The sequence below is a fragment of the Pseudomonas sp. 8_5_2 genome (genome assembly GCF_059295255.1).
Genome location: NZ_CM181238.1, coordinates 1,951,673 through 2,065,677 on the forward strand (window position 1 = coordinate 1,951,673; position 114,005 = coordinate 2,065,677).

Below are 114,005 nucleotides of genomic sequence, written 5' to 3' on the forward strand. Positions count from 1 at the left end.
CTTTGCCCAGCCTGGGGTGGCAGCGGCCCTGGCCGAGGTGGGCATCGCTTCGCCACAGGCCCTGCTGGCCACCTGGATCACCGACAGGACAGGACTGGAGCTTTATGCGGGTGCGGCGCCAGCGGTCACCGATGACCAGCCGCGCATCGAGTACTCGGCGTGGGTGCGCCCGCGCGAAATCACCCGCGTGCTGCCGGCATTGCTGGCGTTGCGCCAGGCCCCGCCGTTGCTCGATGCCAGCCCGGCCTTCGTAGCGGCGGTGGGTGACCAATGGCGCACGTTGCAACGGTTCTACAGCTTGAGCCTGCATGCCTACAACGGCAACCGCGAAGCCTGGGCGCGCGAAGCCAGGGAGCTGGCCCGCAGTGATGGCGACAACCCGTATTACCGCTGGTTTCTAGGGGGACCTGCGCAATAGTCGTTAGCAGCGATGGCTCGTCACTGACGCTGCCAACCAGGTCGACATGGGTACCGGGGCGCACGTTGCGGCCCTGGGTCCGCGGCGCCGACCCCGGGTTCAACCTTGATGTCGCTGTCGGGCTTTGTCCCTGCACTACCTCATGGCAGACCGCGGTTTCGATCACATGCAGGCGCTCGGCGACGATGAGGACCTGAGGCTGCAATGCGCCGACCGCCGCCTGGTGAATGCTGTCGGGTTGAGGCGCCAGCGTCTGTATGAAACCGGCAGTGTGGGTGATATCGCCAAGGCGGTGGGCGCGTCCGAGCGCGAGTTGTCCGGGCTGTTCAAGGAGTACCTGCCGCCAGCCGAGTACTGGCGGCAGTTTCGCCTGAAGGCGGCGCACTGAGGCTGATAAGCCCGCGTCAGAATTTCAACGGGTATTCGACGATCACGCGCACTTCGTTGATATCCGGCAGATCGACTTGCGCTTGCTGGTTGCCACGGTAGTTGGCCATGCGCGTGCGTATGGAAAGGTCACGGATCGGACCTTGCTGCACCACGTAGCGCAGTTCGAGGTTCAGCTCGTGCCATTTGGCACCGTCATACGCCCCATAGCTGGACAGCGCACCACCGGCATAGTGCTGGCCCGCACGCCAGTGCTGGTCGTTGGCCTCGCTGCCAGTAATGTAGCGGGTCATGAAGTTCAGGCCAGGGATGCCGTAGCCCGCCAGATCGAGGTCGTAGCGTACCTGGCGGGACTTCATTCCAGGGGCATTGAAGTCGGAAATCTGCACCGAGTTGGCCAGGTCGATTGACAGGCCGCCGACATAGTCGAAAGGGGTGTCGCCGTCGATCTGCTGGTAGGCCAGGGTGATGCGGTGGGCACCCTGACGCCAGGCGCCTGCCAGGCTCCAGCTGGTGTTGGCTACCGCCCCGGACAGGGCGCGCCCGGTGTCGTCAGTGCGGTACAGCTGCAGGTCGAGGTTGAGTCCACTGCCTGTTGAAAACGCCACATCCTGGTTGATGTTGAGGTAGTTCTGCAGCCAGTTGTCCTTGGCGCGGGCGTGGAACAGCTTGACGCCCAGCGTGTCGTTGACCTGGTAGGTTGCACCGGCAAAATCCAGGCTGCGCACTTCGACGTCGGAGTAGCGGGTGCGCAGGCTGTCGTCGGCGTTACTCGAGGTGAAATCACGATAGGCGGTGAAGTGGCCCGCTTCTAACAGCAGGTCGGGCACCGCAGCATTGCGCAGATAGAAACCGCTGGCCATTTCCGGCAGCAGACGGCTGTCGGCGGTAGTGAACACCGGGGTCGAGGTACGCATCTCGCCCCACTTCAGTTCACTGCCAAGCGCCCGGGCTTTCAGCGCGGCGCCAGTGTGGGTGTAGTGGTCCGCCACCTCGGCGTTGCGCTGACGGTCATGGCTGACCGGCAACAGCAGGGTACCCGTACGTCCAGGGCCGCTGTCGAGCTTCAGGCCGAGTTGGGTGTGGGCATCGACTCCCAGGCCGAAGATGCCTTGGGTGAAGCCTGAGGTGAGGCCGAGCATCACCCCGTGTGCCCATTCCTCGCGGTAGCCCTTGCGAGCTTGGGCGGGGCGCGCAGCGTTGTTGCCCTGGCCGTTGCTGGCGTGGTTGCGCAAGTCGCGGTTGAAATAGAAGTTGCGGTTGCGCAGCTCCAGCTGGCTGCCCTCGATCACGCCCTGGCTGTCAGCCATGGCATCGGTGGCCAGCAGGGCGGTGCACAGCAGTGTGGCATGGCGATGGAGCATGAATGTTCACCTGTTGTTTTTGTTCTGGGCGCGGTGGTGCCCTGCGAGCAGAAAACCCGCGAGCACCGAAAAAGGGGAGGGCTCGTCCGTGAGCCGGGTAATCAGTCGAGCTCTTTACCAGCGGTTTCCGGTGCCAGCTTCAGGCCGACCAGCGACAGCAGGATGGCCGCGATGATGTAGAAGGCGGGTGCATTCAGGTTGCCTGTAAGGCTGACCAGCCCGGCGGCGAACAGCTGGGCGAAGCCGCCGAACAAGGCCACGCCGATGCAGTACGCCAGTGACATGCCGCTGGCGCGGATACGGGTGGGGAACAGCTCCGGCAGGATCGCCAGGTTGGGCACGATGGTGTAGGTCAGCGGGATGCTCAACAGACACACGACTGTTAGCAGCACCGCCAGGCTGGGGTGTTGGTTGAGCATCAGGAAGGCCGGATAGATCGCCACCAGTAGCACCGGCAATGGCCAGAAGATCGCTTTGCGCCGACCAATACGGTCACTCAAGCGCCCGGCATGGGCCGATAGCAGCAGCGGCGGCAGGCAGGCGACGATGGCCGCCCAGGTTCCACTTGACAGCGGCATGCCCAGCACTCCAATGGCATGGTTGGCCAGATAGAACTGAATGGTGTAGATCGGCACGGTCGCGCCGATCACCAGCAACACACCTGCCAGCATCTGCCGTGGGTGCTGCATCAGCATGGCCAGCTGCTTGCCTTGCGAGACCGAGGCGTGGCTTCGCCTAGTCTGGCGGTGGGCAAGTGTTTCTTCGAGGCGATGGCGGATGTACTCGCTGACCGGGATGGCCAGGATGCCCATGGCGAATATCACTCGCCAGCCCCAGCTGTCCATGGCTGCCGGGCTGAGCACGCTGCTCAGCAGGGTGACCATCAATGCACCCAGGCAGATCCCCAGGCTCTGGCTGAAAGTCTGCCAGCTGCAGTAGTAGCCCCGCGAGTGCTTGTCGGCGTATTCCATCAGCATGGTGGTCGAGGTGCCGATCTGCCCGCCGACTGCAAAGCCTTGCAGCAGCCTTGCGGCAATGACCACCGCCGGGCCGATCAAGCCTGCCTGGGCATAGGTCGGTGCGAGCGTAAACATCAGCGAGCCGATCGCCATCAGCCACAGGGTCAGGCGCATGGCTGCCTTGCGCCCGACGCGGTCGGCATACAGGCCGATCACCAGGCCACCCAGCGGGCGCATGACAAAGCCGGTGCCGAACACCGCCAGCGACAGCATCAAAGGGATCAGCGGGTGGTCACTGAACGGGAAGAACAGCCTGGCCATGAGCGTCGCCAGCAGGCTGTAGACCAGGAAGTCGTAGAACTCCAGGGCATTGCCCACGCAGATCGCGGCGATCGCCCGGCGCTTGCCGGGTTGTGGGGCGGTGGTTTCGATGGCGAAGTCTGTTGTTTTTGTTGTCATCGTTGTTGCTCTCTTGCGGTGGCGGTCAGGCCAGGAAGCGCTGCGCCAGTCGCACCCAGAAGGTCGCGCCCAGGGGCAGTGCCAGGTCGTTGAAGTCGTAGCCAGGGTTGTGTACTTCACAGCTGCCGCTGCCTTCGCCATTGCCGATCAACAAGTAGCAACCCGGCACTTGCTCCAGCCAGAAGGCAAAGTCGTCACTGGCGCAGATCGGTTTCTGGCCCGCTGCCAGGCCTTCCTCGCCCAGCCAGTCACGTATCACCTGTTCGGCCAGCTGGCTGGCCTGCGTGGTGTTGACCAGTACGGGGTAGCCTTCGCCGAAGCTCACCTCGGCGCTGGCGCCGTAGCTCTGCGCATGGTGCTCGGCCAAGGCCTGGATGCGCTGGCGCAGCAACTGGCGGACGCTGGCATCGAGTGCGCGCACGCTCAGGCGCAGCTCGGCCTGGCCGGGTATGACATTGGCAGCATCGCCTGCAATAAAGGCACCCACGGTGATGATCGCGGTTGCGCTGGGGGGTACGTTGCGCGAGACGATGGTCTGCAGTGCCAGCACCAGCGAAGCGCCTACCACGATCGGGTCGATCGCCCGGTCCGGCATCGCGCCGTGGCCGCCGTTGCCGTGGAGAACGATGGTGACGCTGTCGGTGGAAGCCATGCGCGGCCCGGCGAGCACGCCGAACTGGCCAACGGGCATGCCGGGCGAGTTGTGCAGGGCGTAGATGGCGTCGCAGGGAAAGCGCGCGAACACGCCTTCATCCAGCATGCGCTTGGCGCCGGAGCCTCCATGGCCTTCCTCGGCGGGCTGGAAGAACAGGTGCAATGTGCCTCGCCAATGGCGCTCCCGGGCCAGTTCGCACGCAGCGGCCAGCAGCATTGCGGTATGCCCGTCATGGCCGCACGCATGCATCTTGCCGGGCACCTTGCTGGCCCACGGCTGCCCGCTCTGTTCTGTGATTGGCAGGGCGTCCAGCTCCGCGCGCAGGCCGAGCGTGGGGCCCTGGCCATTGCGCAGGGTGGCAATCACGGCGGTGCCGGCCATGCCTTGATCAACCTCGTAACCCCATTCGCGCAGGTGACTGGCTACGCGGGCGCTGGTGGCGAATTCTTCGAAGCCCAGTTCGGGCTGGCGGTGGATAGCCCGGCGCAGTTCGACCATGGCCGGGGTGATGGCGGCGATGCCGGGGGCGATGCAGGGTATAGGCATATTGTTCTTTCCTGGTCTGCGAGGCGACACTGCGCTGCCCGTTGGCGGCCTTGGCCTCGTGCTCTACCCTAGCGCCGGTGTTGACGGTGCATAAGCCGCAAAAATGTTGTCATGACGACCCTTGGTGTTCAGGCAGGAGACTTTTCGTGAAGCTGCATCAGCTACAGGCCTTGCTCGCCGTGGCCGACCACGGTGGCATCCGTTCGGCCGCCCGGGCCCTGGATCTGTCCCAGGCCGCTATCACCCGCGCCCTGCGTGAACTGGAAGAGGAGCAAGGCTTGGCCTTGCTGGCCCGCCATGCCGGCGGCGCGCGCCTGACCCCGGCTGGGCTGACCCTGCTGCCGCACGCGCGGCAGATCGCCAGCCAGCTGGAAAAGGCCCAGCGTGACTTGGCCAGCCTGCGCGGGGAGGCGCCAAGCCGTCTTTGTGTAGGGATTACCCCTTGGTTCGGGCAGACGCTGCTGGGTGCGGCCCTGCAAGCGTTTCGCCAGCAAATGCCGGCGGTCCAGCTGGAACTGTATGAAGGTTTGCAGGCCGTCAGCCTGGCACTGTTGCGCAGTGGTCAGATGCAGTTCGCCCTTGGCCCGGCGAGTGGCCTGCCAGGGCAGGAGTTCAGCCATCGGGTATTGGCCCACTATCCCATGCGGGTGTTGGCGCGCATCGACCATCCCTTGCAGGCAGCCCACTCGCTTGAACAGTTGCTGGAGCAGGACTGGGTGATGAACTTCACCCAGGCGGGCCAGCATGCGCTGATACATCAACTGTTTGGCCGCCACGGTTTGAGTATCGAACCGGGGCGCATCGTCTGTGCGCAGTCCAGCGCGATGCTCAGCAGCCTGATCGTAGACGGCGGCCTGTTGGGGTACTCGCCCGAGCCGATGCTGCTGTGCGAGCCGTTGCGCGGCAGGGCACGGGCACTGAGCCTTGACCAGCCGCTGGAGCCGGGTGACATCAGCGTGATCCACTTGCGCGACCAGGCGCTGGACCCGGCTGCGCAGTGCCTGGTGCGTTGCCTGGAGCAAGTGCTGAAAGCGTGCTGCCGCTCGTGCGATGGCGGCGATCGGCGCTTGGCTGACATGCTCAGGCTGAGTTTCTGAGAAAGTGCGGACAACGGCTGACAGCTATCGGGCTGCGTTTAACCCGCGTTCCTTTATCCAAATGCCGAGGTCGCGGCTTGAATGACATCGGGTAAAAAACCTGCAATTTTATAGGAGGATTCGGCGGCCGATTGGCTTGTACATCTTCAAGACAGCACTACCACGGCGGAGCAGCCGCGACCTATCCTAATATTCGCGTAAGCCACGCGTGCAAATCCGAACGGGATTTCTGCTTATCAGGCCCAGAAGCCGAACAGCAGCAACGCCGCCACACCAAGCCCGACCGCAACCGAGCAGCCGCCCAGCGACAGCGCCGCCCGGCCTTGTCGGTACCAGCCGTCGTGGCCCAGGTGCCGTGCGGGCGCCAGCAGGCTGCGCCAGCGCAGTTCGGTGTCGTGAAACGCCTGCAAGTTCGCCGTGTCCGCATCCAGCCAGCGGCGAAAGTCGATGCGCTCGCACGCAGTTACCTGTGGGCTCTGCAAGCGCACATACCATTGCCCGGCAACACTGGCCAGCACGTCCCGACGCGAGCGGCCGGCCTGCAGTGCCTGGGCCATGTTGCGCTCGATGCTGGCCAGCGGCAGGTCGAGGCGGGCGGCGATGATGGCGAAGTCCAGCTGGTCCAGGCGGTTGAGCAGGAATACTTGCTGCACGCGCCGTGGCAGCCGCTTGAGGGCGTGCAGCAATGCGTTATCGGCATCGTCCTGGGCAAGCGGGGTTGGGTGCTCGAGAGGCAGCAGCAGGCGGCTCATGGACAGCTCCTTGCTTGAAAGGGGGAGGGGTGGGGGCATCTTCCTTGACGCGTCATCAGCGTAGGTTAAACGAGATTGATTCTCAAGTGCTGATTCCGCAAAGTTTTGTAACGAGCGTTCACGCCCTGAAACACCTTTGCTATCATGCGCGCCATCACGATCTTCATTAGCCTGAAGAGCCAAAAAAAAGACCCGGCAAAAAGCCGGGTCAAAAACCGTGATTAGCCTGATGAGGAGATAATCTGAGAGCGACCTAAGCTCCAGGTTATCCAGCGGATCTCGCGATCAGCTGAGTGCAATAATAATCGTTATCATTTGCCAGTCAAATGAATTTTCGCTAATCCGGTAAAAAAGTTTTACCGGCGCGCTTCCTTGTCCCGGCAATCGGGGCCTTTGCCGTTACGCGGCTATCACGTTTTCTCCCTTCTTTTCTCCTTACAAACCCGGGTCCACTGCGCGTTTGTGCTCCAGCAGTGCGCGTGCCATATCCATCATGTGCATCAAGGCGAAGGTCAGTTCACGCTGGCTGCCTTGTTGATGGGTGGCGGTTTCCTGCGCGGTGGCGGCGGCGCAGCGCAGCAGGGCGATGGCGTGTTCCTGGGCCTGGTCGCCGGTGACGCCTTCGTGCAGGGTCCAGATCCTGTTGTCCAGGGTGGGGCGAGGCGGGTTGGGATTGAGGTAGTAGTCGAGCGCGCGGCGGGCGGCTTCGCTGTCCAGATCTGTTTCGTCGTTTTTCGGTGGTTTCATCCTGATACCTGCTAGAGCCAGTAGGGAAAGGGGTCAGGTCGATACTAATACCTAGAGTATTTTTATGCTTTCGAGTAAATAATACTGAATGTTTATTGAGCGCTAGAAGGCAGTCCGTATCGTGCCAGCGATGAATATGGATAAATGGATTGCCCTCGTCCGTAACCGGATGGAGGAGCTAGGGCTCACTCAAGAGCAGCTTGCCGAGCGCGTTGGCGTGTCTCAAGGCAGCGTGGGGCATTGGGTGAACAAGCGGCGTCAGCCGAAGATCGAGTCGATGAATCGCACGTTCGTCGAAATTGGTATGCCCCATTACAACGTCAGCTTGCAGTTGCGCGTCCAGGGGCGGGTTGGCGAGGAGCGAGGCGTTTACGAAGTCGATGACGACGATGCAGAGTTGGACCTCATGCAATACATTGTGTGTTTCCGCTACCCGGTACTGGGTTGGGATGAGCCAGATGTTGCAAAGGTCGAAGAGCCTGTTGTGTACGAGCAAACGGACTATCTGGCCAAGGGCAAGGCGTTCTGGCTGACCGTTGAGAATGACGCGATGAGCGCCCTCAGTGGCCGCAGTGTGCCGCAGGGCATGCGGATGCTGGTTGATCCTGGGGTAGAGGCTGGGCCAGGGCGTCTGGTGATCGCTCGTCAGCCAGGCAAACCGGCGATTTTCCGCGAGTTGGCCGAGGAAGGCGGCCAGTGGTACCTGAAGGCGCTGAACAGCAACTACCCAGCACTGCTGTGTGAAGAGGGTTGCGAGTTTCTAGGTGTGGTCGTGCGAGTGCATGGGGCCTTCTAGATTGCCGGGGCTGCTGTGCAGCCCTTTCGCGACACAAGGCCGCTCCTACAGGTGTGGCGCAAGCCTGAACCGTACTGTGCCCTTATGGAAAGCTGGAACTCATTTCTCAAGCGCTACAAGCGCGATCACAAACTCAGCCAGCTAAAACTGGCCGAGCGTCTGGGCATGACTCAGGGCGGCGTGGGCCATTGGCTGCGTGGCACGCGGCGGCCCACGCTGGAGACCATCAATGAAAAGCTCGAGAAGCTAGGGCTCGTGTTTCTGGAGGCCCAAGTCATGGTGGTTGAGCGTGACATTGTGCCTGAAGCGCCGCTCTATGCGAGTTTCCGCTTCCCGGTGTTGGGTTGGTCTGACTTGCAGGGCCCTTTGCCTGAAACCAGCAAGGCTCGCGAACAGACGGACTACATGCCCGCAGGTAATGCGTTCTGGCTGGTAGTGGAGAGCGATTCGATGAATGCCGCCAGTGGCAAGAGCGTGCCTGAGGGTATGCGTGTGCTTGTGGATACCGGCCTGCCGGCAGAGCCAGGCAGGCTGGTCATTGCACGGCAGCCGGGTCGGCCGCCAGTGTTGCGGCAGTTGGTCGAGGAGGGTGGCGACAAGATGCTCAAACCGCTGAATACGCGCTACCCGACTGTATTATGTGAGGACGGCTGTGAGTTCCTGGGGGTGGTCGTGCGGATGCACGCGGCCTTATAGAATGCCGGGGCTGCTGCGCAGCCCATCGCTGGCAAGCGGGGCTCCCACAAGTACGGTGCCAACCTCAAGCATTGCGCTGTCCCTGTGGGAGCGGGTTCACCCGCGAATGCCCCACCCCGGTGGATGGCACCGGCTTTGCCGGTGTTCGCGGCTAAAGCCGCTCCCATAGTGATGGTGCAAGCTTCAACGTTTGAGCAAGTTGCCCCTGCTTAGTTTACTCTGTCAGTTCAACCAGCACCGTCCCCTCGCTGACCATATCCCCTTCCTGGCAGAACAACGCCTTCACCGTCCCGCTATGCGGGGCACGAATGCTGTGCTCCATCTTCATGGCCTCCAGCACCACCAGCGCAGTACCCGCTTCTACCACCTGCCCCGGCTCCACCAATACCCGCACGATGCTGCCGTTCATGGGCGCACTCAGGCCGCCCTGATGGCTGTGGCTGGCCTCGGCTTCGGCAATCGGGTCGAAGGCTTCGATGGCGTGCATCTCACCTTCCCAGCGCAGGTACAGCGTGCCACCCCGGCGAACCGCCAGATGCTGGCGCCGCACGCCATCCTGCTCATGCACCAGTTGCTCGCCCAGCAATTGCCAGGTGGACGCAGCGCTGCGCTCCAGGGCAACGGCCTGATCCTGGCCGCCGCTCAGCAGATGCAGGCTGCTGCGCGCCGGCAGGCCCAGGCGCAGGCCGTTGCGCTCGCCCCACGGGGAACGGCAATCATCCCCCCGCTGATGCCCGCCCTGGCCCTGCAGCCAAGCCTCGGCCGCCGCTTCCCAGAACACTGCCGGTAGCGCTTGCGGCGCTGGCAGCAAAACAGCCTGGTGACGTGGAATGAACCCGGTGTCCAGCTCTGCCGCAGCAAACGCCGGGTGCGCGAGGATACGCCGCAAGAAGGCAATGTTGGTCTTCAGACCGCCAATCGCGAATTCGTCGAGCATGGCCAGCAAGCGCAGGCGCGCCTGCTCGCGGTCTTCGCCCCAGGCGATCAGCTTGCCCAGCATCGGGTCGTAGAACGGCGATACCACATCGCCTTCGCTGACCCCGCTGTCCACTCGCCGTCCTTCGCCCGGTGCCGACTCGCGGTACAACGTCAGCTTGCCGGTTGCGGGCAGGAATTCATTGGCGGGGTCTTCGGCATACAGGCGCACTTCGATGGCATGGCCAATCAGCGGCACCTGGTCCTGGGTAATCGGCAAGGCTTCACCGCAGGCCACGCGAATCTGCCAGGCCACCAGGTCGAGGCCGGTAATGGCTTCGGTGACCGGGTGTTCCACTTGCAGGCGGGTGTTCATCTCCATGAAGAAGAACTCGCCACGGGCATCGAGCAGGAATTCCACCGTGCCGGCGCCGACATAGCCGATGGCCTGTGCCGCGCGCACCGCTGCCTCGCCCATCGCTCGCCGCAGTTCGGGCGAAAGGCCAGGGGCGGGGGCTTCCTCGACCACTTTCTGGTGGCGGCGCTGAATCGAGCAGTCGCGCTCGTTGAGGTACAGGCAGTTGCCATGCTGGTCGGCGAACACCTGGATTTCCACGTGACGTGGCTTGAGCACGTATTTTTCAACCAGCATGCGCGCATCGCCAAACGACGACTGTGCTTCACGCTGGGCCGAGGCCAGGGCATCGGCCAGCTGGCCTTCTTCCTCGACCACCTTCATGCCCTTGCCACCACCGCCGGCGCTGGCTTTGAGCAGCACCGGGTAGCCAATGCGTTCAGCGGCGGCGCGGAAGGTGTCCAGGTCTTGCGCTTCGCCGTGGTAACCCGGCACCAGCGGCACCCCGGCGGTTTCCATCAACGCCTTGGCCGCCGACTTGCTGCCCATGGCATCGATAGCGCTGGCCGGTGGGCCAAGGAAGATCAGCCCGGCCTGTTCGATGGCGCGGGCAAAACCGGCGTTTTCGGACAGGAAGCCATAGCCTGGGTGAATGGCCTGGGCCCCGCTGGCCTTGGCGGCGGCCAGCAGCTTGTCGACCAGCAGGTAGCTTTCGGCGGCCTTGGTGCCGCCCAGGTCGACGCGGATATCGGCTTCGCGGCTGTGCCGGGCGTCACGGTCGGTGGCGCTGTGCACGGCGACGGTGGTCAGGCCCATGGCCTTGGCGGTGCGCATGACCCGGCAGGCGATTTCGCCGCGGTTGGCAACCAGCAGGGTGGTCAAAGCGGGGCGGCTCATGGGCGCGGCTCCTTCTTGTCATCGGTTTGCCAGGCGGGGCGGCGTTTTTCCAGGAAGGCGCGCAGGCCCTCCTGGCCTTCGGCGCTGACGCGGATGCGGGCAATGGTGTTTTCGCAGTAGCGGCGCAGGGCCGGGCTAAGCTCGCCGTCGTCCACTTCGCGCAGCAGGTCCTTGGTGGCGCGCAACGCCTGCGGGCTGTTGAGCAGCAAGTTGCTCACCCAGGCTTCTACCTGTGCGTCCAGCTCGCTGGCCGGGTACACCTCGGCCAGCAGGCCCAGCTCGCGGGCCCGCACACCGCTGAAGCGTTCGGCGGTAAGGGCGTAGCGGCGCGCGGCGCGCTCACCGATGGCTTTGACCACGAACGGGCTGATCACGGCCGGGGCCAGGCCGATACGCACTTCCGACAGGCACAGCTGGGCGTCTTCGGCGCCGATGGCCATGTCGCAGCAACTGATCAGGCCCAGCGCGCCGCCAAACGCCGCACCTTGCACCACGGCCAGGGTTGGTGTTTTGAGGCGGTGCAGGGCGTACATCAGCTCGCCCAGTTCGTGGGCGTCATCCAGGTTGGTGTTGAAGTCCAACTGCGCCGACTGCTGCATCCAGGCCAGGTCGGCGCCGGCGCTGAAGTGCCGGCCACGGCCGCGCAGCAGCACAAAGCGCAGGCTGGAATCTTCCGCCAGGCGGTCGATGGCCACGATCAGCTCGCGGATCATCTGCGCGTTGAAAGCGTTGTTCTTGTCCTCGCGGCTCAGCCACAGGGTGGCGAAGCCGCGCGTGTCGCGGATCACTTCTAGGGTGCTGAAATCGCTCATGATCACATCCGGAAAATGCCGAAGCGGCTGGGTTCGATCGCTGCGTTCAGCGCGGCAGACAGCGCCAGGCCGAGCACGTCGCGGGTCTGTGCCGGGTCGATGACACCGTCGTCCCACAGGCGGGCACTGGAGTAGTAGGGGTGGCCCTGGTGTTCGTACTGGTCGAGGATCGGCTGCTTGAGCCTGGCTTCGTCCTCGGCACTGAAGGCCTGGCCACTGCGTTCGCTTTGCTCGCGCTTGACCTGGGCCAGTACCCCGGCCGCCTGTTCGGCGCCCATCACGCCAATTCGCGCGTTGGGCCACATCCACAGGAAGCGTGGGTCGTAGGCGCGGCCGCACATGCCGTAGTTGCCGGCGCCGAAACTGCCGCCGATGATCACCGTGAACTTGGGTACCTGGGCGCAGGCCACGGCGGTGACCAGCTTGGCACCGTGCTTGGCGATGCCGCCTTCTTCATACTTTTTACCGACCATGAAGCCGGTGATGTTCTGCAGGAACAGCAGCGGGATGCCGCGCTGGCAGGCCAGTTCGATGAAGTGCGCGCCCTTTTGCGCGGCTTCGGCGAACAGGATGCCGTTGTTGGCCAGAATCGCCACCGGGTAGCCGTGCAAGTGGGCGAAGCCGCACACCAGGGTAGTGCCGAACAGCGCCTTGAATTCATCGAACACCGAGCCGTCGACCAGCCTGGCGATGACCTCGCGCACGTCGAACGGCTGCTTGGCATCGGCCGGCACTACGCCGTACAACTCTTCGGCGCCATACAACGGCGCCACCGGCGCCAGGCGCTGCAGTTTGCCCAGCTTGTGCCAGTTGAGGTTGGCCACGCTGCGCCGGGCGATGGCCAGGGCGTGTTCGTCGTTGTCGGCGTAATGGTCGGCCACGCCGCTGGTGCGGCAATGCACATCGGCGCCGCCGAGGTCCTCGGCGCTCACCACTTCACCGGTGGCAGCCTTCACCAAGGGCGGGCCGGCGAGGAAGATGGTCGCCTGCTGGCGTACCATGATCGCTTCATCGGCCATGGCCGGCACATAGGCACCGCCAGCGGTGCACGAGCCCATCACCACGGCAATCTGCGGGATGCCCTGCGCGCTCATGTTGGCCTGGTTGAAGAAGATCCGCCCGAAGTGCTCGCGGTCTGGGAACACTTCGTCCTGGCGTGGCAGGTTGGCACCGCCGGAGTCCACCAGGTAGATGCACGGCAGACGGTTCTGCTGGGCGATGGCCTGCGCACGCAGGTGCTTTTTGACCGTCAGTGGGTAGTACGAACCGCCCTTTACCGTGGCGTCGTTGGCCACGATCATGCATTCCACGCCTTCGACGCGGCCGATGCCGGCGATGACGCCCGCAGCGGGCACGTCTTCGCCGTACACCTCATGGGCGGCCAGCTGGCCGATCTCGAGGAATGGCGAGCCCGGGTCCAGCAGGCGGTCGATACGCTCGCGCGGCAGCAGCTTGCCCCGCGAGGTGTGCCGCTCCTGCGCCTTCGGGCCGCCGCCCTGGGCGACCTGGGCGAGCAGGCCGCGCAGGGCCTGGACCTGTTCGAGCATGGCCGCGCTGTTGTCGGCGAATTCCGCCGAACGCGGGTTGATCTGGGTATGCAAGGTAGCCATGTGCGCCCGTCCCTTGTGCTCAGCGGGTTTCGTTGAACAGTTCACGGCCGATCAGCATCCGGCGGATTTCGCTGGTGCCGGCACCGATCTCGTACAGCTTGGCATCGCGCAGCAGGCGGCCCGCCGGGAATTCGTTGATGTAGCCGTTGCCGCCGAGAATCTGGATGGCCTCAAGGGCCATTTGTGTGGCGCGTTCGGCGGTGTAGAGGATCACCCCGGCGGCATCCTTGCGGGTGGTCTCGCCACGGTCGCAGGCCTGGGCCACGGCATACAGGTAGGCGCGGCTGGCGTTGAGCTGGGTGTACATGTCGGCGATCTTGCCCTGGATCAGCTGGAACTCGCCGATGCTCTGGCCGAACTGCTTGCGGTCGTGGATGTACGGCACCACCAGGTCCATGCAGCTTTGCATGATGCCGGTCGGGCCACCGGACAGCACCACGCGCTCGTAGTCCAGGCCGCTCATCAGCACGCGCACGCCACCGTTGAGCTGGCCGAGGATGTTTTCCTGTGGCACTTCGACGTCATCGAAGAACAGCTCGCAGGTGTTGGAGCCGCGCATGCCCAGTTTGTCGAACTTGTTGCTGCGGCTGAAGCCTTTCCAGTCACGCTCGACGATGAACGCGGTAATGCCGTGCGCGCCCTTGTCCAGGTCGGTCTTGGCGTAGATCACGTAGGTGTTGGCGTCCGGGCCGTTGGTGATCCAGGTCTTGCTGCCGTTGAGCACGTAGTGGTCGCCGCGTTTTTCCGCGCGCAGCTTCATCGACACCACGTCGGAGCCGGCGTTGGGCTCGCTCATGGCCAGTGCGCCAATGTGCTCGCCGCTGATCAGCTTGGGCAGGTACTTCAGCTTCTGCTCGTGGGTGCCGTTGCGGTTGATCTGGTTGACGCACAGGTTGGAGTGGGCGCCATACGACAAGGCCACCGAGGCCGAGGCACGGCTGATTTCTTCCATAGACACTACATGGGCCAGGTAACCCAGGCCGGCACCGCCGTACTCTTCCGCCACGGTGATACCCAGCAGGCCCATGTCGCCGAACTTGCGCCACATGTCAGCGGGGAACAGGTTGTCGTGGTCGATTTGCGCGGCCCGTGGCGCCAGCTCGGCGGCGGCGAAGGTGCGCACCTGATCGCGGAGCATGTCGATGGTTTCGCCCAGGGCGAAGTTCAGGGAAGGGTAATGCATGCGGGGGCACCTTTGTTGTTCTTGAAGTTGGGTTACACCGTAGCTCAAGGAGCTGGCGCCGGACCCTGTGGGAGCGGCTGCAAGCCTGAGGGCAGGTGTCGTTCATCACCTTTACGTTAACGTAAACCTGCATGGGGTTACTGTCAATCGACTCATCACCTTTACGTAAACGTAAATCTGCGCCAGAGTATTCCCGCTTGCTTCAGTCGTGCCCAGAACAACCACAAGAAGGGACACCCATGAGTCAACCCAGCTATACCCGCGGTCGCCAGGACCAAGCCTTGCTGACCCAGACCATCGGCCAGGCGTTCGATGCCACGGTGGCCCGCTGCGCCGACGGCGAGGCGCTGGTGTCGCGCCATCAAGGCTTGCGCTACAGCTGGCGGCAGTTGGCCGAGCAGGTAGAGGTGCATGCCCGCGCCCTGATGGCGCTGGGCGTGAATACTGGCGAAAGGGTCGGCATCTGGTCGCCCAACTGCGCGCAGTGGTGCATCCTGCAACTGGCCAGCGCCAAGGTGGGTGCCATCCTGGTCAACATCAACCCGGCGTATCGCGTAGGTGAACTGGAATATGTGCTGCGCCAGTCCGGCTGCCGCTGGCTGGTGTGTGCCGATGCCTTCAAGCGTTCCGATTATCACGCCATGGTGCAGCAGCTGGTCCCAGAGCTGGCCGCCGCCACGCCCGGCGAGCTGGCGAGCCAAGGCCTGCCCGACCTGCGCGGTGTGATCAGCCTGGGCGCCAATCCGCCGGCTGGCTTCCTGCCCTGGCAAGCGCTGGGCGAACTGGCAGGGCAGACCGACATCGAGGCCTACAGCGCCCGCCAACAAGGCCTGCAGTTCGACCAGCCGGTGAACATCCAGTACACCTCCGGCACCACCGGCGCGCCCAAGGGTGCCACGCTCAGCCACTACAACATCCTCAACAACGGCTTCATGGTCGGCGAAAGCCTGGGTCTGAACGAGCGAGACCGCATGGTGATCCCGGTGCCGCTCTACCACTGCTTTGGCATGGTCATGGCCAACCTTGGCTGCATCACCCACGGCAGCACCATGATCTACCCCAATGACGCCTTCGATGCCGAGCTCACCCTGCGCGCCGTGGCCGAAGAGCGCGCCAGCATCCTCTATGGCGTGCCGACCATGTTCATCGCCATGCTCGACCACCCGTCCCGTGCGCAGATGGACCTGTCGACCCTGCGCAGCGGCATCATGGCCGGCGCTACCTGCCCGATCGAGGTGATGCGCCGGGTCATCGACCAGATGCACATGGCCGAAGTGCAGATTGCCTACGGCATGACCGAAACCAGCCCGGTGTCGCTGCAAACCGGCCCGGACGACGAACTGGAGCTGCGGGTGACCACCGTCGGCCGCACCCAGCCGCAGCTTGAGAACAAACTGGTGGACGCCGACGGTTGCATCGTCGCCCGCGGCCAGATCGGCGAGTTGTGCACCCGTGGCTACAGCGTGATGCTCGGCTACTGGGAAAACCCCCAGGCCACGGCCGATGCCATTGACCCGGCTGGCTGGATGCATTCGGGCGACCTGGCGGTGATGGATGAGCACGGGCATGTGCGTATTGTGGGGCGCAACAAGGACATGATCATTCGCGGTGGCGAGAACATCTACCCGCGCGAGCTGGAAGAGTTCTTCTACACCCACCCGGCGGTGGCCGACGCGCAGGTGATCGGCATTCCGTGCAGCCGCTACGGGGAAGAGATCGTCGCCTGGATCAAGCTGCACCCTGGGCACAGCGCCACGGTGGAAGAGCTGCAGGGCTGGTGCAAGGCACGCATTGCGCATTTCAAGGTGCCGCGGCATATCCGCTTTGTCGACGAATACCCAATGACAGTGACCGGCAAGGTGCAGAAGTTCCGCATGCGCGAGATCAGTGTGGCGGAGATTTCAGCTGTATCAGCTGGATGATGTGCTAGCTCAGCCGGCCTCTTCGCGGGTCAATCGGATCGCCCCGATTGACCCGCGAAGAGGCCGGTCCTGCCTGCACAGAATCCTGGTCTACCCTTAAGCCTTCACCGGTGGCTCCTGGCTTGGCGGGTCGCCTACCGTCGGCGGCACGGTCGGCTTGATTGGCAGCTCGTCCGGGTCCTGTTCCGGCACGGGCGGCGGCAGGCTCGGGTCGTCGATGTTCGGATCGGGGGTTTCCGGTGGAATCGGGATGTTCATGGCCTGACCTCGCGTGGGTGAATGAAGAGGTGCTGCAGGCTCTGACCGCTGGCAGTTGCCGTTCGCTCAATTTTTTTGAACCCCATGCCTGTGCCCCGGCTCTGAACCCTTACCGCCACCAGCCTGAGGGAGCAAGGTCGATGTCACGTAACGAGCCGTTTGAAAGCGTGCCCATGGCGAACGATCACCCGGACCAGGTCATCAGCCTGTCCCAGGCGCTGCTGGCACCGCGCATCGCAATCGAGGATACCCAACCGGTACTCGACGGCGGCACGTTTGCCGCCAAGGCCATCAGCAACCAGCCGGTTTCGGTCAGCAGCAAGGTATTCACCGACGGCCACGACCGCATGGCCGTGGTGTTGAACTGGCGCCAGGCGGGCAGCCGGCGAATTCACTGCGTGCCCATGACATCGCCCGGCAATGATCTGTGGCTGGCCGAGTTCACGCCTACCGAAATCGGCCCGCACCTGTTCAGCATCGACGCCTGGATCGACCCCTACGCCACCTACTGCCATGACCTGGAAAAAAAGTTCCAGGCGGGGGTGGACATCAAGCTGGAGCTTGAAGAGGGGCGGCTGCTGCTGGGCAAGGGCATTGAACTGAGCAGTGGCGCATTGCGCGAGCAGTTGCAGGCGCTGCAGGCGCGGCTGCAGACGCTGCCCGATGACGACCAGGTGGCACTGTTGCTGGGCACCGAGGCCAGCCGGTTGATGAGCGAAGCCGGGCACCGCTGCTACCTCACCAGCAGCACCGAGTTCCCGCTGGATGTCGACCGCCCGGCAGCACAGTTTGCCAGCTGGTATGAGCTGTTTCCGCGCTCGATCACCGACAGCCCCGAGCGCCATGGCACCTTCAACGATGTGCATCAGCGCCTGCCGATGATCCGCGACATGGGTTTCGATGTGTTGTATTTTCCGCCCATTCACCCTATCGGCACCCAGCACCGCAAAGGCCGCAACAACGCTTTGCAGGCGCAACCCGAAGACCCGGGCAGCCCTTATGCCATCGGCAGCGCCGAGGGTGGGCACGACGCCATTCACCCGCAACTGGGCAGCCGCGAGGACTTCCGTCGGCTGGTGTCGGCGGCCGCGCAGCATGGTCTTGAGATCGCGCTCGACTTCGCCATCCAGTGTTCCCAGGACCACCCCTGGCTGAAACAGCATCCGGGCTGGTTCAGCTGGCGCCCGGACGGCACTATCCGCTACGCCGAGAACCCGCCCAAAAAATACCAGGACATCGTCAACGTCGACTTCTACGCCCCCGACGCAGTGCCGAGCCTGTGGCTGGCCCTGCGCGATGTGATCATCGGCTGGGTCGAGGAGGGCGTCAAAACCTTCCGCGTCGACAACCCGCACACCAAGCCGCTGCCGTTCTGGCAATGGCTGATCGCCAATGTGCGCAGCCAGTACCCGGACGTGCTGTTCCTCGCCGAAGCCTTCACCAAGCCGGCGATGATGGCGCGGCTGGGCAAGGTGGGGTACGCGCAGAGCTACACCTACTTCACCTGGCGCAATACCAAGGAGGAGCTGCGCGAGTTCTTCGAGCAACTCAACCAGCCGCCATGGAGCCAGTGCTACCGGCCCAACTTTTTCGTCAATACGCCGGATATCAACCCGTTCTTCCTGCAGCACTCGGGCCGCGCCGGGTTCCTTATCCGCGCTGCGCTGGCGACCATGGGGTCGGGGCTGTGGGGGATGTATTCCGGCTTCGAGCTGTGCGAAGCCGCCGGGTTGCCGGGCAAGGAAGAGTATCTGGACTCGGAGAAGTACGAGATTCGTCCGCGCGACTTCACCCAGCCCGGCAACATCATCGCCGAGATTGCCCAGCTCAACCGCATTCGCCGGCAGAACCCGGCATTGCAGACGCACCTCGGTGTGGCGTTCTTCAACTGCTGGAACGACAACATCCTGTACTTCGCCAAGCGTACGCCCGAGCGTGACAACTTCATCCTGGTGGCGATCAGCCTCGACCCGTTCAACGCCCAGGAGGCGCATTTCGAATTGCCCCTGTGGGAGCTGGGGCTGGATGACGATGCTGAAACCCACGGCGAGGATTTGATGAATGGCCACCGCTGGTCCTGGTACGGCAAGACCCAGTTCATGCGTATCGAACCCTGGCATCAGCCATTCGGTATCTGGCGGATCGAAAAGGCGCGCTAGGGCTTGAATATTCTGGGGCCGCTTTGCGGCCCATCGCCGGCAAGCCAGCTCCCACAGGGCCGGTGCCAGCTGTGAGTTTTGCAAGACATCCTCTGGCTTGGCGCTTGCTGTCAGATTTGCACAGAACCTGTGGGAGCTGGCTTGCCGGCGATGGGCTGCATAGCAGCCCCGAAGTCAGGCAACACGGTTTCGCAGAAATGAAAGGAGTCACTCATGGCCAAGCGTTCCCGCCCGGCAGCCTTTATCGACGACCCGCTGTGGTACAAGGACGCCGTCATCTACCAGCTGCACATCAAGTCGTTCTTCGATTCGAACAACGACGGCATCGGCGACTTCGCCGGCCTGATCAGCAAGCTCGACTACATCGCCGAGCTGGGTGTGAATACGTTGTGGCTGCTGCCGTTCTACCCCTCGCCACGGCGCGATGACGGCTACGACATTGCCGAATACAAAGATGTGCATGCCGACTACGGCAGCCTGGCCGACGCCCGCCGCTTCATTGCCGAAGCGCACAAGCGCGGGCTGCGGGTAATCACCGAACTGGTCATCAACCACACCAGCGACCAGCACCCGTGGTTCCAGCGCGCCCGCCACGCCAAGCCCGGCAGCAAGGCGCGGGACTTCTACGTGTGGTCGGACGACGACCAGAAATACGACGGCACGCGCATTATCTTCCTCGACACCGAGAAGTCCAACTGGACCTGGGACCCGGTCGCCGGCCAGTATTTCTGGCACCGCTTCTACTCGCACCAGCCCGATCTCAATTTCGACAACCCGCAGGTGCTCAAGGCGGTCATCGGGGTGATGCGCTTCTGGCTCGACCTGGGCGTCGACGGCCTGCGCCTGGATGCCATTCCCTACCTGATCGAGCGTGACGGCACCAACAACGAAAACCTCGCCGAAACACACGACGTGCTCAAGGCGATCCGCGCCGAAATCGACGCCAACTACCCCGACCGCATGCTGCTGGCCGAGGCCAACCAGTGGCCCGAAGACACCCGCCCGTACTTCGGCGAAGGCGAGGGCGATGAATGCCACATGGCCTTCCATTTCCCGCTGATGCCGCGCATGTACATGGCCCTGGCCATGGAAGACCGCTTCCCGATCACCGACATCCTGCGTCAGACACCGGAAATCCCCGCCAACTGCCAATGGGCGATTTTCTTGCGCAACCACGATGAGCTGACTCTGGAAATGGTCACCGACCGCGAGCGTGACTACCTTTGGAACTATTACGCCGAAGACCGCCGTGCGCGCATCAACCTGGGCATCCGTCGCCGGCTGGCGCCGCTGCTGCAGCGTGATCGACGGCGCATCGAACTGCTCACCAGCCTGCTGCTGTCGATGCCCGGCACGCCCACCCTGTACTACGGCGATGAGCTGGGCATGGGCGACAACATCTACCTGGGCGACCGCGACGGCGTGCGCACGCCCATGCAGTGGTCGCCGGACCGCAACGGCGGATTTTCCCGCGCCGACCCGCAGCGCCTGGTGCTGCCGCCCATCATGGACCCGCTGTACGGCTACCAGACAGTGAATGTCGAGGCCCAGAGCCATGACCCGCACTCGCTGCTGAACTGGACCCGGCGCATGCTGGCGGTGCGCAAGCAGCAAAAAGCCTTTGGCCGCGGCACGCTGCGTACCCTTACCCCCAGTAACCGGCGCGTTCTCGCCTATATCCGCGAGTACACCGACGCCGATGGCAATACCGAGGTGATCCTGTGCGTGGCCAACGTGTCCCGCGCCGCCCAGGCAGCCGAACTGGAATTGTCACAATTCGCCGACAAAGTACCTGTGGAGATGCTGGGCGGCAGCGCCTTCCCACCAATCGGCCAGTTGCCGTTCCTGCTGACCTTGCCACCCTATGCTTTTTACTGGTTCCTGCTGGCGTCGCACGACCGCATGCCCAGCTGGCACATCCAGGCCACCGAGGGGTTACCCGAATTGAATACGCTGGTACTGCGCAAACGCATGGAAGAACTGCTGGAAGCACCTGCCAGCGATACGCTGCAAACCGCCATCCTGCCGCAATACCTGCCCAAGCGCCGCTGGTTTGCCGGCAAGGAAGGACCGATCGACGACGTGCGCCTGTGCTATGGCGTGCGCTTTGGCACCGCCACCACGCCGGTGCTGCTCAGCGAAATCGAAGTGCTCAGTGACGGCGTCGCCAACCGCTACCAGCTGCCGTTCGGTCTGCTCCCCGAGGACCAGATCAACACCGCGCTGCCACAGCAACTGGCCTTGTCGCGGGTGCGCCGCGCCCATCAGGTGGGCCTGATCACCGACGCTTTCGTCCTTGAACCCTTCATCCGCGCAGTGCTGCGCGGCTGCCAGGATGGCCTGCACCTGCCGTGTGGCAAGGGCGAGGGCGAGTTGCACTTCGAAAGCACCGAGCAGCTGGCGGAACTGGGCTTGAGCGAAGAAAGCGAAGTGCGCTACCTGAGTGCCGAACAGTCCAACAGCTCGGTGGTGATCGGCGACCGGGTGGTGCTAAAGCTGATCCGCAGGGTCAACCCGGGCGTGCACCCGGAGCTGGAAATGAGCGCCTACCTGACCGCCGCCGGCTTTGCCAATATCTCGCCGTTGCTGGCCTGGGTCAGCCGCGTGGACGAACAGAAAGCGCCGCACCTGCTGATGATCGCCCAAGGTTATCTGAGCAACCAGGGCGATGCCTGGGCCTGGACCCAGAACACCCTGGAAAGGGCCATCCGCGACCAGATGGAGCCCAGCCGCAGCGACGCCGAGGCGCACACCGACGCGCTGGCCGAACTCACCGGCTTTGCCGCTTTACTCGGCCAACGCCTGGGCGAAATGCATCTGCTGCTGGCCGCACCAACCGACGACCAGGCTTTCGCGCCTCGCCCCAGTGATGCGGCTGATAGCAAGCGCTGGAGTCAGCAGATAAGCGCCGAGCTGGCCCACGCCCTCGACCTGCTGGCCCAGCACCGCGAGCACCTCGACGCCGATAGCCAGACACTGGTAGACGACCTGCAGCAACAACGCGACGGCCTGGCCCAGCACATCGCCAACCTCGCTCGCCAGGCCGAGGGTGGCTTGCTGATGCGCGTGCACGGCGACCTGCACCTGGGGCAGGTGCTGGTGGTGCAGGGCGATGCCTACCTCATCGATTTTGAAGGCGAACCGTCCCGTCCGCTTGACGAGCGCCGGGCAAAACACAGCCCCTACAAGGATGTCAGCGGCGTGCTGCGATCCTTCGACTATGCTGCTGCCATGATTTTGCGCAGCGCGTCTGCGGTGGACCTTTCCGACCCGGCGCGCCAAGCCCGGCAACGGGTGGCCAGGCAGTACCTGCACCAGTCGCGGCATGCCTTTGTCGAAGCCTATGGCCTGGCCACCGCCGCCATGCCCCACGCCTGGCAGCAGGCCGAGGGCGAGCGTGCCGCGCTGGAGCTGTTCTGCCTGGAAAAAGCTGCCTACGAAATTACATACGAAGCCGAAAACCGTCCAAGCTGGCTGGCCGTACCTTTGCATGGCCTGCATGGACTGATCAGTACCTGGGGAGAGTCAGAATGAACGTTACAACGCGTGAAAACGGTGGCCTTCGGCAACGGGACCTCGACGCCCTGGCCCGCGCCGAACACGCCGATCCATTTGCGGTGCTCGGCCCCCATGGCGATGGCGCAGGCGGGCAGGTGGTCCGCGCCTTCCTGCCCAGTGCCCTCAGTGTGCGCATCCTGGCGCGCAATGATGGGCGCGTGCTCGCCGAAATGGAGCAGAGCAGCGTGCCCGGCCTGTTCAGCGCGCACCTTGATGAGGCACAGCCCTACCTGCTGCAGATCGGCTGGGCCGGCGGCGAGCAGGTGACCGAAGACCCCTACAGCTTCGGCCCGCAACTGGGCGACATGGACCTGCACCTGTTTGCCGAAGGCAACCACCGCGATTTGTCCGGGCGCTTCGGCGCCCAGCCGACCCAGGTCGACGGCATCGACGGCGTGTGCTTCTCGGTGTGGGCACCGAATGCCCGCCGGGTGTCGGTGGTGGGTGATTTCAACAACTGGGACGGCCGCCGCCACCCCATGCGCCTGCGCCACAGTGCCGGGGTCTGGGAGCTGTTCATCCCGCGCCTGGGCATTGGCGAAACCTACAAGTTCGAGGTGCTGGGCAAGGACGGCATCCTGCCGCTCAAGGCCGACCCGCTGGCGCGCGCAACCGAGTTGCCGCCGAGTACCGCGTCCAAGGTAGCAGGTGAGCTTGGCCACGACTGGCAAGACCACGAATGGATGGCGCAACGCGCCGAGCGCCATGCCTACAACGCGCCGTTGTCCATCTACGAGCTGCACCCAGGGTCGTGGCGCTGCGAGCTGGACGAGGCTGGCGAAGTGGGGCGCTACTACAACTGGCGTGAACTGGCCGAACGCCTGGTGCCTTATGTACAAGAGCTGGGTTTCACCCATATCGAACTGCTGCCGATCATGGAGCACCCGTTCGGCGGCTCCTGGGGCTATCAGCCGTTGTCGATGTTCGCGCCCACCTCACGCTATGGCAGTGCCGAAGATTTCGCCGCCTTCATCGATGCCTGCCACCAGGGCGGCATTGGCGTGCTGCTGGACTGGGTGCCTGCGCATTTCCCTACCGACGAGCACGGCCTGGCGCGCTTCGATGGCACCGCGCTGTACGAATACGACAACCCGCTGGAAGGCTACCATCAGGACTGGAACACGCTGATCTACAATCTCGGCCGCAACGAGGTACGCGGTTTCATGATGGCCTCGGCCCTGCACTGGCTGAAGCACTTCCACATCGACGGCCTGCGTGTCGATGCGGTGGCCTCGATGCTGTACCGCGACTATTCGCGCAAGGCCGGTGAATGGGTGCCCAACCGCCACGGCGGGCGCGAGAACCTGGAAGCCATCGACTTCATCCGTCACCTGAACGGTGTGGCGGCCCATGAAGCCCCGGGCGCACTGATCATCGCCGAAGAATCCACTGCCTGGCCCGGTGTCAGCCAGCCGACCCAGCAGGGCGGCCTGGGCTTTGCCTACAAGTGGAACATGGGCTGGATGCACGACACGCTGCATTACATCCAGAACGACCCGGTGCACCGCAACCACCACCACAACGAGATGAGCTTCGGGCTGATCTATGCCTATTCCGAGCACTTCATCCTGCCGATTTCCCACGACGAAGTGGTGCACGGCAAGCATTCTCTGATCGACAAGATGCCCGGCGACCGCTGGCAGAAGTTTGCCAACCTGCGCGCCTACCTCACCTTCATGTGGGCGCATCCGGGCAAGAAGCTGCTGTTCATGGGCTGCGAGTTCGGCCAGTGGCGTGAATGGAACCACGACAGTGAACTGGACTGGTACTTGCTGCAATACCCCGAACACCAGGGTGTGCAACGCCTGGTGAGCGACCTCAACCGCCTGTATCGCGAGGTGCCGGCGCTGCACGAGCAGGATTGCCAGCCGCAGGGCTTCCAGTGGCTGATCGGGGACGATGCGCAGAACAGCGTTTATGCCTGGCTGCGCTGGAGCAGCAGTGGCGAGCCGGTGCTGGTGGTGGCCAACTTCACGCCGGTGCCGCGCGAGGGGTATCGCATTGGCGTGCCGTTCGGCGAGCGCTGGCAGGAGTTGCTGAATAGTGATGCAGAGCTGTATGCCGGGTCGAATGTGGGCAACTTGGGGGTGGTCGAGAGTGACGAGCTGGCCAGTCATGGGCAACCGTTGTCGCTGGCCCTGAACCTGCCGCCGCTTGGCGTATTGATCATGAAACCAGCCTGACCGGTTACCAGGGGCTGGCCCCTTCGCAGCACAAGGCTGCTCCTACAGGTTCGCGCTTTCCTGGGTAGGAGCAGCCTTGCGCTGCGAAAGACCTGACATGCTTACCACCGCATCCTTACCCCAAGGCTGCCAATCAGCCCGTTCAAATCATTGTCATCCACATCACTGCTGTAGTCGGCACTGACAAACAGCGCCACCGATGGCGTCACCCGCGCCACCAGCCCCAAACCCAATTCAACGGTGGTGGAGTAGCGCGAGCTGGAAATCTTGTCGACCTGGTCCAGCTTTACCTCATCGGCGTTGCTGAAGTCGTACCATACGTTGGTGCGCACATAGGGTTCGATGGGCATGCCGCGCACTTCGTAGCTTGCGGACAGCTTGGCACCGACCCGGCCGCTCCAGCTCGGCTGGCTGTCGAAGGTTTGCAGGGTCTCTTCCTGCACCCGGCTGCCGGGGAAGAACTGCTGGTTGATCAACTGCGCCTGCGGCTCGATCACCCAGCCGCCACCCAGACCGATGGGGATGCCACCCTCCACCGAAAAGGTCATCGCGTGGCCGCTGTCGTCCAGCCGTTGCCCGTTCTCGTTGCGGCCATTGACGTCGATGCGCGAGCCCATGGCTACGGCATCCAGGTGCCAGCCTTTCTCATGGGTCATGCTCCAGTACACGCCCAGGCTCTCGCCACTCAGGTTGACGGCATTGCGCTGCTTGTCGCCCAGCAGCGGGCGCATGCCGTTGAAGCTGCTCTGCAGGTTGTTGTGCCCCACGAAAATGCCGGCGCGGTGCACATTGCCCGCAGCGGTTTCACGCACGAACAGGTCCGGGCCGATCATCAGTTGCTGGCTGGGTGCTTCCAGCTGCGCGGGCGGTTGCGCGCCGCTGCGTGCACCGGTGGGGAAGAACTGCGCCCATTGGCTGGCGATCAGGTCGGCTGGCGCCTGCCCGTGGCGTTCGCCCATCTTCTGCGAAAACGCGTTCAAAGTGCCGATGCTCAAGCCGCTGGCGCTGACCGGGTCAAGCGACGGTTGCGGCACCACTGATTGCTGCAAAAAGCCGGGTGAGCTCGGATCACCTTGCAGTTCGTACGCGAAAGTTTCCACCGGGGTTGCCAGAAGCAGCGACGTGGAAACCGCGTAGAAAATGCTGTCGAAGCGCACAGGGTTCGAGGTGCTTTTCATGGCGGATCTCCTTTGTTTTTGTAGGGTAAAGCCCGAGGACCTAGCCTGTTGTCACGAGCTGTACGACAAAAACAGGGGGCGACCCAAACCCGCACGCCAGCTTTCGCAAGCGCGCACAAAGGCGCGAGCTAGAGGCCCGGCGCGGGATGTTTTCCGCTAGGTAATGTTTATCTAAGGAGACGCTGGGGCTTGCGTCAAGAAAGCGTGAAGCCTGTGTGGATGTTTCGTGGTGGGCCTCAACCCATTGATTAATCGAATAAATAAGGGGTGTATAGCGGGGTTTGCTATTTGCCCTACCTTGGCTATGAAGAATGATTGTTAGAACCGTACCTCGACCGCCAACGGCAGGTGGTCGGATAGGTGCGACCAAGGTTTGTGCCCCAGAATCCGCGGCCCATGGCTCTCGGCGTTGCGCAGGTAGATACGGTCCAGGCGCAGCAGTGGCAGGCGGGCAGGGTAAGTGCGGGCGAGGTGGCCGTGGTGGCGCTCGAAGGCCTCGTGCAGGTCACGCTGCAAGCCCAGGGTGCGGTTGCCGTGGGACTTCCAGTCGTTGAAATCGCCGGCAATGATCACCGGGGCGTCGACGGGCAGGGAATCGAGCAATTCGCGCAGCAGTTGCAGTTGCTTCTGCCGGTGGCTTTCCAGCAACGACAGGTGCACACAGATGGCATGCACCTGGCGCTGGGGCAGGTCGAGGATGCAGTGCAACAGGCCGCGGCGCTCGGGGCCGGTGATCGACACGTCGAGGTTGCGGTGCTCGATGATCGGGTATTTGGACAGCAGCGCGTTGCCGTGGTGGCCGTCGGGATACACCGCATTGCGGCCGTAGGCGAAATCGCTCCACATGCTGTCGGCGAGGAACTCGTACTGGGAAGTCTGCGGCCAGCCAGGGTAGCGGGCAGCGTGGCGATCATGGCTGCCCAGCACTTCCTGCAGGAACACGATGTCGGCCTGGGTGCTGCGCACTGCCTCGCGCAGTTCCGGCAGGATGAAGCGCCGGTTGAAGGCGGTGAAACCCTTGTGGGTGTTCACCGTCAGCACCCGCAGGCGCTTCACGGCCGGAGCCTGGTCGATGCTGGCGAAACCTGGACTGCCGGCTTCGGGGTTCACGGGTACTCCTCGATCGCAGCTGGTGTGTGTTGCCTGCGCCAGACAGGGTCGGTACAGGCAACCAATACTCCATGGGACCGGCAATGACCCCTGGTGTTCACTCTTCGTCGCGTTGCAACACCATCAGCAACATCGACCGCCCCTTGACCTCGAAGGTGCTGTCGAACTGCAGGTGCTGCCCCTTGCGCAGCTCCGGCCGATCGGTATCGACCAGGCAGCTCCAGTAGTCGCCTTCGGGCACTGTGGGCAGCTGGAACGGCACGATGTCATGGTGGGCATTGACGATCAGCAGCACGGTGGCTTCGGCACCTGGTCGGGCGATGCCACTGACCTGCGCGCGACCATCGATAAGCATGCCCAGGCAACGCCCGTGCGGGTCTTCCCACTGCTCCACGCTCATCTCGCCGCCATCCGGGGCAAGCCAGGTCACGTCCTTGACCCCGATGGCCTCGTTGTAGTCACCCACCAGAAAGCGCGAGCGACGCAGCACGGGGTAGGCCAGGCGCAAGCGGGTGAGGCGTTTGACGAAGCTCAGCAGCTCCTTGCCTTCCTCGTCGAGGTCCCAGTTGACCCAGCCGATTTCGCTGTCCTGGCAATAGGCGTTGTTGTTGCCGTGCTGGGTGCGGCTGAATTCATCACCGGCAACGATCATCGGTGTGCCCTGGGCGAACAGCAAGGTGGCAAAGTAGTTGCGCATCTGGCGCATGCGCAGGGCATTGATCCCCGGGTCTTCGGTGGGGCCTTCGACGCCACAGTTCCAGGACAGGTTGTTGTCGGTGCCGTCCTGGTTGTTCTCGTCGTTGTCCTCGTTGTGCTTGTCGTTGTACGACACCAGGTCGCGCAAGGTGAAGCCATCGTGGGCGGTGATGAAATTGACCGACGAGTAGGGCCGGCGACCGCGGTTGTTGAACATGTCTCCGGAAGCCGCCATGCGCGCGGCAAAGTCGGCCAGCTGGCCTTCGTCACCCTTCCAGAAGGCACGCACGGTGTCGCGAAAGCGATCGTTCCATTCTGCCCAGCCTGGGGCAAAGTTGCCCACCTGATAGCCGCCAGGGCCGCAGTCCCACGGTTCGGCGATCAGCTTGACCTGACGTAGCAGCGGGTCCTGGCGGCAGGCAACGAGGAAGCTGTGACGCTCGCTGTAGCCCTCGTGGTAGCGACCGAGAATAGTCGCCAGGTCGAAGCGGAAACCGTCCACATGCATTTCGCCCGCCCAGTAACGCAGCGAGTCTGTGACCAGTTGCAGCACGCACGGGTGGCTGAGATCGAGGGTGTTGCCAGTGCCGGAATCGTTGATGTAATAGCGCTTGTTGTCGGGCATCAGGCGATAGTACGAAGCGTTGTCGATGCCGCGCATGGACAGCGTCGGGCCCTGCTCGTTGCCCTCGGCGGTGTGGTTGTAGACCACGTCCATGATCACTTCCAGGCCGGCATCGTGCAGGTGGGCGACCATTTCCTTGAATTCGGCAATCTTGCCACTGGCCAGGTAGCTGGGGTGCGGCGCGAAGAAGGCGATGCTGTTGTAGCCCCAGTAGTTGTTCAGGCCTTTCTGCAGCAGGTGCTGGTCATTGACGAAGGCATGAATGGGCAGCAGTTCGATGCTGGAAACACCCAGGTCCTTGATGTGCTTGAGCAGCTCGTCGTTGGCCAGGCCGGCGAAGGTGCCACGCAGGTTTTCCGGCACCGCCGGGTGGCGCATGCTGATGCCTTTGGTATGGGCCTCGTAGACGATGGTGCGCTCCCACGGGATCTGCACGCGCTGGTCACGGCCCCAGGTGAAGGCAGGGTCGATCACCTTGCACTTGGGCACGAAGGGCGCGCTGTCGCGCTCGTCGAACGACAGGTCGGCGTCGGGGTGGCCGATGGTATAGCCGAACAGCGCCTCGGACCATTTCAGCTGACCGACCAGCTGCTTGGCATAAGGGTCGATCAGCAGCTTGTTGGGGTTGAAACGGTGGCCGTTTTCCGGCTCGTACGGGCCATGGACGCGGTAGCCGTAGACCAGGCCTGGGTGCGCGTCCGGCAAGTAGCCGTGGTAGATCTCGTCGGTGTATTCGGGCAACTCGATGCGTTCGAGTTCCTGCTCGCCGGTGGAGTCGAACAGGCACAGCTCGACCTTGGTGGCGTTGGCCGAGAACAGGGCGAAGTTGACGCCCAGGCCATCCCATGTGGCACCCAGGGGATAGGGCAAGCCTTCGCGTAGACGCGACGGTGCAACGGAGCGGTTTTTCTTTGGGGTGCGCGGGCTCATGGCAGTCCTCATAGGGCCGGGAAAGGGGAAGCGATGGATACCTGCGGCCTCTTCGCGGGGTCACCCGGGAAGAGGCCGTAACGGCTCATCCCGCAGTGGGTTTTTTGGCCGCCCGCGGTTTTTTCGCTGCTGCCGGTTTTACCCCCGGCAGTGCAGCCACCTTGGGCTCGGCAGGTGGCTTGGGCGCAGCCGCGGGCTTGGCAGACGCCGCGGCCTTCGGCTTGGCCGCTACCTTGGCTTTGGCTGCCGATTTGCCCTTGCCTTCAGGCGCCAGTGCTTCGGCTTCGGCAAGCTTGCGGGCCATGTCCCAATGGCGGTCTTCCTGGCCCTCCGGTTTCCCCTCTGATTCCCAGATCTGGTAGGCGAACTCGCGTACACGTTTTTCATCGACACTCATCACGACGCTCCTGAATGCTAAACATGTTCAATCAACAGGTTGACTGGAAAGTCCGACAGCACGGCGCTTAACAGCAACTCTCTAACAGGGCTGACCACCGCCGCGCCGAAAAGTCCAGTCGAAGTGGCAGGGGACAGGGCAAACGGCAGACTTACCCGGGTATCCTCCCAGTTCTGTGCCGGGATCAGCGGGGTGGGTGAAGCACCCAGCAGGGTACTGGCCAGGCGTGGCGCGATGATGACTGCCCGCTCGCCTTCGCCCAGGCGGGCAAACGCCACCACCTTGTCGGCATGCCGGCCGTGCACGGTCAGCGGCAGGTAGGCACCACGGCGGAACAGCTCGGCATGCGACTGGCGGCAGTCCAGCACGCGGGCAATCAGGGCTTGCTTGATACGGCCGTCGTGCCAGTGCGCCAACAGCTCGCCGAGCGGCGTGGCGTCAGCCAGGGTGCTGCGCCTGGCAGCGTAGTCCACCGCGCGGCGGTTGTCCGGGTCTACCAGGCTGAAGTCCCAGTACTCGTTGCCCTGGTAGAGGTCTGGCACGCCGGGCACGGTCATGCGCATCAAAACCTGCACCAGGCTATTGAGTGCCCCCGGGCAGGCCAGCAACTGCGCTGCATCCGCCACGGACTTGCGCAGTTGCAGGTTCTGCGGGTCGAGCAGCAAGCCGTTCAGGTAGTTGGCACAGCACGCTTCATAGGCCTCGTTCGGGGCGCTCCAGCTGCTGCGCAGCTTGGCTTCGCGCAGGGCCTTCTGTTGCCACTGGCGGACCCGCTCGGCGTAGGCATGCAGCGCCTGGTCGTCGTGCGGATCAAGCTGCAAGGGCCAGCTGCCCAGCAGGGTCTGCAACAGCATCAACTCGTCGCCGGGGCTTGGCGCCAGGCCATCGTCCAGCTGCGCACGCAGTGGCTCGGCAAGCTCGCGCCAGTGCTCGACGCGGCTGGCCAACCAGGGGCCGCGTTCGCTCAGTACGGCCAGGCGTGCGCGGGTATCCTCGCCGCGCTTGTGGTCATGGGTGGCGGTGGCCAGCAGGTTGTCGGGGAAATCGCGCAGGCGCCGCTGGGCCTCGTTGTGAAAGGCCTCCAGTGGCGCACTGAAACGCTCGGCCTCAAAGCCCACGTCGTTGCGCGACAGCAGCCGGGCACTGCGGTAGAAGGCGGTGTCTTCCACGGCCTTGGCGGCGCTGGGTGCGGTCAGTTGCTGGAAGCGCACGCAGGCGTGGCGCAACTGCTTGCGCGCTCGGCCAGGGGGCAGCTGGCGCCAGGCGTGCCCACCCAGCCATTGCTCAAGCTGTTCGAGCAACGGCCAGTCGGCTTCGCTGAGGTCGTGCCGGGCGTTGGCCAGTGCCTGCTGGAAGAACGCTTCGTCCTGGGCAGGGCGGCCGCAGGCATTGAAGTAGGTGCGGTACACCGGGTAATGCGCCACCAGCGCCTGCAGCGCCCGGCGGATCGCACCCAGGGTCAGGTCGCGGGTCATGAGGTCGTTGCGTGCCACCTGCAACAGCGCCTGGGCCACCGACTCGCAGTCGCCGGCCAGGCTGGCGTTGAGCACCAGGTGCCGCGCCAGGCGTACCTCCTCGGGGAAATCGGGGCGCTCTGTCACGTTGGCCCACAGCTCAGTCAACGGCGCTTCGCCTGCGGGGTCGTGTTGCAGCAGCGACACCTGGTTCATGAACTCGTAGCCGGTGGTGCCGTCGGTAAGCCAGTCGCGATGCAGGTGTTCGTTGGCGCCGAGGATTTTTTCCACGTAGATCGGGAAGTGCTCCAGGGCCGCGTTAAGCGGGCGCCGCGCCAGCAGGCTCTCGACCCGGCGGCGCAGTTTGCGGCAGTAGCCACGCGGGTCGGCCAGACCGTCGATATGGTCGATACGCAGGCCATCCACCAGGCCGCGTTCGATCAGCTCGAACAGCTTGGCGTGGGTGGCTTCGAACACCACGGCACGTTCGACGCGCAGGCCGCCCAGCTCGTTGATGTCGAAAAAGCGCCGCCAGTTGATGTCGTCGGCGGCCGTGCGCCAGCTGGCCAGGCGGTAGGTCTGGCGCTCCAGCAGCAGGTGCAGGCGCTTGAAGCCGTTTTCGCTGCGGCTGTCGAAGGCCACCAGGGCCGATTCCAGATCGGCGCCTTCGTGCACCAGGCGCGCCAGTTCGGCTTGCAGCGGGAGTGCATCGGCCAGCGGCGTGGCCGACGCCTCCAGCGCGGTGAAGTGCTCGGCCAGGGCCTGCAGCGCAGGGTCCGGGCTAAGGGCCAGAATCCAGCCATAGTCGATCGGGCAGATCGGGAAGCGGTGCTCGTAATGGGCGACCTGCAGCAGCCCCTGGTGCTTGTCGAACTGCAGCGGCAGCTCGCCATTCTTCAGCGCCAGGCCGTAGTCGCTGCCCAGGAATGGCAGCAGCAACTGACCGGCCAGCAACGGGTCGCTGGAGTGCCACTGGATGTCGAAGAACTCGGCATAGGGGCTGCGCCTGCCCCAGGCCAGCAGGCTCTGCCACCAAGGGTTGTCGGCGCCGCCCACGGCCATGTGGTTGGACACGGTGTCGAGGATCAGCCCCATGCCGTGCTGGCGCAGGGCGGCCACCAGCCGTTCGAGTGCTGCTTCACCGCCCAGTTCCGGGTTGACCCGGGTAGGGTCGACCACGTCGTAGCCATGGCGTGAGCCGGCGCGGGCCTTGAGAATGGGCGATGCGTAAACATGGCTGATGCCCAGTTGGGCGAAGTACGGCACCAGCGGTACGGCGTGATCGAGTGTGAAGTCGCTGTGAAACTGTAGCCGCACGGTGGCGGTCAGCGGCTTCATCGGTCACGCTCCCACGCCTGCTCGCGGGCCTGTGCCAGCAGTTCCAGGCGCCGTGCGGCGTCTTCGTCGTCCAACAGTTCACGCGCCGGCCGGGCGAAGCGTCGGCGCCAGTTGGGGTGGCCGCTGGTGGTGCCCGGCAGGTTGGGCTGCTCGTCGCAGCCCAGCAGGTCTTCGAGGGGGACCAGCACCAGCGGGGCGCGGGTGTGGCCAACATAGCGTATGGCGGCGTCGATCACGGCGTCGTTGTCCTCAAGCGGGCCATAGTTGGATTCCAGCGTGCGGCGCAGGCCGGCGTGTTCTTTCTGCCGATCATGGCGCCAGTGCAGTTCGGTGGCAGCGTCGATCAGCTGCAACCGCTGGCTCCAGTCGATATCGCGGTTCTGCAGCCAGCCGCCCAGCGGGGCCAGGTCGTGGGTGCCGGTGGTGGCCAGCGCGTTGTCCGGCCAGTCCAGAATCGGGGTGAAGTTGCCAGGCGACGCTTGCTCGAATGGCAGTACGCGCATGCCCAGCACGTTCTTTTCCGCCAGAGCCTCCCGCAGCCCTTCGGGCACGGTACCCAGGTCTTCGCCCAGGATGATGGCTTCATGGCGCACCGATTCCAGCGCCAGCAGGCGCAGCAGGTCGTCCAGTGGGTAGTTCAGGTAGGCGCCGTCGCTGGGCTTGGCCCCAGGGGGGATCACCCACAACCGACGCAGGCCCATCACGTGGTCGATGCGCAGGCCGCCAGCGTGTGCCAGGTTGGCCCGCAGCATCTCGATGAAGGCGCGGTAGCCGTTGCGTTTGAGGCCTTCCGGCGAAAACCCGCAGATGCCCCAGGCCTGGCCGGAGCGGTTGAGGATGTCGGGCGGCGCACCCACCGTCAGCTTGGCCAGCAACTCATCCTGGCGGCTCCACGCCTGGCTGCCGGCACCGTCGGCACCCACTGCCAGATCGGCGATCAAGCCGATCGCCATGCCGTTGCCGCGCGCCGCTTCCTGGGCGCGTTGCAGGCTGCGTTCGGTCAGCCACTGGCAGAATGCGTGGAACTCGATGCGGGCCGGGTAGCTGGCGGCAAAGCTCTGCACTTCGGCATGGTAGGGGTCTCGCCAGGCCTCTGGCCAGTTGCGCCAGTCGGCACCCAGGCCCCGGTCGACGGCTTCGGCCTGCAGCACTTCGAAACGGCAATGGTGTTCCAGCGCTTCGCCAGCTGCCTCGCGAAAACTGTCGAAGTCGCTGCGCTGCGGGTGTTCGCCCTGGCTGAAGTCCTTGTACAACGCCTGCAACAGCCCGTGGCGCGCTTCGGCTGCCCGAGGCCAGTCCACCAGTGGTTCCTGCTCGAGCCGTTCCAGCGTCTGCTCCAGCCCGCAGGCCTGCACGGCCAGGCGCATGGCGCGCTCGCCGAGGATCGCAGCGGGGCTGGCGTACAGGGTGTTGAGCAGCAACCGGCTCGACGGCGAGTACGGGCTGTAGTGTTGCTGATCGAATGCCGAAAGCGCGTGGATCGGGCTGATGGCCAATGCATCGGCCCCGCGTTCGGCGGCGCTGCGTGCCAGCTGCTCCAGGGCCATGCAGTCGCCGAAACCGCCATCGCCGGGGCGGCGCAGGCTGTACAACTGCGCCGAGAGCCCCCAGCAACGTGCGGGCGGTTCGTTGACCCGGTCGTGCAGGGACACGCAGCCCGCGGGCGCAACGGCCAGCGTGAATGCATGGCCTTCGACTTGCAGCTGGTGGTAACCCACCGGCAGTTGGCCCGGTAACCGGCTTTCGGCATCGAGGCGCAATTGCAGTTCGGTACCGTCCTCGAGGCGGCACTGCACCGGGCTGCCGGCTGCGAAGTAGCGCCGCAGCGCCAGCGGCTTGCCTGCATCCGCCGTCAGCAGCGGCGGCACATGCTCGGCGTCATCGCTGTGCGCGATATTGGCCAGGCTGTCACGCAGTTGGGCATCGTCTGCGGCGGGGTGGCCGAGCGCTTCCAGTACCTGGCGCAGCACTTCGTCACTGACCTGCTGCGGGCGGTTGTTGGCGTCGATCCAGTCGCGCGCCAGCCCGGCTCGCTGGGCCAGCTGGTGTAGCAAGGGTTCGCTCATGGCGCCTCCTGGCCGGCGGGCAGCAGGGTGACCACGCAGCTGTAAGGGGAAAGGTGGGTGTCGGGGTGGGCGTTGTTGCTGCTGTCGAACAGGCGCATGCCGGCAGCAGGCTGCGGCAATGGCTGGGCCTGGGCGGCAAGGTTGAGGTCGATGCGCAGCGTGCTGCCATCCCCCAGCCGCCAGCTGGCGCTGAGTGCCTTGTCGCCCAGCACCTCAGCGCCCAAGGCTCGGGTGCCCGGGAGGCGAGGCACCAGCTGTGTGCGCCGTACCGCCAGCAGTTGTTGGTACAGGCCGTGCCAGCCAGCGAGCACATCGTGGCCATCTGGGCGCGAGGTGTCGAAGGTTGACCGGGCGTTCGGGTCAGGTATGCGCTGGCGCTGTTCGGGGTCGGCGAATGCTGCGAAATGGGCGAATTCGCCGCGGCGGCCTTCGCGCACCGCATCGGCCAGCTCGTCGTGGAAATCGGTGAAGAACAGGAACGGCGCGCGGCTGCCGTCATCGTCGGCCATGAACAGCAGCGGAATCATCGGGCTCAGCAGCAGCAAGCCGGTGGCTGCCCGCAATGCCGCTGGCGGGCACAGCCGGGTAAGGCGCTCACCCAGCGCACGGTTGCCGATCTGGTCATGGTTTTGCAGGAACAGCACAAAAGCACTGGGCGACAGGTGCCCGCTCGGCTCGCCCCGGGGTTGCCCGTTGCGATTGATGTCGCCCTGGAACACGAACCCTTCGCCCAGGCAGCGGGCCAGCTTGTCGATCGGCTTGTCCCTGTAGTCTTCGTAATAGCCTTCGGTTTCGCCGGTCAGCAGTACGTGCAGCGCGTTGTGGCCGTCATCGTTCCATTGCGCGTCAAAGCCTTGTTCCAGCAGGAACGCCTGGTTGTGTTCGTTTTCCAGCACCAGCCACACCTGGCGGCCGGGTTCGACCGCCGCCCGCACACGTTGCGCCAGTTCGATGAGAAAATCGGGCTGGTCAATGGCGTGCACCGCGTCCAGGCGCAAACCGTCGAAGCGGTAGTCGCACAGCCACATCAGGGCGTTCTGGATGAAGTACTCGCGTACTTGCGGGCGGCGGAAATCGATGGCCGCGCCCCAGGGCGTCTGCCGGTCTTCACGGAAGAACGGGCTGGCGTACTGGTGCAGGAAGTTGCCGTCCGGGCCGAAGTGGTTGTACACCACATCGAGCATGACCATCAGGCCATGGCCATGGGCCTGGTCGATCAGGCTGCACAACTGTTGCGGGCTGCCGTAGCTATGCTGCGCGGCAAAGGGCAGCACACCGTCGTAGCCCCAGTTGCGGTCCCCGGGAAACTGACCGACCGGCATCAGCTCGATCGCGGTGATACCTGTGGCGGCAAGGCGTGGCAAATGGCTGGCCACGCCTTCGTAACCGCCCAGCACACCGACGTGCAGTTCCTGAATCACGGCCTCGTGCCAAGGCCGGCCTTGCCAGCTGTGTTGCCAGGCGTAGCTGGCAATGTCCACTACCTGGCTAGGCCCATGCACGCCTTCGGGTTGGTAGCGCGACGCGGGGTCGGCTACCTGCAGTTTTCCGTCGACGAGGAAGTGGTAGTTGCTACCGGGCCTGGCCGGGCCGATCCCGGTGTACCAGCCATCCTCATCGGGCAGCAGCGCAATGGCCGGCTGCTGCTCCAGTATTACGCTCACGCTGCGCGCATCGGGTGCCCAGAGGGCGAAGCGCGCCGACGTGGCGTCCAGCAAGTGTGCGCCATGCCTGTGCATCTTCGGCCCCTTTCTCAGTAATGCGCCAGGTGGGCCTGCTTGACCAGGTCCTCGTACAACCGTGCGTAGGGTTCCACGGCTTGGCACCAGTTGAACGGCTGGGTCATCGACAGGCAACGCATGGCATTGAGCAGGTCCTTCTTCTGGTAGATATAAAAGGCACGGCTGAGGGCTTCGCGGTAGCTTTCCACGGTGGATTCGTCGAACAGGAAGCCGGTGACGCCGTTTTCGATGGTGTCGGCCAGCCCGCCGGTGTTGCGCGCCACCGGCAGTGAGCCGAAGCGCTGCGCATACATCTGGCTGAGGCCACAGGGCTCGTAGCGCGACGGCATCAACAGGAAGTCGCTACCGGCGAACATGCGCCGGGCGTCGGTTTCGTTGAAACCGATGCGCACGCCGATGCGGCCGGGGTGGCGCAGCGCGAGCTCGCGCATGGCCTGCTCTTCCTCTGGCTCGCCACGGCCAATGATCGCAATCTGCCCGCCTTGCTCGACAATGTAGTCGGCCACACCCAAGGTCAGGTCCAGGCCTTTCTGGTAGACCAAGCGCGAGACCACGGCAAACAGCGGGCCCTCGGAGGGTTCGAGATCGAACAGCTCGCGCACTTCCTGGGTGTTGCGTGCCTTGCCTGCCCAGTCGTTCATGCTGAAGTTGTGCTGCAGGTGCTTGTCGGTGGCCGCGTCCCAGCTCTCGTCAATGCCGTTGGGGATGCCGCCGAGCAAACCTTGCTGCGCCTTGCTGGAGAGGAAGCCATCCAGGCCGCAGCCGAATTCGGGGGTGGTGATTTCCTGCGCGTAGGTAGCGCTTACCGTGGTGATGTGGCTGGAGTAGGCCAGGCCGGCCTTGAGGAACGACAGCTTGCCGTAGAACTCCATGCCTTCCTGCTGCATGGCGTGGTCCGGGATGGCCAGCTCCGGGCTGCAGCCACGGCTGTACACACCCTGGTAGGCCAGGTTGTGAATGGTGAACAGGGTCGGCGTGCTCAGCCCGCGCCAGTGCATGTAGGCGGGCGCCAGCCCTGCGGGCCAGTCGTGGGCGTGGACCAGTTCAGGCTTCCAGTGGATCATGCCCTCGCCAGCGGCAATCTCGGCAGCTGCCAGGCCAAGGCGGGCGAAACGGATGTGGTTGTCCGGCCAGTCGCGGCCGTTGTCGGCGGCATACGGGGTACCCGGCCGCTGGTACAGCTCTGGGCAGATCAGCACATAGATGACCAGGCCGTCGGGCAGATCCATGCGCCCGATCTTGCACGGCGGCAGCGCCGCGTGCCCGCCCAGCGCCCCGACGATATGGATGGGGTTGTCGCTTTCCATCACTTGCGGGTAACCGGGGATCAGTACGCGCACATCATGCAAGTGGGCCATGGCACGAGGCAGGGCGGCGGAGACATCGCCCAGGCCGCCGGTTTTTACCAGGTCGGCGAATTCCGAGGTTACGAACAGCACTTTGCGCTTGTTGGGGTTGTGCTGGCGCTGAGCGCCGGGTGCCATGCCTGTCGTAGCGAAATCCGGGGTGACTGGTTCGCGGTTGTCCGAGGTAAAGGTGTCTACGTGAGGCTCGACAGCGGCACTGATCATACTTCTTCTCCGTCCCTATGCTTGGCCGGGTGCTGGCACCCGTGGCGATATCTCGTGTTGGTTCTCTCTGGTTCTGAATACTGCGTATTGCGTTCCATGCCCCTGGGTCGTGCGCGCAAACACAACGCGATCGGCACTCCGGCCGAAAGCGATGGGATTCATTGGGGTGGTGGGCCGAGCCTGGGAATGTCCCATGGGTTTGGCCTACTTAATTGCTGACCCGCCGCCTTTCCTTAAAGTTCGACTTATTTTCGTCACTCTTCCATTGAGCAAATCGCGGGCCGAAAACCGAGTGTAGGAGAGAAAGAGCTAAAAAGGTGACCCACTGGTCACTATTGTTATGGTGCGCAATAGACGCAAACGTTGGCGAGCGTAACCGGATGTTAACCAGGCCCGGCGGCGGTTCGAGCGGGGGAGGGCGACGCCCCGATCAGGGGCTGCTGGTGCGCTGATCTGGTGCATTCGACGGTGTGAAGGCACCAGGGTTCGGGACTAATTCGCGGGCTGAATCGAGGAGTGATGGTGAGCTATCAGCCATTGGCCATCGACATACCGGTAGTTGAATGTAAAGCGCGCTACCTGTTGCTGGCCGGTGGCAGCGAAGGTGAAGGTATACAAGCCAGCCAGCGATGCCTGGTCACAGCCCCCGTAAACATGCGTTTCATGCAGTGTGCCTGCAGGGCGGTCGCGCAGGAATCGATTGAAGTAATCGATGTGGGCGGCTCGATCTTTTCGGGCTGTACCTGACAAGGTAGGCAACAGGAGTGCTTGGTCCGTGTATAAATCGGCCACTTTTTCGGCCTGTCCCGTTTGCAGGCGGCTGTTCCACTCCTGGAACAGCGCCACGACCTGGCGTTCGTCGAGCTTGCGACACTCCAGTTGACTGGCGGCGAATGCCGGATTCGCAAGGACAATCAAGGCCAGGGAAACGCCAAGGGGGATACGTTTCATGCAGTCAGCTCCGAATAGCGCTGCAGGCCGCGAAGTCAGCCTGCCCGATGCCGATTCTGGCTGGAGTGAGCAATGGACGTTATCAGACCGTGCCCGCACAGGGGTAGGACAAGTACGAAGCGCTTGGTTGCATGTACCGATCACGGCAGGCAGCCGGACCTGAAAACGCTACAAAGGGGGGAGGCAAGGTGGAGGCCATACAGCCCCCACTGAAGAAAGGTACAGCTCAGAGGCTGACAGCTTTATCGCCATCGCGCTGTTGCGCCAGCATCAGGTTCAACTGGGCGACCTGCTGACGCAGCTGGTCACGTTCGTCCTTCAGCTTACGCAGCTCATCACGGCGCACGGAGACATAGAGGGTCTGGGTTGGGGTTGCAGGCATCAGAGTACCCATGAGCACACCTCGCGGTTTTGGCTGGTGACAAATCAAAGCGTAGACGCTTCACGCGGGGCGCATTCTGAATTCTTTCACAGGTCTTGGGAACTTTTTTGTTTATCGTGGTCTCGCCATTCGTCGCTGAACCCTCGGGCGGCATGCTGGACTAACCTGAAAAGCTTAACTGTCGTCATCCATTTAATAGGGGAGCATGGGCTCATGCAACTGGGAATCATCGGGCTGGGCCGCATGGGCGGCAATATCGCAAGGCGCCTGATGCGCGCCGGCCACCGCACCGTGGTGCATGACCGCAACCGCGAGGCCATCACCGGGCTGGAGGGCGAAGGCGCGCAGGGCGCGCACGACCTCGGTGCGCTGGTACAAAAGCTCAAGGCACCCCGCGCCGTGTGGGTCATGCTGCCGGCGGGTGAGCCCACCGAACAGACCATCGCCCAGTTGGCCGATCTGCTCGAACCGGGCGACGCGATCATCGACGGCGGCAACACCTTCTACAAGGACGACATGCGCCGCGCCAGCGAACTGGCCAAGCGCGGCCTGCATTACCTGGACGTGGGCACGTCTGGCGGTGTCTGGGGCCTGGACCGTGGCTACTGCATGATGATCGGCGGCGAAAAGGACGTATTCGAGCGCCTGGAACCGCTGTTCAAGGCGCTGGCGCCGGGCGTGGGTGATATTCCACGCACCCATGGCCTCAGTGGCGAACACCAGCGTGCCGAACATGGCTATATCCACGCCGGCCCACCGGGCGCCGGGCATTACGTAAAAATGGTGCACAACGGCATCGAGTACGGCCTGATGCAGGCCTACGCCGAAGGCTTCGACCTGTTGCGCAGCAAAGGCGGCAACGAGTTGCCGGAAGACCAGCGCTTCGACCTGAATGTGGGCGAAATTGCCGAAGTATGGCGGCGCGGCAGCGTGGTCACTTCGTGGCTGCTCGACCTTACCGCCGATGCCTTGGCGGCCGACCCGCAGCTGTCGCAGTTCAGTGGCTCGGTGTCCGACAGTGGCGAAGGCCGCTGGACCATCGACGCTGCCGTCGAGCAGGCGGTGCCTGTGCCGGTGCTGTCCAGCGCACTGTTCGCGCGGTTCCGCTCGCGCCAGCAGCAGGGCACCTATGGTGACAAGATTCTCTCGGCCATGCGCCTGGGCTTCGGTGGCCACGTCGAGAAGAAAGGCGAATGACTAAACAGACCATACCGGCTGCACCCGCTTGTACCCTGTTCCTGTTTGGCGCCAATGGCGACCTGGTAAAGCGCCTGCTGATGCCGGCGCTTTACAACCTCAGCCGCGACGGCTTGCTGGACCGCAACCTGCGCATCGTCGGCGTCGACCACAACCCGGCCAGTGCCGAGGACTTTGCCGGGCGGCTGCACAGTTTCATGGCCGAGCGCGACAAGGGGGGCGAGGGGGCAGCCAAGTGCCTGGATGAGAAGCTGTGGTCACGCCTGGCCAAGTGCCTGGACTACCAGACCGGCGACTTCCTGGACCCGGCCACTTACCAGGCCATCGGCAAGCGCATCGACAAGACCAGCCATGGCAATGCCATCTTCTACCTGGCAACGTCGCCGCGGTTCTTCCCGGAAGTTGCCCAGCGCCTGGGTGAGGCCGGCCTGCTGGACGAGTCCGGCGGCGGCTTTCGTCGTGTCGTGGTGGAAAAACCGTTCGGCACCGACCTGGCCAGTGCCGAGGCGCTCAATGCCTGCCTGTTGAAGGTGATGGGCGAGCGGCAGATCTACCGCATCGACCATTACCTGGGCAAGGAGACGGTGCAGAACATTCTGGTCAGCCGTTTCTCCAACGGCCTGTTCGAGTCGTTCTGGAACAACCACTACATCGACCATGTGCAGATCACGGCTGCCGAAACCGTTGGCGTCGAAACCCGGGGGGCGTTCTACGACAACACCGGCGCCCTGCGTGACATGGTGCCCAACCACCTGTTCCAGTTGCTGGCGATGGTCGCCATGGAACCGCCGGCGGCGTTCGGTGCCGATGCGGTACGTGGGGAAAAGGCCAAGGTGATCGGTGCGATTCGCCCCTGGTCGGCAAAGATGGCGCTCAAGAATTCGGTGCGCGGCCAATACACCGTGGGCAAACAGGGCCGCAAGCGGTTGCCGGGTTATCGCCAGGAAGCCAACGTGGCCGAAGATAGCCAGACCGAGACCTATGTGGCGCTGAAGGTGATGATCGACAATTGGCGCTGGGCCGGCGTGCCGTTCTATTTGCGCACCGGCAAGCGCATGAGCGTACGTGACACCGAGATCGCCATCTGCTTCAAGCCTGCGCCGTATGCGCAGTTTCGCGAATCGGAGCTGGAACGGCCCAAGCCCAACTACCTGAAAATCCAGATCCAGCCCAATGAAGGCATGTGGTTCGACTTGCAGGCCAAGCGCCCTGGGCCAGAGCTGGTAATGGAGAATGTCGAGCTGGGCTTCGCCTACAAGGACTTCTTCAAAATGACCCCGGCGACTGGCTACGAAACACTGATCTACGACTGCCTGACCGGGGACCAGACCCTGTTCCAGCGCGCCGACAACATCGAGAACGGCTGGCGTGCGGTGCAGCCGTTTCTTGATGCCTGGGCCAAGGATGGCGAGGTGCATGAATATCCGGCCGGTCAAGATGGGCCCGAGGCTGGCCATGAGCTGCTGACGCGGGACAAGCGCGAATGGCATCGGTTGGGATGAGCGTTTTGCAGTGCCTGTGCTGGCCTCTTCGCGGGTAAACCCGCTCCCACGGGTACTGCGCATTTTCAGATCCAGTAGTGATCCTGTGGGAGCGGGTTTACCCGCGAAGAGGCCGGGACAGGCAACCAATGAAAGGAGACCCAATGCCCGCCCATATCGAAGATTACGCACTGCTGGGCAACTGCCGCAGCGCCGCCCTGGTCAGCCGCGATGGCTCGCTCGACTGGCTGTGCCTGCCACGCTTCGACGCACCTGCAGTATTCGCCGCCCTGCTGGGCAACGAAGAAAACGGCCGCTGGCGCCTGGCCCCCTGCGACCCGGTCGAACACAGCAGCCGGCAATACCTGGACGACACCCTGGTACTGGAAACCACCTGGGTCACTGCCACCGGCCGCGCGCGGGTGCTCGACTTCATGCCGTTGGGCGAAGCCAATTCGGTGGTGCGCATCGTCGAGGGCCTCTCGGGTGAAACCAACTTTGAAATGGACCTGGTGATGCGCTTCGACTACGGGCGCAGCGTGCCGTGGGTGGAACGGTTGGAGCCACTGAGCCTCAGCGCCGTCGCCGGCCCTGACCGGTTGATCCTGTGCAGCACCGTCCCGCCCCAGCCTCGCGACCATCACACTGGCGCGCGCTTTCGCGTGGGTGCTGGCGAGCGGCAAGTCTTCAGCCTGCGCCACCAGCCCTCGCACCTGCCGGTGCAGCCCGACTGCGACAGCGATCAAGCCCTGGCGCAAACCATCGACCAATGGCAGGCCTTTGCCGCTCGCTGCCCGGAGGTAGGGCCTTATACCGCGCTGGTGCGCCGCTCGCTGCTCACTCTCAAGGCCATGACCTATGCCCCCACCGGCGGCATCGTCGCCGCCGTCACCACCTCGCTGCCCGAGCGTGTGGGTGGCGAGCGCAACTGGGACTACCGCTTTTGCTGGCTGCGCGACGCTACCATGACCCTGCTGGCGTTCATGAACCTTGGCTATTTCGACGAAGCCCAGGCCTGGCGTGAATGGCTGCTGCGTTCGGTGGCTGGCAACCCCGAACAGATGCAGATCATGTACGGCCTGGCTGGCGAGCGTGATTTGCAGGAGTACACCCTGCCATGGCTGGCCGGGTACGAACATTCACAGCCGGTGCGCGTGGGCAATGCCGCGTCCGGGCAGATGCAACTGGACATCTATGGCGAACTGGCCGACGCCATGACCCAGGCGATCAAGGGCGGCTTGCCCCGGCTGCCACGCAGTGCCGCGATTGCGCGGCTGATCCTGCCGTATGTGGAAAGCATCTGGCGCAAGCCCGACGAGGGTATCTGGGAGGTGCGCGGCGGTCGCCAGCAGTTCGTGCATTCCAAGGTCATGGCCTGGGTCGCCTTCGACCGCGCCGCCGGGCTGGCCGACACCACCGAGGAGGACCGTGAGCGCGGGCGGCATTACCGCCAGGTGGCCGACGAGATCCGCAACGAAGTGTGTACACAGGGGCTGGATGCGAGCGGCAAATTCTTCGTCCAGGCCTACGGCTCGACTGAAATGGATGCCAGCCTGTTGCAGATTGCCCTGACCGGTTTCCTGCCGGCGGACGACCCGCGTTTTTTGCGCACGCTGGAGCAGATCGAACAACGGCTGCTGAAAAACGGCCTGCTGATGCGCTACGACAGCGACAGCTGCAGCGATGGCCTGACCCCAGGCGAGGGCACTTTCCTGGTGTGTTCGTTCTGGCTGGCTGACGTGTATGTACTGCTTGGCCGCCAGGCCGAGGCGCAGGCGCTGTACCAGCGCCTGACCGGTCTGTGCAACGATCTTGGCCTGCTGGCCGAGCAGTACGACCCGGCCGGTCGGCGCATGCTTGGCAACTTCCCCCAGGCGTTCAGCCATATCGGCATCATCAATACCGCGCTGAACCTGCACCGCGCCCAGTGCCCGGTGCGCGACCGGGCCAGTTGCGGGTAGTGCCCTTCTTCAAATCTCAATGCGTGCGCGATCCCTGTGGGAGCGGGTTTACCCGCGAAGAATGCGACGCGGTGTGGGGCAACGGCTTTGCCGGTGTTCGCGATAAAGCCTGGCCACCGGGGAATGCCAGTCAGTTAAGCAATTGGGGCCGCTTTGCGGCCCATCGCTGGCAAGCCAGGCTCCCACAAGTACGGCGCATGGCTTGAACTCGATGCGGTCTGGGTGGGAGCTGGCTTGTCGTGGCGACGAACCGCGGCGATGGGCTGCGCAGCAGCCCCTCTAGCCTTAACTGATTGGCATTAGGCCCCCGGGTTGTTTCATGCCGCCTGATGTAAAACTCTCAAGTGACCGGAGTAGACTAGGTGAAACCCCTTCGGCACGGAGCACACATGGGCATTCGCGGTACTGACCGGCAGATCGACAACATCGAGTTCAATGTCAGCGACATCGCACGGAGCAAGGCCTTCTATGGCAGCGTGTTCGGCTGGGCTTTCACCGACTACGGGCCTACCTACAGCGAATTCGGCGATGGCCGGCTGACAGGCGGCTTCACCACCGGCGAGCCGGTAAGGCCGGGTGGGCCGTTGATCATCCTCTACGCCGACGATCTCGAGGCCACGCAGAAACGCGTCGAGGCCGCAGGTGCGAAGATCAGCCGCGCGGCCTTTGCCTTCCCCGGTGGCCGGCGTTTCCACTTCATCGACCCGGACGGTTATGAACTGGCGGTGTGGACGGCTCAAGCCTGATGGCCAACCACAAGATCGAAATCCGCCGGCGCAATGTCGAGAAGATTCTGCAAGCCGCGGAAAAGGTGTTCGCCGACAAGGGCTACGGCGCCACTTCGATGGGTGATATCGCCGAGCAGGCCGAGTTGCCGCGCTCCAACCTGCATTACTATTTCAGCACCAAGGACGAGCTGTTCCGCGCGGTGCTGCAAGACCTGCTGGATGTGTGGAAGCAGGATGCATTGTGTTTCGAGAATTTCGACGACCCGCGCGTAGTGCTGACCAGTTACATACGGGCCAAGATGGGCCATTCGCGCTCACGGCCGCTGGGCTCGAAGATCTGGGCCGAAGAGATGCTGCACGGCGCGCCGGTCCTGGGGGTGAACCTTGATGAGAGCCTGGTGCCCTGGGCGAAGCTGAAGGAAGCCAAGATCCGCCGCTGGGTGGAGGAGGGCCGCATTCTGCCGGTTGAGCCGTCAGCGTTGCTGTACATGATCTGGGCGGCTACCCAGCATTACGCTGACTTTGGCTACCAGGTGACGCTGCTTAATGGTGGCGAGGCGCTGTCGGACATGGCGTTCGAGAGTGCGATGCAGACGGTGACCAGTGTGATTTTGCGGGGGATCGGTTTGGAACCCTGAGGCTCTGATTGGGGTCGCGTTGCGGCTCATCGCCGGCAGGCCAGCTCCCACAGGGATCGCACCTGTCAGCCCTGCTGCGATCCCTGTGGGAGCTGGCTTGCCGGCGATGAGGCCATTCAAGGCAAAGACGCTTAACTGGCCTCGCGATAGGGGTTGCGCGGGTCCTGGGTCCAGTTCAGGTACGGCTTGCCAGTATCCTGCGCCACCATCTCGATGCAGCTCTCCACCGGGCAGGTGATCTGGCACAGGTTGCAGCCCACGCATTCCTCCTCGATCACGCTATAGGCGTGGGTACCGTCCGCCTTGAGGGTGCTGGCAATCGCCTGGTGCGAAGTATCTTCACAGGCAATGTGGCAGCGCCCGCAACCGATGCAGGCCTCCTGGTCGATATGCGCCACGGACTTGTAGTTGATGTCCAGGTACTTCCAGTCCGTGGTATGCCCCACTGCCTGACCGCGGAACGCCTCGATATTCGGGTGCCCATGCTGGTCCATCCAACGTGCCAGGCCGTCCTTCATGTCTTCCACAATGCGAAAACCGTGCAGCATCGCCGCTGTGCATACCTGTACGGCGCCACTGCCCAGGGCCATGAACTCGGCGGCATCACGCCAGTTGCCGATGCCGCCAATGCCGCAAATCGGCAAACCGCGGGTTTCCGGGTCGCGAGCGATTTCTGCCACCATGTTCAGCGCAATCGGTTTTACCGCCGAACCGCAATAACCGCCGTGGGTGCTCTGGTCGCCGACGATGGGGTGGGCCACCATGCGGTCCAGGTCGACGCTGGTAATCGAGTTGATGGTGTTGATCAACGACACCGCATCGGCCCCGCCACGGTGAGCGGCACGGGCCGACTGGCGGATATCGGTGATGTTCGGCGTGAGCTTGACGATCACCGGCAGCGAGCAATACGTCTTGCACCAGCGGGTGACCATTTCCACGTACTCCGGCACCTGGCCTACCGCTGCGCCCATCCCGCGCTCCGGCATGCCGTGGGGGCAGCCGAAGTTCAGCTCGATGCCATCGGCCCCGGTGGCTTCCACCAGTGGCAGGATAAACTTCCACGATTGCTCTTCGCACGGCACCATCAGTGACACGATCAGCGCACGGTCAGGCCAGTCCTTCTTCACCTGGGTGATTTCACGCAGGTTGATTTCCAGCGAGCGGTCGGTAATCAGCTCGATATTGTTGATGCCCTGCACCTGGCGGTTGGCGCCATAGTGCGCCGAGTAGCGCGAGGACACGTTGACCGCCGCCGGGTCTTCGCCCAGGGTCTTCCAGACCACACCGCCCCAGCCCGCCTCGAACGCGCGGACCACATTGTAGGCCTTGTCGGTGGGCGGTGCGGAGGCCAGCCAGAACGGGTTGGGCGCCTTGATGCCGGCGAATACGATAGACAAGTCGGCCATTTATGCAGCCTCCACGTTGAGCATGAGTTGGGCATGCATGGCTTCGGCGGCCAGCTTGCCGTGTTGCACGGCCTGCACGGTAAGGTCCTGGCCCAGGGCGGTGCAGTCGCCCCCGGCATACACACCCGGCAGGCTGGTCTGCATCCCTTCATCAACGCGAATACGCTCCCCCTCGCGGGCCAGTTGCGCGGCTACCGGGTCGGCGAGGCTGGCATCGTCAAAGCGTTGGCCGATGGCCTTGAAGATGGCATCGGCGGCCAGCTCGAAGGTTTCGCCAGTGTCGCGCAGGCGGCCATCGGCAAGCGCCGTGCGGGCAAAGCGCATGCCGCGCACCTTGCCGCTGTCGTCCAGCAGCACGGCGTCGGGGCGGGCCCAGGTGTGCAGGCGCACCTGGTTGGCCTTGGCGATGTCCTGCTCGTGGCCCGTGGCGCCCATGTCGGCGATACCGCGCCGGTACACCAGGTTGACGTCGCGGGCACCCAGGCGGCTCATCTGCACGGCCATGTCGATCGCTGTATTGCCGGCGCCGATCACCAGGCAGAGGTCGGCCAGCGGCAGCTGGCTGAGGTCATCGGCCTGGCGCAGTTCGCGGATGTAGTCGGTCGCGGCAAGCAGGCCGGGGGCTTCTTCATCTGGCAGGCCCAATTGGCGTACGGCATTCAAGCCCAGGCCGAGGAACACCGCGTCATACTGATCGCGCAGTTCGCCAAGGCTCAGGTTGCCCCCCAGACGCTGGCCATGGCGGATCTCGATACCGCCAATCCCCAGCAGGAATTCCACTTCACGCTGAGCGTAGTCATCCACCAGCTTGTAGCGGGCGATGCCGTACTCGTTCAGGCCACCGGCCTTGTCGCAGGCCTCGAACACCACCACCTCATGCCCGTGCATGGCCAGGCGATGGGCGCAGGACAGCCCGGCAGGGCCGGCACCGACCACGGCGATGCGCTTGCCGGTGGCCGGCGAGCGCTGGAATGGGTGTTCGCTGAACTGGGCGTTGTCCAGCGCGTAGCGCTGCAACTGGCCGATCAGCACCGGTGCGCATTCCTGGGCGTTGTTGCGCACGCAAGCTTGCTCGCAGAGGATTTCGGTGGGGCAGACGCGGGCGCAGCTGCCGCCGAGGATGTTGGCGGAGAGGATGCGTTCGGCGGCGCCTTGCAGGTTTTCGTCGCGGATGCGGTGGATGAACGACGGGATGTCGATGTCGCTGGGGCACGCGTTGACGCAAGGGGCGTCGTAGCAGTACAGGCAGCGTGCGCTTTCGACGGCGGCCTGGCGGGCGGTCAGGGGTGGGGCCAGGTCGCTGAAGCGCTCGGCCAGCTGGTCGGCGCCGGCCCGGGGGCGCGGCAAGTGGTTCAGGGCGTCGATCACGGTTGGAGCCTCTCTTTCTTATAGTTGGCTTGGAATGGGGGCGCTTTGCGCCCCAATCGCCGGCAAGCCGGCTCCCACAGGTACTCCACCGACCGTCAAAGCCGCGCGGTCGAGGTGGGAGCTGGCTTGTCGTGGCGACGAACCGCGGCGATGGGCTGCGCAGCAGCCCCGGGCGCCTTAACGCTGCACAGGCGTCGGCCGCTGTTGCTCGGCCCTGCGCCCCAGTACCTCATACACCGACGGGTACGCCGGCCGCTGCACATACCGCCCCGCGCCCGGCTCGGCGCGCAGGTCGCCATCGGCCCAGAGCACCTTGCCCTGGCTGATGGTGTGGCTGGGGACGCCGCGCACGGTGCGGCCTTCGAAGATGTTGAAGTCCACCCGCTGATGGTGGGTCTGGGCCGAGATGGTGCGCGTGCCCTGCGGGTCCCACAGCACCAGGTCGGCATCGGCGCCAACGCGAATGGCGCCTTTGCGCGGGAACAGGTTAAAGATTTTTGCCGTATTGGTGGAGGTCAGCGCGACGAATTCATGCATCGACAGGCGCCCGCTGTTGACGCCCGCGTCCCACAGCACCGCCATGCGGTCTTCGATGCCGGCGGTGCCGTTGGGGATGCGGCTGAAGTCGTCACGGCCCATGGCCTTCTGCTCGGCGCAGAAGCAGCAGTGGTCGGTGGCGGTGGTGTGCAGGTTGCCCGATTGCAGCCCGCGCCACAGCGCCTCCTGGTGCTCGCGTGGGCGGAACGGCGGGCTCATCACGTAACCGGCGGCGGTGGCCCAGTCCGGGTCGCGGTAGACGCTGTCATCCAGCAGCAGGTGGCCGGGCAGCACCTCGCCGTACACCGGCTGGCCCTTGGCCCGGGCATAGGTGATTTCGTCCAGCGCTTCACGGCTGGAAATGTGCACCACATACAGTGGCGTGCCAATGGTTTCGGCAATGCGGATGGCGCGGCTGGCCGCTTCGCCTTCCACCTGCGAGGGGCGTGACAGGGGGTGTGCCTCGGGACCGGTCAGGCCTTGGGCCAGCAGTTTTTTCTGCAGGTGATACACCAGCTCGCCGTTCTCGGCATGCACGGTGGGCACCGCGCCCAGCTGCAGGCAGCGCTCGAAGCTGGCCACCAGGGTGTCGTCGGCGGCCATGATCGCGTTCTTGTAGGCCATGAAGTGCTTGAAGCTGTTCACCCCATGCTTGGCCACCAGCTCGCCCATTTCTTCGGCCACCTGCTCGCTCCACCAGGTGATGGCGACGTGGAAGCCGTAATCGCATGCGCTTTTCTGCGCCCAGCCACGCCAGGTGTGGAAGGCCTCCAGCAGTGACTGCTGCGGGTTGGGGATGACGAAGTCGATGATCGACGTGGTGCCACCGGCCAGGCCAGCAGCGGTGCCACTGAAAAAGTCCTCGCTGGCGACGGTGCCCATGAAGGGTAACTGCATGTGGGTGTGCGGGTCGATGCCGCCGGGCATCAGGTACTGCCCGCTGCCGTCGAGTATCTCGCAGTCGGTGGGCGCTTCCAGGTTTTGACCAATGGCGCGGATCAGGCCATCGGTACACAGCACATCGGCGGAGTAGCTTTCTTCGTGGGTAACCACGGTGGCGCCACGGATCAACAGGGACATGCCGTTTTCCTCGCAGGCTGACCGGTCTCTTGGCCGGTTCTTGGAATTTTCCGGGTGCAGGGCGGGCAGGGCGATTAATCCTGTCAGTCCTGACAAGATTCGAGGCTAGATGCTGATTCTGGATTCAGCAAGAAAATTTTCATACTAATTTTGTGGTTTTTAAGTTATTGAAAATAAAGAAGTAAATTTAAATAACGCGCCTAGCGCGGGGCTTTCAGGAATTTTGACTAACTTGACAAGATGGGAATTTGGTCGAAATTTTCAAGCACATTCAGCGTGTGTACTCCGGCCATCGAATCCGCCCGATGAGCAAACAACTACAAGAAATCTGGAGAAGGGCCCATGCAACAGAGCAGATCGCAAGTGGTCGAGCAGAATGGCCTGTTCGAGCTGTCCGAGGGCAGTGATGTCCTCGACAGCCCGCGCTACAACCACGACATCGCACCGACCAAGGTGCATCAGCGCACCTGGAACAAATGGCACATCACCGCGCTGTGGGTGGGCATGTCCATTTGCGTGCCCACCTACACCCTGGGTGGTGTGCTCACGGCCTATTTCGGCCTCAGTGTCGGCGAGGCCCTGCTGGCGATTCTGCTGGCCAACGTCATCGTGCTGGTCCCGCTTACACTCAATGCCTTTCCCGGCACCAAGTACGGCATCCCGTTCCCGGTGCTGCTGCGCTCGTCGTTCGGCATCCTCGGCTCCAACGTGCCATGCCTGATCCGTGCGGTGGTCGCGTGCGGCTGGTTCGGCATTCAGACGATGTTCGGCGGGCTGGCCATCCACCTGTTTCTCGGCTCGGTGTTCGAGGGCTGGAGGGACTTGGGCGGGACCGGCGAGGTGATTGGCTTCATGATTTTCTGGTGCCTGAACCTGTGGGTGGTGTTGCGCGGCGCCGAGTCGATCAAGTGGCTCGAAACGCTGTCGGCACCGTTGCTGGTAGCGGTGGGCGTCGGCTTGCTGTTCTGGGCCGTGCCGCACATGTCGATGACCGAACTGCTGGCGCAGCCGCCCAAGCGCCCGGAAGGGGCCAGCGTGGTCAGTTATTTCTGCGCCGGGCTTACCGCCATGGTCGGCTTCTGGGCCACATTGTCGTTGAACATCCCCGACTTCAGCCGCTACGCCCGCAGCCAGAAGGACCAGATTCTCGGGCAGATCTTCGGCCTGCCACTGACCATGTTTCTGTTTGCCTCGCTGGGCGTGGTGCTCACCGCCGCCTCGGCGTCACTGGTGGGCGAAACGGTGTCCGACCCGGTCAGCCTGATCGGCAAGATCCACAGCCCGTTCTGGGTGGCCCTGGCGATGGCGTTGATCGTGATCGCCACGCTGTCGACCAATACCGCGGCGAACATCGTGTCGCCGACCAACGACTTCCAGAACATCGCCCCCCGCCTGATCGGGCGCAGCCGCGCCGTGTGGCTGACCGGCTTCATCGGCCTGGCGCTGATGGGCCATGAGCTGCTGAAAAAGCTGGGCCTGATCGTGTCCGACCTGAGCCTGGAAAGCGTGTACTCCAACTGGTTGCTGGGCTACTCCAGCCTGCTCGGGCCGATTGCCGGGATCATGGTGGTGGACTACTTCCTGATCCGCCGGCAGAAGCTGGACCTGGCCGGGCTGTACCGCGACGACGTGTACCCGGCGTGGAACTGGGCAGGCTTCGCGGCATTCGGGGTGCCCGTGGCGCTTACCGTGATGGCCATCGGCAACAGCAGTTTCAGCTGGTTCTACGACTACGGCTGGTTCACCGGCTCGTTGCTGGGCGGGGCGTTGTATTACGTGTTTGCCAGCTGGGCGGCGCGCAGCCCGGCACGGCTGGCCAAGCCTTTACCCTGAGACCACGCTGGCCCCATCGCCAGCAAGCCAGCTCCCACCTACTGCGCCGCACTCGAACCTGTGGTGATCCTGTGGGAGCTGGCTTGCCGGCGATAGGGCCGGCACAGACAACAAAAAAGCCTGAAGGAGAAACCTGTGACCCCAGTCCAAGACATCCTCAAGACCACCGTCCACCACATCGACAGCGACCGCCTGTGGCAATCGCTGATGGACCTGGCCCGCCTCGGTGCCACCGCCAAGGGCGGCGTCTGCCGCCTGGCCCTGACCGACCTCGACCGCCAGGCCCGCGACCTGTTTGTACAATGGTGCAAAGCGGCTGGATGCACGGTCAGCGTCGACGCCGTCGGCAACATCTTCGCCCGCCGCTCGGGTCGCAACCCCAAGCTGCCCCCGGTGATGACCGGCAGCCATATCGACACCCAGCCTACCGGCGGCAAGTTCGACGGCTGCTTCGGCGTGATGGCCGGGTTGGAGGTGATTCGCACCCTCAACGACCTGGGCCTGGAAACCGAGGCACCGCTGGAAGTGGTGGTATGGACCAACGAAGAAGGTTCGCGCTTCGCCCCCTGCATGATGGGTTCAGGGGTATTCGCCGGCAAGTTCACCCTGGAGGAAACCCTGGCCAAGCGCGATGCTCAGGGCGTCAGCGTCGGCGAAGCGTTGAACGCCATCGGCTACGCCGGTTCGCGTGCCGTGCTGGGCCATCCGGTGGGGGCCTATTTTGAAGCGCATATCGAGCAGGGGCCGATCCTCGAAGACCAGGCCAAGACCATCGGCGTGGTCCTCGGCGCCCTGGGCCAGAAGTGGTTCGACCTGACCCTGCGCGGCGTCGAAGCCCATGCCGGCCCTACGCCCATGCATCTGCGCAAGGATGCCCTGGTCGGTGCAGCCGCCGTCGTCGAAGCCGTCAACCGTACCGCACACGCCCATCAGCCGCATGCCTGTGGCACGGTGGGCTGCCTGCAGGCCTACCCGGGCTCGCGTAACGTGATCCCCGGTGAAGTGCGCATGACCCTGGACTTCCGGCATCTTGAGGGCGAGCAGCTGAATGCGATGATTGCCGAGGTGCGCGGGGTAATCGAGGCGACTTGTGCCAAACATGGCCTTGGCTACGAGCTGGTACCCACAGCCGACTTCCCGGCGCTGTACTTCGACAAAGGCTGCGTCGATGCCGTGCGCGATTCGGCGCAGGCGCTGGGCTTGCCACACATGGACATTGTCAGTGGGGCGGGGCATGACGCGATCTTCCTGGCCGAGCTGGGGCCGGCGGGGATGATTTTTGTGCCGTGCGAGAATGGCATCAGCCACAACGAGATCGAGAACGCCACGCCTGACGACCTGGCGGCGGGTTGTGCGGTGTTGCTGCGGGCGATGCTGGCGGCTTCGGAGGCGATTGCCAGGGGGAGATTGGCGGCGTAGGCAGGGATGTCGCCTGGGCGCTCTCATAGGGATCGCATCAGGGCTGACAGGCGCTGAATATTTTGTGGCAAGCACCTGTCAGCCTAAACCCGTTCCCCATGGCACCCAACCGGTTCCAGGCTCCCATCGCGCCCAATGCGGAAGCGCTGCAGGTCCTGCGCCAATATCAATTTCCCGCTGTACTGCGCAAGCGCTTCATCGCGCACGTTGTCGATGTTCGGCGTGCGCCGTGGGTCGCCCTGGTAGCGGGCGCTGAAGTGCGTCAGCACCAGGTTGCGCACGCCGACAGTCTCGGCAAAGCGTGCCACTGCAGCAGCAGTGCTGTGGCCGAAGGTGACGCCGGTGCGCTCCACCACCGCCTGGGTGAACGTCGCTTCATGCACCAGCACATCCGCACCGTTGGCGGCGTCCGCCAGCAGTTCCGGGTTGTCGTTGTCTCCGCACACGATCACCCGCCGCGCCGGGCGGGACGCGCGCAAGTAGTCGCTGCCGTGCAGCAACTGCCCGTCATGCTGCACCGCCAGCCCCTTGGCCAGATCGCCCCATAGCGGGCCGCGCGGTATGCCCTCGGCCGCCAGCCGCTGGACGTCCAGCCGCGGCTCGGGGTTGAGTTCGGTGAACACGAAGCCGACGCTCGGCACCCGGTGCGACAACTGCACGGTGGTCACCTGCACGGCTTCGCTGCGCCACTGGACCAGCTCTTCCAATGCCAGCAGCCGCAGTTCGAACGGTAGAAAAGTGTCGCTGGCCACCAGGCCCTGGCGCACCCAGTCGTGCAGCGCGGCGGGCAAGATCAGCTCCAGCGGCTGGGTACGGCCGCTCATGCCGGCGCTCGCCAGCAAACCGGGTAGGCCGAAGCAGTGGTCGCCGTGCACATGGGTGATGAAGATCGCCCGCAAGTCGCGGATCGACAGCGGCGTGTGCAGCAGCCGATGCTGCGTGCCTTCGCCGCAGTCGACCAGGTACCAGTGGCTGCCGCTGGTTTCGATCAGCGCCGTGGCACTGACATTCCTTGCCTTGGTGGGGACCCCGGCGGAGGTGCCCAGGAACAGCAGGTCCATGGTCTGGCTCCTTGTTTCAGGCCAGCAGCGACAAGTCGCGCAGCAACGCCTGCAGCCCCTCTGGTACCAGCGGGCCGATGCGGTCGAAATCGGCGCTGTCACACCAGCGGGCGCGGAACGGGCTGCCGTTGGACTCGTGGCCATTCAGCCAGGCTTGCTGGTACAGGCTGGCGTCGTCGAAGCGCGCATCGTACACCTGCACGATCTCATGCCCCGGCGTGCCGGCATAGGTGAACAGGCTCTCCAGGGTGCCTAGCAGGCGCACATCACTGATTGGCTGGTCCAGTTCTTCGCGGATTTCGCGAGCGATGGCGTCACGACCCGGTTCACCGAATTCGATACCGCCACCCAGCGGGCGGCACAGCGTCTGGCCACTGGCCGGGTCATCGAAGACGTTGACCAGGATCTTGCCCTGGTGATGAAAGACACACAGTGCCAGCGAGCGGATGCGTGGTTCCAACAGCGGCTTGAGGAAGCTGCGCTCGTAGCTGAGGATGAAACGCTGCTCGGTTGCCATGGCCACTGCGGCGATGCACTGCGGGTCGGTTTCGGCCTGTTTGCGGTACTGCTCGTAGGCGGCGAGGCTGGGGAAGCTGAACAGGCAATAGGCGACGTTGTTGGCGCCTTCGGCGGGCAGGAAGTAGCCGTGATGCTTGCCGCCCATGCGCGTGACAAGGCCCATCCACAGCCGTGAATAGGCCTCGAACGCGGGCAACTGGTAAGGGTCGACGAGGTATTTGACGTGGCAGGTGATCAACGGGCTCGTTCCTTCGAGGCGATACGGGGCGCACACCTTAGCCTGATTGCTCAACGTCGTCGACGCCAAGCTAGCCTTCCTTGCGCCAGATCAGCTTGCTGGTGTCATAGCCCTGTTTCTGGGCAATTGTCAGCAGTTGTTCGCGTACCTGATCGGTAATGGCGGGGGTACGCGAAAGCAGCCACAGGTATTCGCGGTTGGGGTGGCCGACCAGCGCCACGCGGTAGTCCTTGTCGTGGTACAGCACCCAGTATTCACCCTTGGTCAGGTCCGGCGCCAGGCGGCTGAACCAGTTGTCGAAGCGTACCCAGAGCTTGTCGGTCTTGCCGGGTTGCTGGGCTTCGGCGATGCCCTTGGCTTCGTTCCACTGGCCGTCTTTTTCCTTGCAGCGGTTGGTCACGTCGATGCGCCCGTCCTCGCGCAGGCCATAACGTGCCTCGGACTGCACGCAGTTGCGCTGGAAGAACATCGGCAGTCGGGCCAGTTCATACCAGGTGCCCTGGTAGCGTTGCAGGTCGACCTGCTCGGTGGTCGGTGGTGCCGGGTGATCGTTGCCGGCGCAGCCGAGCAGGGCCAGGGTCATGCAGGAAAGCAACAGCGTAGTGCGCAGCGCCATGGTTGACCTCCTTGGAGCGGATAGGGGCTTACCTGTGTTTCGATGCTGGCGCGGGGCAAAAGTTGTACGCAGTTACGTTTTGTCGAATGATCCGGTCTGCACCTGGCCTGCGCGCACGTAACGGGCGATGACCACGCCCTTGGGCGAAACCACGGAATGCTCCAGGGTGAAGGCTGCGGCCGCCGCGTCATGACCGAACAGGCGCTTGCCGTGGCCGAGCAGCAGCGGGTGGATCAGCAACTGCAGTTCATCGACCAGGCTTGCTGCCAGTAATTGCTGCACCAGCTCGGCGCTGCCTTGGGTCAGCAGGGCGGGGCCCTCCTGTTGTTTCAGCACACTCACCGCAGTGGTGATGTCCGTGCCCAGGGCTTGGCTGTTGTGCCAGTCGAGGGTAGCGGGGTGGTGAGTGGCCACATGCTTGGCCACGCTGTTGAACAGATTGGCGATGGAAAAATCTTCCGAGTTGTCTTTTATCTTTGGCCAGTAGCCCGCGAAGATATCGTACGTGCGCCGGCCCAGCAGCAGTTCGAAGGGCTGGCTGAACAGGTTCTGCATGGCCTGGCCGAATACCTCTTCGGCGTAGGGCACGATCCAGCCGCCGTAACTGAACCCGCCGCTGGTATCTTCCTGTGGGCCGCCGGGGGCCTGCATGACGCCGTCGAGGCTGATGAAGGCGGCTACGATGAGTTTGCGCATGGGGACTCTCCTGATGCCAGCCGGGGTGGCTGTGGGCATTGGGTAGTCGAATGGCGCAGGGCAGAATCGACAGCGGAAACCTGTGCCGGCCCTTTCGCGGGTGAAGCCCGCTCCCACAGGTACTGCACAGTTTTCGAAACCTGTGGCGATCCTGTCGGAGCGGGTTTGTTCGCGAAAGGGCCGGTACAGGTCTACATCACAACCAGTAGGTCACCGCCCACCACCCCAGCCCACCCATGACCACGGTATAGGGCAATGCCATCCACACCATCCGCCCATACGACAGCCGGATCAGCGGCGCAATCGCCGAGGTCAGCAGGAACAGGAACGCCGCCTGCCCATTTGGCGTGGCCACGCTGGGCAGGTTGGTGCCGGTGTTGATCGCCACCGCCAGGGTTTCGAAGTGCTCGCGGCTCATCCCGCCATTGAGGAACGCCTGTTTCACCTCGGTGATATAGATGGTGGCGACGAACACATTGTCACTGATCGCCGACAGCAAACCGTTGGCCAGGTACAGCATGCCTGGTTGCTGCTCGGCCGGCAGCGTCAGCACCCAGCTGATCAATGGGCTGAACAACTGCTGCTGATGAATCACCGCCACCACGGCGAAGAACACCACCAGCAATGAGGTGAACGGCATCGCGTCCTGGAACGCGCGGCCCAGGCGGTGTTCATCGGTGATCCCGGTAAACGCGGTAATCAGCACGATCACCATCAGGCCGATCAGGCCAACTTCCGCCACGTGCAACCCCAGGCACACGATCAGGATCAGCGCGGCCAGGCCTTGTACCCACAGTGCAATGCGTTGGGCCTGGGTGCGCGCGGCATCGTCTTGCGCCGCATAGGTCGCCAGCACCTGGCGCACCGGTTCGGGCATCAGCGTGCCGTAACCGAACAGGCGCAGCTTCTCCAGCAGCACGCAGGTCACCAGGCCGGCGGCGAGCACCGGCACCGACACCGGCGCTACCTTGAGGAAGAAGTCGGCGAAGTGCCAACCCATCTCATGGCCGATCAGCAGGTTCTGCGGCTCGCCCACCAGCGTGCAGACGCCGCCCAGGGCAGTACCGACGGCGCCGTGCATCAGCAGGCTGCGCAGGAAGGCGCGGAACTGGTCGAGGTCATCACGGTGCAGCTGCGCTACCTGCTGGTCGCTGTCCAGCGCAGTCTCTTCGCGTGGGTTGGCCCCGGAAGCAACGCGGTGATAAACCGCGTAGAAGCCGACAGCGGCACTGATGATGACGGCGGTCACCGTGAGTGCATCGAGAAACGCCGAGAGGAACGCCGACAACACGCAGAACAGCAATGCCAATACCGGTTTGGAGCGCACCCCCAGCAGGATGCGCGAGAACAGGAACAGCAGCAGCTCTTTCATGAAGTGGATGCCCGCCACCATGAACATCAGCAGCAGGATGACCGGGAAGTTGTGCACCAGTTCGTCATACAGCGCCTGCGGCGTGGTCATCTTCAGCAGCAAGGCTTCGACCAGCAACAGGCCGCCCGGCATTAGCGGGTAGCACTTCAGGGCCATGCCCAAAGTAAAAATGAACTCGAGCACCAATGCCCAGCCAGCGGCAACCGGGCCAACGCTGACCAGCAGCAGTGGGTTGAGCAGCAGGAACAGGCAGATAACCGCCTTGTACCAAAGCGGCGACTGGCCCAGAAAACCATGGGCAAGGGCCCTGGGCAGGGAGCGGGTCATGAATATGTTTCCTTATGATTCGACAATGGCGCACGGTGCCGCATCGCTGCGTCTTAGGCAAGGCATGCAGTCCCGTTTTTGGCACAAGTGCGGTCATCGGGCTGGGTTACCATCCGCCGTATGAACCCTTCACCCTCAGGAGTGCCGCCCGTGACCGAATACAGCGCATTCAAGGTCGAACTGACCGACAACATCGCCCACGTCCAGATCAACCGCCCGGAGAAGGTCAACGCGATGAACGCGGCCTTCTGGGAAGAGATCATCGAAATTTTCCAGTGGGTGGACGACACCGACGCCGTTCGCGTGGTGGTGATCAGTGGTGCTGGCAAGCATTTTTCCGCCGGTATCGACCTGATGATGCTGGCCTCGCTGGCCGGGCAGATGGGCAAGGACGTAGGGCGCAATGCACGCTTCCTGCGCAAGACCATCCAGCGCCTGCAGGCGTCGTTCACGGCCGTGGACAAATGCCGCAAGCCGGTACTGGCGGCGGTGCAGGGCTACTGCATCGGCGGCGCCATCGACCTGGTCTCGGCCTGCGACATGCGCTACTGCAGCCGTGATGCGCAGTTCTCGATCAAGGAAATCGACATGGGCATGGCTGCAGATGTCGGCACACTGCAACGTTTGCCACGTATCATCGGTGACGGCATGATGCGTGAGCTGGCTTTCACCGGGCGCAGCGTCGAGGCCGACGAGGCGCTGCGCATAGGCCTGGTCAACCGGGTCTATGATGATCAGGCCGCATTGCTCGACGGGGTCTTTGCCATCGCCCGCGAGATTGCCGCAAAATCACCGATCGCCGTGGCCGGCACCAAGGAAATGCTCAGCTACATGCGCGACCACCGCATCGACGATGGCCTGGACTACGTCGCTACCTGGAACGCCGCGATGCTGCAGTCCGAAGACCTGCGCGTGGCCGTGGCGGCGCACATGAGCAAACAGAAACCGACGTTCGCCGACTGATCGGGCCGGGGGACGCGCAGTCAAGGAATCCCCCGACATGTCAGCACGCTGGACTACCGCAGTACTCGACCCGCAGATTACCGGGGGGCTGGCCGTGGCCCGCAGCCCGGAAGGGTTTTTGCTGGACGACAACGGCGCGCTGTTCCCCCGTGAATGGCTCAAGCGCCAGGACCTTGACGTGCTGTGCGAGCACGGTATCGGCCACTTCGACGGCCAGCCGCTGTTCCTGCTGGAACTGCGCAGTGCCACCCAGGTACCGGGCTGCAGCTGGCGCGGCCTGCGCGCGTTCATGCTGGAAGGCGACTTCGACATCTACAAAGTGCTGGGCTATGCCGCACAGATCGGCACCTGGGCCCGCGAGCACCGCTTCTGCGGCAGCTGTGGCCAGGCGATGACGCAAATCCGTTGGGAGCGGGCGATGTACTGCAAGCCCTGTGACCTGCGCAGCTACCCGCGCATCTCGCCGAGCATGATCGTGCTGGTCACCCGTGGCGACCAGATTCTGCTGGCGCGTTCGCCGCGTTTCGTCACCGGTGTATACAGCACCCTGGCCGGCTTTGCCGAACCGGGCGAGTCGGCCGAGGACTGCCTGGTGCGTGAAGTGCGTGAAGAAGTGGCGGTGGAGGTGCAGAACATCCAGTACGTCGGCAGCCAATGCTGGCCGTTCCCGCACTCGATGATGCTGGGTTTCCATGCCGAGTACGCGGGCGGCGACATTGTCATGCAGCCGGACGAAATCGAAGACGCCCAGTGGTTCAGCGTCCACGACCTGCCGCCGTTGCCGGCCGGGCGCTCGATTGCCCGATACCTCATTGACCTCTATGTCGCTCGCCGCTTAGGCCTGCCCGAACCAGTGCTGCCACGCTAGGCGCACGGTCAACCCCAGCACCACGGTGATGAACACCGGGCGGATGAACTTGCTGCCGCCGCTGATCGCCGTGCGTGCGCCGAAGAAGGCGCCGACCATCACCGACAGGCCCATGCACAGGCCGACCACGTAATCGACTTGCCCGGAAATGATGAACACCGTCAGCGCCGCGATGTTGCTGACGAAGTTCATGCTGCGTGCCACACCGCTGGCCCGCACCAGATCGATGGGGTACAGCAGCAAGGTGCTGACCGTCCAGAACGCCCCGGTACCCGGACCGGCCACGCCGTCGTAGAAGCCCAGGGTGAAGCCCTGCGGCATTTGCCACTTTTTCTTGATGGGTGCATCGGCATCCAGCGGTGCCTTGGGCGTGCCGCCAAACAGCAGGTAGATGCCACAGGCGAAGACGATCACCGGTAGCATCTTGTTCAGCCATTCGGCTGGCATGTAGTGGGCTACTACAGCGCCGATCAGTGCGCCGACCAGGGTGGCGAACAGCGCCGGGCGCCATTGCGCCGGGTGGAAGAGTTTGCGTTTGTAGTAGGTGAAACCGGCAGTGGCCGAGCCGAAGGTGGAACTTAGCTTGTTGGTGCCCAGTACCAGGTGCGGCGGCATGCCGGCGGTGAGCAGCGCCGGGGTGGTGAGCAGGCCGCCACCACCGGCGATGGCATCGATGAAACCGGCGACGAAGGCGACCAGGGCCAGGATCAGGAGGGTTAGGGGTTCTACGGTGAGTTCGAAGGGCATGGGAGGCTTTCAAGCTGAAGGGCAGGCTGCGGCAAATGACCGCGAGGAGTGGTGCAATGATAATACGGAGTGCCTGAGCTTGTAAGTCGTCGATGTGTGCAGGCGATCCAAGACCAGCCTCACACCGCCATGCTCGTTGTAGAACCAGTTGAAATATTAAGACTGATTTCTAACCTCGATGGCTGCTAATTGGGCGGAATGCAAATCTCTTTCAAATTCTTCAAGTCTAGCTACATATTTTTCAATTCTTCTCTGTTTGTCGTGGTACTTCAATGCATCTTCTGAATCCATGGAAGCTGCCAAGGGGAAGTCGCCACTGTCCGATGTAGGCCGTCTGCTTGCTCTCTCGTAGAGCGCTGTCTGGACGTCGATGCCGTAATCCCCGCGCTGGAGTTCCTCAATGTGCGTTGCTTCATATGCTCTACTGGACTTTTCAAGTTTATAAATTCTGTAGATTGCTTTGTAATGTTTTTTGCGAGCGCTGTCGGCCTCCAGGATATCCCCGTATTGCTTCTTCAAGTTAGGGTCTTCATTGAGGGCCCTTGTGGCCTTGGTGCGATAGTAGGCCTTGGTTCTAAATATCGGGACATGCCCTGAGGGGTCGTAAGAGTTTATCGGGTCGCCTATGCAATAGGCGTATGCATTACGTATGTTTTCGCCAAATGGGCTGAAGCTGTCAGGGGACAAGAAGCGTGCCAGCGCCGGGCTGAATATTCGGTATCCATTGCCAAGGGGATAGCCGTTTATTAGAGCGTCCAGGCGCTGGCCTGCAAAGCCAAGCGTGCTGGCCGAAGTGAGTGCCGAATTGTGGTATCCGTAGGACGTGTAAGCGAATCTGTTTGTGGTCCGCGACATGATCAGCCTTTAGTCTCGAGCAGTGGGCGTATCCTCAAGCAGACTCCGCTAACCCACAACTGGCAGAACTGCCAGGTGCAGCGCGGCCGGTCGCTGGCAAACCAAGGCTCCAAGCAACCGGCTCAAATAATGCTCAGTTTCTGATAAACGCCAGCAAATCCGCATTGATCACATCGGCATGGGTAGTCGGCATGCCATGCGGGTAGCCCTTGTAGGTTTTCAACGTGCCATTGGGCAACAGTTTTGCCGACAGCGGTCCGGAATTTTCATAGGGCACGATCTGGTCATCGTCGCCATGCATGACCAGTACGGGCTGCTGGATGCCCTTCAGGTCCTCGGTGAAGTCGGTCTGGGAAAACGCCACGATGCCATCGTAATGGGCCTTGGCGCTGCCGATCATGCCCTGGCGCCACCAGTTGCCAATGATGCCGTCGCTGGCTTCGACACCGGGGCGGTTATAGCCGTAGAACGGCCCGGCCGGCACATCCCGGTAAAACTGCGCCCGGTTGCTTGCTACCTGCTCCTGGAACCCGTCGAACACCGACTTGGGCAGGCCGCCGGGGTTGCCGGGTGTTTGCACCATCAGCGGGGGGACGGCGGCAATCAGTACCGCCTTAGCCACCTTGTCGCCAGGATGGCGGGCCATGTAGCGCACCACTTCGCCGCCACCGGTCGAGTGGCCGACATGCACGGCGCCCTGGATGCCCAACTCCTCGACCACGGCCGCCACGTCGTCGGCGTAGTGGTCCATGTCGTGCCCGTCCCATACCTGGCTAGAGCGGCCATGGCCACGGCGGTCGTGTGCGACTACGCGGTAACCCCTGGCGAGGAAGAACAGCATCTGCGCGTCCCAGTCGTCGGCGCTCAGCGGCCAGCCGTGGTGGAAGTGGATGACCGGCGCGTCGCGCGGGCCCCAGTCCTTGTAGAAGATCTGTACGGCGTCCTTCGTGGTTACATAGCTCATGGTCGTATCTCCTGGATGCAGGGAGCGAAGGGAGCTATTGAGAATAGGAGGGATTTTGCTGGGTATCGGGGAGTTGTCGATCAGACGCGGTCGCGCATCCGGTACCAGGCTTTGGCGGCGGCTTCCAGCGGTGCCGCCAGCAGGTCGCCGCCGGGGAAGCGGCCATTGTCGATGCCTTGGTACAGCCTCAGCAGGTCGTCGTCACCCAGAATGGCATCGCTGACCGCGCGCGCCGCGGCCAGGGTAGGCAGTACGCCGTGGCCGGAGAAGCCCTGCAACCAGTAGCGCTGGCCCGCGCAGCCGACATCTGGCGTGCGCTGGATGCTGCAATCGATATGGCCGCCCCAGGCATAGTCGATGGCCACCCCGGCCAGTTGCGGGAACACCCGCTCAAGGTAAGGGCGGGTGGCGTTGGCGACATCCTTCGGAATGCCGCCCAGGTAGGTGCAGCCACCTCCAAACAGCAAGCGATTGTCCGGGGTGAGGCGGAAGTAATCGGGCACGAACTGGTTGTCGATCACGCAGCTGTTGCGCGGCAGAAGCGAGCGGGCGAAGTCGGGGTTCAGTGGTGCGGTGGCCACCTGGTATGAACCGACCGGCAACAGCCGGCGAGACAAGCTGCGGTCCAGGCGGTCGATGTAGGCGTTGCAGGCCAGCACCAATACCTGGCTGCGTACTTCGCCGTGATCGGTGCGGGCAACATAGCCGTCGCCGGCCTGCTGGTAGCTGAGCACCTGGCTCTGTTCGTAGATGCGCCCGCCAGCGGCTTCAAGGGTGCCGGCCAGCCCTTGGGCCAGTTTCAGCGGATTAAGGTGCGCGCCTTTTGCGTCGTATAGCGCCGCCTGATAGCGCGGGCTGTCGATCCATTGCGGCAGCTCGTCGCGGCCGATCAGGCGCAGGGCGTCGTAACCCCATTTGCGTTCAGCATCGTGCAGGGCTTCTTCAAGCAGTTTCACCCGCCGCGGCAGCACGGCGGTCCACAGGCTGCCCAGCCGGTAATCGATATCGAAACCATGCCGCCCGGGCAGCTCACGCAGCTCCTCGGCGGCCCAGCACATGCTCGCCCACAGGCGCTGGGTGCGTTCCAGACCCAGGGCCTTCTCCAGCGGGGGCATGTCGCACGACCAGCCCAGCAGGGCCTGGCCACCGTTGCGGCCGGACGCGGCCCAGGCCACGCGGCTGGCCTCGAGCAGTGTCACGCGCTTGCCGGCCTGGGTCAGGCGCAAGGCGGTGTGCAGCCCGCTGAAGCCGGCGCCGATGACCAGCACGTCGGTGTCGTGGGTGCCTTGCAGGGTGGGGCGCAGGGGGATGCTGGCGGGGTAGGTCTGGGCGTAGTAGCTGGCGATATGCTGGGCAGACTGCTTGAACATGCAATGGCCTCATGAAAATTATTGTGGTTATTTTCATGAAAACTTAGCAGGTAAATTTCATGATGCCAATGGGGTGGGCAAGGTTTGTGGTTTGCCTGGATGTTATGTAATGCCTGATATGGCCCTATCGCCGGGAAGCCAGCTCCCACAAGATCGACACAGTTCTCGAATTATGTGCAGGGCCTGTGGGAGCTGGCTTGCCGGCGATAGGGCCGACAGTGCAACCGCTTCAGGTTGCCGCCTTTTTCCGAGGTTGACGCGGCTTGCTCGCAGTCTTCGCGCCTGTCGTCTTACCTTTCCCGCCGCTACGGCGCTTTTTTTTCCACGGCGGCGCAGCCCCCGCCGCCGGCCCGCTGATGATCATGCGCATGCCGCTGCAGCGCTCCACCAGTTTGCCCATCCACGCCGACTGCCGGGCTACGAACTCTTCCAGGCTCATCTCGCCGCTCTGCACCATGTCCAGCGCCTGCTCCCAAACTGCGGTGGTGCCCGGGTCGGCAATGGCGCGGGGTACGGCATCGATCAGGCTGAAGGCTGCGGGTGTGGCCGCCAGTGCCTTGCCGTTCTTGACCAGGTAACCGCGGTCGAGCAGGCCCTGGATGATGCTGGCACGGGTGGCCTCGGTGCCGATGCCGGTAGTTTCCTTGAGCTTCTGCTTCAGCCGTGGATCGTCCACCAACTTGGCCACGTTCTTCATGGCCTTGATCAGGTCACCTTCGGTAAACGGCTTGGGTGGCTGGGTCCACAGGTCCTTCAGTTGCAGGCCCTGCACGCTGCAGTCCTGGCCTTCGCGCAGCGTTGGCAGCACCTGCGCAGGCGGTGCTTCGCGGCCCTTGGCCGGGGTCAGCGCTTCAGGCAGCGCACGGCGCCAGCCCGGTTCGACGATCTGCTTGCCCACCGCGCGCAGGGCATGGCCGGCGCAGTCGAAGTCGGCCTGGGTGCGGTCGTACTCATGGTTGGGCAGGAACTGCGCCAGGTAACGGGCGCGTATCAGGGTGTACACCGCCTTGTGCTTGGCCGGCAGGCGCGACGGGTCGCTGGCGGCGGCGGTGGGGATGATGCCGTGGTGGGCGCTGACCTTGGCGTCGTTCCACGCCCGCGAACGGCGCTGCGGCTCCAGGTGGGGCTGTAGTGGTGCCAGGCTGGCATCGGCCCGTTGCAGCGCGGCAAGAATGGCCGGTGCTTCGGCGTGCTGGCTCTGGGGCAGGTAGCCGCAGTCGCTGCGCGGGTAGGTGATCAGTTTGTGGGTTTCGTACAGGGCCTGGGCGATGTCGAGGGTTTCCTGGGCGCCAAGGCCGAACTTTTTCGAGCACAGCTCCTGCAGGGTGCCCAGGTCGAAGGGCAGCGGTGCGGCTTCGCGCACGCGCTCGGTGGCCACTTTTACCGCCCGGGCCGTGCCGGCATTGCCGATGTCTGCAGCGGCCTGTTGTGCCAGACCCTGCTTCAGGCAGCGGCCCTGATCGTCGCAAGCATCCTCAGGAGCACGCCATTGGGCGTTGAACCGCTGGCCAGCGTGTTCGAGTTGAACATCGATGGCCCAGAACGGCACCGGCACGAAATCGGCGATGCTGCGGTCGCGGTCGACCACCAGGCGCAAGGTGGGTGTTTGCACCCGGCCCACCGGCAGTACGCCCTGGTAGCCGGATTGCCGGCCCAGCAAGGTGAACAGGCGGCTCATGTTCATGCCGATCAGCCAGTCGGCCCGCGAGCGGCCCAGCGCCGAATGGTACAGGTTGAAGGTTTCGTGACCTGGCAGCAGGCGGGCCAGGGCCTTGCGGATGGACGCGTCGTCCAGTGCCGACAGCCACAGGCGTTGCACCGGGCCACGGTAGCGGCAATGCTCGACCAGCTCGCGGGCGATCATCTCGCCTTCGCGGTCGGCGTCAGTGGCAATCACCAGCTCCCGTGCTTCGCCGAGCAGGCGCTTGACCGCCTTGAACTGGCTGGCGGTCTTGGGCTTGACCAGCATCTTCCACGTGTCCGGGATGATGGGCAGGTCGGCCAGGTTCCAGCGCTTGTAGCGTTCGTCGTAGCTGTCGGGCGGGGCGGTTTCCAGCAGGTGGCCGATGCACCAGGTGACGCAGACGTCGGTACCTTGCCAACAGCCGTCGCCCTTGCGGGTGGCGCCGAGCACTTTGGCGATGTCTTTTGCCTGGGAGGGTTTTTCGCAGAGGAACAGGCGCATGGCCGGGAACGCTTCATCGGGGGTGATGGGCACTAGGATGCGCAAGCGGGGGCGCGGAGGCAAGTTTTATCTGGATGGATGTACAGGTTTTGTCAGCAGGAATGTCTGTCGCGTGTGCCGGCCCTTTCGCGGGTGAACCCGCTCCCACAGGGACCGCACAGCATTTGGGGGCTGTGGGGTACCTGTGGGAGCGGGTTTACCCGCGAAGAGGCCGGTACAGGTTATGGATCAGGCGCGTGAGTCGCGCACCATGTCCACATGCGGGATGCCGGCTTCGAGGAATTCCTCGCTGACCACGCGAAAGCCCAGGCGCTCGTAGAACGGCGTGGCGTGCACCTGTGCACTGAGCGTCTGCTGCTTCAGGTCGCGGTTCTGCGCTTCGGCGATTACCGCGTTCATCAGTGCATCACCCACCTTCAGCCCGCGCCAGTCCTTCAGCACCGAAATGCGGCCGATGGTGCCGTCCGCCAGCAGGCGGGCAGTACCGATCGGGTAGTCGCCTTCCAGGGCCAGGAAGTGCAGTGCGTCGTTGTCTTCCGAGTCGAACTCCAGCTCTGGCGGGATGTGCTGTTCGGCGACGAACACCGCTTCACGAATGCGACGGATATCGGCATTGTCCTTGTGCCAATCGGCAAGGCGCACATGAATCTTATTCATCGGCGAATCCCAGGCTTCCTTGTTTGACCAGTTGCTGTACCAGCATAAGGCCATCTTCGTCTTCCAGCCACTCTGCCAGGTTTTCGATGTGCAGCGCATCGGCCGCGCACACCAGCTTCAGCAGCTCGCGCAGTTTACCTGGCAGCGGGCAGCTGCGGCCGCTGGCGAACAGCATCAGATCGTCGTTGAGCTCGGACCAGGCCATGCGCGCGCTTGGGTTGCGGATCAGGATGGCGCCATCCTCGAGGGCTTTGACCAGCTCTTCTTCGCTCAGCTCTTCGCCTGCAACCTGCTCCGGGTAACGCGGCTCGGTCATGAACTGGCCGAACCAGGTCAGCAGCAGGTCCTTGTCGCCCATGTGCTTGTCGAGCAGCGCCTTCAGACGGTCGAGGGCGTCGTGCTGGATCTGGTGCGGGTCGGCGACCGGCTGGGCGTCGGCGTCGCTGTAGCGCTCTTCGTCAGGCAGGAACTGGCCGAGGAAGTCGGTGAAGTGGGTCAGCACTTCGGCGGCGCTTGGGGCACGGAAGCCAACCGAGTAGGTCAGGCAGTCGTCCACGGCCACGCCGTAGTGGGCCAGGCGCGGTGGCAGGTACAGCATGTCCCCGGGCTCCAGGGTCCACTCGCCGCTCTGTTCGAAGTCGGCGAGGATACGCAGGTCGGCGTGTTCCAGCAGCGGGCTGTCGCTGCTGCACATCTGGCCGATCTTCCAGTTGCGCTGGCCGTGGCCCTGCAGCAGGAACACGTCGTAGTTGTCGAAGTGCGGGCCGACGCTGCCGCCAGGGGTGGCGAAACTGATCATCACATCGTCGATGCGCCAGCTGGGCAGGAAGCGGAAGTTTTCCAGCAGCTCGGCGACTTCCGGGACGAACTGGTCGACGGCCTGCACCAGCAGGGTCCAGTCCTTTTCCGGCAGCTCGGCGAAGGTTTCTTCGCTGAACGGGCCGCGGCGCAGCTCCCACGGGTGTGCGCCATGTTCGAGCACGATGCGCGACTCGACTTCTTCTTCCAGGGCCAGGCCGGCCAGTTCGTCGGGGTCGATCGGGCTGATGAAGTCCGGGAAGGCCTGGCGCACCAGCAGCGGCTTCTTCTGCCAGTAGTCGCGCATGAATTCGCGGGCCGAGATGCCGCCGAGCAGCTGCAGTGGAGTATCAGGATTCATGTTCAACCTATTGAAAAAACGTAATTTTCGTCCGGGAATAAAAACGCCCGGCCAGGCCGGGCGTTGCACGCGACGGTCGGCTTAGATGCGCTTGGCCTGGGCTGCCGCGTTACCGATGTAGGTAGCGGGGGTCAGCTGCTTGAGCTCGGCCTTGGCTTCGGCTGGCATGTCCAGGCCATCGATGAAGGTCAGCAGCGCTTCAGGGGTGATGCCCTTGCCACGGGTCAGCTCCTTGAGCTTCTCGTAGGGGTTCTCGATGTTGAAGCGGCGCATTACGGTCTGGATCGGCTCGGCCAGCACTTCCCAGCAGGCGTCCAGGTCAGCAGCGATGCGGGCGTGGTTGACTTCCAGCTTGCCGATGCCTTTCAGGCTGGCTTCATAGGCGATGATGCTGTGGGCAAAGCCCACGCCCAGGTTGCGCAGCACGGTGGAGTCGGTGAGGTCGCGCTGCCAGCGCGAGATTGGCAGCTTGCTGGCCAGGTGCTGGAACAGCGCGTTGGCGATACCCAGGTTGCCTTCGGAGTTTTCGAAGTCGATCGGGTTGACCTTGTGCGGCATGGTCGACGAGCCGATTTCGCCCGCGACGGTCTTCTGCTTGAAGTAGCCCAGCGAGATGTAGCCCCACACGTCACGGTCGAAATCGATCAGGATGGTGTTGAAGCGGGCGATGGCGTCGAACAGCTCGGCGATGTAGTCGTGCGGCTCGATCTGGGTGGTGTACGGGTTGAACTGCAGGCCCAGTTCGTCTTCGATGAAGGCGCGGGCGTTTTCTTCCCAGTCGATCTGCGAGTAGGCGGACAGGTGGGCGTTGTAGTTGCCCACGGCGCCATTGATCTTGCCCAGCAGCGGCACGGCGGCGGCCTGGGCGATCTGGCGCTCGAGGCGGTACACGACGTTGGCCAGCTCTTTACCCAGGGTGGTCGGCGAAGCCGGCTGGCCGTGGGTGCGCGACAGCATTGGCACATCGGCGTGGGCGTGGGCCAGGGCGCGGATGGCGTCGGCGATCTGGCGCATCAGCGGCAGCAGCACGTCGTCACGGCCGGCGCGCAGCATCAGGGCGTGGGACAGGTTGTTGATGTCCTCGCTGGTGCAGGCAAAATGGATGAACTCGCTGACGTTGGCCAGCTCTGGCAGCTTGGCAGCCTGCTCCTTGAGCAGGTATTCGATTGCCTTGACGTCGTGGTTGGTGGTGCGCTCGATTTCCTTGACACGCTCGGCGTGTTCCAGCTTGAAATCGCTAGCCAGGCTGTCCAGCAGGGCGTTGGCTTCGGCGGAAAACGCCGGCACTTCGCCGATCTGCGGGTGGGCGGCCAGGCGCTGCAGCCAGCGCACTTCGACCAGGGCGCGGAAACGGATCAGGCCGAATTCGCTGAAAATGGGGCGCAAGGCCTGGGTTTTGCCGGCATAACGGCCGTCTACAGGGGAAACCGCAGTGAGCGAAGAAAGCTGCATGGGGTGTTCTCGGACAGTCAGGCTTTTGGAAGGGCGCATATCATACATGAAATTTGCGCCCGAGTCGGGTGGCTGACCAAAGGTCTGGCCATGGATCAGGTGCGGCTTTGTGCATTGCCTGTTCTGGCCTCATCGCCGGCAAGCCAGCTCCCACAGGTTACTGCGCAGGCCTTGAGCACAGTGCAAACCCTGTGGGAGCTGGCTTGCCGGCGATGAGGCCGGAACTGTCAACCCCCAGTCAGGAGGGGCTGCGCATCATGTCGTACAGTTCGTTGAGCAGCTTGCGCCGGCTGAACACCAGTTGCCAGCGATGGCCGCCCAGCTGGCGCCACAGGCGCGCGGCGCGGATACCGGCCAGCAGCAGGGCGCGGATTTTCGAGGCGTTGTTGGGCTGTTGCAGGAAACGCATGTCGCCATGCACCTGGATGCGCTGGCGCAAGGTGCTGAGGGTGTCCTGGTACAAGGCTCCGCTGGAAGCGATGACGTTTTCGTGAACCAGGCCAAAATGCTCGGCCTGGGACTGGATTTGCGGCAGGCGGTTGCCGATGGTGTCGAGCAGGTCGCCACGCTTGTTCAGCTGGCGCTCCAGGCCCAGCATCGACAGCGCATAGCGCAGTGGTTCGCGTTGCAGGCTGTTGGGGTCGCGCTCCAGGGCGCCGACCAGGGCGCGGTAGCCGTCGCGCAGGTTCAGGTCGTCACCGCCGAACACCTCCAGGGTGTCCTTGGGGTCACGCACCAGCAGGCTGCCCAGCATGCAGCCGATGTTGGCCTCGCTCGCCTGGCCGGTGCGGGCGATGCGGTCGACCAGCACGGCGGCCTGGAATACGCCACCCAACGCAATCAGCTGCTCCTGCAGGTTGCTCATGCGTGCGGGCTCCATGGTTCGGCGGTTTCGATGACGCCGCCGCCCAGGCACACCTCGCCATCGTAGAACACCACCGACTGGCCTGGGGTAACGGCGCGCTGCGGCTCGACGAACACGGCGCGGTAGCCGCTGGCGGTGCGCTCCAGCGTGCACTGCTGGTCGCTCTGGCGATAGCGCACCTTGGCCGTGAGCTGGCGCGGGCTGCCTAGGTCGATCGGGTTGACCCAGAAAATGTCCGAAGCGAGCAGGGCGCGGGAGAACAGCCAAGGGTGTTCGTTGCCCTGGCCGACCACCAGCACGTTGCGCTCCAGGTCCTTGTGCAGCACGTACCACGGCTCGTCGCCAGCGTCCTTCAGGCCACCGATGCCCAGGCCCTGACGCTGGCCGATGGTGTGGTACATCAAGCCATGGTGGCGGCCGATCACTTCACCGTCGGTGGTCTGGATTTCACCCGGCTGCGCCGGCAGGTACTGCTTGAGGAAGTCGCTGAAGCGGCGTTCGCCAATGAAGCAGATACCGGTGGAATCCTTCTTCTTGGCAGTGGCCAGGCCGTGTTTTTCGGCAATGGCGCGCACTTCGGGCTTTTCCAGCTCGCCGACCGGGAACAGCGTGCGGGCGATTTCCGTGCCACCGACGGCATGCAGGAAATAGCTCTGGTCCTTGTTCGGGTCCAGGCCCTTGAGCAGTTCGGTGAGGTCACCGGTGTCGCGGCGGCGTACGTAGTGGCCGGTGGCGATCAGGTCGGCACCCAGCGACAGGGCGTAGTCGAGAAACGCCTTGAACTTGATTTCGCGGTTGCAGAGGATGTCCGGGTTGGGCGTGCGGCCGGCCTTGTACTCTTCAAGGAAGTGCTCGAACACGTGGTCCCAGTACTCGGCGGCGAAGTTGGCGGTGTGCAGCTTGATGCCGATGCGGTCGCACACGGCCTGGGCGTCGGCCAGGTCTTCACGGGCGGTGCAGTATTCGGTGCCGTCGTCTTCCTCCCAGTTCTTCATGAACAGCCCTTCCACCTGGTAGCCCTGTTCCATGAGCAGAAGGGCGGAGACGGAAGAGTCCACGCCGCCGGACATGCCGACGATGACGCGGGTCTTGGCGGGGTCTTTGAGTGCTGGGCTGGTCATGGGTACCGGTGTGTATCAAAGGGGAAAAACGCCGATTCTATCAAACCCGCAGCGCGGCGTCAGTCGCGTAGCAGGTCCAGGCTGTGCAATGGGCCGTTGAGGTAGTCGTCGAGGCAGCGTGGTACCAGCTCGCTGCGCCAGCGGGCGGGGTCGGCCAGCAGTTCGTCACGGGTCAGCCACACGGCGCGGACGATGTCGCTGTCCAGGGCCAGGTCCTGGTGGTGGCGCACGGGGCGGGCGGCGAAGCAGATGCGCTGGTAGGTGACGCCATTGCTGGGGGCGGTGTAGAGGTAGATGCCGACCAGGCCGATGAGCTCGACTTCCCAGGCGGTTTCTTCGAGGGTTTCGCGCAGGGCGGCCTGGGGCAGGGTCTCAAAGGGCTCCAGGTGGCCGGCGGGTTGGTTGAAGACGTGTTGGCCCGCTTTGAATTCTTCGACGAAGAGGAACCTGCCTTCGTGTTCGACGATGGTGGCGACGGTGATGTGGGGTTGCCAGGTCATTGATAGCTCCGTAACGGCCTGATCGGACCCTGTGGGAGCGGGTTCACCCGCGAATGCGATGGTGGCGCAAATGACGCATTCGCGGGTGAACCCGCTCCCACAGGTTTCAGGTTGGCCGCTAGATATCATTTATCCAGAAAGCACAAACCCCGGTGCGTGGCCGGGGTTTGCGGGTTTACTTCAAGCGAATCTTACAGGGCAGCAATGGCGCTGTTCAGGGTCTGGCTTGGGCGCATCACCTTGGCGGTCAGCTCGGCATCCGGGGCGTAGTAGCCACCGATGTCGACCGGCTTGCCCTGGACAGCGTTGAGCTCGGCGACGATGGTCTCCTCGTTCTCGCTCAGGGTCTTGGCCAGTGGCGCGAAGCGTGCCTGCAGGGCAGCGTCGTCGCTCTGTGCAGCCAGGGCCTGGGCCCAGTACAGGGTCAGGTAGAAGTGGCTGCCGCGGTTGTCGATACCACCGACTTTGCGCGAAGGCGACTTGTTGGTGTCCAGGAACTTGCCGGTTGCCTGGTCCAGGGTGTCGGCCAGCACTTTGGCGCGCGGGTTGTCGTAGGTGTTGCCCAGGTGCTCCAGGGAAGCGGCCAGGGCCAGGAATTCACCCAGCGAGTCCCAGCGCAGGAAGTTCTCTTCCACCAGCTGCTGTACGTGCTTCGGTGCCGAACCGCCGGCGCCGGTTTCGAACAGGCCACCGCCGTTCATCAGCGGCACGATCGACAGCATCTTGGCGCTGGTGCCCAGTTCCATGATCGGGAACAGGTCGGTCAGGTAGTCGCGCAGCACGTTGCCGGTCACCGAGATGGTGTCCTTGCCTTCGCGGATGCGGGCCAGGGAGAACTTGATGGCTTCAACCGGAGGCAGTACGCGGATGTCCAGGCCTGCGGTGTCGTGATCCTTCAGGTACTTTTGTACCTTCTCGATCATCACGCCGTCGTGGGCGCGGGCCGGGTCCAGCCAGAACACCGCAGGGGTGCTGCTCAGGCGGGCGCGGTTGACGGCCAGCTTGACCCAGTCCTGGATCGGCGCGTCCTTGGTCTGGCACATGCGGAAGATGTCACCGGCTTCGACGTGCTGCTCCAGCACCACCTTGCCCTTGCCATCGACCACGCGCACGACGCCGTCGGCCTTGATCTGGAAGGTCTTGTCGTGGGAACCGTACTCTTCGGCCTTTTGCGCCATCAGGCCAACGTTCGGCACGCTGCCCATGGTGGTCGGGTCGAATGCGCCGTTGGCCTTGCAGTCTTCGATGGTGGCCTGGTAGATGCCGGCGTAGCAGCGGTCCGGGATCACGGCCTTGGCGTCTTGCAGTTCGCCGGCGGTGTTCCACATCTTGCCCGAGTCACGGATCATGGCCGGCATCGAGGCGTCGACGATAACGTCGCTTGGCACGTGCAGGTTGGTGATGCCCTTGTCGGAGTTGACCATGGCCAGCGCCGGGCGCTCGGCATACAGGGCCTGGATGTCGGCTTCGATCTCGGCCTGCTGGGCGGCTGGCAGGTCCTTGATGCGGGCGTACAGGTCGCCGATGCCGTTGTTGGCGTTGAAGCCTACCTGGGCCAGCGCGGCGGCGTGCTTGGCCAGCACATCGTTATAGAATTCTTCGACGATGACGCCGAACATGATCGGGTCGGAGACCTTCATCATGGTGGCTTTCAGGTGCACCGACAGCAGTACGCCAGCGGCCTTGGCATCGGCGATCTGCTCGGCGATGAAGGCTTTCAGGGCCTTGCGGCTCATGGTGGCGCAGTCAATGATTTCGGCAGCCTTGACTGCGGTTTTTTCTTTCAGCACGGTGGTGCTGCCGTCTTTGCCGACCAGCTCGATGCGCAGGCTGTCGTCAGCGTCGATCAGCGCGGCTTTCTCGCTGCCGTAGAAGTCGCCCTGGGTCATGTGGGCAACGTGCGACTTGGAGTCGGCGGCCCAGGCGCCCATCTTGTGCGGGTGCTTGCGGGCGTAGTTCTTCACCGACAGCGGTGCGCGGCGGTCGGAGTTGCCTTCGCGCAGCACCGGGTTCACGGCCGAACCCTTGATGCGGTCGTAGCGGGCACGGGACTCTTTTTCGTCCGCAGTGGCCGGCTCGTCGGCGTAGTCGGGGATGTTGAAGCCCTTGCCCTGCAGCTCCTTGATCGCGGCCTTGAGCTGCGGTACCGAGGCGCTGATGTTGGGCAGCTTGATGATGTTGGCTTCAGGGGTGGTAGCCAGCTGACCCAGTTCCGCCAGGTGATCGCCTACTTGCTTCTCTGCGCCCAGTTGCTCCGGGAAGGCGGCGAGGATGCGGCCAGCCAGGGAGATGTCGCGAGTTTCGACGGCGATGTCAGCCGAGGCGGTGAAGGCTTCGACGATCGGCAGCAGCGAGTAGGTGGCGAGGGCGGGGGCTTCGTCGGTGAAGGTATAGATGATCTTGGAACGGGTGGGCATGCGGGTTAACTCTCTGTGTGCTGAGCTTGCTCGAGTCTCGTGCTGCGCAGGGTAGGCGCATCGCCCTGGCAACGCCATGAGCGGAAAGTCGAGAGGCTGCGAGCGGTGATGGTGGATGCATCAGTCGAGCGTCAAGTGCCGAGCTGCGGTAACAGCCCAGGCTGAGTGGCCAGGCTCGGTCTTCTTCCCTGGCCGAGGGCGGTCCGCATTTTCCTGGGATTCGCCCCGATGACCCTACGGTCGCGGCGGAGTATACCAAACCATTCGGGCTAATCAGCAAGGCCAAGTGATATCGGCCCATTTATAAGACCAAAGACGTAGCCGCAATGTGGCGGGTTGTCGCATGCCTTGCAGGTCGGCAGATGTGGTTTAGGCTGATTGGATTGCAGGATGTCCAATCACACCCGAAAGCGGAGTAGTGCAAGCATGGGATACCAGAAAATCAAGGTTCCGACCGACGGCACCAAGATCACCGTCAATGCAGACCATTCGCTCAATGTGCCTGACAACCCGATCATTCCTTATATCGAAGGCGACGGGATTGGCGTGGATGTTTCACCGGTGATGATCAAGGTGGTCGACGCCGCTGTGCAAAAGGCCTACGGCGGCAAGCGCAAGATCGCCTGGATGGAAGTGTACGCCGGCGAAAAAGCCACCCAGGTGTACGACCAGGACACCTGGCTGCCACAGGAAACCCTCGATGCCGTGCGCGATTACGTGGTGTCGATCAAGGGCCCGCTGACCACGCCGGTCGGCGGCGGCATCCGCTCGCTGAACGTGGCGCTGCGTCAGCAGCTCGACCTTTACGTGTGCCTGCGCCCGGTGCTGTGGTTCGAGGGCGTGCCCAGCCCGGTGAAAAAGCCAGGCGATGTCGACATGGTGATCTTCCGTGAGAACTCCGAGGACATCTACGCCGGCATCGAGTGGAAGGCGGGCTCGCCGGAGGCGAACAAGGTGATCAAGTTCCTCAAGGAGGAAATGGGCGTCACCAAGATCCGCTTCGACCAGGACTGCGGCATTGGCGTCAAGCCGGTGTCCCTCGAGGGCACCAAGCGCCTGGTGCGCAAGGCCCTGCAATACGTGGTGGACAACGACCGCGAGTCGCTCACCCTGGTGCACAAGGGCAATATCATGAAGTTCACCGAAGGTGCCTTCAAGGACTGGGGGTACGAGGTGGCACGTGACGAGTTTGGTGCCGAACTGCTCGACGGCGGCCCCTGGATGAAGTTCAAGAACCCCAAAACCGGCCGCGAGGTCATCGTCAAGGACGCCATTGCCGACGCCATGCTGCAGCAGATTTTGCTGCGCCCGGCCGAGTACGACGTGATCGCTACCCTCAACCTCAACGGTGACTACCTGTCCGATGCCCTGGCGGCGGAAGTGGGCGGCATCGGCATTGCGCCGGGCGCCAACCTGTCCGACACCGTGGCCATGTTCGAAGCCACCCACGGCACCGCGCCCAAGTACGCCGGGCAGGACAAGGTCAACCCGGGTTCGGTGATCCTGTCGGCAGAGATGATGCTACGGCACATGGGCTGGACCGAAGCCGCCGACCTGATCATCAAGGGCACCAATGGCGCGATTGCGGCCAAGACCGTGACCTACGACTTCGAGCGGCTGATGGACGGCGCCACGCTGGTGGGCAGTTCGGGCTTTGGCGATGAAATGATCAAGCATATGTAAGGCAACACAAAACCGGCCGCTTCGATAAAGAAGCGGCCGGTTTTTTCGTATACCGGCAGAAGCAGGCTGGTCACGCGCGCACAGTTTCGCTCTCGGAGTGGCCGGCAGTTTTGGCTGCGGCCTCTGCGGCGGCTACTGACGCGTCCCTGATGTCCGTGGCATGCAGGCCCTTGGGGCCTTGAATGATGTCGAACACCACAGATTGGCCGGCCTTGAGGGTTTTGTAACCGTCCATCCGGATCGCCGAGTAATGGGCGAACAGGTCGTCGGGTTTGCCCTCTTCATTGATGAATCCGTAGCCCTTGGCATTGTTGAACCACTTGACTTTACCGCTTGCCATCCCTATGTCCCTCTGCAAAGGACTCCATCACTGGAGTATCATCCACTTCATCCGCATACGAACCTGCGAAAATCGGGTTGACTGCGCGGATCTTTATCGACCACGGTGGGTTCTTATTGGTTGTAACACCGTTTTGCCGATAGTCAAGGTCATGCGGCGGCCGCACGATTAGCCGTTTGCAGGGTCAACCCACAACCTTAACCTGTCGATGTGATGAAATTCTTTCCATGCATGCACACAGCCAGATTCGACTAACATTCAATCAGGATCGCCCTCAATCCAACGAGGACGATGGCTCTGGTCTGGCGGTTCAGGAAGCCAAGCCGATCCTGCAGGCGCCACCGATGTACAAGGTGGTTTTGTTCAACGATGACTACACGCCAATGGATTTCGTCGTCGAAGTGCTCGAGACGTTCTTCAGTCTGAACCGCGAGCTGGCGACCAAGATCATGCTGACCGTCCATACCGAGGGGCGGGCAGTGTGCGGATTGTTTACCCGTGACATCGCCGAAACAAAGGCCATGCAGGTCAACCAATACGCCAGGGAAAGCCAGCATCCGCTACTCTGTGAAATCGAGAAGGACGGTTAATCGCCGACCACTTGGGTATGAGGTGAAGCTATGTTAAACCGCGAGCTCGAAGTCACCCTCAATCTTGCCTTCAAGGAGGCCCGTTCGAAACGTCATGAATTCATGACCGTCGAACATCTGCTGCTGGCACTCCTTGACAATGAGGCTGCCGCGACCGTTCTGCGCGCCTGTGGCGCCAATCTCGACAAACTCAAGCATGACCTGCAAGAGTTCATCGATTCCACCACGCCGTTGATTCCGGTCAACGACGAGGACCGGGAAACCCAGCCGACGCTGGGCTTCCAGCGTGTGCTGCAGCGCGCCGTGTTCCACGTGCAAAGCTCCGGCAAGCGCGAAGTCACCGGGGCCAACGTGCTGGTGGCGATATTCAGCGAACAGGAAAGCCAGGCCGTGTTCCTGCTCAAGCAGCAGAGCGTGGCCCGCATCGATGTGGTCAACTACATCGCGCATGGCATCTCCAAGGTGCCAGGCCATGGTTCCAATGCTGATAGCGACCCTGAAATGCAGGACGAGGAGGGCGGTGAGACCTCCTCTTCGAGCAACCCGCTGGACGCCTACGCCAGTAACCTGAACGAGCTTGCGCGAGCCGGTCGTATCGACCCGCTGGTGGGTCGTGAGCAGGAAGTGGAGCGCGTGGCGCAGATCCTTGCCCGTCGGCGCAAGAACAACCCGCTGCTGGTGGGTGAGGCTGGCGTGGGCAAGACAGCCATCGCCGAAGGCCTGGCCAAGCGCATCGTCGATGGCCAGGTGCCTGACCTGCTGGCGCAGAGCGTGGTGTACTCCCTTGACCTGGGCGCGCTGCTGGCCGGTACCAAGTACCGCGGCGACTTCGAGAAGCGCTTCAAGGCGCTGCTCGGTGAACTGCGCAAGCGCCCGCAGGCCATCCTGTTCATCGACGAAATCCACACCATCATCGGTGCCGGTGCGGCGTCGGGCGGGGTAATGGATGCGTCCAACCTGCTCAAGCCACTGTTGTCGTCCGGTGAAATCCGTTGCATCGGCTCGACCACCTTCCAGGAATTTCGCGGTATCTTCGAAAAAGACCGCGCCTTGGCGCGGCGCTTCCAGAAGGTGGACGTCAGCGAGCCGTCGGTGGAAGACACCGTGGGCATTCTGCGTGGCCTGAAGGGGCGTTTCGAAAGCCACCACAACATCGAGTACAGCGACGAAGCACTGCGTGCTGCCGCCGAGCTGGCTTCGCGCTATATCAACGATCGCCACATGCCGGACAAGGCCATTGACGTGATCGACGAGGCCGGTGCCTACCAACGTCTGCAGCCGGAGGCCAACCGCGTCAAGCGTATCGAGGTGCCGCAGGTCGAAGACATTGTCGCCAAGATCGCGCGCATTCCGCCAAAACACGTCAGCAGTTCCGACAAGGAGCTGCTGCGCAACCTGGAGCGCGATCTGAAGCTGACCGTGTTCGGCCAGGACCCGGCCATCGACTCGCTGTCGACCGCCATCAAGCTGTCCCGTGCCGGCCTCAAGGCGCCCGACAAGCCGGTGGGCTCGTTCCTCTTCGCCGGCCCTACCGGCGTCGGCAAGACCGAGGCGGCGCGTCAGCTGGCCAAGGCGCTGGGTGTCGAGTTGGTACGCTTCGACATGTCCGAATACATGGAGCGCCACACTGTGTCGCGCCTGATCGGTGCGCCGCCAGGCTATGTCGGGTTCGACCAGGGCGGTTTGCTGACCGAAGCCATCACCAAGCAGCCGCACTGCGTGTTGTTGCTCGATGAAATCGAGAAGGCCCACCCCGAAGTCTTCAACCTGCTGTTGCAGGTGATGGACCACGGGACCCTGACCGACAACAACGGGCGCAAGGCCGACTTCCGTAACGTGATCCTGATCATGACCACCAACGCTGGCGCGGAAACCGCGGCACGGGCCTCGATCGGCTTCACCCATCAGGACCACGCGTCCGATGCCATGGAAGTCATCCGCAAAAGCTTCACGCCGGAATTCCGCAACCGTCTGGATACCATCATCCAGTTCGGCCGCCTCAGTCACGAGACCATCAAAAGTATCGTCGACAAGTTCCTCATCGAACTGCAGGCGCAGCTGGAAGACAAGCGTGTGCTGCTGGAAGTCAGCAATGACGCGCGTGGCTGGCTGGCGGCGTCGGGCTACGACGTGCAGATGGGCGCGCGGCCGATGGCGCGGCTGATCCAGGACAAGATCAAGCGGCCGCTGGCCGAAGAGATCCTGTTTGGGGAGCTGGCCGAGCATGGCGGCGTGGTGCACATCGACCTGCGCGATGGCGAGCTGGTGTTCGACTTCGAGACCACGGCCGAGGTGGCCTGATGCGTTGGGGCCGCTTTGCGGCCCATTCGCAGCACAAGGCTGCACCTACAACGGCGATGCGCCATCGTGTAGGAGCAGCCTTGTGCTGCGAATGGCTGCAAAGTAGCCCCTTGCAATCTCGGAGGCACAAAAAAGCCCGGCACATGGCCGGGCTTTTTCATGGCTGGAGCTTAGCGCGCACGGTAGGTGATGCGGCCCTTGCTCAGGTCGTACGGCGTCAGCTCGACGCGAACCTTGTCGCCAGTGAGAATACGGATGTAGTTTTTGCGCATCTTTCCGGAGATGTGCGCGGTTACGACGTGCCCGTTTTCCAACTCCACGCGGAACATGGTGTTGGGCAGGGTGTCGACGACAGTACCTTCCATTTCGAAGCTGTCTTCTTTCGACATGCAGTTGAGCCCTCGGTGTCCAGTGTTGGCCCGACGCATAACCGCACCGGGCAAAAAAGTGGCGTGGATTATGCCGGAAAATAGTGTTTCAAGCCAATGCTTTCAGTTGAGGGTGACCCAGCGCTGGTTGATCAGCAGTTCGATCGGGCGGTACTGGGTCTTGTAGTTCATTTTCTTGCAGTTCTTGATCCAGTAACCCAGATACACGGCCTCCAGATCCTGGCGCACCGCTTCGGTGATCTGCCAGAGGATGGCAAAGCGCCCCAGGCTGCGGCGTTCTTCGTCGGGCTCGTAGAAGGTGTACACCGCGGACAGGCCGTTGGGCAGCAGGTCGCACACCGCCACCGCCAGCAAGCGGCCCGCCAGGCGGAACTCGTAGAACCAGCAGAACGGCAAGTCGCGCACCAGGAAGGTGGAGAACTGATCGCGGCTTGGCGGGTACATGTCGCCGTCGGCGTGACGGGTTTCGATATAGCGCCGGTACAGCTCGAAGTACTCTTCCTTGAACGCCGGGCGCGCCGCAGTCACGGTCAGGTCGGCGTTGCGCTTGAGGATGCGCCGTTGCTGGCGGTTGGGTATGAAGCGCGCCGCCGGGATGCGCGCCGGCACGCACGCGTTGCAGTTCTGGCAATGCGGGCGGTACAGGTGGTCGCCGCTGCGGCGGAAGCCCATTTCCGACAGGTCGGCGTACACGTTCACGTCCATCGGCTGGCTGGGGTCGAGGAACAGCGTGGTCGCCTGCTCATCAGGCAGGTAGCTGCAGGAGTGGGGTTGAGTGGCATAAAACTTCAACCGCGCCAACTCTGTCATGATCAACCCCTCGGTGTGACTTTGTTTTAAGTGTAAGCCAGCTCTGCGAACTCGCCTAGGCAACCCATCTAGACAACCCAGGTGGCGCTGTTGGGCTGGTCGAGGTAGCGGGCCAGGTAGCCGGCGAATTCGGCGCGGCTGATGGCCTGCGCACCCAGGCTTTGCAGGTGGTTGGTCGGCATCTGGCAGTCGATCAGGGCAAACCCGGCCTGGCGCAGGTGCTCGACCAGGGTTGCGAAGCCGACCTTGGAGGCGTTGTCGGCGCGGCTGAACATCGACTCACCGAAGAACAGCTGGCCCATGGCAAGGCCGTACAGGCCACCTACCAGCTCGCCATCCTGGCGCACTTCCACAGAATGGGCGATACCGCGGCGGTGCAATTCGCAGTAGGCGTTGCGCATGGTGTCGGTGATCCAGGTGCCGTCGGCATAGTCGCGTGGCGCGGCGCAGGCGGCGATCACTGCCGGGAAGTCGGTGTCGAAACTGACCTGGTAGCGGCCCTGGCGGATCAGCTTGGCCAGCGAGCGCGACACGTGCAGCTGGTCCGGCAGCAGCACGGTGCGCGGGTCGGGCGACCACCAGAGGATCGGCTGGCCGTCCTGGTACCAGGGGAAGCAGCCGTGGCGATAGGCCTGTACCAGGCGCTCGGGGCCCAGGTCGCCGCCGGCGGCAAGCAGGCCGTTGGGGTCGTGCAGGGCCTTTTCCAGGGGCGGGAAGGTCAACGAGTCGCGAGTCAGCCAGGTGAGCATGGTCTTTCGTGCGGTGGGGGAGGGGAGAGGGCAGCATGGCGCGGGTGAAAAGCAGGGTCAATCTCTTTGGCTTCTTCGCGGGCATGCCCGCTCCCACAGGAACCTCACAGTCTTCAGGCTGGCGCAGGACCTGTGGGAGCGGGCGAGCCGGCGAAGAGGCCGGTACAGGCCAGGAAATCAGGCAATTTCCTGCGCATTCATGAAATCGCAGGCACCATCCGCTACATTTGCTGTCACACCTGTGCAAAAACACAGCATAAGCCTTTGTCACAAAAGAAAATGCGTGCTCAAATTGCACCTATATGAAAGTCGCACCCGGCCAACCTCCCATACGGCGTGCCGCCATGGCGGCTGGCGGGCAGTAATGTTAAAAGTAGTGGTTCATTGGCCGCACCGCCGGCCGATCACTATTGGACGCGCAGCACGCGCAGGAATAGACGCGTTTTGAAGAAATCCACCGCAACCCCAGCTCCCTTGCCTGTGCCCCTGTGGCGGCAGCAGCTGCATTATCGCCTCAAGGAAGGTGCGTTGATCGCTGTCGGCGCCCTGTGCCTGTACCTGTGGATGGCGCTGCTGACCTACGACACGTCCGACCCGGGCTTCAGCCACACCAGCAACATCGACCAGGTGCAGAACGCCGCCGGGCGTGCCGGCGCCTACTTCGCCGACATCCTGTTCATGGTGCTGGGCTACTTCGCCTATATCTTCCCGTTGCTGCTGGGGATCAAGACCTGGCAGATTTTCCGCCAGCGCCACCAGCCCTGGGACTGGAGCGGCTGGCTGTTCTCCTGGCGGCTGATCGGCCTGGTGTTCCTGGTGCTGTCGGGCGCTGCCCTGGCGCATATTCATTTCCATCCGCCGGCAAGCCTGCCGTTTTCCGCCGGTGGCGCGTTGGGCGAGAGCCTGGGCGAACTGGCGCGCAGCCTGCTGAACGTGCAGGGCAGCACGCTGATGTTCATCGCCTTGTTCCTGTTCGGCCTGACCGTGTTCACCGACCTGTCGTGGTTCAAGGTGATGGACATGACCGGCAAGATCACCCTCGACCTGTTCGAGCTGGTACAGGGTGCGGCCAACCGCTGGTGGGAAGCACGCAACGAGCGCAAGCGCCTCGAAGCGCAATTGCGCGAGGATGAACCGGTGTTCAAGGCGCCGGCAGCGGCCGCCGAGAAGCGCGAGCCGGCCAAACCGCCATTGCGCGAGCGGATCTTCAAGCGTGAAGAGGCCCCCGCCCAGCCTGCTGCACCACGTGAGCCGACCCTTGCACGCGAGCCTGTGGTGCCGCGCGAGCCCACCCTTGCCCGCGAGCCGATGGTGCAGCGCGAGCAACCTGCGGCACCGACCATCGTGCCCCCGGCACCTGCCCAGGCCAGGGCGCCGGAGCCGAGCAAGCGGGTGATGAAGGAGAAGCAGGCGCCGCTGTTCGTCGACAGCGCGGTGGAGGGCACCTTGCCGCCGATCTCCATCCTTGATCCGGCCGAGCAGAAGAAGATCGAGTATTCGCCGGAATCGCTGGCGAGTGTCGGGCAACTGCTGGAAATCAAGCTCAAGGAGTTCGGCGTGGAAGTGGCGGTGGACTCCATCCACCCCGGCCCGGTGATTACCCGCTACGAAATCCAGCCGGCCGCGGGCGTCAAGGTCAGCCGCATCTCCAACCTGGCCAAGGACCTGGCGCGCTCAATTGCAGTGACCAGCGTGCGCGTGGTCGAGGTCATCCCCGGCAAGACCACCGTGGGTATCGAGATCCCCAACGAAAACCGGCAAATGGTGCGCTTCTCCGAAGTGCTGGCCACGCCGCAGTACGACGAGCAGAAATCGCCGGTCACCCTGGCCCTTGGCCACGATATCGGCGGCAAGCCGGTCATCACCGACCTGGCCAAGATGCCTCACCTGCTGGTGGCCGGTACCACCGGTTCCGGTAAGTCGGTGGGTGTCAACGCGATGATCCTGTCGATCCTGTTCAAGTCCAGCCCGGAAGACGCGCGGCTGATCATGATCGACCCGAAGATGCTCGAACTGTCGATCTACGAAGGCATCCCGCACCTGCTCTGCCCGGTGGTCACCGACATGAAGGACGCCGCCAACGCGCTGCGCTGGAGCGTGGCCGAGATGGAGCGGCGCTACAAGCTGATGGCGGCCATGGGCGTGCGTAACCTGGCCGGCTTCAACCGCAAGGTCAAGGATGCCCAGGAGGCCGGTGAAATCATCCATGACCCGCTGTACCGCCGCGAAAGCATGGACGACGAGCCGCCGGCGCTGAAGACCCTGCCGACCATCGTGGTGGTGGTGGACGAATTCGCCGACATGATGATGATCGTCGGCAAGAAGGTCGAAGAGCTGATCGCCCGTATCGCGCAGAAGGCGCGGGCGGCGGGTATCCACCTGATCCTGGCGACCCAGCGCCCCTCGGTGGACGTGATCACCGGCCTGATCAAGGCCAACATCCCGACCCGCATGGCGTTCCAGGTGTCGAGCAAGATCGACTCGCGCACCATCATCGACCAGGGTGGCGCCGAGCAGTTGCTGGGCCACGGTGACATGCTGTACATGCCGCCGGGCACCAGCCTGCCGATCCGTGTGCACGGTGCGTTCGTGTCCGACGATGAGGTGCACCGCGTGGTGGAAGCGTGGAAGCAGCGCGGCGCCCCGGACTACAACGACGATATCCTCAACGGCGTCGAAGAGGCCGGCAGCGGCTTTGAAGGCGGCGGTGGCGGCGACAGCGATGATTCGGAAAGCGACGCCCTGTATGATGAGGCCGTGCAGTTCGTGCTGGAAAGCCGCCGCGCCTCCATTTCGGCCGTGCAGCGCAAGCTGAAGATCGGCTACAACCGCGCCGCCCGCATGATCGAAGCCATGGAAATGGCCGGCGTGGTTACCCCCATGAACAGCAACGGTTCGCGGGAAGTGATTGCCCCGGGCGGCCCGCGCGATTGATGTACACCTTGCCGGGCGCCAACGGTGGCGCCAGGCCTTTTCAATGCTCGATGAGGATTCCCATGCGCGCGATTCGCATGCTGTTGGTTTCTGCCCTGACCCTGGGCTCGGTTACTGCTTATGCCGGTGAGCAAGACGTACAACGCCTGACCCAGTTGCTGGAAAAGTCTCAAACCATCGAGGCCAACTTCTCTCAATTGACCCTGGGTGCCGATGGCACCAGCCTGCAGGAAACCTCGGGCAAGATGACGGTCAAGCGCCCGGGGCTGTTCTACTGGCACACCAATGCGCCGCAGGAGCAGGTAGTGGTGTCGGACGGCAAGAACGTCACCCTGTGGGACCCGGACCTGGAACAGGCCACCATCAAGAAGCTCGACCAGCGCCTGAACCAGACCCCGGCACTGCTGCTGTCCGGTGATGTGTCGAAAATCAGCCAGAGCTTCGACATCACCTCCAAGGAGCAGGGCGAAGTGATGGACTTCACCCTCAAGCCCAAGACCAAGGACACCCTGTTCGACTCGCTGCGGGTGTCGTTCCGCAAAGGGTTGATCAACGACATGCAACTGGTCGACAGCGTCGGCCAACGCACCAATATCCTGTTCAACGGGGTGAAGGCCAACCAGCCGGTGCCCGCCAACCAGTTCACCTTCGTCGTTCCCAAAGGCGCGGATGTGATCAAGGAGTAAGCAGAGCTCGCCATGGACCTGTTTCGAAGCGAACCCGTCGCCCAGCCCCTGGCCGCCCGCCTGCGCCCGTCCAACCTGGACGAGTACGTCGGCCAGGAGCACCTGCTGGCGCGCGGCAAACCGCTGCGCGAGGCGCTGGAGCAGGGTGCGCTGCACTCGATGATCTTCTGGGGGCCGCCAGGGGTGGGCAAGACCACCCTTGCGCGGCTGCTGGCGCAGTTTTGCGATGCTCATTTTGAAACCGTGTCGGCGGTGCTGGCCGGGGTCAAAGAGATCCGCCAGGCGGTCGAGGTGGCCAAGCAGCAGGCCGGCCAATACGGCCGCCGCACTATTCTGTTCGTCGATGAAGTGCACCGCTTCAACAAGTCGCAACAGGACGCCTTCCTGCCGTATGTGGAAGACGGCACGCTGCTGTTCATCGGCGCCACCACCGAAAACCCCTCGTTCGAGCTGAACAACGCCTTGTTGTCGCGGGCGCGGGTGTACGTGCTCAAGAGCCTGGACGAGGCCGCGCTGCGCAAGCTGGTCAACCGCGCGCTGACCGAGGAACGCGGCCTGGGCAAGCACAACCTGCGGGTGGGTGACGAAGCCTTCAAGATGCTGATGGCCGCTGCCGATGGCGATGGCCGGCGCATGCTCAACTTCCTCGAGAACGCCTCGGACCTGGCCGAAGACGGCAGCGAGATAGATGTCGAGATGCTGCAGAGCCTGCTGGGCGACAGCCGTCGGCGCTTCGACAAGGGCGGCGAGGCGTTCTACGACCAGATATCAGCGCTGCACAAGTCGGTGCGCGGCTCCAACCCCGACGGCGCCTTGTATTGGTTTGCGCGCATGCTCGACGGCGGCTGCGACCCGCTGTACATCGCCCGCCGCGTGGTGCGCATGGCCAGCGAGGACATCGGCAACGCCGACCCGCGCGCGCTCAGCCTGTGCCTGGCAGCCTGGGACGTGCAAGAGCGCCTGGGCAGCCCCGAAGGCGAGCTGGCGGTGGCCCAGGCCATCACCTACATTGCCTGTGCACCGAAGAGCAACGCGGTGTACGTGGGCTTCAAGACCGCCCTGCGTGAAGCTGCGGAGCATGGGTCGCTGGAAGTGCCGCTGCACCTGCGCAACGCACCCACCAAGCTGATGAAGCAACTGGGCTATGGCGACGAATATCGCTATGCCCATGACGAGCCTGATGCCTATGCGGCCGGTGAAGACTACTTCCCCGATCAGCTCGAGCCGCGCCAGTACTATCAGCCGGTGCCCCGTGGCCTGGAGCTGAAGATTGGCGAGAAGTTGCGCCACCTGGCCGAGCTTGACCGCAACAGCCCCCGCCAGCGGAGAAAACCGTGATTGCACTAGTTGCGGCCGTGAGTGCGGGCGGTATTGCCGGTACATTGCTGCGTTTCGCCACTACCAACTGGGTAGCTACTCACTGGCCACGGCACTTCTATCTCGGTACGCTGGCGGTCAACCTGGTCGGCTGCCTGCTGATCGGCCTGCTCTATGGCCTGTTCCTGCACAAGCCTATGGTGCCGGTCGAGCTGCGTGCCGGGCTGATCGTGGGCTTTCTGGGTGGCCTTACAACCTTTTCCTCCTTCTCGCTCGATACCGTGCGCCTGCTCGAAAGTGGGCAAGTGCCCCTGGCTTTGGGCTATACCGGTATCAGCGTGATGGGCGGCCTGCTCGCGACATGGGCCGGCCTGTCCCTGACCCGATTCTGAACCAACACCTACCTATAACGAGAGAACGATATGCTCGATTCCAAACTGTTACGCGGCCAACTTCAGGAAGTGGCGGACCGCCTGGCCTCCCGTGGCTTCAGCCTGGATGTCGCGCGCATCGAATCACTGGAAGAACGCCGCAAGGCGGTGCAGACCCGCACCGAGCAACTGCAGGCCGAGCGTAACGCCCGCTCCAAATCCATCGGCCAGGCCAAGGCCAAGGGCGAGGACATCGCGCCGCTGATGGCTGATGTCGAGCGCATGGCCAACGAGCTGGCAGCCGGCAAGACCGAGCTGGACGAGATTCAGGCGGAGCTGGACGGCATCCTGCTGACCATCCCCAACCTGCCGGACGCCAGCGTACCGGTTGGTGCCAGCGAAGATGACAACGTCGAAGTGCGCAAGTGGGGCACGCCGAAGGCCTTCGATTTCGAAATCAAGGACCACGTCGCCCTCGGCGAAATCAGCGGTGGCCTGGACTTCGAAGCCGCCGCCAAGCTGTCCGGCGCGCGCTTTGCCGTGCTGCGTGGCCCGATCGCCCGCCTGCACCGCGCCCTGGCGCAGTTCATGATCAACCTGCACACCGGCGAGCACGGCTACGAGGAGCATTACACCCCGTACCTGGTCCAGGCCCCGGCCCTGCAGGGTACCGGTCAGCTGCCGAAGTTCGAGGAAGACCTGTTCAAGATCACCCGCGAAGGTGAGGCTGACTTCTACCTGATCCCGACCGCCGAAGTGTCGCTGACCAACCTGGTGGCCGGTGAAATCCTCGACGCCAAGCAGCTGCCGCTGAAGCTCGTCGCGCACACCCCGTGCTTCCGCAGCGAAGCCGGTGCGTCGGGCCGTGACACCCGCGGCATGATCCGCCAGCACCAGTTCGACAAGGTGGAGATGGTGCAGGTGGTAGAGCCGTCCAAGTCGATGGAAGCGCTGGAAGGCCTGACCGCCAATGCCGAGCGCGTGCTGCAGCTGCTGGAGCTGCCGTACCGGGTGCTGGCCCTGTGCACCGGCGACATGGGCTTTGGCGCGGTGAAAACCTACGACCTGGAAGTGTGGGTACCGAGCCAGGACAAATACCGCGAAATCAGCTCGTGCTCCAACTGCGGCGACTTCCAGGCGCGCCGCATGCAGGCGCGTTGGCGCAACCCGGAAACCGGCAAGCCAGAGCTGGTGCACACCCTCAACGGCTCCGGCCTGGCCGTAGGCCGTACCCTGGTCGCCGTGCTGGAAAACTACCAGCAGGCCGACGGTTCGATTCTGGTACCGGAAGTGCTGAAGCCATACATGGGCGGCGTCGAGGTCATCCGCTAAATGAATTACCTGCCGCTGTTCCACAAGCTGCAGGGCGGCCGTGTGCTGGTCGTCGGCGGCGGTGAAATCGCCTTGCGCAAGGCGCGGCTGCTGGCTGATGCCGGCAGCGTGCTGCGCGTGGTGGCGCCGGACGTCGACGGCCAGTTGGCCGCATTGGCCAGGGAAGGTGGCGGTGAGGTGCTGGTGCGTGGCTATCAGGCCGCCGACCTGGTCGGTTGCCGGCTGGTTATCGCGGCGACCGACGACCCTGGGCTGAACGCCCAGGTGTCGGCCGATGCCCAGGCTCTCAGCCTGCCGGTCAACGTGGTGGATGCACCGGCCCTGTGCACGGTTATTTTCCCCGCCATCGTCGACCGTTCACCGTTGGTGATTGCGGTTTCCAGTGGCGGCGACGCCCCGGTGCTGGCGCGCTTGATTCGCGCCAAACTGGAGGCGTGGGTTCCCTCTGCCTACGGTGAGCTGGCCGGGTTGGCAGCGCGCTTCCGCCACAAGGTCAAATCCTTGTACCCGGACGTCAACCAGCGCCGGGGCTTCTGGGAAACCGTGTTCCAGGGGCCGATTGCCGAGCGCCAGCTGGCCGGGCAGGGCGCCGAGGCCGAACGCCTGTTGCAGGCAATGGTCGACGGCGCGCCGGTGCAGCAGGGTGGCGAGGTGTATCTGGTGGGCGCGGGGCCGGGCGATCCGGACTTGTTGACCTTCCGTGCCTTGCGCCTGATGCAGCAGGCCGATGTGGTGCTGTACGACCGTTTGGTTGCGCCCGCGATCATCGAGATGTGCCGTCGCGATGCCGAGCGGATCTACGTAGGCAAACGCCGCGCCGACCACGCCGTGCCGCAGGACCAGATCAACCGCCTGCTGGTCGACCTGGCCCAGCAGGGCAAGCGTGTGCTGCGCCTGAAGGGTGGCGATCCGTTCATCTTTGGCCGCGGTGGCGAGGAGATCGAAGAGCTGGCCGAGCAGGGTATCCCGTTCCAGGTGGTGCCGGGGATTACTGCGGCTAGCGGCTGTTCCGCCTATGGCGGCATTCCGCTGACCCATCGCGACTATGCCCAGTCGGTACGTTTCGTCACTGGGCACCTGAAAGATGGCACCAGTAATTTGCCTTGGGATGACCTGGTGGCGCCGGCACAGACCTTGGTGTTCTACATGGGGCTGGTGGGTTTGCCGACGATTTGTGCCGAGTTGATTCGGCATGGGCGTGCGGCCAGTACTCCGGCGGCGTTGGTGCAGCAGGGGACTACACGTAATCAGCGGGTGTTCACTGGTACCTTGGCAGATTTGCCGGAGTTGGTGGCCCGGCATGAAGTGCATGCGCCGACCCTGGTGATTGTGGGGGAGGTGGTGCAACTGCGTGAAAAGCTGGCCTGGTTCGAAGGTTCGCAGAACAGCTGATATTGTTGGGGCTGCAAAGCAGCCCCCGACGATCTCAACCCTGCGAGATTCCCTTGCCCACCAACCGCGCCCGATCATGCGGTGCGTTGAAGTCTTGCAGCGGCCCCTTGGGCACGATCCCGTTCGGGTTGATGGTCTTGTGGCTCATGTAATAGTGCTTCTGGATATGCTCCATGTTCACCGTGCCCGCCACGCCCGGCCACTGGTAAAGCTCGCGCAGCCAGTTTGAAAGGTTGTGGTAATCGCTCAGGCGTCGCAGGTTGCACTTGAAATGCCCGTGGTACACGGCATCGAAGCGCACCAGCGTGGTAAACAGTCGCACATCGGCCTCGGTCAGGTACTCGCCCGCCAGGTATCGATTGCGGCCCAGCAAGTCTTCCAGGTAATCCAGTTCGTTGAATACCTGGTCAAACGCTGCCTCGTAGGCCTCCTGCGTGGTGGCGAAGCCTGCGCGGTACACGCCGTTGTTCACCGCAGGGTAGATTCGCTCGTTCAGCGCCTCGATGGTCGGGCGCAGCGGCTCGGGGTACAGGTCCAGGGTGTTGCCGGTCAGCTCGTTGAAGGCGCTGTTGAAGATGCGGATGATCTCGGCCGACTCGTTGTTGACGATTCGCTTCTCTTTCTTGTCCCACAGCACGGGCACGGTCACACGGCCAGTGTAGTGCGGGTCATCCTGGGTGTAGCGCTGGTGCATGTACTGCAGGGCGTCAAGGTGGTCGCCCGTCGAGCCTTGCTGCTGGTCGAAGGTCCAGCCATGGTCCTGCATCAGCCAGCTGACCACGGATACGTCGATCAACGGCTCCAGGCCCTTGAGTGCGCGGAAGATCAGGGTGCGGTGAGCCCATGGGCAGGCCAGCGACACATACAGGTGATAACGGCCCGCCTCGGGAGCGGGGAGCGAATTGCGGCGCTGGGCGTTTTCGCGTTTGAACGTGCCGTCCTTGCCGTTTTCATACCACTGGTCATGCCAGCGACCGTCGATCAAAAGGCCCATGCTGAGCTCCTGGAACAAAGTTGTTTGTCGTTGGAGCCCAGTCTAGGCCAAATCGTTCGAACAAATAGCGCAAAGACTCGGGGGTTATGATCGGTTAAATCGATCGGTTTCGGCCGCTCCAGTAGCTGCGTGCGGTCTCGAACGCCTGTTCCCGATCCTGCCCCAGCCCGCGCAAGGCAAGGGCCATGGTAGCGATCACGGCCTTGTCGGCGTAGCTGTCTTCGACCTCACCGCGCCAGAACGCGAGCAGATGCTCGGGTTGCAGACTCGGCGGTTTCACGTGGCGGCGCTCGCTCAACGCCGGCCACTCTTCGTCCCATGCTTCGCCCGCCGTGGTGCCGTAAAGGTGGCTGATGACATCCGGGTTCACCTCGATCTCGCCGCCATCACCCTTGATCACCACGGCATGGTCGCCCAGTAGGCGGCTGGCCTCACGGTGCACTGCCTGGTAACCGGGGTGGAAGATGCTCTGCAGGCCGCAGCGTGCGCCCAGCGGGTTGAGCACCCGGGCCAGCGAGTGGATGGGTGAGCGCAGGCCGAGGGTGTTGCGCAGGTCGATCATGCGCTGCAACTGTGGCGCCCAGTCTTGCAGCGGGAAGAACGCCAGCTGGTGCTGGTCGAGGGCGTTGTCGACCGCAGCCCAGTCGCGACACAGCGGGATTTGCAGCAGGCCAAGCAACTGCTCGGTGTACATGCGCCCGGCGGTGTGGGCACCGCCGCCGTGCATCAGGATGCGCACGCCGTTGCTGGCCAGGCATTTGGCCGCCAGCAGGTACCAGGGCAGGTGGCGCTTCTTGCCGGCGTAGGTTGGCCAGTCCAGGTCCGCGGCGATGGCCGGGGCCTGCAGGTGTGTACGCAGCGCTTCGGTGAAACCGGCCAGTTCCTCGGCGCTCTCCTCTTTGTGCCGCAGCAGCATCAGGAAGGCACCGAGCTGGGCATCCTCGACTTTGCCTTCCAGCAGCAAGGTCATGGCGCTGCGGGCCTCCTCGCGGGTCAGGCCGCGCGCGCCGCGCTTGCCTTTGCCAAGAATGCGCACAAATTCGGCAAACGGGTGTTCGGCCGGAGTTTCCAGGGTAAGCGGGCGTGGTTCGTTCATATGCAGTTGGTCGGCTTGGGCAGGCCCGCCAGCTTGGCGGCGAGTTTGGCGGGAGTGCCGTTGAACAGGCGGTTCAGGTGCGGGCTGTTGCCCTTTTCCGGGCCCAGCTTCAGGGCCGTGTACTTGATCAGCGGGCGAGTGGCCGGGGACAGCTGGTATTCCTGGTAGAACTGACGCAGCAGCTCGAGGATTTCCCAGTGGTCCGCAGTCAGTGCAATGTGCTCCCGCGCGGCCAGCGCTTCGGCGGCGGCGGGGGACCAGTCTTCCAGGTCGAGCAGAAAGCCGTCCTTGTCCAGGGCGATCGCCTGATCGCCTACGTCGAGTGTGCTCATAACCAGCTGTTGACCTTGTCGTAGTGCAGCGACAGTTCGACGAACCCGGCGTAGTCCACGGCCTTGGCCAGGTCATTGCCGACCGCACGGGCCTGGATATCCTCATCCAGGGCGAACAGGCGTTGGGCCAGGCCGGCAGCTTGCAGCTGGCGGTACGGTTCGCTGCCGTTGCGCAGGGCATAAACGGCGTCGCCGCACAGCAGCACGGCGTCATCGCCACCGAGCAGCCGCAGGCAGCTGGCCAGGCGCTCGTCGCCGAACGGGGAGTGGGCAATTACATGCAGGGTTGTCATCAGAGCGTTACCATCTGGTCGAAGCGGGCAATCAGCGCGGCCAGCGCTGCGTCATCGAGTACCTGCACCGGCAGTGCCAGGGTGTCGGTTGCCAGGCCACGGCGGGCGAGGCTGTGGCTGCAGGCGTACAGGTCCTCGACCCCGAACATCGGCAGCGCCTGCAGGTTGGCGGCCAGGTTCTTCTGTTGTACGGCGGTGGGGCGCTGGTCCGTCGCAAGCTGGAACACGCCATCGTCGAGGAACAGCATGCCCAGCGGCAGGTCGAACGCGCCGCCGGCCAGGGCGAGGTCCAGTGCCTCGCGCGCCGATGGGCCATTCCACGGCGCCTGGCGGCTGATGATCAGCAAGGATTTGGCCATATCAGTCACCTCCAAAGCAGACAAGCCGATCGGCAACCTGAGCGGCCTCATGCAACTGGCCAAGCCCGGACAGTTCCCAAGGCTTGGGCAGGTTCACGGCCGGGCGCTGGTAGCGGTTGGCCTCGGCCTCGTCGAGCACGCCACGGCGCAGGGCGGCGGCGATGCACACCACGGCGTCCAGCTGATGGGTCTCGATAAAGCCACGCCACTGGGCTGCCACGTCCACTTCGTCCTGGGGCGCGACCACGTTGGCCGAGGCACTGTGTACCCCGTCCTGATAGAAGAACAGCCGGGCAATCTCATGCCCGCCGGCCAGCACCGCCTCGGCATAGCGCAAAGCGCGCCGCGAGGAGGGCGCATGGGCCGGGGAGAACACCGCGATAGCGAATTTCATGGATAACTCATGCAAAGGAATGCTGCCATGATAAAGCAAAAAAGCCCGCGCCCGCTTGTGCAAGCGGCGCGGGCTTTCAACCTGTCCGTATGTCCTGCACGCCCCCTGCAGGAGCGGCCTCGGGTCGCGAAAGGGCTGCACAGCAGCCCCATGACCTAACCGACAAGCACCAGGCTCAAGCCTGTTCCTTGCTCTCCGGCAGGAACCAGTTCAGCACCAGGGCACAGATACCCCCGGTAGCCACACCCGATTCCAGCACATTGCGAATCGCCGATGGCATATGCGCCAGGAACTCCGGCACCTGCGCGACACCCAGGCCCAGCGCCAGCGACACCGCAATGATCAGCAGCGCACGACGGTCCAGCCGGGTGCTGGCCAGAATATTGATGCCCGAAGCCGCAACTGCACCGAACATCACCATCGCCGCACCCCCCAGCACCGGCTCTGGCACTGCCTGGATCACCCCGGCAACGCTAGGGAAAAGCCCCAGTACCACCAGCATCACGGCAATCCAAATACCGATATGGCGGCTGGCGATGCCGGTCAGTTGAATCACGCCGTTGTTCTGCGCAAAGACCGAGCTCGGGAAGGTGTTGAACAACCCCGCCAGCAGCGAGTTGGCGCCGTTGACCAGCACCCCACCCTTGATGCGTTGCATCCATACCGGCCCTTCGACTGGCTGGCGCGACACCTTGCTGGTGGCGGTCACGTCACCAATGGCTTCCAGCGAAGTCACCAGGTAGATCACCAGCATCGGAATGAACAGCGCCCACGAAAAGCCCAGGCCGAAGTGCAGCGGGGTGGGCACCTGGAACAGCGCGGCCTGGTGCATGCCTGTGAAGTCCAGGCGGCCCATGTAGCCGGCCAGCGCGTAACCGACGGCGAGGGCGATGACGATGGCGCAGCTGCGCATCCACACCACCGGGATACGGTTGAGGATGACGATAATTGCAAGCACCACACCCGACAGCAGCAGGTTCTCGCCATTGGCGAAGGTGCCATTGGCCATGGCGCCGAAGCCACCGCCCATGCTGATCAGGCCGACCTTGATCAAGGTCAGGCCGATCATCAACACCACGATACCGGTCACCAGCGGGGTAATCAGACGTTTGACGAAAGGCAGGATGCGCGACACGCCCATTTCCACAAACGAACCGGCAATCACCACGCCAAAGATGGCCGCCATCACGCCTTCTACCGGCGTGCCTTGCTTGACCATCAGCGCACCGCCAGCAATCAGCGGGCCGACGAAGTTGAAGCTGGTGCCCTGCACGATGAGCAAACCGGCGCCGAAGGGCCCGAAGCGCTTGCACTGAACAAAGGTGGCAATACCCGAGATCACCAGCGACATGGAGACGATCAGGTTGGTATCCCGCGCCGAAACGCCCAGCGCCTGGCAGATCAGCAAGCCAGGCGTGACGATAGGCACGATGATCGCCAGCAGGTGCTGCAGGGCAGCAAGCAGGCCGATCAACAGCCGTGGCTTGTCCTCCAGACCAAGCACCAGTTCGTTGGCAGGCGCCGCTGCGCCTGGGCTGTGTTCATGTGAGCTCATTGCTGGAAGCTGCCCCGGATGAAAAAAGGAGCGCATTCTACGGGGTGATGAGGGATTGCGGTAGAGAAAAGCACGATAGCGGCATGATCGGCGACTATTTACCTGATTATTTGACTTTTTAGTCAGTTATTTGATGCTGGTTTGTCAGGGGGAATAGAGTCAGAGCCTGCGCCGCAGACCTCTGTGGGAGCGGGTTCACCCGCGAAGAATCCACACGCAGTTCATGCCACCGGCCCCGCCGGTGTTCGCCAACCAGCTAGGTCCCTCACCCAATCCTCTTTCTGAAACCCACAAAAAAGCCCGCCGAAGCGGGCTTTCTCAAACAACGTCAATCAGTCATCACGACCCATGATGCCAAACAGCTGTAGCAGGCTGACAAACAGGTTGTAGATCGACACATACAGGCTGATGGTCGCCATGATGTAGTTACGCTCGCCACCATGAATGATCGCGCTGGTCTGGAACAGGATGCAGACCGACGAGAACAGCACGAAGCCAGCGCTGATCGCCAGTTGCAGGCCGCTGATCTGGAAGAAGAAGCTGGCTACTACCGCACCCAGCAGAACAAAGAAGCCTGCAGTGATGAAGCCACTGAGGAAGCTCATGTCCTTGCGGCTGATCAGCACGTAGGCCGACAGGCCACCGAACACCAGCGCAGTCATGGCAAACGCCGAGCTGACCACTTCAGCGCCACCGGCCATGCCAAGGTAACGGTTGAGGATCGGGCCGAGGATGAAGCCCATGAAGCCGGTGAGGGCAAAGGTGGACACCAGGCCCCATGCCGAATCACGCAGCTTGTTGGTAAGGAAGAACAGCCCGTAGAAGCCGATCAGTACCACGAACACATTCGGGTAGCCGACGCGCATCTGCTGGGCCACGAAGGCCATGACACCGCTGAAGGCGAGGGTAAGCGCCAGCAGGCTGTACGTGTTGCGCAGGACCTTGCTGATCTCCTGCTGCTCGACCTGCTGGCCGTGGTGTACGGCGTAATCCTGTTCGCGCATGGCGACACTCCTTGGTAAAACCTGTGGTTTCGAACGTTCAGATGCTAGGAGTCTATCAGAGCTCCTGCAACCCGCGACACAGAGAGTTTGACAGCGTGTTTCATTACGGTATTATGGCGACCGCAAAACGAGCTGGAAGCGTGGCCGAGTGGTTTAAGGCAACGGTCTTGAAAACCGTCGATGGGCAACTATCCTAGAGTTCGAATCTCTACGCTTCCGCCATACAAGTGCCTGATTTCATTGATGTTCATCCCCGTTGAATCCTCAAAAGGGAACGTTTGGGAACACTTTGGGAATCGAAGGCAAAAAAAGGGGCCTTTATGGCCCCTTTTTTTATGTTCTCAACCTAACCTGAGTGTCTGGTTTAGCAACCCCACCACATCTGGTCCGTCCTGGCTGATCCACTTCGCGTAGTGCCTGAAAATCATGGCTGTCGAGGTGTGCCCCAACTGATCCGCAATCCACTCTGGTGTGGCCAGGCCACTGCTCAGCATCTGGCTGGCGAAGGTATGTCGGCCGGTGTTCGATCCGTGCTGGCGAACGCCGACACCTTCCAGATGGTGGATCCACCAGCCGTGCCGAAGTACGTCCGAGGACGGGTACGGCTCGCCCGTGGCCGTGTTGTGAGAGACAAACTGTACACGCTGCTCGCGAATCGTCCGGTTATCGCGCTCGACGACCTTGATGAGGTCTGCCGGCAGTTGCCTAGGGTACCGTGCCTGCGCTTGCAGCGCGCGGAGTGCTGGTGCGAGCAGCTTGACTCTGCGAGTCGACCGCCGTGTCTTCTTCACCTTACATTGCTTGGCAAGGTGAACCCGACAAGCCCGGTAAGCCCCTTCGGGGTGTACTGGCTGGATGCCGCCGCATTCGGACTGGCGATGTGCGCATCGTCTATCGTATCCAGGGTACTGAAATCGTGGTTGTCCTGTGCGCTGGGGCCCGACGCGACGACGAAGTCTATGAGACTGCTGCACTGCGAGTCTGATTCCAAACCCCGCTAATGCGGGGCGAGGTTATACGTGAGCAGGCTTTTGCTCTGGCACCAGTCGCACCTCCACGCGCTGGCCTAGTGCGCGGGCGGCGCTGGCCAGGGTCGCCAGCGTCATGCCCGGATCGTCTTGGTCGAGTGCGCGATCCACTGCGGTACGACTGGTGTGCATGCGTGCAGCCAGTGCTTTCTTAGTCACCTTCTGACTTTTCATGGCTTCAGCGATTTGCCAAGAGATGACCCGCTTGAGTGGAACCAGTTCGATGCCAACGGCAACCCATTCCCTGCAGACCTGTACAGCAAGCTGAGCCAGGCCAGCACCCGCGGATGTCCGCCCGGAGCCCTCAGCCGGGGAGTGAACCTGGTCTTGAAGAAAACACCATAACGATCAAACAGAGCAAGACAAATGCTGCGACGTCGGCTTAGCCGAACATTCGCAATGCTACCTGACGAAGATGGCCTGAGCGTTCTGCGTCATGTGATCAAAGAGCCTTTGACGTAGCGCACCGTCTTTTCCAAAGTGCGCGCCATGTCGGGATGCGTAAGCTGATACTTCCGCTCCAGGCACTCGGTACCACTCATGTCGAAGCGCTGCGTCTGGATGAAGTTCAATGACTCTGCGCTGATCGAGAATCGGGTTGCCAGTCCGGGAATCTTCAATAGCCACCTCAGCAACCTTATTGATACATGGTGGCGGGGCGGCTTCACCTCCAGCGTTTGTGCCATCTGCGTAAGCATCCCCTGTAAGTTCGGTGTGTGCTTATACAGCGCCAGAACCTGCCGATTGGCCATAGCGGGGTCGTACGCCACGCGGGTTATCAGCGTCACCAGATAATCGACACTGACTAACGGCAACCAATGGCTGGCGGAACCGGGTATGGCCTTGAACCGGCCTTGCGCCAGGTTTCGGATCAGTTCGGCCATAGGTTGCCCTTCCACGATGTGCCCACTCTCGCTGTGTCCACATACCGTCGCGGGGTGAACGATGGTGTAATCCGCGCCGGCTTCGTGCATGTAGCGAATGACTTCAAAATGGGACTCGAGCTTGCTGCCTTCGTAGCCGCCAACACGGCCGTAGACTGCGGGCCAGTGGGTGTTTTCAGGGTGCTGGTGATCAACCCCGATACTGGCAAGGTGGCTAAGGTTCTGCAGCATGAAGCCACCCACCATCACCAGTCGGACACGCTGGTTCGCTGCCAGCCTCGCTACGTTCAGTGCCCCTTGCACATTCACTGTGCGGGCGCGCTCCATTGTCAGCCCCCAGCAGAACTGCGCGGCGAGGTGGAAGATTACCGACGCCGAAGCCACGTGATGCCTGTCGACCTCGCTGAGTCCAAGCCCTTCCTTGCTTATATCGCCCTCAACCGCATGGATATGCGCAGGATTACCGCCCAATCGGCTTACCTGCTCTTTGAGTCGCTCGATGTTTTCGGGGCTGCGCATAAGCACCCAGGTCTTGTGCCCTGTTGCAGTCAGGCGGGCCACTAAATGTTGACCCACAAACCCACTGCCGCCGGTAACGAAGCATTCCACGCTCATGCCTGATTCCTTGTCTGGATAATGGGCGCAGGCTAAGGTGTAGAGCCCGCTCTACAGTCAAGGAGTTTTTGTTGTGAACATTGGAGAGTTGGAGCGGCGCAGTGGCGTCGGCCGCCATGCATTGCGTTATTACGAACGGCTCGGGCTTATCGCGGCCAATCGACAGGCCAATAACTACCGTCGCTACAGCGAGCAGGCCGTGATTGATCTGGCCTTCATTCAAAGTGCCCAGGGCGTGGGTTTTTCACTCGCCGAGATTGGGGAGATACTCGCGGCCAAGCGGGGCAATACGATCAACTGCGCCCAAGGCGCGGCGCTGGTCGCCAGCAAAATGGCCGACATTCAGGCGCGGATCACTGGCTTGCAAGCTACGTATGTTTTTCTGGACGCGGAGCGTGCAAAACTTGAAGCCAGTGCCATTGCCCACGGGCACACTATTGCCTAACCGACGATAATGATCAGTGAGTAGCGCTTGGCTCTATGGCGTTGCGCCGCAGGCGTATGGCCAGCTGGGCGGTGAGCTTGAAGAGCATGGCGCTGAAGATCAGTGCGAAGCCCAGCGGATACCAGGAACCCATGGGCAGGCGTTTGTAGAATGACAGCATGAATACGCCAGCAATCACCCAAGTGCCGGTGACATGCAGCCATTTCCACGCGCGAGCGCCCAGCAGTTTCACTGCGGCGGGGAAGGAGGTAATGGTCATCAGGATGATGAACAGATAGCCGATCGACCCAGGAATATTCGCTGTGGCCGTACGGCCATGCCAGAAGGTGTCGGGGAAGAACTTCACATACAACAGGATCAGGACCGCATGCACAGCGTGGGAAAAGGCAAAAGCCAGCCCAAGGAAGCGTCGGTTGCGCAGCAGGCTGCGCGTGAAGGCAGTCGGTACCAGGGCTGCAAGGGAGGTGGCAAGGAAGGTCAGCAGGAACAGGGTGAAGGATGTACGTGCGGTGGTCCGGATCGCGCTGCGCAGGGCTTCTACCCATTGAGGCTGATACCACAGCGCCAGCGAAGTGACGATCAGCACCAAAAGGGACAACAGTGAGAACAGTCGCCAACCCTGGAGGCTGGCAGTTTCGGCGTGGCGGTTCATGGCGGGCTCCGAGGTATGAACGCTGCGTGCGGGATGTCGCAGCGTTTCGCGGTGCCATGGTGTCAACGGCGTTTATCCCGGGTATGTCCAGAAAAGCGCGCTGTGTATCACTTTGTAGGTGATTGGAGGCGATATCGGCTGTAAACCTGATCGCCCCCCTGGGCCTCGACAATCTTGCAGGCCGGCGGCCTGGATCACTTGATCAACGGCACACCGCTGAGCTTCTGCAGTTCATCAAAGTCGATGTCAGCACAAATCTCGACCACTTTCAGCCCTTCAGGCGTCACTTCAAGCACGGCCAGGTCGGTGTAGATACGGCTGACGCAAGCGATGCCGGTCAGCGGGTAGGTGCACTCGGGCACCAGCTTGCTTTCGCCGGTCTTGGTCAGATGGTCCATCATCACGAACACCTGACGGGCGCCGGTAGCCAGGTCCATCGCGCCGCCTACGGCAGGGATCGAACCTTCGGCGCCGGTGTGCCAGTTGGCCAGGTCGCCCTTGACCGACACCTGGAAGGCGCCCAGCACAGCGATGTCCAGGTGGCCGCCACGCATCATCGAGAACGAGTCGGCGTGGTGGAAGTAGGCACCGCCGGTCAGCAGGGTCACGTGCTGCTTGCCGGCGTTGATCAGGTCATCGTCTTCCTCGCCCGGCGCCGGGCTCGGGCCCATGCCCAGCAGGCCGTTCTCGCTGTGCAGGAACACTTCCTTGTCGCCCAGGTAGTTGGCCACCAGGGTCGGTGCGCCGATGCCCAGGTTTACGTAGGCGCCTTCCTGGATGTCTGCGGCCACGCGTTGGGCCATCTCGGTGCGGGACAGTTTTTTGGTGATGGTCATGGCAGGCCTCAGACAGCTTTGGCAATCGAAGAAGCGGCAGCGCCGGACACGGCGACCACGCGCTGGACGAAGATACCCGGGGTGATGATGTGCTCCGGGTCCAGTTCGCCGAGTTCGACGACCTGGTCAACCTGGGCGATGGCGGTCTTGGCGGCCATGGCCATGATCGGGCCGAAGTTGCGGGCGGCCTTGCGGTAGGTCAGGTTGCCCCAACGGTCGCCCTTGTGCGCCTTGATCAGCGCAAAGTCGGCGTGCAGCGGCATTTCCAGCACGTACTGGCGGCCGTCGATCTCACGGGTTTCCTTGCCTTCGGCCAGCAGGGTGCCGTAGCCGGTCGGCGAGAAGAACGCACCAATGCCCGAGCCCGCTGCGCGGATACGCTCGGCCAGGTTGCCTTGCGGCACCACTTCCAGCTCGATCTTGCCGGCCCGGTACAGTTCGTCGAACACGTAGGAATCGGACTGACGCGGGAACGAGCAGATCACCTTGCGCACGCTGCCTGCCATGAGCAAGGCGGCCAGGCCGATCTCGCCGTTGCCGGCGTTGTTGCTGATGATGGTCAGGTCGCGGGCACCGGTTGCGATCAGGCCGTCGATCAGTTCGGACGGCATGCCGGCAGTGCCAAAGCCACCGACCATGATGGTCGAACCGTCGGTGATCCCTTCCACCGCGCTGGCGATGGACTCAAACGTTTTATTGATCAAGGCGAGCTCCTGGTTGTTCCTGGAGTTGAGTTGTAGGGCTGGCCGGCGCGCGGTGAAGCGATGGGGCCAGTCAGCAGCTGGAATTGGTTGCTGACTTTCGCTATAGCGTGCCGCAAGATAGGGCAACAGTAGAGAGGGTTTGGCGGAATTTGTGCGATTATCGAACTGTTGTGCGATATGCGGGCAGTTTTGGTCGCTATTTGTCGCAATTCAGCCGCAGGCCATTTAAAGCCCGTGCACACCTACAAAGTCTCCTGGCGTCAAGGCAATGCGTCATGCACTTCGGGTTCAGGCATCATGTGTCCAGCCAGTTGCCAGAAGCTTAACCCCCCAATGCCAGACTCCAGCAAATCCAACCGCGCCATCTACGACCTGGACATGCTCCGCACCGTGGTCATGGTGGCCGACTGCGGCAGCTTTACCACCGCCGCTGCCCGCCTGCATTCCACCCAGTCAACGGTCAGCCAGAAGGTGCGGCGGCTGGAGGAAATGGTCGGCCACCAGTTGCTCGACCGCAGCAACCGCGAGGTGCACCCCACCGATGCCGGAGAAACCTTGCTGGGCTTCGCACGCCACCTGCTGGCGGTCAGCAGCCAGCTGACCGAAGCGATGTCGGGCGGGGTGACCGTGACCGCGCGCATCGGCCTGCCGGACGATTTTGTCGCTGGCAAGACCATGCAGGCGCTGGCGGCCTTCAACCGGCGCAATCCGACAGTGAAACTGGAAATTACCGGTGGTCTGAGCCGCGACCTGATGAGCAGCTATGACCGTGGCGAGCTCGACCTGGTGCTGATCAAGCAGCGTCGGCATAGCCGGGAGGCCAATGCCTGCCAGCCAGAGCGCATCGAGTGGATCGACAGTGCGCAATACCCGTGTTTTGCCCAGGACCCTATCCCGCTGGTGACCTTTCCGGCGCGTGGCCTGTACCGCGATGACATGATCGGGGCGGTTGAGGCCATGGGGCGCAGTTGGCGTATCGCGTTTACCAGTTCCAGCCTGGCGGGGATTCAGGAAGCGGTCGCCAATGGGTTGGGGGTGAGCCTGCTGCCGTCCCGCGTTGTCACGCCCAGGCATCAGGTGCTGGGGGCGCAGGAGGGGTTCAAGCCGATCACAGTGTTTGAGGCGGCGATTTTTCATCGGCCCACGGCAGACCCGATGGTTATCGAGCTTGCCGAGATTCTGATCGGTATCTTGCGCGCCGAGGCCGAGTGAGCCACGGCCGATAGGGGGCTTGGGCAATGCCTCCGGCACCGAGGTTCGCCGTACTACTTTCCGGCGGAGACAAAGCCTTCTCGTCGCAGCAGCTCCATGTGGGTTGGCTTGATCGTGACTTGATGAAACTCGTCGGCCGAAAACCAGCGACACTCGACGATTTCATGCGAGGGCTGGGGCTGCATCGGCGCCGGGACGATCATGCGATAGACCCAGTGTTCTTCGTACTGGAGCACGCTATGTCCGAGAAACTGGGCATCAGTGAGGTGCAAGCAGGTTTCTTCAAACAGCTCACGGTGTGCCGCTTCGAGCTGTGTTTCGCCGGGGTCGATCTTGCCGCCAGGCAGAGACCACACTGAAGCCTCCTGGCGCACCAGCAGAATCTTGTCGGCCTGCAGGCAGATGATAGTGGCGTGCAGCTCTTTCGATGGGTTCATGGTGGCTCCTCCTGTATCAACGGAAGGCCCTGCCGGGACGCCAAAGTTCAGGTGAGGCGGTGAATGGCCTTCGCGGTACAAGGTCGCACCCGGACCCGCCCGCGTTGGCCGATTGTTTGCGCTAGCGCCGCAGCTCTGCTGCAAACTGCGCAGCCTGCAACTGCAACTGCGCGGGCCCGCCCCAGAATGCGCCGTGCCGCACGATCACTCGCTCATGAAGGGCTGCCGCCACCGCCGCCGCGGCATTCGGAGCCTTGAACAGGACAAAGCTGGCTTCGTTGCCGACCTTCAAGCCGTAATCCTGCTTGCCCATCACCGCGGCACTGGCCTCGGTCGCCATGTGCAGCGCAACCCGCAGTTCTTCGTCGGTGTTAAAGCCCGAGCGATAGCTGACCAGCATCGCACGCTGCAGCATGTCGCCGTTGCCGTAAGGCCACCAGGCATCCTGGATGTTGTCGTTGCCGGTGAATACGCGCACGCCGCCAGCACGCAAACGCAGCACAGGCGGGAAGGCGTGGTCGCCAGGGGCGTTGGTCATGATCGAGATGCCCGCGCCGGCCAGTAGTTCGGCGGTGCGGTCGAGCACTGAATCCGCTACATCGCCCAGGCCATAGGCGTGGCTGACCGCAACCAGGCCCTGCATGCCCAGTGCCTGGGTGCGTGCGGCAATGCGTTCAAGCTGGGCGATGCAGATATCGCCGGGCTCGTGCAGGTGGATGTCGACTTTCACGCCATGCCGGTCGGCGATGCCGAACACGATATCCAGCTGGGCTTCGGCGTCACCGTCCAGGGTGGTCGGGTCGATGCCGCCGACCACCTGCACGCCTTCGCGCACGGCGGCTTCCATCACTTCGGCGGTGCCAGGGCAAGTCACCACGCCGGCCTGGGGGAAGGCCACCAGTTCGATGTCGATCAGCTCTTTCCACCTGTCGCGGGCTTCGAGCATGGCCCGCAGGTTGCTCAGGCCGGTGCTGGCATCCACGTCCACATGGCAGCGCATGGCCAGGGTGCCGAACGAGGCGGCCTGGCGGATCAGCGCGTCGGCGCGCTCGACGATCGGCGGGGCGCTGGCCAGTTCGCGTTTTTCCACGGCCAGGCGCTCGCGCAGGCTGGCGACAGGTTGGTGCGGTCGCCAGCGGTCGCCGACAAAGCTCTTGTCCAGGTGAATATGGCCGTCGACGAAGCCGGGCAGCACCAGCAGGCCTTCCAGGTCGATGGTTTCGCGGGCTGGGCTGCTGGCACGCAGCGGTCCGATGTGGGTGATGCGGCCGTTGGTAACAGCGATGTGCAGGGGCAGGCCATCGGCATCGATGGCGTTGATGAACTCGCGGTCGTTCATGATCGGGCCTTTTTACTGAGGCTTGGATGATGCCCCACGGTAGGGAGGATGCGGTCATGTCACAAATTAATTATCAGGATTGCATGCAGTGCGTTTCTGGATGCAGGTGAGTGCCGTTTGCCTGCATTAAAAAACCCACTGAACCCGATGCCGATAATTAACTTTCAAACCTTTCGAACTCGGCCCAGCATTGCTCCCAGGATCAGCCCAGGCGACTGCTACGGCGCCTTTCAGGGCAGGTTTCACAAACAATAAAAACAAATGCTGTGTCGGAGTCCCCCTATGACCCAAGATTCCAAGCTGCTGCGTGCCGCGCTGATTTTCATTGCCTGTACTTCGTTCATTGTCTGTGGCGTACAACCTATCTTCATGGGGCTGGTCACCGAGCAACTGAGCCTGTCGCTCGACCAGCAGGGTTGGGTGGTGTCGGTCGAGATGATCGGCATGACGCTGGGCACCTTGCTGTGCCCGCTGCTGATGAAGCGCCATGGCGGTCGCAGCCTGTGCCTGCGGGTTGGCGCGCTGTGCGTGGCGTTGAGCATTGCCACTGCCTTCACCACCAGCAACACGATGCTGCTGGCCGTGCGCATGGGGGCTGGCACCTGTGCCGGGCTGGTATATGCCTATGCCGTGTCGACGCTGGGCCGCCTGCCCAATCAGGACCGTTCGTTCGGGTTGATGCTGTTGCTGCAGACCCCGGAGTACTCGCTGTTCTCCGCAGCGCTGCCGCTGCTTGCCGCGCAGAGCGGTACGGTGACCGCCTTGTGCGCATTTGGCCTGTGGTACCTGCTGATCTGCGGGGCCAGCCTGGTGCTGCCGCGTCGCCCGGCAGTGGCGCTGGCCAGTGGCGAAGGTTCGCCCGCCCAGGGTGGTACGGCGCGCACGGGGCGCACTGCGCTGCTGGGCATGTTGTTCATGCAGGTGGCCATCTACTGCGTGTGGGGCTTCATTGATCAGCTGGCGCGGGACCAGGGCATTGCCGGCGTCGATATCGGCTGGGCGTTTGGTCTTTCGGCGATCGGTGGCTTGCCGGGTGCGGGGTTGCCGAGCTTGCTGGGTGCACGGGTCAATCGGCAGTTGATGATCGCCGTGGGGCTGGTGGCGGTGTTTATCTCGATCGCCATGCTGACCGGCCATACCCGCACGCCAATGCAGCTGTTTGTCGCGCTGCTGCTGATCAATTTTGGCTGGGTGCTGTCGTTGTCGTATTACATGGCACTGATCACGACCAATGATCCGACTGGCAAGCTCACGCCTTTGGTCAGTATCACCCTGATGGGCGCTGCGGCGGTGACCCCGGCGCTGATTGCCATGCTGGTGGAGGGCTCCAACCAGCAACTGATCTTTCTGCTGGGGACGGGGGCGTTGCTGATTGCCTTTGCGGTGACTTGCTTTGGCGCGGGGCCCAAGGGCCTGCGCCGTAGCCCCCTCGACGCCAGTTGAGGCGGATCAGGGTCTATCTGCTCCGGTGGTCACTGCAGCGTCCCCGGCTTCAGGTCGTCCGGCAAGTCCCGCAGGGCAGCTTCCAGCTTCGCGATCGGCCCCGCAAGGGCATTGGCTTCCTGGTCCTTGCCCTCCGTTTTCAGGCGATCACGCTCAAGGCGCAGGCTGAGCAAGGTTTTCTGCAGCTTCAGGGCCGAGGCATTGTATGTGTCCATGCTTTTCTCATGCTGTAGGCCTCCGTGCCGTTGTAGGAAAAATGGACCGTAGCAGCTCGAAATTGCCGGAGAAACTGATGTTTCATACAGGCAAATCCCGTTGGCTCGATTCCCCCTACAGCGCACGGTAAAAGATCCTACAAGCTACGTTTCAATTCATATCCGCTTGATCGCGCTCCACGCCCCGTTTTTAGCCGGGCTCAATCGGTTTCGGCACAGCAGGCGCTCATCGTGGCTCAACGTTGCGCCTGCTGCGCTTTTGAAACGTTCTGTAGCAAATGCCGCCGGCAGCCTACAGGTGATCTGCATCCACCACCGCCTGGGCAAACGCCTGCGGCGCTTCCTGCGGCAGGTTGTGGCCGATGCCACCGCTGATCAGCCGGTACTCGTATTTGCCCGTAAAGCGCTGCGCATACGCTTCTGCGGGTGGGTGCGGGGCGCCGTTGGCGTCGCCTTCCAGGGTAATGGTCGGCACGGCGATACTCGGGAAACTGGCCAGTTTTGCCTCCAGCGGGTCGTAGCGCGTTTCGCCCTTGGCCAGACCCAATCGCCAGCGGTAGTTGTGCACGGTAATCGCTACCTGGTCGGGGTTGTCCAGGGCACTGGCGCTGCGCTCGAAGGTGGCGTCATCGAAGGCCCATCTGGGCGAGGCGGTCTGCCAGATCAGCTTGGCGAAGGCATGGCGGTTCTGCTCGTAGCCGGCCTGACCGCGTGGGGTCGCGAAGTAGTACTGGTACCACCACTGCAGCTCGGCGCTGGGCGGCAACGGGGCCTTGGCAGCTTCCTGGCTGCTGATCAGGTAGCCACTGACCGAGACCAGCGCCTTCACCCGTTCTGGCCACAGCGCCGAGACGATATCGGCGGTGCGCGCTCCCCAGTCGAAGCCGGCCAGGACGGCGCGTTGGACGTGCAGGGCGTCCATGAAGGCGATCACATCGCTGGCAAGGGCAGTGGGCTGGGCGTTGCGTGGGGTGGAGGCGGACAGGAAGCGGGTCTGGCCGTAGCCGCGCACGTAGGGCACTAATACCCGGTAACCCTTGGCCGCCAGCTTCGGCGCAACTTCCTCGAAGCTGTGAATGTCATACGGCCAGCCATGCAGCAGGATCACCACCGGGCCGTCGGCCGGGCCTTGTTCCACGTAGGCCACATCGAGCACGCCAGCGTGGACGTGTTTCAGCGGGCCGAAGGTAGGCGTGGCTGCTGCTGCCGTGGGCTGAGGCTTCTGGGGGGCTGCTGTGGCGACGTTGGCGGTCAACAGCCCAAGCGGCAGCAGGGCGCAGGCGAGCAGGGTCCGGCTGAAGCGACGTGGCAGGGCAGTGGTCAAGTGACGGGCGGGCATCGGGCATCTCCTTGGCAAAACCATCGGTGCGGGTTGATGGGTGCCAGTAAAGATGACGTCTGTACCGCCGATATGTCCGATTACCCTGTAGGAAACGTTCTTGTGTATCAGGTCTCATTCTGTACACATAAGGATACAAGTACACGGCAGCAGCGGGCGTTCCGGCCTCTGCTAGGATTGATGGTTTTCCGGCCAGGGAGCGGCCCCATGCATTACGTTGTCATTGAACCCCACCGCAGCGAATATCCGCGGCCCATCCGCTTCGCCAAGGGGACGTTGCTGGAGATCGGCCCGCGCTATGAAGGCGAGCCAGGCTGGCAGGACTGGTACCTGTGCAGCTGCACCGGCCAGGAATCGGGCTGGGTGCCTGCCCAGGTGATCGAGCGGCTCAGCGTTGGCCAGGGCAGGGCGCTGGAGCATTACTGCGCGCATGAACTGGACGCCGACCCTGGGCAGTTGGTGCAGTGCGTGCGCCCGCTCAACGGCTGGCTGTGGTGCCGACGCCACGGCAATGGCGAGCTGGGCTGGCTGCCGGCGGAAAAACTTCAGCAGCTGACTTGACTGGCAAAAAGCTGCAGCAAGGCCATGCCTTGACCGTGCGGGCTGTCAGGCGAATGCGCTGGCGGCTGTAACGGTGGATGCCCAGGACTACTGGCGGGTTAGCCTGCGCAGTTCATCTGATCCGCTTTTTTTCCATAAACCTGAATCTGTAACCGTATCAGCCCAGGTCCGACAATATGTCCATCCCCGCATCACACTGTAGAGGTTCCGATGGGCAAGCTGACGCTGTTCCTGGGTGGTTTTCTGCTGCTGACCATTCTGATTGGTATTCTTGGCACCATCCCGCCAAGCTGACTTAAACTGCAGTTTCCCAACGCGGCCCGTCTACTTCAACCGACGGGCCCAACACCTGACCAAATGGCCAGTATTCTCCCGCCTTCCACTGTTGGACAAGTGGTAGCGGCAAGTCATTCTCAAGCCCAAAAGCCTCGTGTAGTCTGCCGCCGCCGCGCACTCGCGCCGGTCTTTTTGCCTTGGAGCCGACACACTGATGGAATGCAACAAAGCCACTTCAGCCATGCTGGAGTGGCGTAGCCGTTTTCTCGCCGAAGGCTCCCTTGATGAACAAGATTATGAGCAGGCACTGCGCAGTGCCGAGGTGCTGGAGCGCGCCGGCGTAATCAGTACACTGGAGTGGATCGAGCTGGTGAAACTGGCCAATTCGGCATTGCTGCTTGTGCGATAAGTCGTTCTTTGCGCTGGGAAATCTGTCCACAAAAAACGTGGGTAGGTCTGTGGATAAAGTGCTGCAAGCCAGACCCACGGTGGGCTCTGTTAAATTGAGCAGATTTTGAACAGTCGTTTTCGACAAGGCGGTTTCACTGACCGGGGCCGGCGCTGCGCAGCGCAGAAAGCAAGTCGCGCACCCGCGCGGGCAGCTCGCCGGCGGGGTACACAGCATGCATCAGCGGATCCTGGCCGCTGCTGGATGTCAGCCGATAGTGCGGGCACACCCGCACCAGGTGCCCGGCCTTGACCTGCGCTTCGCCCACCCAGGCGGCCAGACGGGCGATGCCGGCGCCGGCCAGGGTGCTGTGGTACACCGCATCGCCCGAGCCCAGACGCAGCCTGGGCCTTGGGCGCAGGCTGGTGATCTGGCCCTCGTGGCAAAAATGCCAGGCTTTGAGGATGCGCGGGGCGGTGTGCAGGATCAGCGCATGCCCTTCGAGGTCTTCAGGTTGCCGGGGCGTGCCGGCCAGAGCCAAGTAATTCGGGCTGGCATACAGATAGCGCTGGTAGGCCCACAGGGGGTAGCCGATCAGCTCGCTCGATTGCGGGAAGGCGCCGCGCACCACGAAATCGAATTTGCCCTGCAGCGGGTCGAGGGCTTCATCGCTGTACTGTACGTCCAGGGTCACCTGCGGATGGCGACGGGTAAACTCGGCGAGCACCCCAGGCAGCACGTGTTCACCCAGCAACTGCGGCACGGCAAAGCGAATCCAGCCTTGCGCGCTGCCGCTGAGCGCAGCCAGTTCGTCGGCGGCATCGCGTTGCACATCCAGCAACCGTTCGGCGTGGGGTAACAGGCGCTCACCTGCTTCTGTCAGGGTCACCGCATTGGCGTTGCGGTTGAGCAGTTTGCTCCCGGCGTTGTCTTCCAGGGTCTGCAAAGCACGGGTTACCGCGCTGGGTGAGCGCCCGAGCGCACGGGCTGCGGCGACGAAGCTGCGCTTGTGCGCCACGCTGACGAACGCCTGGATTTCTCTCAGCATGTCCAATGCCATTGCCTGCTCCTTGTTGCAGTTTTCGCAATATGGCATTTCACCACAAGTGCGCCACTTTGATTAGCCTTGCAGGCGTCTTAACTGCCTGGAACCGCGTCATGATCGATATTGCTGTGCTTTGCGTGTTTGCCTTCGCCGCCGGGCTGATCGACGCCGCCGTGGGCGGTGGCGGGCTGATCCAGATTCCGGCGCTGTTCAACGTGCTGCCCACTGCGCAACCGGCGGCATTGCTTGGCAGCAACAAGCTGGCTTCGATATGTGGCACAGCCTTCGCCGCGCGCTCGTTCATCCGCAAGGTGACGCTGGACTGGGGGCTGATCGTACCGGCAGCGCTCAGCGCCTTTGTCATGTCGTTCGCCGGTGCCGCCACGGTTTCGCTGGTGCCGCCCAGCGTCATGCGGCCCGCGGTGCTGGTGCTGATCGTGCTGATGGCCATCTACACCTTCTGCAAGAAAGATTTCGGCACACTGCACAAACCGGCGAAAATCGGCCGCAAGGAACAGTGCCTGGCGGTGCTTATCGGCGGCGCGATCGGCTTTTACGATGGCCTGTTCGGCCCGGGTACCGGCAGCTTCCTGATCTTCCTGTTCATCCGCTTCTTTGCCTTGGACTTCCTGCATGCCTCGGCCTCGGCCAAGGTGGTCAACATTGCCACCAACCTGGCGGCGCTGGTGTTCTTCGTGCCCACAGGCAACGTGCTGTATGCGATTGCCTTGCCTATGGCTGCGTGCAACATTCTTGGCGCGCTTACCGGTACCTGGCTGGCTGTGCGCAAGGGTGCCGGCTTTGTGCGCGGGCTGTTCCTGGTGCTGTTGTGCGTGCTGATCGCCAAACTGTCGTGGGACTTGCTGGTTGGCTAGGCAACCCTGGGTCAGATCACCTGGCGTTGCGCCTCGGCTTGTTCGATGCGATTGCGGCCATGGGCCTTGGCCCGATAAAGCGCCTGGTCGGCACGTGCCAGCAGCTCGTCCAGGCTGGGCGCCGGCAGGTCGGCGTCACAGCCGGCCAGGCCGATACTGACGGTGATCTGCAGGCGCTGGTCGGCCTGTATCACATGCAGGTCCTGCACGGCGCGGCGCAGGCGTTCGGCGGTGAACTTGGCCCGTTCAGGGGCAAGGCCAGGGAGGATGATGACGAACTCCTCGCCCCCCAGCCGCGCGAACAACTCGCTGTTGTGCAGCTGGTCTTGCAGGGTGCCGGCAAACTGGCGCAGCACCTGGTCACCGACCGCGTGGCCGTGGGCATCGTTGATCGACTTGAAGTGGTCAATATCCAGCATCATCAGGGTCAGCGGCAGTGCCTGGGCGTGCTGCTGGCGGCTGTCCAGCAGCGCGTTGGCGCGGCGGGTGAAGGCGCTGCGGGTAAGCACGCCGGTCAGGTGGTCGACGCTGGCCTGATGCGCCAGGCGGGCCATCAGGCTGCGATTGGCCTGGCTGACACAGGCCACCACCAGCGGCCCGAGCACCAGCATGGCGATGCCCAGGCGCGCTGACATCAGCGTGGTCACCCCGGGCCCACTTTGCGGCACAATGAAGTGCATGAGATTTTGCGCCACCGCCACGATCAGCGTGCTGCCAGCGATGAGCGCCAGTAGCGCGACCATGAACGGCGAGTAGGTCCAGGCGCACCACAGCAGAGCGGCGATCGGGAACGCAATCGCGCCGGGGCCGCCGAAGGCGATGCTGAACGCCAGCGAGGCCAGCAGCACCACCAGCGGTGCCAGGCGGATGGCTTGGGCGCCGCCGCGTCCCAGGGCGCGCAACGAGGGCGCGGTGAGCAGCACCGGCAGCACCATTACGCCGGTGGAAAACTGCTCGCTGAACCAGGCCAGCCACGTGGCACGCAAGGATTGCTCGAACCACGGCGCGGCCATTACCGCTGCCATGCTGGCCGCTACCAGCGCGGCGGCGGCACAGGCGGCGAACACGCTGAGCACGCCGCGTGGGGTGCGCATGCGCCGGTGCAGGCGCGGCACGCGCGACAGTAGCTGCCAGAGGGTAATCACCACGGCCAGGTTGCACAGGTTGAACCACAAGGCCGGCAACCAGGCGCTGCCGCACAGCACGTCAGCGCCGATCATGGCCAGCCAGACCAGGCTGAAGCCGATCAGCGTGGCCAGACGGGGGTAGCGCAAGAGCACGCCGGCCAATACGGCATTCACCGGCCAGAACAACGACAGCGATTCGATCGGGCGTGCCAGGATGCCGCCAAGGGTGAGGGCAAACGTCAGGCACAGCAGGGTAATGTAGGGCAACAAGCGCGATTGGGCTGGAAAAACCATGGGCTCGACCGACAAGCGGAAACGAAATCCAGGAAAACGCCTTCGAAGCACCTGGGGCAATTACCGGGCAGTGTGTTTCGTCAGGGGAGTTGATGTCAATCTGCCGCGATTGGTTGGAATAATGCCAAATTGCCTTCACTCTTTGCCATTTCAGTTCAAGCCGAAGAACCACGGCACCATCACCACTGTCACCACCATTACCAGCAACGTGAATGGCACGCCGATCTTGACGAAGTCGGCAAAGCGGTATTGGCCGGGGCCCAGCACCAGCGTGTTGACTGGCGATGATACCGGGGTCATGAACGCCGCCGATGCTGCCAGCGCCACGGTCATGGCGAACGGGTAGGGCGACATGCCCAACTGCGCTGCGGTGCTGACGGCAACCGGCGCCATCAGGACTGCAGTGGCCGTGTTGGAAATGAACAAGCCGATTATCGCCGTGACCGCGAACAGGCAGGCCAGGATGGCGCCAGGCCCGGCACCTCCCAATACGCTGACCAGCCCGCCTACGGCCAGGTCGATGCCGCCGGTTTGCTGCAGGGCTTTGGCAAAGGGCAGCATCCCCACGATCAGCACCAGGCTTTGCCAATGGATGGCGCGGTAGGCACTGTTCATGTCGATGCAGCGGCCGGCGCCCATCAGCAGGCAGCCGATCAGCGCCGCGATCACGTTGGGTACGACACCGCTCACCATCAGCCCGACCATCACTGCCAGGCTCAGCAATGCTTGCGGTGCGCGGGTGCGGGCGGGCGCCACCTGGTCGATTTCTGCCGGCAGGCTCAGTACCAGGAAGTCCTTGGGTTGGCTTTGCAGCAGGCGCACGGCCTTCCATGGGCCGACCACCAGCAGGGTGTCGCCCAGGCGCAGTTTTTCTTCCACCAGTTGCGCTTCGATGGCCGCCTGTTCGCGGCGCAGGCCGACCACGTTGAGGTCGTAGCGGGTGCGGAAGGCCAGTTCGAGAATGCTCTTGCCGATCAGTTGCGAGCCGGGGGGCAGCGACACTTCGGCCATGCCCAGTTCCTGGGACTGGTCGATGAAGTAGGCCGCCTTGAAGTGCAGCGGCTCCAACTGCATGGTCTGGCACAAGGTGCGCAGGTCATCACGGTTGGCAAACAGGTCCAGCAGCAGCACGTCACCCTGGTGCAGCACGGTATTGGAATCGGCGCTGATCACCCGCGTGGTGAACTTGTGCTGGCGTTCAATGCCGATCACGTTGGCGCCGTGCCGGGTACGCAACTCCAGCTCGCCCAGCGTGTGGCCGATCAGCGGCGAGTGGGGGCGGATACGCAGGCGCCGTTCACGGCCTTTGAGCTTGTAGTCCAGCACCAGGTCCAGCAAGGTGCGGCGGCTTTCCACGCGGCCGTCCTTGCGGACCTCGCCATTGAGCCAGTGCCGGGTCAGCAGCATGTAGCCGATCCCCAGCACCAGTACCACCAGGCCGAACGGGGTAAAGCTGAAAAAGCTGAAGCCCTGTTCGCCAGTGCGCACCAGCTCGCTGTGCACCACCACGTTGGGCGGCGTGGCTACCAGGCTGAGCATGCCGCTGATCAGGCCGGCGAACGCCAGTGGCATCATCAGGCGGCTGGGCGAGATCTGCAGGCGCGCGGCGATGCTCAGCACCACCGGAATGAAAATGGCCACTACGCCGGTAGAGCTCATGATCGACCCCAGTCCGGCTACGGCCACCATCAGCAGCACCAGCAGGCGTGCCTCGCTGTTGCCGGCGCGCTCGCTCATCCACTCGCCGATGCGGTAGGCGATGCCGGTGCGCACCAGGCCTTCGCCGATCACGAACAGGGCGGCGATCAACACCACGTTGGGGTCGCTGAAGCCAGCCAGGGCCTGTTCCACGGTGAGGATGCCGAGCAGCGGCAGGGCGAGAATCACCAGTAGTGCGACCACGTCCATGCGCGGGCGGTTGATGACGAACAGGATGACCACGATGGCCAGCAGGCCAAGGACCCAGAGCAGCTCTTGGTTCATGGGGAGGGGGCGTTCCTTCACACAGGGCACGATAGACAGTAGCAGCCAGTGTGCCAGCTTGTGCTGAAGGGGGTGTTGATGTGCTGCAACAAAAAGGGCCGCTGTGCGGCCCTTTCAGTCCTCGATGTCGATCAGTGGCGGTGACGGCGGTGCTTCTTGCTGCTGCCGTTGTTGTCGCCCATGTGGTTGCCCAGGGCGCCACCGGCTGCGCCGCCCAGGCCGGCACCTACGGTCGAACCGGTCTTGCCGCCTACCGCGCCGCCCAGCAGCGAACCGCCGGCCGAGCCCAGGCCACCGCCGATGGCGGCTTCGGTGCGGTTACCCTTGCGTGCACCTACCGCGCTGCCGGCTGCGCCGCCGACGCCGGCGCCGATGGCTGCGCCGGTCTTGCCGCCAAGCTGTTGGCCGACAACGTTACCCAGCACGCCACCCAGGCCACCGCCAATGGCGGCGGTACCGTCACCGGCGAAAGCGCCCTGGCACAGCAACAGGCCGAGGGCAATGGAAGGCAGAGTCAGACGCATGATACGAACCTCAAAGGAATCATCAGGTTAAGGTGCCGCGAAACAGGGGGCGGCAAGTCAGGGTTGCAAAGACGCTTCAGCGGTAGTAACGGTCACCGCGGTATTGACGATTGTCATCATCGTCATCGTCGCGGTCATGCCGATGGTGGTGACGATGGCCGCGGTCGCGGTCACGCCAGCCATCGTCGTCGTCATGATAACGATGGCTATGGCAGCCGGCGGTCAACAGCACAACGGCAACCAGCGAAAGGCTTGCAATACGCGATATCACGATATAGGTCCTTGATCCGCAAAGGTTTACGGGGCACTTCTTCAGACTGGGAATGATCCATTTGGTTTCCCGGGCGGGCAAAAAAATGTGCTGGACGCGATGGGTGGCGAGCCTGCGGGTTGCTGTTCTGTCCCGTTCGGTCATGGCCGAACGGCTGATGGCGCCCTAGACTTCAGGGCAAGCCGCAGCCAAGACGGCAACCTGCCACACGGTGAATCACGATGATCGCCCACACCCCCACGCTGTTCGCCGCCGTTGCCCTGGTCGCAACCATCCTTGCCTTCTGCCTGTTGCTGGTCGGGCGCAGTAACCGCCGGGACAACCTGATGCTGACCGGGTGCGGGCTGTTGGCGCACGCCCTGGCGTATGTCTGCTACACCGTCTATGCGCAGGCCCCGCTGTGGCTCAGCTATGGCCTGGGTAACAGTTTGTTATCGCTGGCGCTGGCGTTCTACACGGCCAGCCTGTTCCGGGTGCGTGAGCAGCGGGTGCCCTGGCGCACTGTCTTCGTCATCCCGGCCTGCATGCTGGTAGGGCTGATGCTGCTGCTCGATACCCTGGAGCCGCGTATGCTGCTGGCGACGCTGGTGTTGATGCTGCAATGCTCGCTGATTCTCTACTGGGCCTGGCGCCACGCCGAACGGCCGGGCAGGGCCCACCTGCTGCTGGAGATTGGTGCGCTGATCAGCCTGGTCGGCCTGGGCATGCGCGTAGTCGCGGTGGCCAATGGCACGGCGGTGGAAATGCGCTATGACACCAGCAACCTCAAGCAGAGCTTTTCGGTGGCAATTGGCACCGCCACGGTGATGATGTATTCGATCGG

At 63.3% G+C, this 114,005-nt stretch carries 100 protein-coding genes, 1 tRNA gene and 3 pseudogenes (2 of these 104 running past the window's edge); 36 read left to right on the forward strand and 68 right to left on the reverse strand.

The genetic code is table 11. From position 1 onward, the window contains the following. Both AC5O5R_RS08920 and AC5O5R_RS08925 read left to right on the forward strand, forming a co-directional pair. A protein-coding gene (locus tag AC5O5R_RS08920) for a fused MFS/spermidine synthase (RefSeq protein WP_172222148.1) crosses the window boundary here: on the forward strand, positions 1–418 show its 3' end. Its footprint begins 2,126 nt before the window's first position; only the last 418 of its 2,544 coding nucleotides appear in the window; its start codon lies beyond the left edge, outside the window; its stop codon occupies positions 416–418. Between the two features lie 142 nt (positions 419–560). After that, positions 561–806 (forward strand): hypothetical protein, encoded by a 246-nt coding sequence (locus AC5O5R_RS08925; RefSeq protein ID WP_172222151.1) that lies wholly within the window; start codon positions 561–563, stop codon positions 804–806. A 16-nt stretch (positions 807–822) separates the two neighbouring features. On the opposite strand, the gene AC5O5R_RS08930 is transcribed toward AC5O5R_RS08925, so the two are convergent. The 3 genes from AC5O5R_RS08930 to AC5O5R_RS08940 all read right to left on the reverse strand — a co-directional run bounded on the left by AC5O5R_RS08930 (position 823) and on the right by AC5O5R_RS08940 (position 4,788). Beyond that, positions 823–2,169: an OprD family outer membrane porin gene (locus tag AC5O5R_RS08930; protein ID WP_172222154.1), complete on the reverse strand. Its 1,347-nt coding sequence runs from the start codon at positions 2,167–2,169 to the stop codon at positions 823–825. Positions 2,170–2,270: 101 nt separating this feature from the next. Continuing rightward, the gene (locus AC5O5R_RS08935) at positions 2,271–3,587 is read right to left on the reverse strand and encodes an MFS transporter (RefSeq protein ID WP_172222157.1); all 1,317 of its coding nucleotides are present in this window, start codon (positions 3,585–3,587) and stop codon (positions 2,271–2,273) included. A gap of 25 nt (positions 3,588–3,612) precedes the next feature. Next, on the reverse strand, positions 3,613–4,788 hold the full coding sequence (locus AC5O5R_RS08940; RefSeq protein WP_172222162.1) for a M20 aminoacylase family protein: 1,176 nt from the start codon (positions 4,786–4,788) through the stop codon (positions 3,613–3,615). Positions 4,789–4,934: 146 nt separating this feature from the next. Between AC5O5R_RS08940 and AC5O5R_RS08945 the strand changes: the two genes are divergently transcribed. Then, positions 4,935–5,885 carry a LysR family transcriptional regulator gene (locus AC5O5R_RS08945; RefSeq protein WP_494515188.1) on the forward strand — a complete coding sequence of 317 codons (951 nt, stop codon included), beginning with the start codon at positions 4,935–4,937 and terminating at the stop codon, positions 5,883–5,885. A 236-nt stretch (positions 5,886–6,121) separates the two neighbouring features. Here AC5O5R_RS08945 and AC5O5R_RS08950 read toward each other — a convergent pair whose 3' ends face one another. Together AC5O5R_RS08950 and AC5O5R_RS08955 are read right to left on the reverse strand one after the other, a co-directional pair. Further along, positions 6,122–6,637 carry a DUF4880 domain-containing protein gene (locus AC5O5R_RS08950; RefSeq protein ID WP_494515189.1) on the reverse strand — a complete coding sequence of 172 codons (516 nt, stop codon included), beginning with the start codon at positions 6,635–6,637 and terminating at the stop codon, positions 6,122–6,124. Positions 6,638–7,072: 435 nt separating this feature from the next. Then, positions 7,073–7,384, reverse strand: coding sequence for a DUF6124 family protein (locus tag AC5O5R_RS08955; protein ID WP_172222175.1), 312 nt, complete (start codon positions 7,382–7,384; stop codon positions 7,073–7,075). Positions 7,385–7,514: 130 nt separating this feature from the next. Between AC5O5R_RS08955 and AC5O5R_RS08960 the strand changes: the two genes are divergently transcribed. Next, the gene (locus AC5O5R_RS08960) at positions 7,515–8,180 is read left to right on the forward strand and encodes a LexA family transcriptional regulator (protein WP_494515190.1); all 666 of its coding nucleotides are present in this window, start codon (positions 7,515–7,517) and stop codon (positions 8,178–8,180) included. A gap of 84 nt (positions 8,181–8,264) precedes the next feature. Continuing rightward, the gene (locus AC5O5R_RS08965) at positions 8,265–8,876 is read left to right on the forward strand and encodes a LexA family protein (RefSeq protein WP_172222178.1); all 612 of its coding nucleotides are present in this window, start codon (positions 8,265–8,267) and stop codon (positions 8,874–8,876) included. A gap of 214 nt (positions 8,877–9,090) precedes the next feature. Here AC5O5R_RS08965 and AC5O5R_RS08970 read toward each other — a convergent pair whose 3' ends face one another. Genes AC5O5R_RS08970 through AC5O5R_RS08985 form a run of 4 tightly spaced genes read right to left on the reverse strand, consistent with a single transcriptional unit; the run spans position 9,091 to position 14,648 of the window. Continuing rightward, positions 9,091–11,043, reverse strand: coding sequence for an acetyl/propionyl/methylcrotonyl-CoA carboxylase subunit alpha (locus tag AC5O5R_RS08970; RefSeq protein ID WP_494515191.1), 1,953 nt, complete (start codon positions 11,041–11,043; stop codon positions 9,091–9,093). Beyond that, complete coding sequence (locus tag AC5O5R_RS08975; RefSeq protein WP_172286727.1) at positions 11,040–11,855, reverse strand: gamma-carboxygeranoyl-CoA hydratase; 816 nt, start codon at positions 11,853–11,855, stop codon at positions 11,040–11,042. The genes AC5O5R_RS08970 and AC5O5R_RS08975 overlap by 4 nt, the downstream gene beginning before the upstream one ends. 2 nt (positions 11,856–11,857) lie before the next feature. Then, on the reverse strand, positions 11,858–13,465 hold the full coding sequence (locus AC5O5R_RS08980; protein ID WP_172286726.1) for a carboxyl transferase domain-containing protein: 1,608 nt from the start codon (positions 13,463–13,465) through the stop codon (positions 11,858–11,860). Positions 13,466–13,484: 19 nt separating this feature from the next. Then, positions 13,485–14,648 carry an isovaleryl-CoA dehydrogenase gene (locus AC5O5R_RS08985; protein ID WP_172286725.1) on the reverse strand — a complete coding sequence of 388 codons (1,164 nt, stop codon included), beginning with the start codon at positions 14,646–14,648 and terminating at the stop codon, positions 13,485–13,487. Between the two features lie 239 nt (positions 14,649–14,887). Between AC5O5R_RS08985 and AC5O5R_RS08990 the strand changes: the two genes are divergently transcribed. After that, entirely contained in the window at positions 14,888–16,570 is a 1,683-nt protein-coding gene (locus tag AC5O5R_RS08990; protein WP_172286724.1) for an AMP-binding protein, read from the forward strand. A gap of 96 nt (positions 16,571–16,666) precedes the next feature. Here AC5O5R_RS08990 and AC5O5R_RS08995 read toward each other — a convergent pair whose 3' ends face one another. Further along, positions 16,667–16,828, reverse strand: a complete 162-nt coding sequence (locus AC5O5R_RS08995) for a hypothetical protein (protein WP_172228164.1) — start codon at positions 16,826–16,828, stop codon at positions 16,667–16,669. Positions 16,829–16,968: 140 nt separating this feature from the next. On the opposite strand from AC5O5R_RS08995, the gene AC5O5R_RS09000 reads away from it, so the two are divergent. From AC5O5R_RS09000 to glgB, 3 genes are all read left to right on the forward strand, one after another. Further along, positions 16,969–18,987, forward strand: a complete 2,019-nt coding sequence (locus AC5O5R_RS09000; protein WP_172286723.1) for an alpha-1,4-glucan--maltose-1-phosphate maltosyltransferase — start codon at positions 16,969–16,971, stop codon at positions 18,985–18,987. 213 nt (positions 18,988–19,200) lie between these two features. After that, positions 19,201–22,521 carry a maltose alpha-D-glucosyltransferase gene (gene treS / locus AC5O5R_RS09005; protein WP_172228160.1) on the forward strand — a complete coding sequence of 1,107 codons (3,321 nt, stop codon included), beginning with the start codon at positions 19,201–19,203 and terminating at the stop codon, positions 22,519–22,521. Next, a complete protein-coding gene (gene glgB / locus AC5O5R_RS09010; protein ID WP_172228158.1) occupies positions 22,518–24,728 on the forward strand; it encodes a 1,4-alpha-glucan branching protein GlgB in 2,211 nt (736 codons plus the stop codon). Before treS ends, glgB begins: the two co-directional genes overlap by 4 nt. A 101-nt stretch (positions 24,729–24,829) precedes the next feature. Here the strand turns inward: glgB and AC5O5R_RS09015 are convergent, their stop codons facing one another. The 10 genes from AC5O5R_RS09015 to AC5O5R_RS09060 form a co-directional block, all read right to left on the reverse strand. Then, positions 24,830–25,906, reverse strand: coding sequence for an autotransporter domain-containing protein (locus tag AC5O5R_RS09015; protein WP_494515192.1), 1,077 nt, complete (start codon positions 25,904–25,906; stop codon positions 24,830–24,832). A gap of 318 nt (positions 25,907–26,224) precedes the next feature. Continuing rightward, positions 26,225–27,016 carry an endonuclease/exonuclease/phosphatase family protein gene (locus AC5O5R_RS09020; protein WP_172286720.1) on the reverse strand — a complete coding sequence of 264 codons (792 nt, stop codon included), beginning with the start codon at positions 27,014–27,016 and terminating at the stop codon, positions 26,225–26,227. A gap of 97 nt (positions 27,017–27,113) precedes the next feature. Next, complete coding sequence (gene glgX / locus AC5O5R_RS09025; protein ID WP_172229445.1) at positions 27,114–29,267, reverse strand: glycogen debranching protein GlgX; 2,154 nt, start codon at positions 29,265–29,267, stop codon at positions 27,114–27,116. Positions 29,268–29,352: 85 nt separating this feature from the next. Continuing rightward, entirely contained in the window at positions 29,353–29,667 is a 315-nt protein-coding gene (locus tag AC5O5R_RS09030; RefSeq protein WP_172229443.1) for a DUF2934 domain-containing protein, read from the reverse strand. Positions 29,668–29,681: 14 nt separating this feature from the next. Further along, complete coding sequence (locus tag AC5O5R_RS09035; protein WP_172229441.1) at positions 29,682–32,456, reverse strand: malto-oligosyltrehalose synthase; 2,775 nt, start codon at positions 32,454–32,456, stop codon at positions 29,682–29,684. Beyond that, positions 32,453–34,522, reverse strand: coding sequence for a 4-alpha-glucanotransferase (malQ, locus tag AC5O5R_RS09040; protein WP_494512358.1), 2,070 nt, complete (start codon positions 34,520–34,522; stop codon positions 32,453–32,455). The genes AC5O5R_RS09035 and malQ overlap by 4 nt, the downstream gene beginning before the upstream one ends. Then, positions 34,519–36,261 (reverse strand): malto-oligosyltrehalose trehalohydrolase, encoded by a 1,743-nt coding sequence (gene treZ / locus AC5O5R_RS09045; RefSeq protein WP_172232682.1) that lies wholly within the window; start codon positions 36,259–36,261, stop codon positions 34,519–34,521. The genes malQ and treZ overlap by 4 nt, the downstream gene beginning before the upstream one ends. Before the next feature lie 14 nt (positions 36,262–36,275). Further along, entirely contained in the window at positions 36,276–37,835 is a 1,560-nt protein-coding gene (glgA, locus tag AC5O5R_RS09050) for a glycogen synthase GlgA (RefSeq protein WP_494512360.1), read from the reverse strand. 492 nt (positions 37,836–38,327) lie between these two features. Next, positions 38,328–38,786, reverse strand: a complete 459-nt coding sequence (locus tag AC5O5R_RS09055; RefSeq protein WP_172224797.1) for an SgcJ/EcaC family oxidoreductase — start codon at positions 38,784–38,786, stop codon at positions 38,328–38,330. 226 nt (positions 38,787–39,012) lie between these two features. After that, the gene (locus tag AC5O5R_RS09060; protein WP_172224777.1) at positions 39,013–39,180 is read right to left on the reverse strand and encodes a DUF6026 family protein; all 168 of its coding nucleotides are present in this window, start codon (positions 39,178–39,180) and stop codon (positions 39,013–39,015) included. A 201-nt stretch (positions 39,181–39,381) separates the two neighbouring features. Between AC5O5R_RS09060 and gnd the strand changes: the two genes are divergently transcribed. The 5 genes from gnd to AC5O5R_RS09085 all read left to right on the forward strand — a co-directional run bounded on the left by gnd (position 39,382) and on the right by AC5O5R_RS09085 (position 45,173). Next, positions 39,382–40,365, forward strand: a complete 984-nt coding sequence (gene gnd, locus AC5O5R_RS09065; protein ID WP_172224774.1) for a phosphogluconate dehydrogenase (NAD(+)-dependent, decarboxylating) — start codon at positions 39,382–39,384, stop codon at positions 40,363–40,365. Further along, the gene (gene zwf, locus AC5O5R_RS09070) at positions 40,362–41,867 is read left to right on the forward strand and encodes a glucose-6-phosphate dehydrogenase (RefSeq protein ID WP_172224771.1); all 1,506 of its coding nucleotides are present in this window, start codon (positions 40,362–40,364) and stop codon (positions 41,865–41,867) included. The genes gnd and zwf overlap by 4 nt, the downstream gene beginning before the upstream one ends. 143 nt (positions 41,868–42,010) lie before the next feature. Then, complete coding sequence (locus AC5O5R_RS09075) at positions 42,011–43,807, forward strand: glycoside hydrolase family 15 protein (RefSeq protein ID WP_172224768.1); 1,797 nt, start codon at positions 42,011–42,013, stop codon at positions 43,805–43,807. A 389-nt stretch (positions 43,808–44,196) separates the two neighbouring features. Beyond that, on the forward strand, positions 44,197–44,553 hold the full coding sequence (locus tag AC5O5R_RS09080; protein ID WP_172224765.1) for a VOC family protein: 357 nt from the start codon (positions 44,197–44,199) through the stop codon (positions 44,551–44,553). After that, entirely contained in the window at positions 44,553–45,173 is a 621-nt protein-coding gene (locus tag AC5O5R_RS09085) for a TetR/AcrR family transcriptional regulator (RefSeq protein WP_172224762.1), read from the forward strand. Before AC5O5R_RS09080 ends, AC5O5R_RS09085 begins: the two co-directional genes overlap by 1 nt. Before the next feature lie 131 nt (positions 45,174–45,304). On the opposite strand, the gene preA is transcribed toward AC5O5R_RS09085, so the two are convergent. The 3 genes from preA to hydA all read right to left on the reverse strand — a co-directional run bounded on the left by preA (position 45,305) and on the right by hydA (position 49,564). Beyond that, positions 45,305–46,579 (reverse strand): NAD-dependent dihydropyrimidine dehydrogenase subunit PreA, encoded by a 1,275-nt coding sequence (gene preA / locus AC5O5R_RS09090; RefSeq protein ID WP_172224759.1) that lies wholly within the window; start codon positions 46,577–46,579, stop codon positions 45,305–45,307. After that, positions 46,580–47,947 carry an NAD(P)-dependent oxidoreductase gene (locus tag AC5O5R_RS09095; RefSeq protein ID WP_494515193.1) on the reverse strand — a complete coding sequence of 456 codons (1,368 nt, stop codon included), beginning with the start codon at positions 47,945–47,947 and terminating at the stop codon, positions 46,580–46,582. 177 nt (positions 47,948–48,124) lie between these two features. Next, positions 48,125–49,564 carry a dihydropyrimidinase gene (gene hydA, locus AC5O5R_RS09100; RefSeq protein WP_172224753.1) on the reverse strand — a complete coding sequence of 480 codons (1,440 nt, stop codon included), beginning with the start codon at positions 49,562–49,564 and terminating at the stop codon, positions 48,125–48,127. Positions 49,565–49,906: 342 nt separating this feature from the next. Here hydA and AC5O5R_RS09105 point away from each other — a divergent pair, with 342 nt between their 5' ends. Both AC5O5R_RS09105 and AC5O5R_RS09110 read left to right on the forward strand, forming a co-directional pair. Then, a complete protein-coding gene (locus AC5O5R_RS09105; RefSeq protein WP_494515194.1) occupies positions 49,907–51,397 on the forward strand; it encodes an NCS1 family nucleobase:cation symporter-1 in 1,491 nt (496 codons plus the stop codon). A gap of 135 nt (positions 51,398–51,532) precedes the next feature. Continuing rightward, positions 51,533–52,816 (forward strand): Zn-dependent hydrolase, encoded by a 1,284-nt coding sequence (locus AC5O5R_RS09110; protein ID WP_172287627.1) that lies wholly within the window; start codon positions 51,533–51,535, stop codon positions 52,814–52,816. An 83-nt stretch (positions 52,817–52,899) separates the two neighbouring features. Here the strand turns inward: AC5O5R_RS09110 and AC5O5R_RS09115 are convergent, their stop codons facing one another. The 6 genes and pseudogenes from AC5O5R_RS09115 to nhaB all read right to left on the reverse strand — a co-directional run bounded on the left by AC5O5R_RS09115 (position 52,900) and on the right by nhaB (position 57,645). Continuing rightward, positions 52,900–53,877, reverse strand: coding sequence for a ribonuclease Z (locus AC5O5R_RS09115; protein WP_494515195.1), 978 nt, complete (start codon positions 53,875–53,877; stop codon positions 52,900–52,902). 16 nt (positions 53,878–53,893) lie between these two features. Continuing rightward, complete coding sequence (locus AC5O5R_RS09120) at positions 53,894–54,340, reverse strand: NUDIX hydrolase (RefSeq protein WP_494512746.1); 447 nt, start codon at positions 54,338–54,340, stop codon at positions 53,894–53,896. Further along, positions 54,335–54,634 (reverse strand): annotated as a pseudogene (locus AC5O5R_RS09125) (NIPSNAP family protein); the annotation flags it as partial. The pseudogene AC5O5R_RS09125 and the gene AC5O5R_RS09120, both read right to left, overlap by 6 nt. Positions 54,635–54,704: 70 nt before the next feature. Beyond that, positions 54,705–55,250, reverse strand: a complete 546-nt coding sequence (locus AC5O5R_RS09130; RefSeq protein WP_172224742.1) for a lipocalin family protein — start codon at positions 55,248–55,250, stop codon at positions 54,705–54,707. A gap of 72 nt (positions 55,251–55,322) precedes the next feature. Continuing rightward, positions 55,323–55,946: a dihydrofolate reductase family protein gene (locus AC5O5R_RS09135; protein ID WP_494515196.1), complete on the reverse strand. Its 624-nt coding sequence runs from the start codon at positions 55,944–55,946 to the stop codon at positions 55,323–55,325. Positions 55,947–56,142: 196 nt separating this feature from the next. After that, positions 56,143–57,645 (reverse strand): sodium/proton antiporter NhaB, encoded by a 1,503-nt coding sequence (gene nhaB, locus AC5O5R_RS09140; protein WP_494515197.1) that lies wholly within the window; start codon positions 57,643–57,645, stop codon positions 56,143–56,145. A 150-nt stretch (positions 57,646–57,795) separates the two neighbouring features. On the opposite strand from nhaB, the gene AC5O5R_RS09145 reads away from it, so the two are divergent. Together AC5O5R_RS09145 and nudC are read left to right on the forward strand one after the other, a co-directional pair. Then, complete coding sequence (locus AC5O5R_RS09145; RefSeq protein ID WP_172286347.1) at positions 57,796–58,608, forward strand: crotonase/enoyl-CoA hydratase family protein; 813 nt, start codon at positions 57,796–57,798, stop codon at positions 58,606–58,608. A 37-nt stretch (positions 58,609–58,645) separates the two neighbouring features. Then, positions 58,646–59,476, forward strand: a complete 831-nt coding sequence (nudC, locus tag AC5O5R_RS09150; protein ID WP_172223352.1) for an NAD(+) diphosphatase — start codon at positions 58,646–58,648, stop codon at positions 59,474–59,476. Here the strand turns inward: nudC and AC5O5R_RS09155 are convergent. The 12 genes from AC5O5R_RS09155 to AC5O5R_RS09210 form a co-directional block, all read right to left on the reverse strand. Continuing rightward, complete coding sequence (locus tag AC5O5R_RS09155) at positions 59,444–60,223, reverse strand: TSUP family transporter (RefSeq protein ID WP_172286346.1); 780 nt, start codon at positions 60,221–60,223, stop codon at positions 59,444–59,446. The genes nudC and AC5O5R_RS09155 overlap by 33 nt on opposite strands. A 156-nt stretch (positions 60,224–60,379) precedes the next feature. Next, positions 60,380–61,078 carry an RHS repeat-associated core domain-containing protein gene (locus AC5O5R_RS09160; RefSeq protein WP_494515198.1) on the reverse strand — a complete coding sequence of 233 codons (699 nt, stop codon included), beginning with the start codon at positions 61,076–61,078 and terminating at the stop codon, positions 60,380–60,382. 133 nt (positions 61,079–61,211) lie between these two features. Further along, positions 61,212–62,042, reverse strand: a complete 831-nt coding sequence (locus AC5O5R_RS09165) for an alpha/beta fold hydrolase (protein ID WP_494515199.1) — start codon at positions 62,040–62,042, stop codon at positions 61,212–61,214. 80 nt (positions 62,043–62,122) lie between these two features. After that, positions 62,123–63,412 (reverse strand): NAD(P)/FAD-dependent oxidoreductase, encoded by a 1,290-nt coding sequence (locus AC5O5R_RS09170; protein ID WP_494515200.1) that lies wholly within the window; start codon positions 63,410–63,412, stop codon positions 62,123–62,125. A gap of 229 nt (positions 63,413–63,641) precedes the next feature. Continuing rightward, positions 63,642–65,597 (reverse strand): DNA topoisomerase III, encoded by a 1,956-nt coding sequence (locus AC5O5R_RS09175; RefSeq protein WP_172286351.1) that lies wholly within the window; start codon positions 65,595–65,597, stop codon positions 63,642–63,644. 228 nt (positions 65,598–65,825) lie between these two features. Next, positions 65,826–66,254, reverse strand: coding sequence for a GNAT family N-acetyltransferase (locus AC5O5R_RS09180; RefSeq protein ID WP_494512371.1), 429 nt, complete (start codon positions 66,252–66,254; stop codon positions 65,826–65,828). Then, positions 66,247–67,413 (reverse strand): ribosomal protein uL16 3-hydroxylase, encoded by a 1,167-nt coding sequence (locus AC5O5R_RS09185; protein WP_172223336.1) that lies wholly within the window; start codon positions 67,411–67,413, stop codon positions 66,247–66,249. The genes AC5O5R_RS09180 and AC5O5R_RS09185 overlap by 8 nt, the downstream gene beginning before the upstream one ends. 81 nt (positions 67,414–67,494) lie before the next feature. Then, positions 67,495–68,865 carry an adenylosuccinate lyase gene (gene purB / locus AC5O5R_RS09190; protein ID WP_172223333.1) on the reverse strand — a complete coding sequence of 457 codons (1,371 nt, stop codon included), beginning with the start codon at positions 68,863–68,865 and terminating at the stop codon, positions 67,495–67,497. Positions 68,866–69,103: 238 nt separating this feature from the next. Next, positions 69,104–69,730, reverse strand: coding sequence for a high frequency lysogenization protein HflD (gene hflD / locus AC5O5R_RS09195; RefSeq protein WP_172223330.1), 627 nt, complete (start codon positions 69,728–69,730; stop codon positions 69,104–69,106). After that, positions 69,727–70,851: a tRNA 2-thiouridine(34) synthase MnmA gene (gene mnmA / locus AC5O5R_RS09200; protein WP_172223327.1), complete on the reverse strand. Its 1,125-nt coding sequence runs from the start codon at positions 70,849–70,851 to the stop codon at positions 69,727–69,729. Before mnmA ends, hflD begins: the two co-directional genes overlap by 4 nt. A 59-nt stretch (positions 70,852–70,910) precedes the next feature. After that, a complete protein-coding gene (locus AC5O5R_RS09205; protein WP_172223323.1) occupies positions 70,911–71,351 on the reverse strand; it encodes an NUDIX hydrolase in 441 nt (146 codons plus the stop codon). A 191-nt stretch (positions 71,352–71,542) separates the two neighbouring features. Continuing rightward, a complete protein-coding gene (locus tag AC5O5R_RS09210) occupies positions 71,543–73,768 on the reverse strand; it encodes an NADP-dependent isocitrate dehydrogenase (RefSeq protein WP_172223320.1) in 2,226 nt (741 codons plus the stop codon). Between the two features lie 426 nt (positions 73,769–74,194). On the opposite strand from AC5O5R_RS09210, the gene icd reads away from it, so the two are divergent. Continuing rightward, positions 74,195–75,451, forward strand: a complete 1,257-nt coding sequence (gene icd / locus AC5O5R_RS09215; protein ID WP_172223315.1) for an NADP-dependent isocitrate dehydrogenase — start codon at positions 74,195–74,197, stop codon at positions 75,449–75,451. 70 nt (positions 75,452–75,521) lie between these two features. On the opposite strand, the gene cspD is transcribed toward icd, so the two are convergent. After that, the gene (cspD, locus tag AC5O5R_RS09220; protein WP_172223312.1) at positions 75,522–75,791 is read right to left on the reverse strand and encodes a cold shock domain-containing protein CspD; all 270 of its coding nucleotides are present in this window, start codon (positions 75,789–75,791) and stop codon (positions 75,522–75,524) included. A 227-nt stretch (positions 75,792–76,018) separates the two neighbouring features. Between cspD and clpS the strand changes: the two genes are divergently transcribed. After that, positions 76,019–76,381 carry an ATP-dependent Clp protease adapter ClpS gene (gene clpS / locus AC5O5R_RS09225; RefSeq protein ID WP_009683116.1) on the forward strand — a complete coding sequence of 121 codons (363 nt, stop codon included), beginning with the start codon at positions 76,019–76,021 and terminating at the stop codon, positions 76,379–76,381. 30 nt (positions 76,382–76,411) lie between these two features. Then, a complete protein-coding gene (gene clpA, locus AC5O5R_RS09230) occupies positions 76,412–78,682 on the forward strand; it encodes an ATP-dependent Clp protease ATP-binding subunit ClpA (protein WP_172223309.1) in 2,271 nt (756 codons plus the stop codon). A gap of 170 nt (positions 78,683–78,852) precedes the next feature. Here the strand turns inward: clpA and infA are convergent, their stop codons facing one another. The 3 genes from infA to aat all read right to left on the reverse strand — a co-directional run bounded on the left by infA (position 78,853) and on the right by aat (position 80,630). After that, complete coding sequence (gene infA, locus AC5O5R_RS09235; protein ID WP_002553999.1) at positions 78,853–79,071, reverse strand: translation initiation factor IF-1; 219 nt, start codon at positions 79,069–79,071, stop codon at positions 78,853–78,855. Between the two features lie 102 nt (positions 79,072–79,173). Further along, positions 79,174–79,881 (reverse strand): arginyltransferase, encoded by a 708-nt coding sequence (locus tag AC5O5R_RS09240; protein ID WP_172287106.1) that lies wholly within the window; start codon positions 79,879–79,881, stop codon positions 79,174–79,176. Positions 79,882–79,949: 68 nt separating this feature from the next. After that, positions 79,950–80,630: a leucyl/phenylalanyl-tRNA--protein transferase gene (gene aat / locus AC5O5R_RS09245; protein WP_494515201.1), complete on the reverse strand. Its 681-nt coding sequence runs from the start codon at positions 80,628–80,630 to the stop codon at positions 79,950–79,952. Positions 80,631–81,014: 384 nt separating this feature from the next. Between aat and AC5O5R_RS09250 the strand changes: the two genes are divergently transcribed. From AC5O5R_RS09250 to cysG, 6 genes are all read left to right on the forward strand, one after another. Then, positions 81,015–83,564 (forward strand): DNA translocase FtsK, encoded by a 2,550-nt coding sequence (locus AC5O5R_RS09250; RefSeq protein ID WP_372242404.1) that lies wholly within the window; start codon positions 81,015–81,017, stop codon positions 83,562–83,564. Positions 83,565–83,626: 62 nt separating this feature from the next. Then, entirely contained in the window at positions 83,627–84,250 is a 624-nt protein-coding gene (gene lolA, locus AC5O5R_RS09255) for an outer membrane lipoprotein periplasmic chaperone LolA (protein ID WP_172218722.1), read from the forward strand. A gap of 12 nt (positions 84,251–84,262) precedes the next feature. After that, positions 84,263–85,588: a replication-associated recombination protein A gene (locus tag AC5O5R_RS09260; protein ID WP_172218720.1), complete on the forward strand. Its 1,326-nt coding sequence runs from the start codon at positions 84,263–84,265 to the stop codon at positions 85,586–85,588. After that, on the forward strand, positions 85,585–85,959 hold the full coding sequence (gene crcB / locus AC5O5R_RS09265; protein ID WP_172287109.1) for a fluoride efflux transporter CrcB: 375 nt from the start codon (positions 85,585–85,587) through the stop codon (positions 85,957–85,959). The genes AC5O5R_RS09260 and crcB overlap by 4 nt, the downstream gene beginning before the upstream one ends. Positions 85,960–85,989: 30 nt before the next feature. Further along, complete coding sequence (serS, locus tag AC5O5R_RS09270) at positions 85,990–87,270, forward strand: serine--tRNA ligase (protein ID WP_172218716.1); 1,281 nt, start codon at positions 85,990–85,992, stop codon at positions 87,268–87,270. Continuing rightward, complete coding sequence (gene cysG / locus AC5O5R_RS09275) at positions 87,271–88,662, forward strand: siroheme synthase CysG (RefSeq protein ID WP_172218706.1); 1,392 nt, start codon at positions 87,271–87,273, stop codon at positions 88,660–88,662. Positions 88,663–88,696: 34 nt separating this feature from the next. Here the strand turns inward: cysG and AC5O5R_RS09280 are convergent, their stop codons facing one another. From AC5O5R_RS09280 to AC5O5R_RS09315, 8 genes are all read right to left on the reverse strand, one after another. After that, positions 88,697–89,656, reverse strand: a complete 960-nt coding sequence (locus AC5O5R_RS09280; protein ID WP_494512374.1) for a glutathione S-transferase family protein — start codon at positions 89,654–89,656, stop codon at positions 88,697–88,699. Between the two features lie 94 nt (positions 89,657–89,750). Then, positions 89,751–90,752 carry a glycosyl transferase family protein gene (locus AC5O5R_RS09285; protein WP_494512375.1) on the reverse strand — a complete coding sequence of 334 codons (1,002 nt, stop codon included), beginning with the start codon at positions 90,750–90,752 and terminating at the stop codon, positions 89,751–89,753. Further along, a complete protein-coding gene (locus AC5O5R_RS09290; RefSeq protein ID WP_494515202.1) occupies positions 90,749–91,084 on the reverse strand; it encodes a TusE/DsrC/DsvC family sulfur relay protein in 336 nt (111 codons plus the stop codon). Before AC5O5R_RS09290 ends, AC5O5R_RS09285 begins: the two co-directional genes overlap by 4 nt. Continuing rightward, complete coding sequence (tusB, locus tag AC5O5R_RS09295) at positions 91,081–91,377, reverse strand: sulfurtransferase complex subunit TusB (protein WP_172218698.1); 297 nt, start codon at positions 91,375–91,377, stop codon at positions 91,081–91,083. The genes AC5O5R_RS09290 and tusB overlap by 4 nt, the downstream gene beginning before the upstream one ends. Beyond that, complete coding sequence (gene tusC, locus AC5O5R_RS09300; protein WP_494515203.1) at positions 91,377–91,736, reverse strand: sulfurtransferase complex subunit TusC; 360 nt, start codon at positions 91,734–91,736, stop codon at positions 91,377–91,379. Before tusC ends, tusB begins: the two co-directional genes overlap by 1 nt. Position 91,737: 1 nt before the next feature. Next, the gene (gene tusD / locus AC5O5R_RS09305; RefSeq protein WP_494515204.1) at positions 91,738–92,130 is read right to left on the reverse strand and encodes a sulfurtransferase complex subunit TusD; all 393 of its coding nucleotides are present in this window, start codon (positions 92,128–92,130) and stop codon (positions 91,738–91,740) included. Between the two features lie 175 nt (positions 92,131–92,305). After that, complete coding sequence (locus AC5O5R_RS09310; RefSeq protein WP_172218692.1) at positions 92,306–93,685, reverse strand: nucleobase:cation symporter-2 family protein; 1,380 nt, start codon at positions 93,683–93,685, stop codon at positions 92,306–92,308. A 332-nt stretch (positions 93,686–94,017) separates the two neighbouring features. After that, positions 94,018–94,689, reverse strand: a complete 672-nt coding sequence (locus tag AC5O5R_RS09315) for a Bax inhibitor-1/YccA family protein (RefSeq protein ID WP_172218690.1) — start codon at positions 94,687–94,689, stop codon at positions 94,018–94,020. Between the two features lie 134 nt (positions 94,690–94,823). On the opposite strand from AC5O5R_RS09315, the gene AC5O5R_RS09320 reads away from it, so the two are divergent. After that, positions 94,824–94,911: transfer RNA gene (locus AC5O5R_RS09320), tRNA-Ser, on the forward strand. Positions 94,912–95,030: 119 nt separating this feature from the next. On the opposite strand, the gene AC5O5R_RS09325 is transcribed toward AC5O5R_RS09320, so the two are convergent. Further along, positions 95,031–95,480: a site-specific integrase gene (locus AC5O5R_RS09325; protein WP_494515205.1), complete on the reverse strand. Its 450-nt coding sequence runs from the start codon at positions 95,478–95,480 to the stop codon at positions 95,031–95,033. Positions 95,481–95,497: 17 nt separating this feature from the next. Between AC5O5R_RS09325 and AC5O5R_RS09330 the strand changes: the two are divergent. Continuing rightward, positions 95,498–95,674, forward strand: a pseudogene (locus AC5O5R_RS09330) (type II toxin-antitoxin system RelE family toxin); the annotation flags it as partial. 28 nt (positions 95,675–95,702) lie between these two features. Here the strand turns inward: AC5O5R_RS09330 and AC5O5R_RS09335 are convergent. Continuing rightward, positions 95,703–95,930, reverse strand: a pseudogene (locus tag AC5O5R_RS09335) (Fis family transcriptional regulator); the annotation flags it as partial. A gap of 221 nt (positions 95,931–96,151) precedes the next feature. Continuing rightward, entirely contained in the window at positions 96,152–97,216 is a 1,065-nt protein-coding gene (locus AC5O5R_RS09340) for an SDR family oxidoreductase (RefSeq protein WP_494515206.1), read from the reverse strand. Between the two features lie 73 nt (positions 97,217–97,289). Between AC5O5R_RS09340 and AC5O5R_RS09345 the strand changes: the two genes are divergently transcribed. Then, positions 97,290–97,661, forward strand: a complete 372-nt coding sequence (locus AC5O5R_RS09345) for a MerR family transcriptional regulator (RefSeq protein ID WP_494512491.1) — start codon at positions 97,290–97,292, stop codon at positions 97,659–97,661. Between the two features lie 13 nt (positions 97,662–97,674). Here the strand turns inward: AC5O5R_RS09345 and AC5O5R_RS09350 are convergent, their stop codons facing one another. The 3 genes from AC5O5R_RS09350 to AC5O5R_RS09360 form a co-directional block, all read right to left on the reverse strand. Further along, the gene (locus AC5O5R_RS09350) at positions 97,675–98,313 is read right to left on the reverse strand and encodes a hypothetical protein (protein WP_494515207.1); all 639 of its coding nucleotides are present in this window, start codon (positions 98,311–98,313) and stop codon (positions 97,675–97,677) included. 194 nt (positions 98,314–98,507) lie between these two features. Next, positions 98,508–99,149, reverse strand: a complete 642-nt coding sequence (locus AC5O5R_RS09355) for a 3-oxoacid CoA-transferase subunit B (RefSeq protein ID WP_172218676.1) — start codon at positions 99,147–99,149, stop codon at positions 98,508–98,510. Between the two features lie 8 nt (positions 99,150–99,157). Beyond that, positions 99,158–99,853: a 3-oxoacid CoA-transferase subunit A gene (locus AC5O5R_RS09360; RefSeq protein ID WP_172218674.1), complete on the reverse strand. Its 696-nt coding sequence runs from the start codon at positions 99,851–99,853 to the stop codon at positions 99,158–99,160. A gap of 333 nt (positions 99,854–100,186) precedes the next feature. Here AC5O5R_RS09360 and AC5O5R_RS09365 point away from each other — a divergent pair, with 333 nt between their 5' ends. Next, a complete protein-coding gene (locus tag AC5O5R_RS09365; protein ID WP_494515208.1) occupies positions 100,187–101,065 on the forward strand; it encodes a LysR substrate-binding domain-containing protein in 879 nt (292 codons plus the stop codon). A 53-nt stretch (positions 101,066–101,118) separates the two neighbouring features. Here the strand turns inward: AC5O5R_RS09365 and AC5O5R_RS09370 are convergent, their stop codons facing one another. Both AC5O5R_RS09370 and AC5O5R_RS09375 read right to left on the reverse strand, forming a co-directional pair. Continuing rightward, the gene (locus AC5O5R_RS09370) at positions 101,119–101,502 is read right to left on the reverse strand and encodes an NUDIX domain-containing protein (RefSeq protein ID WP_494515209.1); all 384 of its coding nucleotides are present in this window, start codon (positions 101,500–101,502) and stop codon (positions 101,119–101,121) included. A gap of 121 nt (positions 101,503–101,623) precedes the next feature. Further along, positions 101,624–102,841 (reverse strand): amidohydrolase family protein, encoded by a 1,218-nt coding sequence (locus AC5O5R_RS09375; RefSeq protein ID WP_494515210.1) that lies wholly within the window; start codon positions 102,839–102,841, stop codon positions 101,624–101,626. A gap of 282 nt (positions 102,842–103,123) precedes the next feature. Between AC5O5R_RS09375 and AC5O5R_RS09380 the strand changes: the two genes are divergently transcribed. Continuing rightward, positions 103,124–104,284, forward strand: coding sequence for an MFS transporter (locus AC5O5R_RS09380; RefSeq protein ID WP_494515211.1), 1,161 nt, complete (start codon positions 103,124–103,126; stop codon positions 104,282–104,284). A gap of 29 nt (positions 104,285–104,313) precedes the next feature. On the opposite strand, the gene AC5O5R_RS09385 is transcribed toward AC5O5R_RS09380, so the two are convergent. Together AC5O5R_RS09385 and AC5O5R_RS09390 are read right to left on the reverse strand one after the other, a co-directional pair. Further along, positions 104,314–104,499, reverse strand: a complete 186-nt coding sequence (locus tag AC5O5R_RS09385; protein WP_172218666.1) for a hypothetical protein — start codon at positions 104,497–104,499, stop codon at positions 104,314–104,316. Positions 104,500–104,791: 292 nt separating this feature from the next. After that, positions 104,792–105,838: an alpha/beta fold hydrolase gene (locus AC5O5R_RS09390; protein ID WP_494515212.1), complete on the reverse strand. Its 1,047-nt coding sequence runs from the start codon at positions 105,836–105,838 to the stop codon at positions 104,792–104,794. Positions 105,839–106,045: 207 nt separating this feature from the next. Here AC5O5R_RS09390 and AC5O5R_RS09395 point away from each other — a divergent pair, with 207 nt between their 5' ends. Together AC5O5R_RS09395 and AC5O5R_RS09400 are read left to right on the forward strand one after the other, a co-directional pair. Continuing rightward, positions 106,046–106,399: an SH3 domain-containing protein gene (locus AC5O5R_RS09395; protein WP_172218664.1), complete on the forward strand. Its 354-nt coding sequence runs from the start codon at positions 106,046–106,048 to the stop codon at positions 106,397–106,399. A 490-nt stretch (positions 106,400–106,889) separates the two neighbouring features. Then, entirely contained in the window at positions 106,890–107,084 is a 195-nt protein-coding gene (locus AC5O5R_RS09400; protein WP_494515213.1) for a hypothetical protein, read from the forward strand. A gap of 133 nt (positions 107,085–107,217) precedes the next feature. Here the strand turns inward: AC5O5R_RS09400 and AC5O5R_RS09405 are convergent, their stop codons facing one another. Beyond that, entirely contained in the window at positions 107,218–108,123 is a 906-nt protein-coding gene (locus tag AC5O5R_RS09405) for a LysR family transcriptional regulator (RefSeq protein ID WP_172285333.1), read from the reverse strand. A 98-nt stretch (positions 108,124–108,221) separates the two neighbouring features. On the opposite strand from AC5O5R_RS09405, the gene AC5O5R_RS09410 reads away from it, so the two are divergent. Further along, a complete protein-coding gene (locus AC5O5R_RS09410) occupies positions 108,222–108,983 on the forward strand; it encodes a sulfite exporter TauE/SafE family protein (RefSeq protein ID WP_172218658.1) in 762 nt (253 codons plus the stop codon). Positions 108,984–108,994: 11 nt separating this feature from the next. Here the strand turns inward: AC5O5R_RS09410 and AC5O5R_RS09415 are convergent, their stop codons facing one another. The 4 genes from AC5O5R_RS09415 to AC5O5R_RS09430 form a co-directional block, all read right to left on the reverse strand. Then, complete coding sequence (locus tag AC5O5R_RS09415) at positions 108,995–110,419, reverse strand: GGDEF domain-containing protein (protein ID WP_494515214.1); 1,425 nt, start codon at positions 110,417–110,419, stop codon at positions 108,995–108,997. A 135-nt stretch (positions 110,420–110,554) separates the two neighbouring features. Further along, positions 110,555–112,387 carry an SLC13 family permease gene (locus tag AC5O5R_RS09420; RefSeq protein ID WP_172218654.1) on the reverse strand — a complete coding sequence of 611 codons (1,833 nt, stop codon included), beginning with the start codon at positions 112,385–112,387 and terminating at the stop codon, positions 110,555–110,557. Positions 112,388–112,518: 131 nt separating this feature from the next. Continuing rightward, a complete protein-coding gene (locus AC5O5R_RS09425) occupies positions 112,519–112,911 on the reverse strand; it encodes a glycine zipper domain-containing protein (RefSeq protein WP_172218653.1) in 393 nt (130 codons plus the stop codon). Positions 112,912–112,987: 76 nt separating this feature from the next. Continuing rightward, positions 112,988–113,179: a hypothetical protein gene (locus tag AC5O5R_RS09430; protein WP_494515461.1), complete on the reverse strand. Its 192-nt coding sequence runs from the start codon at positions 113,177–113,179 to the stop codon at positions 112,988–112,990. A gap of 224 nt (positions 113,180–113,403) precedes the next feature. Here AC5O5R_RS09430 and AC5O5R_RS09435 point away from each other — a divergent pair, with 224 nt between their 5' ends. Then, on the forward strand, positions 113,404–114,005 hold the 5' portion of the coding sequence (locus AC5O5R_RS09435) for a GGDEF domain-containing protein (protein WP_172218651.1). Its footprint extends 559 nt past the window's final position; only the first 602 of its 1,161 coding nucleotides appear in the window; it begins with the start codon at positions 113,404–113,406; its stop codon lies beyond the right edge, outside the window.

Bases quoted from the DNA above. Each gene is read 5' to 3' on its own strand.
- AC5O5R_RS08925 (WP_172222151.1), top strand. From the start codon at position 561: ATGGCAGACCGCGGTTTCGATCACATGCAGGCGCTCGGCGACGATGAG.
- AC5O5R_RS08930 (WP_172222154.1), bottom strand. From the start codon at position 2,169: ATGCTCCATCGCCATGCCACACTGCTGTGCACCGCCCTGCTGGCCACC.
- AC5O5R_RS08935 (WP_172222157.1), bottom strand. From the start codon at position 3,587: ATGACAACAAAAACAACAGACTTCGCCATCGAAACCACCGCCCCACAA.
- AC5O5R_RS08940 (WP_172222162.1), bottom strand. From the start codon at position 4,788: ATGCCTATACCCTGCATCGCCCCCGGCATCGCCGCCATCACCCCGGCC.
- AC5O5R_RS08950 (WP_494515189.1), bottom strand. From the start codon at position 6,637: ATGAGCCGCCTGCTGCTGCCTCTCGAGCACCCAACCCCGCTTGCCCAG.
- AC5O5R_RS08955 (WP_172222175.1), bottom strand. From the start codon at position 7,384: ATGAAACCACCGAAAAACGACGAAACAGATCTGGACAGCGAAGCCGCC.
- AC5O5R_RS08960 (WP_494515190.1), top strand. From the start codon at position 7,515: ATGAATATGGATAAATGGATTGCCCTCGTCCGTAACCGGATGGAGGAG.
- AC5O5R_RS08965 (WP_172222178.1), top strand. From the start codon at position 8,265: ATGGAAAGCTGGAACTCATTTCTCAAGCGCTACAAGCGCGATCACAAA.
- AC5O5R_RS08970 (WP_494515191.1), bottom strand. From the start codon at position 11,043: ATGAGCCGCCCCGCTTTGACCACCCTGCTGGTTGCCAACCGCGGCGAA.
- AC5O5R_RS08975 (WP_172286727.1), bottom strand. From the start codon at position 11,855: ATGAGCGATTTCAGCACCCTAGAAGTGATCCGCGACACGCGCGGCTTC.
- AC5O5R_RS08980 (WP_172286726.1), bottom strand. From the start codon at position 13,465: ATGGCTACCTTGCATACCCAGATCAACCCGCGTTCGGCGGAATTCGCC.
- AC5O5R_RS08985 (WP_172286725.1), bottom strand. From the start codon at position 14,648: ATGCATTACCCTTCCCTGAACTTCGCCCTGGGCGAAACCATCGACATG.
- AC5O5R_RS08990 (WP_172286724.1), top strand. From the start codon at position 14,888: ATGAGTCAACCCAGCTATACCCGCGGTCGCCAGGACCAAGCCTTGCTG.
- AC5O5R_RS08995 (WP_172228164.1), bottom strand. From the start codon at position 16,828: ATGAACATCCCGATTCCACCGGAAACCCCCGATCCGAACATCGACGAC.
- AC5O5R_RS09000 (WP_172286723.1), top strand. From the start codon at position 16,969: ATGTCACGTAACGAGCCGTTTGAAAGCGTGCCCATGGCGAACGATCAC.
- treS (WP_172228160.1), top strand. From the start codon at position 19,201: ATGGCCAAGCGTTCCCGCCCGGCAGCCTTTATCGACGACCCGCTGTGG.
- glgB (WP_172228158.1), top strand. From the start codon at position 22,518: ATGAACGTTACAACGCGTGAAAACGGTGGCCTTCGGCAACGGGACCTC.
- AC5O5R_RS09015 (WP_494515192.1), bottom strand. From the start codon at position 25,906: ATGAAAAGCACCTCGAACCCTGTGCGCTTCGACAGCATTTTCTACGCG.
- glgX (WP_172229445.1), bottom strand. From the start codon at position 29,267: ATGAGCCCGCGCACCCCAAAGAAAAACCGCTCCGTTGCACCGTCGCGT.
- AC5O5R_RS09035 (WP_172229441.1), bottom strand. From the start codon at position 32,456: ATGAAGCCGCTGACCGCCACCGTGCGGCTACAGTTTCACAGCGACTTC.
- malQ (WP_494512358.1), bottom strand. From the start codon at position 34,522: ATGAGCGAACCCTTGCTACACCAGCTGGCCCAGCGAGCCGGGCTGGCG.
- treZ (WP_172232682.1), bottom strand. From the start codon at position 36,261: ATGCACAGGCATGGCGCACACTTGCTGGACGCCACGTCGGCGCGCTTC.
- glgA (WP_494512360.1), bottom strand. From the start codon at position 37,835: ATGATCAGTGCCGCTGTCGAGCCTCACGTAGACACCTTTACCTCGGAC.
- AC5O5R_RS09055 (WP_172224797.1), bottom strand. From the start codon at position 38,786: ATGAAACGTATCCCCCTTGGCGTTTCCCTGGCCTTGATTGTCCTTGCG.
- AC5O5R_RS09060 (WP_172224777.1), bottom strand. From the start codon at position 39,180: ATGGGTACTCTGATGCCTGCAACCCCAACCCAGACCCTCTATGTCTCC.
- gnd (WP_172224774.1), top strand. From the start codon at position 39,382: ATGCAACTGGGAATCATCGGGCTGGGCCGCATGGGCGGCAATATCGCA.
- zwf (WP_172224771.1), top strand. From the start codon at position 40,362: ATGACTAAACAGACCATACCGGCTGCACCCGCTTGTACCCTGTTCCTG.
- AC5O5R_RS09075 (WP_172224768.1), top strand. From the start codon at position 42,011: ATGCCCGCCCATATCGAAGATTACGCACTGCTGGGCAACTGCCGCAGC.
- AC5O5R_RS09080 (WP_172224765.1), top strand. From the start codon at position 44,197: ATGGGCATTCGCGGTACTGACCGGCAGATCGACAACATCGAGTTCAAT.
- AC5O5R_RS09085 (WP_172224762.1), top strand. From the start codon at position 44,553: ATGGCCAACCACAAGATCGAAATCCGCCGGCGCAATGTCGAGAAGATT.
- preA (WP_172224759.1), bottom strand. From the start codon at position 46,579: ATGGCCGACTTGTCTATCGTATTCGCCGGCATCAAGGCGCCCAACCCG.
- hydA (WP_172224753.1), bottom strand. From the start codon at position 49,564: ATGTCCCTGTTGATCCGTGGCGCCACCGTGGTTACCCACGAAGAAAGC.
- AC5O5R_RS09105 (WP_494515194.1), top strand. From the start codon at position 49,907: ATGCAACAGAGCAGATCGCAAGTGGTCGAGCAGAATGGCCTGTTCGAG.
- AC5O5R_RS09115 (WP_494515195.1), bottom strand. From the start codon at position 53,877: ATGGACCTGCTGTTCCTGGGCACCTCCGCCGGGGTCCCCACCAAGGCA.
- AC5O5R_RS09130 (WP_172224742.1), bottom strand. From the start codon at position 55,250: ATGGCGCTGCGCACTACGCTGTTGCTTTCCTGCATGACCCTGGCCCTG.
- AC5O5R_RS09135 (WP_494515196.1), bottom strand. From the start codon at position 55,946: ATGCGCAAACTCATCGTAGCCGCCTTCATCAGCCTCGACGGCGTCATG.
- nhaB (WP_494515197.1), bottom strand. From the start codon at position 57,645: ATGACCCGCTCCCTGCCCAGGGCCCTTGCCCATGGTTTTCTGGGCCAG.
- nudC (WP_172223352.1), top strand. From the start codon at position 58,646: ATGTCAGCACGCTGGACTACCGCAGTACTCGACCCGCAGATTACCGGG.
- AC5O5R_RS09155 (WP_172286346.1), bottom strand. From the start codon at position 60,223: ATGCCCTTCGAACTCACCGTAGAACCCCTAACCCTCCTGATCCTGGCC.
- AC5O5R_RS09160 (WP_494515198.1), bottom strand. From the start codon at position 61,078: ATGTCGCGGACCACAAACAGATTCGCTTACACGTCCTACGGATACCAC.
- AC5O5R_RS09165 (WP_494515199.1), bottom strand. From the start codon at position 62,042: ATGAGCTATGTAACCACGAAGGACGCCGTACAGATCTTCTACAAGGAC.
- AC5O5R_RS09170 (WP_494515200.1), bottom strand. From the start codon at position 63,412: ATGTTCAAGCAGTCTGCCCAGCATATCGCCAGCTACTACGCCCAGACC.
- AC5O5R_RS09175 (WP_172286351.1), bottom strand. From the start codon at position 65,597: ATGCGCCTGTTCCTCTGCGAAAAACCCTCCCAGGCAAAAGACATCGCC.
- AC5O5R_RS09180 (WP_494512371.1), bottom strand. From the start codon at position 66,254: ATGAATAAGATTCATGTGCGCCTTGCCGATTGGCACAAGGACAATGCC.
- AC5O5R_RS09185 (WP_172223336.1), bottom strand. From the start codon at position 67,413: ATGAATCCTGATACTCCACTGCAGCTGCTCGGCGGCATCTCGGCCCGC.
- purB (WP_172223333.1), bottom strand. From the start codon at position 68,865: ATGCAGCTTTCTTCGCTCACTGCGGTTTCCCCTGTAGACGGCCGTTAT.
- hflD (WP_172223330.1), bottom strand. From the start codon at position 69,730: ATGAGCAACCTGCAGGAGCAGCTGATTGCGTTGGGTGGCGTATTCCAG.
- mnmA (WP_172223327.1), bottom strand. From the start codon at position 70,851: ATGACCAGCCCAGCACTCAAAGACCCCGCCAAGACCCGCGTCATCGTC.
- AC5O5R_RS09205 (WP_172223323.1), bottom strand. From the start codon at position 71,351: ATGACCTGGCAACCCCACATCACCGTCGCCACCATCGTCGAACACGAA.
- AC5O5R_RS09210 (WP_172223320.1), bottom strand. From the start codon at position 73,768: ATGCCCACCCGTTCCAAGATCATCTATACCTTCACCGACGAAGCCCCC.
- icd (WP_172223315.1), top strand. From the start codon at position 74,195: ATGGGATACCAGAAAATCAAGGTTCCGACCGACGGCACCAAGATCACC.
- cspD (WP_172223312.1), bottom strand. From the start codon at position 75,791: ATGGCAAGCGGTAAAGTCAAGTGGTTCAACAATGCCAAGGGCTACGGA.
- clpS (WP_009683116.1), top strand. From the start codon at position 76,019: ATGCATGCACACAGCCAGATTCGACTAACATTCAATCAGGATCGCCCT.
- clpA (WP_172223309.1), top strand. From the start codon at position 76,412: ATGTTAAACCGCGAGCTCGAAGTCACCCTCAATCTTGCCTTCAAGGAG.
- infA (WP_002553999.1), bottom strand. From the start codon at position 79,071: ATGTCGAAAGAAGACAGCTTCGAAATGGAAGGTACTGTCGTCGACACC.
- AC5O5R_RS09240 (WP_172287106.1), bottom strand. From the start codon at position 79,881: ATGACAGAGTTGGCGCGGTTGAAGTTTTATGCCACTCAACCCCACTCC.
- aat (WP_494515201.1), bottom strand. From the start codon at position 80,630: ATGCTCACCTGGCTGACTCGCGACTCGTTGACCTTCCCGCCCCTGGAA.
- lolA (WP_172218722.1), top strand. From the start codon at position 83,627: ATGCGCGCGATTCGCATGCTGTTGGTTTCTGCCCTGACCCTGGGCTCG.
- AC5O5R_RS09260 (WP_172218720.1), top strand. From the start codon at position 84,263: ATGGACCTGTTTCGAAGCGAACCCGTCGCCCAGCCCCTGGCCGCCCGC.
- serS (WP_172218716.1), top strand. From the start codon at position 85,990: ATGCTCGATTCCAAACTGTTACGCGGCCAACTTCAGGAAGTGGCGGAC.
- cysG (WP_172218706.1), top strand. From the start codon at position 87,271: ATGAATTACCTGCCGCTGTTCCACAAGCTGCAGGGCGGCCGTGTGCTG.
- AC5O5R_RS09280 (WP_494512374.1), bottom strand. From the start codon at position 89,656: ATGGGCCTTTTGATCGACGGTCGCTGGCATGACCAGTGGTATGAAAAC.
- AC5O5R_RS09285 (WP_494512375.1), bottom strand. From the start codon at position 90,752: ATGAACGAACCACGCCCGCTTACCCTGGAAACTCCGGCCGAACACCCG.
- AC5O5R_RS09290 (WP_494515202.1), bottom strand. From the start codon at position 91,084: ATGAGCACACTCGACGTAGGCGATCAGGCGATCGCCCTGGACAAGGAC.
- tusB (WP_172218698.1), bottom strand. From the start codon at position 91,377: ATGACAACCCTGCATGTAATTGCCCACTCCCCGTTCGGCGACGAGCGC.
- tusC (WP_494515203.1), bottom strand. From the start codon at position 91,736: ATGGCCAAATCCTTGCTGATCATCAGCCGCCAGGCGCCGTGGAATGGC.
- tusD (WP_494515204.1), bottom strand. From the start codon at position 92,130: ATGAAATTCGCTATCGCGGTGTTCTCCCCGGCCCATGCGCCCTCCTCG.
- AC5O5R_RS09310 (WP_172218692.1), bottom strand. From the start codon at position 93,685: ATGAGCTCACATGAACACAGCCCAGGCGCAGCGGCGCCTGCCAACGAA.
- AC5O5R_RS09315 (WP_172218690.1), bottom strand. From the start codon at position 94,689: ATGCGCGAACAGGATTACGCCGTACACCACGGCCAGCAGGTCGAGCAG.
- AC5O5R_RS09340 (WP_494515206.1), bottom strand. From the start codon at position 97,216: ATGAGCGTGGAATGCTTCGTTACCGGCGGCAGTGGGTTTGTGGGTCAA.
- AC5O5R_RS09350 (WP_494515207.1), bottom strand. From the start codon at position 98,313: ATGAACCGCCACGCCGAAACTGCCAGCCTCCAGGGTTGGCGACTGTTC.
- AC5O5R_RS09355 (WP_172218676.1), bottom strand. From the start codon at position 99,149: ATGACCATCACCAAAAAACTGTCCCGCACCGAGATGGCCCAACGCGTG.
- AC5O5R_RS09365 (WP_494515208.1), top strand. From the start codon at position 100,187: ATGCCAGACTCCAGCAAATCCAACCGCGCCATCTACGACCTGGACATG.
- AC5O5R_RS09370 (WP_494515209.1), bottom strand. From the start codon at position 101,502: ATGAACCCATCGAAAGAGCTGCACGCCACTATCATCTGCCTGCAGGCC.
- AC5O5R_RS09375 (WP_494515210.1), bottom strand. From the start codon at position 102,841: ATGAACGACCGCGAGTTCATCAACGCCATCGATGCCGATGGCCTGCCC.
- AC5O5R_RS09380 (WP_494515211.1), top strand. From the start codon at position 103,124: ATGACCCAAGATTCCAAGCTGCTGCGTGCCGCGCTGATTTTCATTGCC.
- AC5O5R_RS09385 (WP_172218666.1), bottom strand. From the start codon at position 104,499: ATGGACACATACAATGCCTCGGCCCTGAAGCTGCAGAAAACCTTGCTC.
- AC5O5R_RS09390 (WP_494515212.1), bottom strand. From the start codon at position 105,838: ATGCCCGCCCGTCACTTGACCACTGCCCTGCCACGTCGCTTCAGCCGG.
- AC5O5R_RS09395 (WP_172218664.1), top strand. From the start codon at position 106,046: ATGCATTACGTTGTCATTGAACCCCACCGCAGCGAATATCCGCGGCCC.
- AC5O5R_RS09400 (WP_494515213.1), top strand. From the start codon at position 106,890: ATGGAATGCAACAAAGCCACTTCAGCCATGCTGGAGTGGCGTAGCCGT.
- AC5O5R_RS09405 (WP_172285333.1), bottom strand. From the start codon at position 108,123: ATGGCATTGGACATGCTGAGAGAAATCCAGGCGTTCGTCAGCGTGGCG.
- AC5O5R_RS09410 (WP_172218658.1), top strand. From the start codon at position 108,222: ATGATCGATATTGCTGTGCTTTGCGTGTTTGCCTTCGCCGCCGGGCTG.
- AC5O5R_RS09420 (WP_172218654.1), bottom strand. From the start codon at position 112,387: ATGAACCAAGAGCTGCTCTGGGTCCTTGGCCTGCTGGCCATCGTGGTC.
- AC5O5R_RS09425 (WP_172218653.1), bottom strand. From the start codon at position 112,911: ATGCGTCTGACTCTGCCTTCCATTGCCCTCGGCCTGTTGCTGTGCCAG.